The sequence below is a fragment of the Sulfurovum sp. genome (genome assembly GCF_015493435.1).
Taxonomy (GTDB): domain Bacteria; phylum Campylobacterota; class Campylobacteria; order Campylobacterales; family Sulfurovaceae; genus Sulfurovum.
On the sequence record NZ_WGDD01000002.1, the window covers coordinates 1 to 92,576 of the forward strand.

96 protein-coding genes, 6 tRNA genes and 1 pseudogene are annotated in these 92,576 nt (G+C 44.7%); 44 read left to right on the forward strand and 59 right to left on the reverse strand.

All coding sequences use genetic code 11. The features are described 5' to 3' along the window. From F8L24_RS00345 to F8L24_RS00355, 3 genes are all read right to left on the reverse strand, one after another. A partial coding sequence (locus tag F8L24_RS00345) for a restriction endonuclease subunit S (RefSeq protein WP_294950914.1) occupies positions 1–409 on the reverse strand: 409 nt, incomplete at its 3' end. Between the two features lie 8 nt (positions 410–417). Beyond that, positions 418–1,395: a RhuM family protein gene (rhuM, locus tag F8L24_RS00350; protein ID WP_294950915.1), complete on the reverse strand. Its 978-nt coding sequence runs from the start codon at positions 1,393–1,395 to the stop codon at positions 418–420. Further along, positions 1,392–2,981 (reverse strand): class I SAM-dependent DNA methyltransferase, encoded by a 1,590-nt coding sequence (locus tag F8L24_RS00355; protein WP_294950916.1) that lies wholly within the window; start codon positions 2,979–2,981, stop codon positions 1,392–1,394. The genes rhuM and F8L24_RS00355 overlap by 4 nt, the downstream gene beginning before the upstream one ends. 270 nt (positions 2,982–3,251) lie before the next feature. Between F8L24_RS00355 and F8L24_RS00360 the strand changes: the two genes are divergently transcribed. Genes F8L24_RS00360 through F8L24_RS00380 form a run of 5 tightly spaced genes read left to right on the forward strand, consistent with a single transcriptional unit; the run spans position 3,252 to position 7,485 of the window. Beyond that, positions 3,252–4,271: an extracellular solute-binding protein gene (locus tag F8L24_RS00360; protein WP_294950917.1), complete on the forward strand. Its 1,020-nt coding sequence runs from the start codon at positions 3,252–3,254 to the stop codon at positions 4,269–4,271. Position 4,272: 1 nt separating this feature from the next. Continuing rightward, entirely contained in the window at positions 4,273–5,805 is a 1,533-nt protein-coding gene (locus F8L24_RS00365) for an ABC transporter permease subunit (protein ID WP_294950918.1), read from the forward strand. Continuing rightward, positions 5,798–6,490, forward strand: coding sequence for an ABC transporter ATP-binding protein (locus tag F8L24_RS00370; protein WP_294950919.1), 693 nt, complete (start codon positions 5,798–5,800; stop codon positions 6,488–6,490). Before F8L24_RS00365 ends, F8L24_RS00370 begins: the two co-directional genes overlap by 8 nt. Next, on the forward strand, positions 6,483–6,713 hold the full coding sequence (locus F8L24_RS00375) for a hypothetical protein (RefSeq protein ID WP_294950920.1): 231 nt from the start codon (positions 6,483–6,485) through the stop codon (positions 6,711–6,713). Before F8L24_RS00370 ends, F8L24_RS00375 begins: the two co-directional genes overlap by 8 nt. Positions 6,714–6,732: 19 nt before the next feature. Beyond that, on the forward strand, positions 6,733–7,485 hold the full coding sequence (locus tag F8L24_RS00380) for a TIGR01458 family HAD-type hydrolase (RefSeq protein WP_294950921.1): 753 nt from the start codon (positions 6,733–6,735) through the stop codon (positions 7,483–7,485). Positions 7,486–7,504: 19 nt separating this feature from the next. Here F8L24_RS00380 and radC read toward each other — a convergent pair whose 3' ends face one another. The 4 genes from radC to F8L24_RS00400 all read right to left on the reverse strand — a co-directional run bounded on the left by radC (position 7,505) and on the right by F8L24_RS00400 (position 11,614). Beyond that, positions 7,505–8,164 carry a DNA repair protein RadC gene (gene radC, locus F8L24_RS00385; RefSeq protein WP_294950922.1) on the reverse strand — a complete coding sequence of 220 codons (660 nt, stop codon included), beginning with the start codon at positions 8,162–8,164 and terminating at the stop codon, positions 7,505–7,507. Positions 8,165–8,244: 80 nt separating this feature from the next. Next, positions 8,245–9,033: a hypothetical protein gene (locus tag F8L24_RS00390; protein ID WP_294950923.1), complete on the reverse strand. Its 789-nt coding sequence runs from the start codon at positions 9,031–9,033 to the stop codon at positions 8,245–8,247. Positions 9,034–9,096: 63 nt separating this feature from the next. Next, the gene (locus F8L24_RS00395; protein WP_294950924.1) at positions 9,097–9,885 is read right to left on the reverse strand and encodes a hypothetical protein; all 789 of its coding nucleotides are present in this window, start codon (positions 9,883–9,885) and stop codon (positions 9,097–9,099) included. Positions 9,886–9,904: 19 nt separating this feature from the next. Next, a complete protein-coding gene (locus F8L24_RS00400) occupies positions 9,905–11,614 on the reverse strand; it encodes a L,D-transpeptidase family protein (RefSeq protein ID WP_294950925.1) in 1,710 nt (569 codons plus the stop codon). Positions 11,615–11,858: 244 nt separating this feature from the next. Here F8L24_RS00400 and F8L24_RS00405 point away from each other — a divergent pair, with 244 nt between their 5' ends. From F8L24_RS00405 to F8L24_RS00425, 5 genes are all read left to right on the forward strand, one after another. Continuing rightward, entirely contained in the window at positions 11,859–12,782 is a 924-nt protein-coding gene (locus F8L24_RS00405) for a VWA domain-containing protein (RefSeq protein ID WP_294950926.1), read from the forward strand. Further along, entirely contained in the window at positions 12,779–14,317 is a 1,539-nt protein-coding gene (locus F8L24_RS00410) for a VWA domain-containing protein (protein ID WP_294950927.1), read from the forward strand. The genes F8L24_RS00405 and F8L24_RS00410 overlap by 4 nt, the downstream gene beginning before the upstream one ends. Next, entirely contained in the window at positions 14,298–15,434 is a 1,137-nt protein-coding gene (locus tag F8L24_RS00415) for a hypothetical protein (RefSeq protein ID WP_294950928.1), read from the forward strand. The genes F8L24_RS00410 and F8L24_RS00415 overlap by 20 nt, the downstream gene beginning before the upstream one ends. After that, the gene (locus F8L24_RS00420; protein WP_294950929.1) at positions 15,431–16,378 is read left to right on the forward strand and encodes a MoxR family ATPase; all 948 of its coding nucleotides are present in this window, start codon (positions 15,431–15,433) and stop codon (positions 16,376–16,378) included. Before F8L24_RS00415 ends, F8L24_RS00420 begins: the two co-directional genes overlap by 4 nt. Before the next feature lie 153 nt (positions 16,379–16,531). Then, on the forward strand, positions 16,532–17,359 hold the full coding sequence (locus F8L24_RS00425; protein ID WP_294950930.1) for a DUF58 domain-containing protein: 828 nt from the start codon (positions 16,532–16,534) through the stop codon (positions 17,357–17,359). A gap of 164 nt (positions 17,360–17,523) precedes the next feature. Here F8L24_RS00425 and F8L24_RS00430 read toward each other — a convergent pair whose 3' ends face one another. From F8L24_RS00430 to F8L24_RS00450, 5 genes are all read right to left on the reverse strand, one after another. Then, positions 17,524–18,609: a calcium:proton antiporter gene (locus tag F8L24_RS00430; protein ID WP_294950931.1), complete on the reverse strand. Its 1,086-nt coding sequence runs from the start codon at positions 18,607–18,609 to the stop codon at positions 17,524–17,526. Continuing rightward, positions 18,609–19,244, reverse strand: coding sequence for a DUF3972 domain-containing protein (locus F8L24_RS00435; RefSeq protein WP_294950932.1), 636 nt, complete (start codon positions 19,242–19,244; stop codon positions 18,609–18,611). Before F8L24_RS00435 ends, F8L24_RS00430 begins: the two co-directional genes overlap by 1 nt. A 98-nt stretch (positions 19,245–19,342) precedes the next feature. Next, on the reverse strand, positions 19,343–19,978 hold the full coding sequence (locus F8L24_RS00440) for a protein-L-isoaspartate(D-aspartate) O-methyltransferase (RefSeq protein ID WP_294950933.1): 636 nt from the start codon (positions 19,976–19,978) through the stop codon (positions 19,343–19,345). Between the two features lie 64 nt (positions 19,979–20,042). Further along, a complete protein-coding gene (locus F8L24_RS00445) occupies positions 20,043–20,777 on the reverse strand; it encodes a carbon-nitrogen hydrolase family protein (RefSeq protein WP_294950934.1) in 735 nt (244 codons plus the stop codon). 9 nt (positions 20,778–20,786) lie between these two features. Further along, positions 20,787–21,806: a ribonucleotide-diphosphate reductase subunit beta gene (locus F8L24_RS00450; protein WP_294950935.1), complete on the reverse strand. Its 1,020-nt coding sequence runs from the start codon at positions 21,804–21,806 to the stop codon at positions 20,787–20,789. A 71-nt stretch (positions 21,807–21,877) separates the two neighbouring features. On the opposite strand from F8L24_RS00450, the gene F8L24_RS00455 reads away from it, so the two are divergent. Together F8L24_RS00455 and F8L24_RS00460 are read left to right on the forward strand one after the other, a co-directional pair. Next, positions 21,878–22,402: a hypothetical protein gene (locus F8L24_RS00455; RefSeq protein ID WP_294950936.1), complete on the forward strand. Its 525-nt coding sequence runs from the start codon at positions 21,878–21,880 to the stop codon at positions 22,400–22,402. A gap of 63 nt (positions 22,403–22,465) precedes the next feature. Beyond that, the gene (locus tag F8L24_RS00460) at positions 22,466–22,597 is read left to right on the forward strand and encodes a hypothetical protein (protein ID WP_294950937.1); all 132 of its coding nucleotides are present in this window, start codon (positions 22,466–22,468) and stop codon (positions 22,595–22,597) included. Between the two features lie 177 nt (positions 22,598–22,774). Here the strand turns inward: F8L24_RS00460 and F8L24_RS00465 are convergent, their stop codons facing one another. Further along, positions 22,775–23,086 (reverse strand): pyrimidine/purine nucleoside phosphorylase, encoded by a 312-nt coding sequence (locus tag F8L24_RS00465; protein ID WP_294950938.1) that lies wholly within the window; start codon positions 23,084–23,086, stop codon positions 22,775–22,777. A gap of 119 nt (positions 23,087–23,205) precedes the next feature. Between F8L24_RS00465 and F8L24_RS00470 the strand changes: the two genes are divergently transcribed. Then, positions 23,206–24,489 carry a citrate synthase gene (locus F8L24_RS00470; RefSeq protein ID WP_294950939.1) on the forward strand — a complete coding sequence of 428 codons (1,284 nt, stop codon included), beginning with the start codon at positions 23,206–23,208 and terminating at the stop codon, positions 24,487–24,489. Between the two features lie 19 nt (positions 24,490–24,508). On the opposite strand, the gene F8L24_RS00475 is transcribed toward F8L24_RS00470, so the two are convergent. Then, positions 24,509–24,688: a hypothetical protein gene (locus F8L24_RS00475; RefSeq protein ID WP_294950940.1), complete on the reverse strand. Its 180-nt coding sequence runs from the start codon at positions 24,686–24,688 to the stop codon at positions 24,509–24,511. Positions 24,689–24,900: 212 nt separating this feature from the next. Between F8L24_RS00475 and cls the strand changes: the two genes are divergently transcribed. Continuing rightward, positions 24,901–26,349: a cardiolipin synthase gene (cls, locus tag F8L24_RS00480; protein ID WP_294950941.1), complete on the forward strand. Its 1,449-nt coding sequence runs from the start codon at positions 24,901–24,903 to the stop codon at positions 26,347–26,349. Positions 26,350–26,492: 143 nt separating this feature from the next. On the opposite strand, the gene F8L24_RS00485 is transcribed toward cls, so the two are convergent. Further along, complete coding sequence (locus tag F8L24_RS00485) at positions 26,493–27,464, reverse strand: HAD family hydrolase (protein ID WP_294950942.1); 972 nt, start codon at positions 27,462–27,464, stop codon at positions 26,493–26,495. Positions 27,465–27,865: 401 nt separating this feature from the next. Between F8L24_RS00485 and F8L24_RS00490 the strand changes: the two genes are divergently transcribed. After that, positions 27,866–28,579, forward strand: coding sequence for a DUF2092 domain-containing protein (locus F8L24_RS00490; RefSeq protein ID WP_294950943.1), 714 nt, complete (start codon positions 27,866–27,868; stop codon positions 28,577–28,579). Positions 28,580–28,592: 13 nt separating this feature from the next. Beyond that, positions 28,593–29,255: a hypothetical protein gene (locus tag F8L24_RS00495; protein ID WP_294950944.1), complete on the forward strand. Its 663-nt coding sequence runs from the start codon at positions 28,593–28,595 to the stop codon at positions 29,253–29,255. Between the two features lie 115 nt (positions 29,256–29,370). On the opposite strand, the gene yegS is transcribed toward F8L24_RS00495, so the two are convergent. The 3 genes from yegS to purB all read right to left on the reverse strand — a co-directional run bounded on the left by yegS (position 29,371) and on the right by purB (position 34,609). After that, the gene (gene yegS, locus F8L24_RS00500) at positions 29,371–30,264 is read right to left on the reverse strand and encodes a lipid kinase YegS (protein ID WP_294950945.1); all 894 of its coding nucleotides are present in this window, start codon (positions 30,262–30,264) and stop codon (positions 29,371–29,373) included. Between the two features lie 302 nt (positions 30,265–30,566). Beyond that, entirely contained in the window at positions 30,567–32,936 is a 2,370-nt protein-coding gene (locus F8L24_RS00505) for a ribonucleoside-diphosphate reductase subunit alpha (RefSeq protein WP_294950946.1), read from the reverse strand. Between the two features lie 341 nt (positions 32,937–33,277). Next, a complete protein-coding gene (gene purB, locus F8L24_RS00510) occupies positions 33,278–34,609 on the reverse strand; it encodes an adenylosuccinate lyase (RefSeq protein ID WP_294950947.1) in 1,332 nt (443 codons plus the stop codon). Between the two features lie 93 nt (positions 34,610–34,702). Between purB and F8L24_RS00515 the strand changes: the two genes are divergently transcribed. Further along, a complete protein-coding gene (locus F8L24_RS00515; protein ID WP_294950948.1) occupies positions 34,703–35,692 on the forward strand; it encodes an RluA family pseudouridine synthase in 990 nt (329 codons plus the stop codon). A 145-nt stretch (positions 35,693–35,837) separates the two neighbouring features. Here F8L24_RS00515 and rlmN read toward each other — a convergent pair whose 3' ends face one another. The 3 genes from rlmN to hisF all read right to left on the reverse strand — a co-directional run bounded on the left by rlmN (position 35,838) and on the right by hisF (position 38,342). Beyond that, on the reverse strand, positions 35,838–36,908 hold the full coding sequence (gene rlmN / locus F8L24_RS00520; RefSeq protein WP_294950949.1) for a 23S rRNA (adenine(2503)-C(2))-methyltransferase RlmN: 1,071 nt from the start codon (positions 36,906–36,908) through the stop codon (positions 35,838–35,840). 137 nt (positions 36,909–37,045) lie between these two features. Then, positions 37,046–37,576, reverse strand: coding sequence for a purine-nucleoside phosphorylase (locus F8L24_RS00525; protein ID WP_294950950.1), 531 nt, complete (start codon positions 37,574–37,576; stop codon positions 37,046–37,048). 1 nt (position 37,577) lies between these two features. Then, positions 37,578–38,342, reverse strand: a complete 765-nt coding sequence (hisF, locus tag F8L24_RS00530; protein WP_294950951.1) for an imidazole glycerol phosphate synthase subunit HisF — start codon at positions 38,340–38,342, stop codon at positions 37,578–37,580. A gap of 92 nt (positions 38,343–38,434) precedes the next feature. Here hisF and rsmA point away from each other — a divergent pair, with 92 nt between their 5' ends. The 5 genes from rsmA to F8L24_RS00555 all read left to right on the forward strand — a co-directional run bounded on the left by rsmA (position 38,435) and on the right by F8L24_RS00555 (position 44,429). Further along, on the forward strand, positions 38,435–39,292 hold the full coding sequence (gene rsmA, locus F8L24_RS00535; RefSeq protein WP_294950952.1) for a 16S rRNA (adenine(1518)-N(6)/adenine(1519)-N(6))-dimethyltransferase RsmA: 858 nt from the start codon (positions 38,435–38,437) through the stop codon (positions 39,290–39,292). After that, entirely contained in the window at positions 39,228–41,330 is a 2,103-nt protein-coding gene (locus F8L24_RS00540; RefSeq protein WP_294950953.1) for a ribonuclease J, read from the forward strand. The genes rsmA and F8L24_RS00540 overlap by 65 nt, the downstream gene beginning before the upstream one ends. A gap of 78 nt (positions 41,331–41,408) precedes the next feature. Beyond that, positions 41,409–42,377, forward strand: coding sequence for a KpsF/GutQ family sugar-phosphate isomerase (locus F8L24_RS00545; protein WP_294950954.1), 969 nt, complete (start codon positions 41,409–41,411; stop codon positions 42,375–42,377). Positions 42,378–42,395: 18 nt separating this feature from the next. Further along, complete coding sequence (locus tag F8L24_RS00550; protein ID WP_294950955.1) at positions 42,396–43,241, forward strand: pseudouridine synthase; 846 nt, start codon at positions 42,396–42,398, stop codon at positions 43,239–43,241. 3 nt (positions 43,242–43,244) lie between these two features. Continuing rightward, positions 43,245–44,429 (forward strand): replication-associated recombination protein A, encoded by a 1,185-nt coding sequence (locus F8L24_RS00555; protein ID WP_294950956.1) that lies wholly within the window; start codon positions 43,245–43,247, stop codon positions 44,427–44,429. Positions 44,430–44,433: 4 nt separating this feature from the next. Here the strand turns inward: F8L24_RS00555 and F8L24_RS00560 are convergent, their stop codons facing one another. The 8 genes from F8L24_RS00560 to F8L24_RS00595 form a co-directional block, all read right to left on the reverse strand. Next, positions 44,434–44,847 carry a hypothetical protein gene (locus tag F8L24_RS00560; protein WP_294950957.1) on the reverse strand — a complete coding sequence of 138 codons (414 nt, stop codon included), beginning with the start codon at positions 44,845–44,847 and terminating at the stop codon, positions 44,434–44,436. Positions 44,848–45,020: 173 nt separating this feature from the next. After that, the gene (locus F8L24_RS00565) at positions 45,021–45,488 is read right to left on the reverse strand and encodes a nucleotidyltransferase (RefSeq protein WP_294950958.1); all 468 of its coding nucleotides are present in this window, start codon (positions 45,486–45,488) and stop codon (positions 45,021–45,023) included. A gap of 2 nt (positions 45,489–45,490) precedes the next feature. Further along, a complete protein-coding gene (locus F8L24_RS00570; protein ID WP_294950959.1) occupies positions 45,491–45,688 on the reverse strand; it encodes a hypothetical protein in 198 nt (65 codons plus the stop codon). 237 nt (positions 45,689–45,925) lie between these two features. Beyond that, a tRNA-Leu gene (locus F8L24_RS00575) sits at positions 45,926–46,010 on the reverse strand. 26 nt (positions 46,011–46,036) lie between these two features. Then, positions 46,037–46,113: transfer RNA gene (locus tag F8L24_RS00580), tRNA-Arg, on the reverse strand. Between the two features lie 62 nt (positions 46,114–46,175). After that, positions 46,176–46,252: transfer RNA gene (locus F8L24_RS00585), tRNA-Arg, on the reverse strand. 34 nt (positions 46,253–46,286) lie between these two features. Continuing rightward, positions 46,287–46,362, reverse strand: a tRNA-His gene (locus F8L24_RS00590). A gap of 41 nt (positions 46,363–46,403) precedes the next feature. Then, positions 46,404–46,480 (reverse strand) — tRNA-Pro (locus F8L24_RS00595). Positions 46,481–46,674: 194 nt separating this feature from the next. Between F8L24_RS00595 and F8L24_RS00600 the strand changes: the two genes are divergently transcribed. Next, on the forward strand, positions 46,675–48,027 hold the full coding sequence (locus F8L24_RS00600) for a sodium-dependent transporter (protein ID WP_294950960.1): 1,353 nt from the start codon (positions 46,675–46,677) through the stop codon (positions 48,025–48,027). 207 nt (positions 48,028–48,234) lie between these two features. Here the strand turns inward: F8L24_RS00600 and purM are convergent, their stop codons facing one another. From purM to F8L24_RS00615, 3 genes are read right to left on the reverse strand one after another with little or no spacing between them, the layout of a single operon-like run. Continuing rightward, positions 48,235–49,230 (reverse strand): phosphoribosylformylglycinamidine cyclo-ligase, encoded by a 996-nt coding sequence (gene purM, locus F8L24_RS00605; RefSeq protein ID WP_294950961.1) that lies wholly within the window; start codon positions 49,228–49,230, stop codon positions 48,235–48,237. A 3-nt stretch (positions 49,231–49,233) separates the two neighbouring features. Next, entirely contained in the window at positions 49,234–49,449 is a 216-nt protein-coding gene (locus F8L24_RS00610; RefSeq protein WP_294950962.1) for a hypothetical protein, read from the reverse strand. A 39-nt stretch (positions 49,450–49,488) separates the two neighbouring features. After that, positions 49,489–49,803 (reverse strand): MTH1187 family thiamine-binding protein, encoded by a 315-nt coding sequence (locus F8L24_RS00615; protein ID WP_294950963.1) that lies wholly within the window; start codon positions 49,801–49,803, stop codon positions 49,489–49,491. A 36-nt stretch (positions 49,804–49,839) separates the two neighbouring features. Here F8L24_RS00615 and F8L24_RS00620 point away from each other — a divergent pair, with 36 nt between their 5' ends. Then, positions 49,840–51,063 carry an NAD(P)/FAD-dependent oxidoreductase gene (locus F8L24_RS00620; RefSeq protein ID WP_294950964.1) on the forward strand — a complete coding sequence of 408 codons (1,224 nt, stop codon included), beginning with the start codon at positions 49,840–49,842 and terminating at the stop codon, positions 51,061–51,063. 112 nt (positions 51,064–51,175) lie between these two features. Here F8L24_RS00620 and F8L24_RS00625 read toward each other — a convergent pair. The 5 genes from F8L24_RS00625 to F8L24_RS00645 form a co-directional block, all read right to left on the reverse strand. Next, a tRNA-Val gene (locus F8L24_RS00625) sits at positions 51,176–51,251 on the reverse strand. Positions 51,252–51,299: 48 nt separating this feature from the next. Continuing rightward, complete coding sequence (locus F8L24_RS00630) at positions 51,300–51,938, reverse strand: tetratricopeptide repeat protein (RefSeq protein WP_294950965.1); 639 nt, start codon at positions 51,936–51,938, stop codon at positions 51,300–51,302. A gap of 10 nt (positions 51,939–51,948) precedes the next feature. Beyond that, positions 51,949–52,695: a diaminopimelate epimerase gene (dapF, locus tag F8L24_RS00635; protein ID WP_294950966.1), complete on the reverse strand. Its 747-nt coding sequence runs from the start codon at positions 52,693–52,695 to the stop codon at positions 51,949–51,951. Then, complete coding sequence (coaE, locus tag F8L24_RS00640) at positions 52,692–53,363, reverse strand: dephospho-CoA kinase (RefSeq protein WP_294950967.1); 672 nt, start codon at positions 53,361–53,363, stop codon at positions 52,692–52,694. Before coaE ends, dapF begins: the two co-directional genes overlap by 4 nt. A 174-nt stretch (positions 53,364–53,537) precedes the next feature. Further along, positions 53,538–55,214 (reverse strand): L,D-transpeptidase family protein, encoded by a 1,677-nt coding sequence (locus F8L24_RS00645; protein WP_294950968.1) that lies wholly within the window; start codon positions 55,212–55,214, stop codon positions 53,538–53,540. 244 nt (positions 55,215–55,458) lie between these two features. Between F8L24_RS00645 and F8L24_RS00650 the strand changes: the two genes are divergently transcribed. Next, on the forward strand, positions 55,459–56,145 hold the full coding sequence (locus tag F8L24_RS00650; protein ID WP_294950969.1) for a Bax inhibitor-1/YccA family protein: 687 nt from the start codon (positions 55,459–55,461) through the stop codon (positions 56,143–56,145). Positions 56,146–56,182: 37 nt separating this feature from the next. Here F8L24_RS00650 and F8L24_RS00655 read toward each other — a convergent pair whose 3' ends face one another. After that, positions 56,183–56,911, reverse strand: a complete 729-nt coding sequence (locus tag F8L24_RS00655; RefSeq protein ID WP_294950970.1) for a methyltransferase — start codon at positions 56,909–56,911, stop codon at positions 56,183–56,185. 112 nt (positions 56,912–57,023) lie between these two features. Here F8L24_RS00655 and secG point away from each other — a divergent pair, with 112 nt between their 5' ends. The 3 genes from secG to pyrE all read left to right on the forward strand — a co-directional run bounded on the left by secG (position 57,024) and on the right by pyrE (position 58,671). Continuing rightward, positions 57,024–57,368: a preprotein translocase subunit SecG gene (gene secG, locus F8L24_RS00660; RefSeq protein WP_294950971.1), complete on the forward strand. Its 345-nt coding sequence runs from the start codon at positions 57,024–57,026 to the stop codon at positions 57,366–57,368. Positions 57,369–57,505: 137 nt separating this feature from the next. Beyond that, entirely contained in the window at positions 57,506–58,063 is a 558-nt protein-coding gene (gene frr, locus F8L24_RS00665) for a ribosome recycling factor (RefSeq protein WP_294950972.1), read from the forward strand. A gap of 2 nt (positions 58,064–58,065) precedes the next feature. Continuing rightward, the gene (gene pyrE, locus F8L24_RS00670; protein WP_294950973.1) at positions 58,066–58,671 is read left to right on the forward strand and encodes an orotate phosphoribosyltransferase; all 606 of its coding nucleotides are present in this window, start codon (positions 58,066–58,068) and stop codon (positions 58,669–58,671) included. Between the two features lie 24 nt (positions 58,672–58,695). Here the strand turns inward: pyrE and F8L24_RS00675 are convergent, their stop codons facing one another. The 10 genes from F8L24_RS00675 to F8L24_RS00720 all read right to left on the reverse strand — a co-directional run bounded on the left by F8L24_RS00675 (position 58,696) and on the right by F8L24_RS00720 (position 69,326). Next, complete coding sequence (locus tag F8L24_RS00675) at positions 58,696–59,205, reverse strand: PAS domain-containing protein (protein ID WP_294950974.1); 510 nt, start codon at positions 59,203–59,205, stop codon at positions 58,696–58,698. A gap of 60 nt (positions 59,206–59,265) precedes the next feature. Continuing rightward, a complete protein-coding gene (locus tag F8L24_RS00680) occupies positions 59,266–61,605 on the reverse strand; it encodes a DUF87 domain-containing protein (protein WP_294950975.1) in 2,340 nt (779 codons plus the stop codon). Between the two features lie 64 nt (positions 61,606–61,669). Further along, positions 61,670–62,314, reverse strand: coding sequence for a prepilin-type N-terminal cleavage/methylation domain-containing protein (locus tag F8L24_RS00685; RefSeq protein ID WP_294950976.1), 645 nt, complete (start codon positions 62,312–62,314; stop codon positions 61,670–61,672). Beyond that, positions 62,307–63,818 carry a GspE/PulE family protein gene (locus tag F8L24_RS00690; RefSeq protein WP_294950977.1) on the reverse strand — a complete coding sequence of 504 codons (1,512 nt, stop codon included), beginning with the start codon at positions 63,816–63,818 and terminating at the stop codon, positions 62,307–62,309. Before F8L24_RS00690 ends, F8L24_RS00685 begins: the two co-directional genes overlap by 8 nt. Further along, positions 63,818–65,842 (reverse strand): type II secretion system secretin GspD, encoded by a 2,025-nt coding sequence (gspD, locus tag F8L24_RS00695; RefSeq protein WP_294950978.1) that lies wholly within the window; start codon positions 65,840–65,842, stop codon positions 63,818–63,820. Before gspD ends, F8L24_RS00690 begins: the two co-directional genes overlap by 1 nt. Continuing rightward, positions 65,829–66,653, reverse strand: coding sequence for a PDZ domain-containing protein (locus F8L24_RS00700; RefSeq protein WP_294950979.1), 825 nt, complete (start codon positions 66,651–66,653; stop codon positions 65,829–65,831). Before F8L24_RS00700 ends, gspD begins: the two co-directional genes overlap by 14 nt. Continuing rightward, a complete protein-coding gene (locus F8L24_RS00705) occupies positions 66,637–67,152 on the reverse strand; it encodes a hypothetical protein (RefSeq protein ID WP_294950980.1) in 516 nt (171 codons plus the stop codon). The genes F8L24_RS00700 and F8L24_RS00705 overlap by 17 nt, the downstream gene beginning before the upstream one ends. Then, complete coding sequence (locus F8L24_RS00710; protein WP_294950981.1) at positions 67,140–67,541, reverse strand: hypothetical protein; 402 nt, start codon at positions 67,539–67,541, stop codon at positions 67,140–67,142. The genes F8L24_RS00705 and F8L24_RS00710 overlap by 13 nt, the downstream gene beginning before the upstream one ends. Then, complete coding sequence (locus F8L24_RS00715) at positions 67,538–68,470, reverse strand: hypothetical protein (RefSeq protein ID WP_294950982.1); 933 nt, start codon at positions 68,468–68,470, stop codon at positions 67,538–67,540. Before F8L24_RS00715 ends, F8L24_RS00710 begins: the two co-directional genes overlap by 4 nt. Continuing rightward, positions 68,448–69,326, reverse strand: a complete 879-nt coding sequence (locus tag F8L24_RS00720; protein WP_294950983.1) for a hypothetical protein — start codon at positions 69,324–69,326, stop codon at positions 68,448–68,450. The genes F8L24_RS00715 and F8L24_RS00720 overlap by 23 nt, the downstream gene beginning before the upstream one ends. A 109-nt stretch (positions 69,327–69,435) precedes the next feature. Between F8L24_RS00720 and gspG the strand changes: the two genes are divergently transcribed. Genes gspG through F8L24_RS00735 form a run of 3 tightly spaced genes read left to right on the forward strand, consistent with a single transcriptional unit; the run spans position 69,436 to position 70,837 of the window. After that, on the forward strand, positions 69,436–69,873 hold the full coding sequence (gspG, locus tag F8L24_RS00725) for a type II secretion system major pseudopilin GspG (protein WP_294950984.1): 438 nt from the start codon (positions 69,436–69,438) through the stop codon (positions 69,871–69,873). 8 nt (positions 69,874–69,881) lie between these two features. After that, positions 69,882–70,430, forward strand: coding sequence for a prepilin-type N-terminal cleavage/methylation domain-containing protein (locus F8L24_RS00730; protein ID WP_294950985.1), 549 nt, complete (start codon positions 69,882–69,884; stop codon positions 70,428–70,430). Then, positions 70,427–70,837 carry a hypothetical protein gene (locus F8L24_RS00735; RefSeq protein WP_294950986.1) on the forward strand — a complete coding sequence of 137 codons (411 nt, stop codon included), beginning with the start codon at positions 70,427–70,429 and terminating at the stop codon, positions 70,835–70,837. The genes F8L24_RS00730 and F8L24_RS00735 overlap by 4 nt, the downstream gene beginning before the upstream one ends. A gap of 23 nt (positions 70,838–70,860) precedes the next feature. Here F8L24_RS00735 and F8L24_RS00740 read toward each other — a convergent pair whose 3' ends face one another. After that, positions 70,861–71,199 carry a hypothetical protein gene (locus F8L24_RS00740; RefSeq protein WP_294950987.1) on the reverse strand — a complete coding sequence of 113 codons (339 nt, stop codon included), beginning with the start codon at positions 71,197–71,199 and terminating at the stop codon, positions 70,861–70,863. Between the two features lie 118 nt (positions 71,200–71,317). On the opposite strand from F8L24_RS00740, the gene F8L24_RS00745 reads away from it, so the two are divergent. The 3 genes from F8L24_RS00745 to F8L24_RS00755 are packed head-to-tail and all read left to right on the forward strand — an operon-like array spanning position 71,318 to position 72,730. Beyond that, the gene (locus F8L24_RS00745) at positions 71,318–71,764 is read left to right on the forward strand and encodes a hypothetical protein (protein ID WP_294950988.1); all 447 of its coding nucleotides are present in this window, start codon (positions 71,318–71,320) and stop codon (positions 71,762–71,764) included. Positions 71,765–71,769: 5 nt separating this feature from the next. After that, entirely contained in the window at positions 71,770–72,444 is a 675-nt protein-coding gene (locus F8L24_RS00750) for a SprT family zinc-dependent metalloprotease (RefSeq protein WP_294950989.1), read from the forward strand. A 28-nt stretch (positions 72,445–72,472) separates the two neighbouring features. Continuing rightward, entirely contained in the window at positions 72,473–72,730 is a 258-nt protein-coding gene (locus tag F8L24_RS00755; protein ID WP_294950990.1) for a hypothetical protein, read from the forward strand. Positions 72,731–72,760: 30 nt separating this feature from the next. On the opposite strand, the gene ruvC is transcribed toward F8L24_RS00755, so the two are convergent. Then, positions 72,761–73,240: a crossover junction endodeoxyribonuclease RuvC gene (ruvC, locus tag F8L24_RS00760; RefSeq protein ID WP_294950991.1), complete on the reverse strand. Its 480-nt coding sequence runs from the start codon at positions 73,238–73,240 to the stop codon at positions 72,761–72,763. Positions 73,241–73,382: 142 nt separating this feature from the next. Here ruvC and dnaA point away from each other — a divergent pair, with 142 nt between their 5' ends. From dnaA to recJ, 4 genes are all read left to right on the forward strand, one after another. Continuing rightward, positions 73,383–74,717, forward strand: coding sequence for a chromosomal replication initiator protein DnaA (dnaA, locus tag F8L24_RS00765; RefSeq protein WP_294950992.1), 1,335 nt, complete (start codon positions 73,383–73,385; stop codon positions 74,715–74,717). Positions 74,718–74,901: 184 nt separating this feature from the next. Next, positions 74,902–75,969, forward strand: coding sequence for a DNA polymerase III subunit beta (gene dnaN, locus F8L24_RS00770; RefSeq protein WP_294950993.1), 1,068 nt, complete (start codon positions 74,902–74,904; stop codon positions 75,967–75,969). A 12-nt stretch (positions 75,970–75,981) separates the two neighbouring features. Next, positions 75,982–77,613 carry a CTP synthase gene (locus F8L24_RS00775; RefSeq protein ID WP_294950994.1) on the forward strand — a complete coding sequence of 544 codons (1,632 nt, stop codon included), beginning with the start codon at positions 75,982–75,984 and terminating at the stop codon, positions 77,611–77,613. Then, positions 77,614–79,191, forward strand: a complete 1,578-nt coding sequence (gene recJ / locus F8L24_RS00780; RefSeq protein ID WP_294950995.1) for a single-stranded-DNA-specific exonuclease RecJ — start codon at positions 77,614–77,616, stop codon at positions 79,189–79,191. It begins immediately after the preceding gene. Here the strand turns inward: recJ and F8L24_RS00785 are convergent. Further along, on the reverse strand, positions 79,184–80,158 hold the full coding sequence (locus tag F8L24_RS00785; protein WP_294950996.1) for an iron-sulfur cluster assembly scaffold protein: 975 nt from the start codon (positions 80,156–80,158) through the stop codon (positions 79,184–79,186). The two genes, recJ and F8L24_RS00785, sit on opposite strands and share 8 nt — an antisense overlap. A 93-nt stretch (positions 80,159–80,251) precedes the next feature. Next, a complete protein-coding gene (locus tag F8L24_RS00790) occupies positions 80,252–81,457 on the reverse strand; it encodes a NifS family cysteine desulfurase (protein WP_294950997.1) in 1,206 nt (401 codons plus the stop codon). Between the two features lie 283 nt (positions 81,458–81,740). Here F8L24_RS00790 and F8L24_RS00795 point away from each other — a divergent pair, with 283 nt between their 5' ends. Continuing rightward, complete coding sequence (locus F8L24_RS00795; RefSeq protein WP_294950998.1) at positions 81,741–82,127, forward strand: STAS/SEC14 domain-containing protein; 387 nt, start codon at positions 81,741–81,743, stop codon at positions 82,125–82,127. A gap of 4 nt (positions 82,128–82,131) precedes the next feature. Here the strand turns inward: F8L24_RS00795 and folE are convergent, their stop codons facing one another. Together folE and F8L24_RS00805 are read right to left on the reverse strand one after the other, a co-directional pair. Beyond that, positions 82,132–82,710, reverse strand: a complete 579-nt coding sequence (gene folE, locus F8L24_RS00800; protein WP_294950999.1) for a GTP cyclohydrolase I FolE — start codon at positions 82,708–82,710, stop codon at positions 82,132–82,134. Positions 82,711–82,755: 45 nt separating this feature from the next. Then, a complete protein-coding gene (locus tag F8L24_RS00805; RefSeq protein ID WP_294951000.1) occupies positions 82,756–83,709 on the reverse strand; it encodes an A/G-specific adenine glycosylase in 954 nt (317 codons plus the stop codon). Between the two features lie 99 nt (positions 83,710–83,808). Here F8L24_RS00805 and tig point away from each other — a divergent pair, with 99 nt between their 5' ends. The 4 genes from tig to F8L24_RS00825 all read left to right on the forward strand — a co-directional run bounded on the left by tig (position 83,809) and on the right by F8L24_RS00825 (position 88,013). Further along, positions 83,809–85,101 (forward strand): trigger factor, encoded by a 1,293-nt coding sequence (gene tig / locus F8L24_RS00810; RefSeq protein ID WP_294951001.1) that lies wholly within the window; start codon positions 83,809–83,811, stop codon positions 85,099–85,101. A gap of 112 nt (positions 85,102–85,213) precedes the next feature. Continuing rightward, positions 85,214–85,801, forward strand: coding sequence for an ATP-dependent Clp endopeptidase proteolytic subunit ClpP (clpP, locus tag F8L24_RS00815; RefSeq protein ID WP_294951002.1), 588 nt, complete (start codon positions 85,214–85,216; stop codon positions 85,799–85,801). Between the two features lie 8 nt (positions 85,802–85,809). Continuing rightward, on the forward strand, positions 85,810–86,328 hold the full coding sequence (def, locus tag F8L24_RS00820; protein ID WP_294951003.1) for a peptide deformylase: 519 nt from the start codon (positions 85,810–85,812) through the stop codon (positions 86,326–86,328). Between the two features lie 98 nt (positions 86,329–86,426). Beyond that, the gene (locus F8L24_RS00825) at positions 86,427–88,013 is read left to right on the forward strand and encodes a YifB family Mg chelatase-like AAA ATPase (protein ID WP_294951004.1); all 1,587 of its coding nucleotides are present in this window, start codon (positions 86,427–86,429) and stop codon (positions 88,011–88,013) included. Between the two features lie 34 nt (positions 88,014–88,047). Here the strand turns inward: F8L24_RS00825 and F8L24_RS00830 are convergent, their stop codons facing one another. Beyond that, entirely contained in the window at positions 88,048–89,115 is a 1,068-nt protein-coding gene (locus F8L24_RS00830; protein WP_294951005.1) for a YeiH family protein, read from the reverse strand. Between the two features lie 136 nt (positions 89,116–89,251). Between F8L24_RS00830 and F8L24_RS00835 the strand changes: the two genes are divergently transcribed. Then, positions 89,252–90,166, forward strand: coding sequence for a LysR family transcriptional regulator (locus tag F8L24_RS00835; RefSeq protein ID WP_294951006.1), 915 nt, complete (start codon positions 89,252–89,254; stop codon positions 90,164–90,166). On the opposite strand, the gene mobA is transcribed toward F8L24_RS00835, so the two are convergent. From mobA to F8L24_RS00855, 4 genes and pseudogenes are all read right to left on the reverse strand, one after another. Further along, on the reverse strand, positions 90,150–90,719 hold the full coding sequence (mobA, locus tag F8L24_RS00840; protein ID WP_294951007.1) for a molybdenum cofactor guanylyltransferase MobA: 570 nt from the start codon (positions 90,717–90,719) through the stop codon (positions 90,150–90,152). The genes F8L24_RS00835 and mobA overlap by 17 nt on opposite strands. Next, complete coding sequence (locus tag F8L24_RS00845) at positions 90,716–91,837, reverse strand: MFS transporter (protein ID WP_294951008.1); 1,122 nt, start codon at positions 91,835–91,837, stop codon at positions 90,716–90,718. Before F8L24_RS00845 ends, mobA begins: the two co-directional genes overlap by 4 nt. Further along, entirely contained in the window at positions 91,834–92,367 is a 534-nt protein-coding gene (locus F8L24_RS00850; RefSeq protein WP_294951009.1) for an RDD family protein, read from the reverse strand. Before F8L24_RS00850 ends, F8L24_RS00845 begins: the two co-directional genes overlap by 4 nt. Further along, positions 92,367–92,576, reverse strand: a pseudogene (locus tag F8L24_RS00855) (hypothetical protein); the annotation flags it as partial. The pseudogene F8L24_RS00855 and the gene F8L24_RS00850, both read right to left, overlap by 1 nt.

A 92,576-nucleotide genomic window follows, 5' to 3' on the forward strand; every position in this document is an offset into this window, starting at 1 on the left:
AATAATACAAGTAGTAGGGGTTCATCTTCTCTTGGTCTAATGTAACTTTTAATTGACTTTGAGAGACAACATAGCGTTTATATTTTGAGTTCTTTGGAATTAAACCAACTTGTCCTATAGTTCCTCGATGAGTAATAACTATATCTAAGGGGAAAGCATTAGAAGCTTTCAGTTCATCAGCTTTTTCTTCTGTTAAGAAATCGTATTTATCTTCATTGATAAAGTCACCATTAAGGTTTGTGCCTTTAATTATAGGAATACCAGCATTAGTAAAATTTTCAGCTTTAATTCTTGAGCCAAAAGGTCCCATTGCAATAGCATTTTTCTTATCAGATTTTAAATTTTCAATTGAAAGTTCTTTCCACTCAGACCTCATACCCAAGCCCCGCCAAGTTCTTCTTAATCTCACACATCATCCTAAACCCCTTCCACTAACATGTTCATAACCAAGCGAATAATGATCTCTTTTTGTTCCGGCATAGAGGTAGCCACAAGCAGGGTTAGTGCTGCCAAGGCGTTATCGTTGATCTTGGCTTCACCGTTGGCTTTATGGAGGATGCCGTTTTTATGCAGAAAGAGTACGAATAGATACGCCCCTATACGCTTATTACCGTCGTTGAACGGATGCCCTTTGACTACATAATAAAGTAAATTTGCCGCCTTTTGTTCAACAGATGGCAACAGGTCTTCTCCGCCAAAAGACTGATATATGTTGAGTAGGTTGCCTTTGAACTCTCCGGCTTTTTCCTGACCAAAAAGCACCGTCGCTTCACCTTTGGACATGAGCGTCTCTTTGAGAGCGGCTATTGCTTCTTTCGCTTCATCATACCCCAATGCAAACAGGATATCCTGTGTCTCAGTCACTTCCGGAAGTGTCTGTTCATCGTACCCCTGCAGCAGTGCCCAACTTTTGGCATAATTCCCAATGATCTCTATAAACCCTTTGGCTTCATCCTCCGCCAATGCACGGCTCTCTACTGCCTGTTTGATCGTTTCAATCGTCCGCTCAAGTTCTGCAAATTTCTCTTTTTGGAGTCGCTCATGATCGAGAGCGTAGCCTTGGAGGAGGTATCTATTGAGTACATCTGTAGCCCATCTCCTAAAATAGGTCGCTTTTTTTGAATTAACCCTGTATCCTACAGATATAATCATGTCGAGATTGTAAAAGTTTTTCTTTCTTTTTTTACCATCTTTCGCAACCTGTTCCAAAATGGAACAAGTTGATTTTTTCTCAAGCTCACCGCTTTTGTAAATATTTCCAATATGTTTTACAATCGCTGGACGATTCACATCAAAGATAGCGGCAATGTCATTAGCATCTAACCATACTGTCTTATTCTCAAATGATACCTCTAGACTAACATTCCCATCTTCATAAATAATCATTTCACTCATATCTCATACCCCAAAGCCGATAAATTTTTCCGTATCTCATCTTCAAGCTTACGAGACTCTGTAAATTGTTCATCAAGCATTGTAGTCAGTATCGCCATCTTCTCAGAAAACGGCACACCATCATCCTCTTCTTCCGCCACACCCACATATCGACCTGGAGTCAGAATGTACTCTTGTTTTGCTATCTCCTCCGTCGTCGCACTATAAAACGCCCCAAGCTCATTGACATCTTCACCTCTCCTAAATGCATGGAAAGTATCGGCAATGCCTTTTGTGTCGGCATCATCAAAGGCTTTCTGCTTGCGGTCGATCATGTGCCCCACTTCTCTTGCATCGATGAACAGCGTCTTACCTTTTTGAGCCTTCTTCTTGTTAAGTATCCAAATACAGGCAGGTATCTGTGTGTTGGCAAAGAGCTGTGACGGCAGAGCGACAATGGCTTCGACCAAGTCCGCTTTGACGATGGCTTCCCGTATCTCCCTCTCTCCGCCTGACGTGGTACTGAGACTTCCATTGGCAAGCACAAGACCCACAACACCGTTGGGGCTGGTGTGGTAGAGCATGTGCTGCATCCATGCATAGTTCCCGTTACCCTTTGGCGGTGTACCATACTTCCACCGTGCGTCACCCTCCAAAGAACCATCCCACCACTCGTCCTGATTGAAGGGAGGGTTGGCAAGCACATAGTCGGCTTTCAGGTCTGGGTGCTGGTCTTTGGTGAAGGTATCGCCGGGCTCTTTGCCGAAGTCGAAGTCAATGCCACGGATCGCCATATTCATCGCCGCCAGTCTCCATGTGGTCGGGTTGGACTCCTGACCGTAAACGGAGATGTCTTTGATCTTCCCGCTGTGCTCCTCTATGAACTTCTCCGAAGAGATGAAAAACCCGCCCGAACCCATAGCGGGGTCATAGACTCTGCCTTTGAACGGCTCTACCATCTCAACAATGAGATTGACAATGGACTTTGGCGTATAGAACTGCCCGCCTTTCTTGCCCTCGGCTGCTGCGAACTGTCCCAGAAAGTATTCGTACACATGACCAAGTATATCTTTGGCTTTGAGTGTTTCATGAGCAAAAGGGATCGTTGCTATGAGGTCTAGCAGATCAGCAAGCTTGTTCTGCTCTATCTGTAGCTGTGCATAGTTCTTGTTGAGGATGCGTTTGAGCTTGGGGTTCTCTTTTTCTATCAGTTCCATCGTGTCATCGAGCATCTTCCCCGCACCTTTGAACTCACCACCAAGAGGAAGCGCAGAACCAAGTGAAAGACGGATGTTGTCCTGAAGGTACTGCCAACGAGCCGCAGCAGGTACCCAAAAGACATTCTTCTCCGTGTAGTAGTCCCTGTTCTCCAGCTCCTCTTCTATGAAATCATCAGAGTCTTCACCCAGATAGTAGTCATTCTCAGGGTTTCTAAACGCAGCCATCAACTCCTGCCGACGTGTTTCAAAGCTGTCGGAGACATACTTCAAAAAGACCATCCCCAGCACCACATGCTTATAGACTGCGGCATCAAGTGAAGGCAGCAGTTTGTTGGCTGATGTCCACAGCTTCTTTTCCAAGTCTTGTAAAAACTTTTGTTCTGTCATTCTCGTCCCTTATCAAGTTGATATATTTTAGCGTAAAAATATGTAGAGTTATTTATATTGACTTAAAGTGGTCTATTCATAGGTCAATAAAGACATGTCATACTCTGTCTCTCTGTCAAAGCCCTGAAGTGCACCCATAGGTTCATCGATGGTTATCCAAAATGCTGAATTTCTATTTTGGATTTGGGTTAACCCCAGATAAACTGAGGTCAAGCTATAATAATATCAGAAACCGTTTTCTGTACTGAAAAAAAGGAGGTTATACCTGTGGTGACTGAGAAGAAATATCTTTTTTTGCTTTTGCTCGGAGTGCTATTGCTTGTTTCCTGCAGTACGGAACATGCTTCCCGAAATAGTGTGACAGTCTATGTCTCGGAAGATCAAGTCTTTTCAGAGCCGATCCTGAAAGATTTTGAAAGGGCAACAGGCATTCATGTCAATGCCGTCTACGATACGGAAGAATCCAAGGGAACCGGGGTGATGAACCGCCTGCTTGCAGAAAAGAACAATCCACAGGCAGATGTCTACTGGGCCAATGAACCCATCCGTGCGGAAGTACTGAAACACAAAGGGATACTCACCCCCTACGAAAGCCGAAATGCCCAGGGCATACCTGCACTTTTTAAAGAAAAAGCGCATTACTGGACAGGGTTTTCGGCACGAATACGACTCTTTATCGTCAACAACAAAACAAAAGTAAAACCAACATCCATTCTCGACTATGCCAACCCGAAATTCAAAGGCAAAGGGGTCATTGCCAACCCGCTTTTCGGTACGACCACCTCCCACATCGCCGCACTTTTTACCCTCTGGGGTGATCCAAAAGCCAAACATTTTATGCAGGCACTCAAAGCCAACCGTATTGCTGTCTCTACCAGCAACGGGGAAAGTGCCGACCTTGTGGCAGGCGGGCAGTATGACTTCTCCCTTGTGGACAGTGACGATGCGATGAGCCGCCTGAAACAGCACGCGCCGGTCTCGTTCGTCTATCCTGACCAGCAGGCAGGAGGTATAGGTGCATTTGTTGTGCCGAATACGGTCATGCTTATCAAGGGGGCACCGCACCCAAAAGCAGCCAAACGGCTGATAGACTATCTGCTGAGCAAACAGAGTGAACACAAGCTTGCGTTCGCCGACTGTGCCCAGATCCCCCTGCACAGGGGAGTGGCAATACCCAAAGACCTCAAGCCGATAGGGCAGATCAAAGTAATGCAGGTCGATTACGGAAAGGTGGCGCAGAAGCTGATTGCCATCCAACCCTGGCTGAAACAGTGGCTGTCCGGAAGCTAATATGACGTGGCGGCTCCTGATTTTTCTGACTGTCGCGTTTCTCTTCACCGCTACATTGCTGCCGGTACTCTCGATGGTGTTCCATACTTTCTTCAGCCATGGGAATTTTGACTTCTCCGCCTACAAAGTGCTCTTTCAGGACAGCAGCCTTACAAGTTTTCAAAACTCGCTGCTGCTCTCACTGCTTGTTGCAGCAGCCAGTACGTTTGCCGGCACAGTACTCGGTATTGTACTGGGTAAAACAAAACTGCCCGGGAGCTATGTTTTGGTCATGCTTCTGACACTGCCGCTGCTGATCCCTCCCTATATACTCGCCCTTGGATGGTACGAAGTCCTTGGCAGAGAAGGCTTCTGGGGAGAACTGCTCTTTGGTTTCTGGGGGACATCCTGGGTATTGTTCTGTACCTATCTGCCCATTCCCATGCTTTTATCAATGCTTTTTTTAACACAGATCAACCCCCGGTTCGAGGAGGCTGCACGTCTGATGACGGGATGGCCCCAGGTACTGCGCTACATTACACTGCCGCTTCTTTTCCCTGCTGTCATACTCTCTTTTTTACTGGTGTTCATTCTCACTTTCGGAGAACAGAGCGTAGCAAATTTTCTGAGATTTGATGTATTCTCTCTGGAAAGTTTCACCTATTTCAGTGCCTTTTATGACTTTAAAACAGCTACCGTACTGGCTGTACCCATGGTCATTGTCGCACTGCTTGTACTTGCGGCAGAGCAGTTTGGACGGCATAAGCACCTCTGGCGTTTTGACACAGCCTACAGCATTGAAAAAATCAACCTGGAAAACACCCGGATACCCCTACTGATCATGATACTGCTTTTGATCAGTCTCACCGTACTGCTCCCTCTTGCGCATCTTTTTGCTGAAGCTACCGACATTCACCTGTGGGCAGAAGCCTTGACAAAAGCCTATCAGCCGATCTTGCGAAGCTATCTGTATGCAACACTCGGAGCGACGGCTCTGATGGTTTTCGGTTTTTTCAGCGGCTATCTACTGACCGAACGGATGTTCGCCCACCGTTTTTATGATGCTGTGCTGATCTTTATGTTCTCCCTGCCTGCTACCGTGACCGGTATTGCCCTAATCCTTTTCTGGAATACCCCCTATACGAACTTCATCTACGGCACCCCGCTGATCATACTGTTCGCCTACCTGGGAAAATACCTTGCACTGACTGCCAAAATCACCCAGAATCGCCTTGGACAGATACCGCATTCCCAGGTAGAAGCTGCACAGCTAGCAGGGGCGAACCCGTTTCAGGTCCTGCGTTTTATTCTTGCGCCGCTTTCAAAAAAAGCTTTGCTGATCGCCTGGGTGATCGGTTTCATCTTTTCGCTTCGCGAAACGACCATGACCATGCTGCTTTACCCTCCCGGTTACGACACACTTCCCATCTATATTTTAACACAGATGGCCAATGGCGAACCCGGGATGATCGCGGCGCTCAGCGTGATCATGATTTTGATGTCACTGCTGCCGCTTTTGGTACTGGGATATTTTACAAAGGATCCCCATGATTGAATTTCAACATGTTTCCCTGACCTATGAGGACAAACCGGTCCTGAAGCCTTTTGACCTGACCATTGGGCGTAAAGAGCGGCTGGTCATCCTTGGTGCATCAGGCAGCGGCAAGACTTCATTGCTGCGGCTGATCGCCGGCCTGATCGTACCGACGACAGGAGAGATAAAGATAGACCGGAAGACCATAAGCCGTCCGGGCACGGCTGTCGTTGCCCCGAACAAAAGAGAAGTCGGCATGGTTTTTCAGGACTTGGCATTATGGCCGCATATGACGGTAGAAGAAAATATTTCTTTTGGATTAAAGCTGAAACACATAGACAAAAAAAAGCGTCATACACGCGTGGATGAACTATTGTCCCTCATGGGTCTTCCCGGGTACGGAGAAAGACACATCAACCAGCTTTCAGGCGGTGAACAGCAGCGTGTCGCACTCGCCAGAGCACTCATTCTTTCCCCCAAAGTACTGCTGATGGATGAACCGCTTTCCTCCCTCGACACAGCACTTAACCTTCGCCTGAGAAAAGAGATCGTCAGGCTGCAGGAAACATTTGGTTTTACCCTGGTTTATGTAACGCACAATGAAGAAGAGGCTAAAGAAATAGGCACAAGGATCCTTTTGATGGAAACACTGGATTATGCTATACTAAAAGATACCTCAAATAAAAAAAGGACCATACATGAATAAATATATACTGTCCGGATGTATCATCTGTACTGTTTCTCTGTTGAACGGGTGCGATAGCAATCCTGCAGCAGGAGCAGATAAAAAAACATCCGTTGAAAACCCTGTGAACACGTACATGGACAGCCGTGTCAATGCCCTGGAAAATGCAAAAGCCGCCGTGGCAAAAAGCAATGCGCAGACAAAAAAGCAGGATAATGCCGTAAAGGCACTGATAAAACAGTAGGGACAGAAAGGATGTCATCATGAATCAGATCAAAGGACTGCTTTTTGACATTGGCGGTGTACTCTATACCGGTACATCGGTCATAAAGGGTGCGCCTGCAACCATCGCTGCCCTCCAAAAACAATTTCCGGTCCGCTTTCTTACCAATACCACCAGACGTCTGCCCGAAGCCATGCTCAAAAAACTGACCGGTTTTGGATTTGCGGTAAAAGAAGAAGAACTCTTCACCGCACTGAGCGCCACCAAAGCATTCTTAACAGAAAAGAATGCTGCCGCCCTTACCGTAATGACCGATGAAGCAAGTTCTTATTTTGATGATTTCATATCGGAGACTCCTGAGTATGTTGTCGTAGGAGATGCGTTTACCAACTTCGACTATGCACACCTTAACAAAGCATTCAGGGCGCTCAACAGGGGTGCCGGTCTTGTTGCGGCAGCAAAGAACCGCTATTTTCAGGATGATGACGGAGCACTCTCTATGGATGCGGGAGGCTTTATCGCTGCTTTGGAGTTTGCCGGCGAAACGTCTGCAAAGATCATAGGGAAACCGAGTGAAACCTTTTTTCACCTTGCCGTTGCTTCCATGGGGCTGAAACCCGACGAAGTACTGATGATAGGCGATGACATTGAATCAGACATCAAAGGGGCGCAGGATGCGGGGCTTATGACGGCTCTCGTCAAAACCGGAAAGTTTCAGCAAAGAGACCTTGAAAGAAGCATAGTGCCAGACCTCCTGCTTGAAGATATCAATGCCCTGCTTTTGCATGTATGAAGCAGGCAGCAAGGAAACATCACAGCAAGCCCTCGTCTGAAAAACTGTAATACCCTTGTTTCGACAAGATCACATGGTCAAGCAGTTCTATCCCTACCAGCTTTGCAACCTCTTTCAGTCTTTGCGTGACTTGAATATCGGCCCGGCTGGCTTCAAGCGTGCCGGACGGATGGTTATGGGCGACAATGATACCCGCCGCTCTGTCAGCGATGGCTTCTGAAAATATTTCCCGGGGATGCACCAGACTCTGGTTCAGGGTCCCAATGAATACCGTTCTGGTATTGATGAGCCGGGAAGCACCGTCAAGTGTGATGAGGAGAAAATACTCCTGCTGTTTTGCGGCAAAGGATTGCAATGCTTCATACACATCTCCGGCAGAGACAATACGCCGGCTGGTACGGATGAGATACCGTCTGCCCAGTTCTACCGAAGCAAGTATCTGTGATGCTTTTGCCGTACCGAGACCGTGGATACCGCACAGTTTGTCAAACGAGAGCCCCTCAACGCTCTCATCCATCATCACAATGATCTCTTTTGCCAGTTTCCGGACGTCTTTACCTTGTACACCTGAACCAAGAAGCACGGCCATCAGCTCTTCGTTCTTCAGTACCTTTACGCCTTTTTTCAGCAGTTTCTCTCTGGGTTTGTCATGGTTGTGTAATTCCGAAATCGTTTTCATAGGGAAAGTATAGGGCAACCTCAGAGGAGAACAGAAAAATATGTCATATTGTCATATTTTGGCAAAGCAGCCTGCTTTGCCTAGTCACGTCCGTCGGCAATATCGACAAGATAAAAGCCTCGCTTCCAATACTTTCGAATAGACTTTCTGAAATCTTCGATATCTTTATTGTTGGCAAAAAGCTCTTCCCTCGGATGGGGAGACTGGGCAAAGAGAAGGAACCACTCTCCGGCCGTATATTCGATATTGACAATGCGGTAGCCTGCCTTCCAGCGTTTTTTGATCTGGGGGCTGACACCTTCCCACTCATCTACCATATCATATGCCTCGTCGGTAAAACCGGTGTTTTTGGCAAAGATACCGGTCCAGTAGCCCTCTGCTGCTTCGACATCAACCAGCATTGCACCTTCTTTCCATTTTTTGAGAATAAGCTTTTCAAAATTTTCAAAGTAGCGGGTATAGCCAAAAGAGACATTGGTATATTTACCGCCTTTTGCAAATACGCCAAGCCAGTCACCCGCGCCATATTCAATGTTTATCAGGGAAAACCCTTTTGCCTTGTAGGCTTCTACTCCCTGTTTGAAGCTTTTAAGGTCACGTCTGTGCATATAGGCCTGCTGCGTATAGCCTGTGCCTTTGGCATACAGGGCCATCCAGACATCATGGCCGTAAGAAACATCTATAAGGTCATACCCTCTCGCCCACTCATTGTCTATCTTTGTTTTCAGCCGTGCCAAAGTTTTGCTTGTCGTGTAGGACTGGTCTGTATAACCCGTGTTTTTGGCAAAAACGCCTACCCAGAAATCAGCTGCCATGCCCGTCAAAGGGAGCACGAGTACCGCAGCCGCCACCATTAAAATCTTTTTCATACTACGCTCCTTCTCAGTCTAATACTGTTCTATAAGTTTTGGTAAATACCATTGTAGCATATTTCACTTTCTGCCTTCCGAAAGATCTGTGATCCGGTAGCCTTTTTGCCAGTATTGGCGCACTGTCTTTCTGAAACGTTCATGGTTTTCTCTGCGGATATAGAGCTGGTCATGCAGCTTCTTCTCTTTGGCATAAAGACAAAACCACAGGTTGTCTCCGGATTCAAGGCTGACAATACGGTATCCCTTCTGCCAGAAGGCATCAATGTTTTCGGCAAGGAGATTCCAGTTTTCCGACAGGATATAGCGTTGAGAAAGGTACCCTGTGCCCTTGGCGAAAAGGACAACCCAGTATCCCTCTTCCGCTTCCGTATCGATCATATCAAACCCCTGCTTTTTACGTTTGGCAATAATCTTTTTCATACTGTCCAGATCACGGCTGACCGCGATGTGTGTCTCTTTGAAGCGGCTGCCTTTTTCAAGTACTGCCACCCATTCGCCTACGCCGTTTTCCACATTGACCACGGCATATCCTTTGCAGAGCCAATGGCGGATCGCCGTTTCAAAATCGGCCATGGACCGGCGGTGCAGATAAGTCTGCTTGCCTATACCGGTACCTTTGCTCAGTATCACGCTCCATCGGCGAGGCGAGTGAGAAATATCTGTGATCCGGTAGCCTTCTTTCCAGGCATTCCTGATGGGTCTTTCCAGGTATCTCAGCTTGACTTTGGAGAGCATGATCTGTTCGGTATAGCCTGTATCTTTGTCCAGTACACCGACAAAAAAATATTCTGCCCACACTCCCATGGGCAACAGCAGCATCAGTCCTGCCGCATATCGCAATAATTTCATTCTGCTCTCCTTGATAATGTTAGTTGGACAATGGAACATCCTCTTTCTTTTTTATTCTTCCCATGCGTTTTTTTGGCATGGTAAAGGTTGCTTTCATGTGTCCTTCTGACGATTCTTCTATGATCTTGTCATAAAGATAAATATCATTTTTAAAGTAGGCAAGCCCGTCTTCTTCAAATACCGTAAAATAAAGGATATGCACAGGAATAGGCTGTTTCAGTCTGATGGTTTTAGGTTTGTTCGTAGCAATGATCGCATCGATATCTTCTTGGCTGTAGTGGCCTTTGGCATGCTCAAGCAGAAGGTCCATCAGCGCAAAAGGCTTGTCCACCCTCATACAGCCTGAACTGTAAATTTTATAACGTCTTGTAAGCAGAGACTTGTTGTCCGTGTCATGCAGATATACAGAATATTTGTTGGGGAACATGAACTTGACGCGCCCCAGTGCATTGTTGTCTCCCGGATACTGCACAAAACGGTACGGTACGTGTTTGCTGCTGTGTTCGTAGGGATCAAGCATTGCCTGTGTCACATTGATTTCCTTCCTGCCGGAAAAAACATGGATATTGTTCTCTACAAGATATGCGGGGTTTTCTCTTAGTACATGGATGAGATCCCTTTTAATAAGATTGTCCGGGATGGTCCAGGTCGGGTTGAGCACCATGTATTCTATCTTGTCACTGAAAATGGGGGTAGGCCGGTCGATCCGTCCTACGACAATACCTGTTTTCATCAGCATAACATAGTTCCTGTAATAGCGCAGGTTGAAGTCGGGGATGTTGACGGCGACATATTCCTTTTCAAAGCGTTTGGGATAGAGTTTGGTCTTGTCCAGGTTGGTAATGATCGCCTGAATATTCTTTTTGACAGGCTGGTTGAGATAGTAGGTGACCCGTTTGTCCACCTGTCCGTTTATTTTAAGCAGATACCGTTTCTGATAGGTTTTGACCGCACGCTCAAGTGTGCGGTCGAATTTCCAGTCGATCGGTGCATTTGCAGGATAGTCACCGGAGATCTGAAGCCGTCTTTTTATCTCTTTGACACGGAAAGACCTGTCTCCGAGTTTCAAAGGTTTATTGCTGTATTTGATCTGGGGGAATTTGTCCATGATCCGGTAGTTTCTCAGCATTTTGACCAGACGTCTGTAACGCTTCTCCATCGGCAGCAGGGAATCGAGATAGCTCCGTACCGTACCGTTTGCAACAGCCTGTGCCAATGCCTCTTCATCGGGAAAAGGTTTGGGTAACATTTCCCAGTCCGCACGTATGTCATCACTCTGTTTCAGTGCTTTGAGTTTTTGCTGCACCAGGTTCCAGTCGACATCCCCCTGCACGACAAAACGTACCAGATACACGAATGCACTGCTCAATGCAATATCCAATCTGGAGTAGACCGCGGCTTTTTTTGAAGCACTGAACTGATTGTTGTCAAGCATATAGGTCAGTGTTCTGATGGTTTTTTGGTTAAACGCTTTGTTCTTGTAGTTGTAAAGCGGCTCATTCAGTGCCTGTATCAGCTGACTCATTTTCTCTTTGTTGGCTGCTCCTACCCATAAAGGCTTGTTCCCTGTCCTGGCATAGAGATTCCGCACGATCGTTTTGTTCTTTCCGCTGAGTTTGGTCTGAAGGTCATGCTGAATATGGGCAGAGATGGTTTCGACCGAAAGTGCCTGTGCCAAAAGTGCCTGGTTAAAAAAGAGCAGGAAACCCAAAAATAATATAAATCGCAAGAAATACTCCCGTAAAAGTCTGTATGAAGAGTATTATAGTCAAATAGATTAAAGAAAAGGCGAAAACCCTATGCATCAGTATACATTGAGTACCATGCTTTCTTCTGTCAAAGTTCAATGTATTTTATTATGATAATAAAATAGATAGTTATTTATCGGCCTACTGACCATCTATTACTCTGTGTAATATGTTTCGGAAGTGTTTTTCAGCCCCGCATCAATAGAGAGCTGATAGAATCATTCTATGCATTTTACATTCGGCGCGCCCTATTTTCTTTTACTGTTGTTGCTCCTCCCCTGTTTTCTGTGGTGTAGGGAGTACAATAAAAACTACTATTTCCCCAAACTTGCCTGGGCAGGAAAAGAAAGTGCGCTGCTGAGTCGGGAGGCCTGGCTGAAAATGCTTATTTATACGCTGCTTGTAACGGCACTCGCAAAACCGTTTGTCTATGATGAGGCAGGCAATCATCAGAAAAAAGGCCGTGACCTCATTCTTGTACTCGATGCCAGCGGGTCAATGGCACAAAGCGGATATAGTGAAAAAGACCGTTTTAAAAGCAAGTATGAAGCCGCACTGGACCTCTCTTCAGATTTTATCAAACACCGTTTTGATGACAACATGGGCGTGGTGATCTTCGGGACATTCGCCTATACCGCTTCCCCTTTAACCTATGACCTGTCTGCACTTGACAGTATGCTGAAAATGACTGCGGTCGGTATCGCAGGGGAGAGTACAGCGATCGGTGATGCCCTGATGCAGGCGATACGCACACTTTCCTACGGGAAGGCACGAAGCAAAGCGATCATCCTGCTGACGGACGGATATCACAATGCCGGGAAAAATTCTCCCAAAACCGCGGTGGCCCTGGCCAAAAAGAAAGGCATAAAAATTTATACCATCGGTATAGGAAAACGCTCGGACTACGATGGGGCACTTCTGGAAACCATCGCCAAAGAGAGCGGGGGAAAAAGTTATGCAGCGGCTACTGCCGAACAGCTCAAGAAGGTATACAAGGAGATTGACACACTTGAACCCAGTCCTGTCAGAGGAGAGAATTACCTCAACGAAAGGCTGCTTATATTTTTCCCTCTCACAACCGCATTCCTGCTGATCCTGGGATGGGTGCTCTACCCTAAAAGAGCTCTCCTGTACGGAGGTTCTCAATGAGTATCCTCTATCCCGGTTTTCTCTGGCTGCTCCTGCCTCTGGCCATTCTTTTCCGGTACCGCAGAAAAAAGATCGTCGAAACGGTTCATCTGATTATTCTTGCCTGTCTTGTTCTGGCACTCAGCCGCCCTGTGCTCATGCAGGGTATTGCCCAAAGTCCTATCGAGGCACAGGAATATACCATAGCCCTGGATGTCTCCTATTCGATGCGTGCCAAAGACATCAACCCCGACCGTTATACCTTTGCAAAAGAGACGATCTCTGCACTGCTGAAACAGAATCCCGCAGACAATATCATGCTGATCGCTTTTACCAGCAACCCCCTGCTTCTCTCCCCTCCCACGACAGACCATCAGCTGATAGAGGTGGCACTCAAAAGTTTAAACCTGAACTATATTTTGACCAAAGGTACCTCCCTGGAAAAACTTTTCACTACAATAGCTTCAATGAAAAGCCGGGAGAAGACCCTTGTACTCATCACGGACGGGGGAGAAGAGAATGCACTGGCAAAACTGGAAAAGATCGTCGAAAAAGGCAATATCCATCTGCACATACTGGCACTGGGGACCGTTGCAGGGAGCACTGTTGAAAATGCCGACGGTTCCCTGCTCAAAGATGCAGAAGGACATCTCATCGTTTCACGTATCAACCCGATACTGGAACCGCTTGCCGAAGAGACCGGCGGCACGTACATGACCGCAGCGTCTACACCGGAAGCTACGGCTGAGACACTCTACCGTACGCTCAGGGCGGAAAGCAAAACCCAGCACTTCATCACCAAAAAACAGCACCGATATACAGAACTCTACGGCATACCGCTCTTCATTGCTATCCTGCTTTTTATCCTGCTGCATACACGTGCTGCACGTTTTCTGCTGACAGCTCTGCTGTTTTTCGGCATTACAGCTGAAGCCTCCATACTTGACAGCTATCGGGTGGAACAGGCTTACCGCGCTTACCGTACCCATGACCTGAACGCCTCAAAAAGCTATCTGAAAAAAGTTGAAACTCCTTCGCTTCAAAGCCGATTTGCCCTGGGCAGCATCTACTACAAAGAGGGAGATTATGCTCAGGCATTGAAGTATTTTGCTTCCATACGAACCACTTCCCCGGCCGTCAAACAGAAACTTTATTACAATATCGCCAATTGTTATGCCAAACAGAAGTCGTATGAAAAAGCCAAAATATACTATACTAAGGCATTGCAGCTCGGCAAAGACAAAGATGCCGAAGCGAACCTCGCACTCGTTGCACTGCTTGCAGACAAAAAGGCGGCAGGGCTGGGTATCGCCCATCCAAAATCACAAAGCAGTGCTGCTTCCAAAAGCCAGGAACAGACAGAGAACAAAAAGAAAAGCCGCAATGAAGACCAGCCGAGTTCAGGCAGCGGAAGCGGTGGTGAAAATACAAAAAGCAGGAAAGAACAGCAGAAACGCAAACTGCTGCTTGATCCCAATACCCAAAAGCAGCCTTTGAGTTCAAAGGTGTATGACCTGATCAATAAAGGATACATTCGTGAAACAAAACCTTGGTAAATTTCTGCTGCTGCTCATACTGCTGATACCGCTGTATGCCGAAGATTTCACCTATCATATTCAGGTGAACCGTTCAACCCCCTATCTGAAAGAGCCCATACTGCTCTCGGTGGACCTGAACCAGACAAATCCCAACACGGTACTGCTCTTCCAGTTCGCTGTCAACCCCAGTAAAGACTACAAAGTAAAGCAAATTAATGCACGCATAGACAATACCCTGCACCATGCGTCACATCACTATCTTTACGAGCTCAATCCCCTGACAACCGGAGATGTCAACATTACGTTCTCCCTTACCAAACGGGTAACCACGGACGAGAAGATACACTATTTCGCTTCCGGAGACCGGGACGACTTCAAAAAACTCGATACAAAAGACTACCCCGTACACATTCGACCGCTTACGCTTCATGTCAGGCCTTTGCCCAAGGGAGTGAAGTTCATCGGGAACTTTACCCTCGACTACCAGATCAAGACCCATACGTCAGAGGCATACAAGCCGATCCCTCTCAAAATTACCATCAAAGGCAGAGGCTACCCGCCTGTCATACGGGATATATTGCCCAAGAACACACATTTTACCCACTTCAGCGATACACCTTCCGTCAGGAAAGTCCCGACTGAAAAAGGAACGATCATTACGGCGACCTACACCGCCGCACTCTCTGCGGCCAGGAGCTTTACACTGCCTGCTATCAGGCTCAAAGCGTTCGATCCGGAAAAACACAGGGAGTATTTTCTTGAAATGCCCGCACAGCACTTCAAGATAAATGCCGTTGACAAAACAAGCCTTGTTGACAAAACGGACAACCCGGAACCACTGCATACCGATTTTTCCTGGTTCACTTCTCTTTTGGGGTATATTGTCGTCTTTTTTGCCGGCTATATGACTGCCCTTTCTTTGAAATGGAAACGCAGGGTCACAGGAGAGAAGCAGGACCCGCTGATAGAAAAAATAGAGCGATGCAAAGATGCAAAAACATTGCTTCAGCTCCTGATGTCAACGGACAGCATACAATTTGAAACCGCTATAGAAAAGCTTGAGAAAGGCTTGTACAGCGAGGAAAAGATCAATTTAAAACAGATCAAACAAGAAGTATTGGAGCGTATGAAATGAACAAAAAAATAGCACTACTCAAAACAGAACTCGGCAAAGCGGTCATTGGACAGGAAATGATGATAGAAGGATTGCTTGTCGGCCTGCTTTGCGACGGGCATATTCTTGTAGAGGGGGTACCGGGTCTGGCAAAGACCACTACGATCAATGCCCTGTCAAAAGCGATAGGACTGGACTTCAAACGTATCCAGTTCACCCCCGACCTCCTGCCTTCGGATATTATAGGGGCACAGATATATAACCCGCAGGACCACTCTTTCAGCATAAAAAAAGGGCCGCTTTTCACCAATCTTCTGCTTGCGGATGAAATCAACCGGGCTCCGGCCAAAGTACAATCTGCCCTGCTCGAAGTAATGCAGGAACGGCAGGTGACCATTGCGGAAGAAACTTTCAGACTCGACTCCCCCTTTCTGGTCATGGCAACACAAAACCCCATTGAGCAGGAAGGGGTTTATGCCCTTCCGGAAGCACAGCTTGACCGTTTTATGATGAAGATCGTCGTACACCACAATTCCGAAGAGGAGGAACTGGAGATCATGCGCAGAGGAGCAGACAGAAGCTTTGGCGAAGTGACACAGGTACTGGAAAAAGAGGAAATCTCTGCATTGCAGCAAGCGGTGCACGATATCCATATCGATAAAGAACTGGAACAGTATATTGTCCGGCTTGTCACAGCGACGAGAAACCCTGAAAAATTCGGCCTTGACCGCATTGCATCGGATATTATGTACGGTGTCAGTCCCAGAGCTTCCATCGACCTATACAAAGCAGCCAAAGCCAAAGCTTTCCTGAGAGGGAACGATTTTGTTTCACCTGCGGATATCGGATATATGGTACACAATATCCTGCGCCACCGCATCGTACTTTCATACGAAGCAAGAGCCAAAGGAATGGGTACAGATGAAGTCATCAGCGCGATCGTAGAGACGCTGCCGATACCCTGAGAAGCGTTAAGCAAACGTGAACTGCTTCACGTTTGCAGCTTCGGAACCATGAGAGCTGTGGGAGGAAGAGAATTTGAGAAATAAAGGTATAAAGCATATGAGCATTATTTTATCAATGATAAATACTTCACTCTTTACTAAAGAGGTTTCCGCATGAATCCTTCACTAAAAGCCCTCCAGCTCAAGGCCCGCCACCAGGTATATACACTCCTCAGCGGGAACAATCTTTCCAAACTGCATGGAGAAGGCTATGATTTCTCGGAGCTTCGGGAATATCAGATGGGTGATGATATACGCAAGATCAACTGGACCATTACAGCCAAACTGGGGAAACCCTATATCAAAGAACTGCATGCGAACCGTGAACTCTCTGTAGTGGTAGCTGCTTTGATGGATGGTTCTCTCTATTTTGCACAGGACAATGCTAAACAGAAGAAACTCACTGAAGTGGCAACCCTGCTTTCTTATGCGGCACAATATAACGGAGATATCTTTACAGGTCTGGGATATACCCAGAAGGAAACCCTGCTGGCCCCTCCCACAAAACAACTGTTTCATATTGAGCATTTTTCCGAAAGACTCTATGAATATCCTCTGCTGGGGACCGCACTGGATGTACAGAATGCACTGAAAGATCTTTTTGCCCGTTTGCACAAAGCTTCTTTACTGTTCATAGTGGGGGATTTCCTCGAAGAGACCGACTTGTCTCTGCTGGCACAGAAACATGAAGTGATCGCAGTGATCATTCGGCACAGAGAGGAGGAGTTCCCCCGGAAACAGGGAGAGATCACCCTGGAAGATCCCCGACACAACAACCGTATCGATACCTATTTCGGCAGAAAAAGCATACTTCGCTATCGTGCAAGGCTCGAAGAGAACGATACCAGACTGGCGGCACATTTTGCACGCTACGATATACGTTCCGTGAAGATCCTTACAGATGAGGATCCTGTAGCCAAGTTATTGAACCTGTTTCGTTAATAAGGTGAATATTTTTGTGTCATCGAGCACCGGGTGCACAGATGCGAAAGCGTGCATATTGCGAAGCAACACGCTGAAAGCATCGTCCGTGCACTTGCGAGATGACGATTTTTGTCTACTTTTTCTAAAAAAGCAGGGAAAGAAGTCTGTTTTAAACTATCGTTTTATACAAACAGTAAAAATACAAACACGACAAACAGTATGAAATGAAGAAATCCTTCCAATACATTGGTCTCCCCGTCATTGAAGTTGACCATGCTCACCAGCAGAGTCAGGGCGATCATCATAGTTTGGACAGGCGTAAGCGAAAGATTAAGTTCCAGTCCGAGACAATAAGAGACAACGATCACTGCGGGAATGGTCAGAAGAACCGTGGCAAGCGATGCTCCCAGTGCAATATTGATCACTGTCTGCATCCGGTTGTCAATGGCGGCTCTCACGGCGGTAATAAGTTCCGGTGCAGCCGATATGACAGCGACACCTACAGCCCCGATGGCCATAGGAAGACCGAAAATATCGAGTGTATTTTCCATAAACACCGAGAGCATTTCTGCAAGAACACCGATGACAATGATGGAAATGATCAGATTGGCAGAGTGGTACCAGGCATTTATTTCGGAATGTTCGGCACACATTTCTCCCTCTTCGCAGGTTGGCTCTTCCCTGTATTCAAAGAAATATTTGTGTGACTTCAGCTGTACACGGGTAAAAATGATATAAAGAAGGATAAAAACCACTACATTGAACAGCATGAACTTCATATGGTAGGCAGGATCGATAAATGCGGGAAGAACCATCGCGACCCCGATGGCAGTAAGCAGCATGGAAAGATAGGAATTGGACGAATCAACATTGTAGGGTTGTTCTCCGTATTTGATACCCCCTATGATGGCAGCAATACCCAAAAGCCCGTTGATATCAAGCATAATTGCAGAATAAATAGTGTCACGTGCCAGTTCCGGATTGTGGGCATGTATCATCATAATGACGATAATAACGATCTCAACGATCACCGCAGACATGGTCAAAATAAGCGTACCGTAGGGTTCTCCGAACTTTTCTGCCAGCATCTCGGCATGGTGCGCAACAGACATGGCCGCATAGATAATGACCACAAAAAGCATACTGAAGCCGATGAGGTTGCCTGCCGTACTTTGTACCAGTGTAGGTTCAAAATAGCTGATGCCTATGAATGTGAGTATCGCCAGGAAAAGGCTGTATTCTCTGGAAAACTGTTTGAGAAGCTGCATTATTTAAGCAAATCCCTATAGTCCGCAGAGGGGTTGAGCTTTATTTTCCCTTCTTCTTTCACAAGGCGTGAATCACCTTTTTTATAGGCTTTTTTCAATACTTTCATCATCTTTTCCTGCTGTTTTTTCTTGGTGATATTCAACTGTTTAAAGAACTTTTTAAGACTGATCCAGGCTTCCTCCGTTACGGATTCTTCATGTTCTGTACCGATATCGATGGCATCATCTTTCTCTATGTGCTCCAACTGATGCATATAGAGTGTTCTCATTTCATGAAATGCTTCTTTAAGCAAGTCTACTTCCCCTCTAAGCGTAGTAGAGATCTGTTTGTTGCTCTCTTTGAGATCTTTTACCGTGTCTTTGAGCACGGCAATCGTTTCATCTTTGGCTTCCAGAAGGGATTTGTAGTCCTGAAGGTTTTCGGTGTCAGGTGCAGCCGATTTTGCCGGTACCGGTTTTTTCAGGTCCTCGGAGGATGATACTTTCGGGGGTACAGCTTCTTTGTCAACTACGATGTAAAGTTTGCCGTCAACATTTCTGGCTGTCAATATACCCCGCTTGATCTTTGCGTACACTGCCTGTCTTGAAATACCGAGTTCTTTGGCATACTCGGCAGGTTTCATCAACTTTTCCATATACTTCCCTGTTTACAATTTTGTAAATCATAACATAAGTTTTATGAAAGGTTGACATTTCTGTTTGAAGAGGGAGGGAAAGAAAGGAAAGGGTGTGTTTACTTCCGGGTACCGTCAAGCACGGGAACAAAAAGGCAGGGCTCGATGGTCTCGGAAGTGATACGTCCGTTCTTCTTGTAGAATCGGGTAATAATATGATAGTCAGGGCTTTGTTCAACAGGCGCGATGAGAATGCCGCCCTCTGCGAGCTGTTCAAAAAGAACTTCAGGGATCTCTTTTGCTGTAGCCGAAAAGAGGATCCTCTCAAACGGGGCATACTGTTTCCACCCCCGCTGACCGTCATCAAAACGTGCAAAGATATTGTGCATTTCGAGCTGTGAAAATCTGGCTTTGGCTTCTTTCAGAAGCTCATCAATACGTTCAATGGTAAAAACACGGCGGCAGATCTTGCTGAGTATGGCAGCCTGGTATCCGCTTCCGCATCCGATCTCAAGTACCGAATCCACCCCTTTGAGTTCAAGGTGCTGTGTCATTTTCGCTACAGTCAGAGGAGAAGATATCCATTGGCTTGCCGCCAGAGGGAGCGCATCGAGATTGTAAGAAAGATGCCTGAATTCACTGGGAACGAAGGCTTCTCTGTCCACCTGCAGAAACGCCTCCTTGACATGTGCGTCAAGTTTGAAATGTGTATCGATTTGTTCTACAAGATGCTGTCTGTTCCGTGCCTTGATCATCTCTTTCCTGTCCCTCATGCCTTATCTTGCGAGAATTCTATCCAAAATGTAATTAAGGGTACCTCTAATCCATCACAATATAGCGGCGCATCTTTTTGATTTCTCTAAAATCCACTGTTCCCGCTATGGCTTCCCGGCTGTCATCCGTGACAGCATCTCCGTTGGGGGCGATAATGGCCGATGATCTTGCCATATCGGAGTCGGCACTGTTGGAAAGCAGCAGATAGCACTGGTTCATCACTGCAAGTGCCCGGGAGAGGATCTCAAGATGCTGTTTGCGCAGCTTTCCCCATCTGGCAGGGACAATAACAATATCGGCCCCTTCCACACGTTTCCACAACTCTTTGAAGCGCAATTCAAAACAGATCAGCAATGCATACTTTACCCCGTCGATCTCAAAAGGTTTTATTTTTTTCTCCCTGCCTGCCTGAAAATAGAGGTCTTCGTCTCCCAGTTTGAAGAGCTTGACCTTGTTTTGCCGGTGGACCACCCTGTGCCTGTGTATGACCACTGCCTGATTGACAAATTCTTCTCCCTCTTTGAGTATCAGTGTCAAAACAAGGATTTGTTCATTGATCTCTTTTTTGAGGGTTTTAAGTGCGTTGACAGAGAACATTGCCGCTGTTTCCAAATGCTCATAGTCATATGCCGTCAGGCAGACTTCCGAGGCAACAATGATCTGCTTGTCATGGTGTATCCCGATCAACTCGATCAGTTTATCGAGATTTTCCTGATAGCGTATATGGGTAGGGAACTGGAGGACAGCTGCCTCCATGGTTTTGGGTGTTCTGCTCAACATCGTTTCCTCCTAAAAGTCATCCAGGTCAAGACTTCCCTTGGAATAGTTGGTCACATTCCCTTCAAAGAAGTTGGTTTTCTGGTCATTGAACTGGGAGAAGTTGTCTACCCACTTGATGGGGTGTTCTGCGTTGTACAGTTTTTTAAGTCCTACCGCATGCAGGCGCTTGTCTGCAAGATACTTGATATACTGTTCTATGATCTCGTCTGTCAACCCGAGTATCTGTCCCTGTGTAATATAAGCGCCCCATTCACACTCAAGTTTGACGGCATCCCTGAACATTTGGTACACCTCATCAAGAAGCTCTTTGGTAAAAAGTTCCGGACGTTCTTTTTTTGTCGTATTGATCATATTCTGAAAGAGCAGCAGGTGTGTCACTTCATCTCTCTGTATAAACCGGATCATTTGTGCACTTCCAAGCATTTTGTCCGAACGTGCCAGCGTGTAAAGGTAGGTGAACCCGCTGTAAAAGTAAATGCCTTCAAGAATCTGGTTGGCGAACATTACTTTGACAATATTTTCATCTGTCGGGTTTTTGGAAAGTGCTTCATACACACCTGCTATAGCATCGTTCTTTGACTTGAGCTTCATGTCCCGTCGCCAGAGTTCGTAAATCTCCTGGGAATTGGTAGAAATACTGTCAACCATCACCGCATAACTCTGGGAATGCAGCGCCTCTTCAAACGCCTGTCTTACCAGAATGAGATTGACTTCGGGAGCAGTGATAAAGGGGTTGAGGTTGTCAATGATATTGTTGGTTTGAAGCGAGTCCATGAAGATCAGCTGGGCGAGGACCTTGTCGTATGCCTGTTTCTCCGCATCTGTCAAGTGTTTGTAGTCATTGACATCTCTTGTCATATCGACCTCTTTGGGGAACCAGGTATTGTTAAGCATCATTTCCCAAAGATTGTAGGCCCACTGATATTTGATATCGTTAAGTTCAAAAATACCGGTCGGATCACCGCCGAATATCTTCCGGTCACTAGTTTTTTCCTGTGACTCAGGGTTATATATCTTTTTACGTAACATTCATAGAATCCTTGATGCGTTTTTTGAAAACATTATACACATTTAGACTGATTTTTAGCTACACTGCCACTATGAAAAAAATAGAGAAAACCAAACTGGAACAACTGCTGCAGATCATCCCTGATCACCCGATGATCCGCATTGCACATTTTGCCGACAGCGGAGAGGAAATGACAGAGGTACTGAGTAATTTCTGTCAAGAAAAAGGGTATGAGTACCAGATCAACTGTACCGATGCTGCTTTTTATGAAAAAGTGTCCGAAAAATACCGGGACCCGGACAGTGTCAAAGTCCTGAAGTTTACACTTGAAAGACCGCGCTATATGATACAGGGGAAAACATATGATTTTGTTTTTGTCACGGCGAAGATCGAAGAGACCCTGCTTGACGATTTTGTAAAACGGTGCCATCCCATTATCAAAAATGCAGGAAATATCCTTATTTTTCTTCCCAAAAAAAACCATGCGGAACGCTATGAATGGATAAGGCTGCTTGAAGAGCACTATTATGTCGCAAGCAATACCATAGACGATATGTTCGAATACTACGATGTACTCATCTCCAAAAAAATGCACGGATGGGGTGATCTCCGTTAAGTAAACGTAAACTGCTTCACGTTTATAGGAGAGGAACCGGAATGGTCGGAGCGGAGCGTAGCCATGCAGGCCGAAACCATATGTGAACTGCTTCACCTTCACAGGAGAGGAACCGGAATGGTCGGAGCGCAGCGTAGCCATACAGGCAAAACAAAAATTGACAGGGAAGTGCAGGGTGATCTTTTCAGGAGTTGAACAAAAGTACCAAGGAGGATGTACATATAAAGGGAAGATCACCCGACTTTAGAAGGTTAAAACCCCGTTTTTCAGGGGTGAGTGCTTAAAAGGGAGAAGGGGGAGGAGGCACTCTTTTTAACCTTCTTATCCGCAGTATACCTTGTTTGTGTGTAGCAAGTGTGAAACGGCTGACGTTTACAGGTAAGAACAGCAATAGTCCGTAACTGTTTTGACCTTTACCTGAAATTTGCTGTCCGCAGGCACAGCAAAGGACTCTCCGCCTTTGATGCTGATCCATTCGCTGCTGCCCGGCAGTTTGACATCGAGTTCACCCGAAGTGATCTCCATATGTTCTGCGGCCGCTGTACCGAACACATACTCTCCGGGGAGCATGAAGCCGAGTGTTTTTCTGCTGCCGTCGGGAAAATTGACTGTACGGCTTGTCACGGCTCCGTCAAAATAGCTGTTGCCTTCAAGTTCCACATTTACATTTTCGAATTGTTTCATTGTTTGTCCTTTTTTGGCGTATTATATCGGGATTTGGTCAATTACACACAGATTCTACAAAATAGAAATATGATAGTATGCAGATAGAAAACCAAGCTGAAGCAAGAAAGGAGCCTGTCATGAAAAAACCTACGGTCACGCTTACGGATAACCGCAGCGGTAAAAGTTACGAGTATGCCATTTTGGAGGGAACACGGGGGCCTTCCGCAGTGGACATCAGAACCTTCTTTGCCGATACGGGAATGTTCACTTATGATCCAGGATACACCTCTACCGCAAGCTGTACTTCGAAGATCACGTTCATAGACGGTGCAAAAGGGGAGCTTCGCTACCGTGGTATTCCCATCGAAACACTGGCAACACAGCACAGTTACCTCGAAACCTGCTACCTGCTTTTGAACGAGCATCTTCCCAACTCCCGCGAATTGCAGAACTTTGATCTAGAGATACGCCACCGGGCCTATATTCACGAAAGTCTGCGCCTTCTTTTCGATGCTTTTCCCAATAATGCACACCCTATGGCAACCCTCTCGGCAGCCGTCACGGCACTGGCATCCTTCCACAAGGAGCATTTGACACTCGATGATGCTGCCGACTATCATACTATGGCCAGCCGTCTCCTTGCCAAAATACCGACCATCGCTGCTTTTGCCTACCGTCACTCACTGGGAATTCCTCTCATTCAGCCGGATATCGATCTGAGTTTTACCAAGAATTTTCTGACGATGATGCGCGCCTACCCCGGCGGGAAAATGCATCTGGGCTCCAACGGCCATGAAGAGATCAGAGAGGTGGAGGTCAGAGCGCTTGATACCATCTTCACACTGCATGCCGACCATGAGCAGAATGCATCAACCACAGTCGTACGCGGGGTTGCATCGACAGGCGCACACCCTTATGTCGCCATTGCCGCGGGCATTTCCGCATTGTGGGGACGCGCACACGGAGGGGCAAACGAATCGGTCATTGCACAGCTCGAAATGATTGGTTCTGCCGACAGGGTCGAAACATTCATTGCCAGAGCCAAAGACCCTGACGACGACTTCCGCCTGATGGGCTTCGGCCACCGTGTCTACAAAAATTTTGATCCGCGCGCGAAGATCCTTAAACGCTTGCAGGACGAACTCAAAGAAGAACTCGGTCTTAACTCCAGACTCATGGAGATCGCAGGAAGGATTGAAGAGATCGCACTGAGTGACGAGTATTTCGTTTCAAGAAATCTTTACCCCAATATCGACTTTTATACCGGTATCATTCTGACAGCCTTGCAAATCCCTAAAAATATGTTCACCCCGATTTTCGTGATCGGAAGGACAGTGGGGTGGATCACGCAGTGGATCGAGTTCAAGAAAGACCCGACCTCGAAGATCGCCAGGCCGAGACAGCTTTATACCGGAGCATAAAGTACTACACCCTTTCGGTTCAGCGTACAGAAAAGTTCTGTAACGCTTTGAGTTTCTCCCCATACAGTTTACTTTTTTCCCTATTGCCTGTCTGTTTGTAATAATAGCTCAGGGCTGAAACGATCTGCCGGTCTCCGCTGTGTCTTTTATGGGCCTTTTCAAGCACTTCAATAGCTTTCTGCGGCTCTTTTTCACCCAATGCAACCGCATACACATAGGTAAAACGCGGATCATCAGGGTCAAGTTCTACTTACTACTCTATTTATAGAGTAAATCGAATAATCATCAGCCTTGTCTATACATTTTCCGACACTATTTGACGTTATGCCGGGAAACGTATAGACAAAAGACGATAATACCAATATAATTCAGAATCAATTACCCCCGTCCGGGGGTACGGGAGGAAACAATATGAGTTTTTGGATCATAACAGGAGCAGTCATACACCTGTCAATACTTCTTCTGGTCATTGTACGCATCCTGACCCGGCCCCATCGTCAGCCTGCTTCCAGGATCGCATGGATCGTTGTAGTGATCGCTCTGCCCATTCTGGGGATCCTGGCCTACCTTGGTTTTGGAGAAGTCAATATAGGCCGTAAGCGTGTACAGAAACTGAAAAATATCATTGAAAAAATGCATCATGATCTGCCGGAGGTCAACGGTTCAGGAATGCATCTTGCCACTGATATTCCCAAACGTTTCGTTCCGGTCTTTGCGGTCGGCAGGTCTATCAATGGGTTTCCGCCCGTCGAAGGGAACAGTGCACAACTGCCAGAAGACTCCAATGCTGCCATTGACGCAATGGTTTGCGATATCGATGCAGCAAAGGATCATGTACATTTGAGTTTTTACATCTGGCTCTCGGACAACAATGGCCTCAAGATTGTCGAAGCACTCAAGCGGGCTGCCCGCAGGGGTATCACATGCAGAGCCATGGCAGACGATATCGGTTCCAGAGATATGGTGCGTTCCCCCTACTGGAAAGAGATGAAAAAAGCCGGCGTCAGACTGGAAGTCCTCCTCCCGATAGGTACGCTCCTGCTTCGGCCGCTTAAAGGACGAGTCGACCTGAGGAATCACCGAAAAATAGTGATTATTGACGGTACCATCACGTACTGCGGAAGCCAAAACTGTGCCGATCCTGAATTTCGGGTCAAGCCGAAATTTGCTCCCTGGGTAGACATTATGATGCGTTTTGAAGGCGCCGTAGCCATGCAGAACCAGTATGTTTTTGCCAGTGACTGGATGCTTCATACAGATGAAAGTCTTTACGACCTGCTGCTCCACCGCCACACACCCGTGCCGGGAGAAGGCTTCCCTGCACAGGTGATCGCTACGGGACCGACGGAACGCCCAACCGCTATTCCCGAAATGTTCGAATCCCTCCTTTTTACCGCCCAGGAAAAAGTCATTATCACCACACCGTACTTCATCCCGGACGAGTCCCTGCAGAATGCCCTCTGCACGACTGCATACCGCGGTGTCGAGACAATCATGATATTCCCTCGAAGAAATGATTCCTGGATCGTTGCGGCAGCCAGCCGAAGCTACTATGAAGATTTGCTCAGGGCAGGGGTGAAGATCTTTGAATACGAAGGCGGACTGCTGCATACCAAATCTATTACGGTAGACGGTGAAGTGGCACTGATCGGCTCGGCCAATATGGACAGGCGCAGTTTCGAACTCAATTATGAGAACAATATACTCTACTATGACCCTGAAATGACAGCAGTGATGCAGAAGCGTCAGGACCACTACCTGTCCAGCGCAGTACAGGTCACTCTGAATGAAGTGATAGCTTGGCCCTTCTCGCACCGCCTCTGGAACAATAGTATTGCGATCCTCGGCCCGCTTTTATAATACGGCAACCCCAAACAAGGACGGCAAACACTATTTAAAACGATATGCTGTTTGCCTTCATTGGTGATACTCATGCCATCTATTTTCAGTTACAGCAGTTAGATCGATTCAAAAGGGATCATCACTTTTCCTTCAAGTCTATTTTAGTGTTTCAGCTCGAAAGGATAGATCACTTTCCACTCTTTTTTCATATCAACCACTGTCCAATTATGGTCACGGGCATAATCCAGACCTTTGTCGAGTTTGCCTATAGGTGATTTTCTGTCATAAGCCCACTCCCTTTTGGCATCGGTATGGTGTACATAAAGCTGCAGGGTCTTGTAGTGCCTGTTCGCTTCGGTGTACTTCATCATGTCCAGGTCTCCGTCAGAATTCCCGAATGCGGCCACAGGTCTTTTTCCTATGTGATAGTGTATTCCTACAGGTTTTCCCTCTTTGTCGTCGATAAACCGTGTTTTGGGTATTCTGATAATCTTTCTGTCCCGGTACTTCACTTCGATCTCCGATCCGATGATCCGGTTTGAAGGTATACCATACACTTCGGTAGCCCAGGGGCGCATGAAGTCTATGCCGCCGCCGGAAACGATGAACGTCTTGAAATCGTTTGCACGCAGATACCTCAAAAGTTCCAGCATTGGCTGAAAAACAAGTTCCGTAAAACGTACTTTTTTTGTCGGATGCTTTGCCGTCTTGATCCACGTTGCCACAATATCATCAAACTCTTCGTCGCTCATACCCGTATGGCTGACCATGATCAGTTTCAGAAGCCCTTCTTTACCGCTTGCCATGACTTTTTTAATGTCGCCCTCAAGTACGGCTTTGAAGGGCTGCACCAGTTTCCACTCCGGGTGCTGTGGCGCCAGTGCTTTGACCCTGTCCATGGCAAAGAAGACTTGAAAGTAGACAGGCTGTTCGGACCACAGGGTACCATCATTGTCAAAAACCGCAATACGATCTTTTTGGGGAATAAAATCTTTGCTCCCCTCCTTGGTGACAGTATCGACATAATGAATAATGGCGTGCTTGGAAGGCCCATCATTCCAGGATGGAAGCGGCTCCGCCGCCGCAGCGGCAAGCGCAAAACCAAGGAAGAGCAAGGTGATCACTGTTTTCATTTTTTTCCTTTTGCTTTTTTATCTATATCATAGCAAAATTTTACTCAGCCCCGTTGTTGAGGCTGAGTAAAATTATCAGTTTTTGACACTGTGTGTGATCTCGGTAAGCTGTTTCAATCCCTTTTGTGCTTTGATCGTACTGTAACCGATATTTGATGCGGTCAGGGAACTATCTACTGAAATAGATATCCAAGGATCGAAGCGAAGAATTTTTGGACAAAATTTTGAGGATGGTCGAGGAAATCACCGACCATATCGTCAGCATAAATACTGATCTCTCAATGCAGAAAAAACCCGTAACAAAAATGTTTTGCAAACTTTAGGGGACCTCTATATTACATTTTTGGATATAATAACCCAAGAAATATTAATAGGATTTCAGATATCAGCAAGGATGAAAAATGAAACTACATAAACAACTTCTTCTTTTGGCGGGAGCGGGACTTCTCCTGAGCGGTACGGCACTGATAGCCGCGGAAAAATCAGCCAGGTCTGTTCTGGACAATGCCTATAAGTATATTGGACAGATGGACAAGTATGCTTTTGATGCTGTGGTCTCGGGCAAAGATGTCAAAGACGGAAAAACCTACAGACAAACGGTATCCGTCAAAGTGGACCGGCCTGACAGACTGCGTGTTGATACCAGGGGAAATATGAAAGACAGGAGTGTCTATATTGACGATGGTCTTTTTACGCTTATGGATCACAGATTCAACTATTACGGCCAACTCAAAGTACCCAAAACGATAGACGGGGCACTGGACTACATCTTTAACCGATACGGCATCACTGCACCTCTTGCTTCACTGATCTACAGCGATATGCAAAAACGTGCGAAATTCACTCGAGGCAAGTATTTCGGTACGGTCAATGTCGCCGGAGTGGAATGTGACTATATTGCCTTCCGAAACAAAGGCGGAGAAGTACACATTTGGATCGCAACAGGGGACAAACCTCTGGTGAAAGCCTACAGCATTATCGATACCCATACAGCAGGAAAACCAAGAAAGAATACCTCCATTAAATGGCATACCCACCCCAACATTTCAAGTAGTAATTTCATCTTCAGTGCGCCTAAAGGTGCTTCCAGAATTTCAATAGAGCCTGCAAGTTAGGGAGGGAAAGATCATGAAACATAGAAATAAATTTTTAATCAAATTCGCGGTCGTGGCTGCAGCCATAGGTATTTTTTCTCCTTCGGTCAGTATCAGACCCGATATGCAGACAGACCATAACGGCTACAGTACATTCCCTGTTTCTCTAGATGTCACACTCTTCAGTATGGCTGAGGCAAGACGAGGCGGCGGGCGTGGCGGTGCGCGCAGAGCTGGCGGCGGTGTAAGGAGAAGTGCAGCCCACAGGGGAGGAGGCACGAGAAGAAGTACGGCCAAACGGGCCGGAAACCGTGTACAGGCACGCAACAGACCAGCCAATCGAGCCAAGATGAAGCACAAGAACATCCACAGGAATAAAAACATTAACAGAAATGTCAATAGAAACGTGAATCGCAATGTAAACCGTAATGTGAATGTCAATCACCGTTATTACGGAGGCGGAGGTCATTATCATGGGCATCATCATGGCCATTACGGTTACTACCGCGGCGCACCGATACTCGCCTTTGCGACCGGTATGGCCATCGGTTCCGTTATTGCCGCTTCTACGATGCCTTCCACCTGTACGAATGTATCGGTAGGCGGTGTCACTTACAGAAGATGCGGCAGTTCATACTATCAGCCGTTCTATGAGGGCGATACACTGGTATACAGGGTTGTTCCTTCTCCCTATTGAGCACCCGCAGAGGAAGCAGACTACTTTCCTTTGCTCCCTTTAGCCTGTTGCGGCGGACCTTTCACAAAAGACTTCAGCAGCAGGTTCCATCCTGTTTTCATTTCCTTTTCCTGCTTCACATCAGGCAAGGCGCATCTTTGGGTATGACAAGGTCAATAGCCCCCGGCATGACTTCAAAACATATGGTACTCGAATGGTAGGGTTCACCATCCAGATTGACCGGTATTTCATCGTGGGCATGGCATTCCAGCCACGGCACCTGAAGGTACTTGATAAATTGGCCGTTCGCAGAAGGATTCTGTATTTCCCAGAGTACTTTCGGTATATCGACCAGTTTAAACTGTATGATACTGACAATATCGAGCAAGCCGTCATTGATCATGGCACGGGGAGCAAGTACCTGTCCTCCGCCGGCCTGTCTGCCATTCGCTATTGCCCCGGCAATGATCCCGTGAAGATCCAATTCATGCTGCGGCGTCACGATCTTGCTCTTATAGGGAGCGAAATCGAGTGCTTTAAGGACACCTGTCAGTGTATAGGCCCCTCCCCCCAGAAAATTTTTCAACTCAACAGGGGTTTGGGCAGTTACCTGTGCACCGAAACCCACTGTTGCCATATTGACAAAATGTCTTTCATTGGCTTTGACGATATCGATCGCAGCAATATTTCCATGTACCGCAAAATGCAAAGCTTCCAGGCACTCCAAAGGAATCGTACAGGCCCTGGCAAAATCATTCGCTGTCCCCAGTGGCATAAGGGCCAATACGGGACGCTCCGCTCTCGGCAGCTGTGCCAAAGCATTCACCGCTTCATTCACCGAACCGTCACCACCGCCGATGATAAAACGTTCCACACCATTCGCAAGGGCTTCATCGAGAAAACGCACCACATCACCATACTCATAGGTCACACGTATCTGCACATCTTCCGTTTTGCGAAACGCTGCTATAGCTGACCGTACTTCCGGCAACTGTGCTTTTTTCCCGTTTAAAACAATTGTTATTTTCATACTTCTCTTACATTTTCTTCAATTCAATATTTCGTATCTTCTACCGCTCAGAGCATTTTCAACAAGTTTGATTATATCACAAAAGAAGAAAAAGCGTTCAGCAAAGCACTAAAAAAATAGCGGCAAAATAAGCCTCTTTTTTATTTTTTTAATACCAGAGGTCAAAAAAGGGTTTAAAATGCGTTATTTTGTGAGTTAGATGGGTTCTTTTGGATTTTAGAAGATTTTCATTGGTTTATATATTCCGCAAGGTACTGTCCACTGACAGCACCCTGCAATTTTCAGGAATGCCTAAAACAAGACTATTGGCACCCTACACATTCCTGGCTTCGGTCTTCCACATCATTGGAACTTTCCGGTGACTGTGATCTCAGGTAATAGGTGGACTTCAGGCCGAACTTCCATGCGTTCATGTAAATTTCATTGAGGTATTTGCCGCTGGCCTTGTCGAGCGTAATGAAAATGTTCAGGCTCTGTCCCTGATCGATCCATTTCTGCCTGATCGCTCCGGCTTTGATGAGGACGTTCTGGTCAAGATCGTAGCTTGGCGTGTAGTACTGCCAGGTATCTGCAGAGAGGTTCGGTGCCACAACCGGAATAAGGCCGGAAAGGTTCTCTTCGAACCACTTTCTTTTGTAGACCGGCTCGATCGCCTGTGTGGTACCCGTCAGAATGGAAATGGACGAGGTAGGTGCCACTGCCATGAGATAGCCGTTTCGCATACCGTCTGTTTTGACCTTCTCTTTCAGTACTGCCCAGTCGTGGCTGTAACCGAAGAGACCGCCTCTGTCAACGAGTTTACAGGCATTCTCGTTCGCTTTGTCAATAGGGAAAATACCCTTGGACCAGTCCGAACCGTCAAAAGTAGGGTACTTCCCTTTTTCAAGCGCAAGATTGCTGGATGACTCGATCGCATAGTAGGAGACTGATTCCATCACTTCATCGATCTTTGTGAAATGTTCATAGCTTCCCCATTCGATCTGGTTCTCTGCGAGCATTTGTGCTTCACCCATCACACCCAGACCGATCGATCTGGATTTTTCATTGGTCCTTTTTACTTTGGCCAGTGGGTAGAAATTCAGGTCGATAACATTGTCAAGCATACGTACGGCTGTCGGTACCACGCGTGCAATATCTTCTGAGGTATGTATCTTGGAGAGGTTGATGGAGGCGAGGTTGCATACCGCTGTATCTCCGTCTATCTTCTCTTTGTCAACGATCCAGATCTGCTTGCCCCCCAGACTGTCAAGTGCGGTAACTTTCTTGGCCGGCTTGGTGGTACCGTTGTCAACTGTCAACATTTCGTTCTCTTCATAGGATGCTATGCTTCCGTCGGTGAAGGTGAAACGTGTCTTGTATCGGTTGGGTGCCGTGTTCTGGAATATCTCTGTACAGAGGTTGGAAGACCTGATGATCCCCACATGCTTGTTCGGGTTGGCTTTGTTGGCGGCATCTTTGAAGGTAAGGAAAGGGTTCCCTGTCTCAAAGTAGGACCTGAGGATCTCTTTCCAGAGCCCTTTGGCAGAGATGACTTCCCGGGTAATGTCATCATCGGAATGTTCAAGCTCCACATATCTTTTTTCAAACGCTTCTCCGTAAAGTTCCGTCAACTCTGTTACTTCAAACGGATCAAAAAGCGTCCATGTCGTATCTTCTTCTACCCGTTTCATAAAAAGGTCGTTCAGCCAGAGTGCAGGGAAAAGGTCGTGCGCTCTTCTCCGCTCTTCTCCGGAGTTCTTTTTGAGGTCGAGAAAATCTCTTACATCCACATGCCAAGGTTCAAGATAAACGGCAATAGCGCCTTTACGTGTTCCCAGCTGATCTACTGCGATGGCAACATCATTGGCGATTTTGAGGAAAGGTACGATACCGCCTGCGGCATGTTTGTGCCCGTCGATGTAGGAGCCCATCCCCCGAACCAGTGACCAGTCCCAGCCGATACCGCCGCCAAATTTGGAAAGCAGTGCCATCTCTTTGTACCCGTCGAAAATACCCTCAATGTTGTCAGGGGTCGAACCGATGTAGCATGAGCTGAGCTGGTGCCTCGGCGTTCTTGCATTGGAGAGTGTCGGTGTTGCGGCCATCACTTCAAATTTGCTCAGGATGTCGTAAAATTTCTTTGCCCAGGTCTGGCAGTCGAATTCGTTCTGTGCAAGGAACATGGCCACACCCATGAAAAGCTGCTGCGGCAGTTCAATGGGTACACCGTTCCTGTTTTTGAGCAGATAACGGTCATACAGTGTACGAAGCCCCAGATAGTTGAACTGCAGGTCTCGTTCGGGCTTGATGTAGTCATTGAGCTCATCGAGGTCATACTTGTCTTTGAGACCAAGCACAATACGCCCTTCTTTCTCACCGCGTTCAAAGTATTCGCGCAAATGGTTGTATCCTGTAAAGCCTGTTGCCTTGTGGTAAATATCATACAGGAAAAGTCTTGCAGCGACAAAGGTCCAGTTGGGTCTGTCAATATCGATCTTGTCAACCGCTGTCTTGATGAGGGTTGTCTGTATCTCCTCGGAAGTGATCATGTCGCGAAACTGCAGTTTGGCATCGACTTCCAGTTCGCTTTGACTTACACCTTCAAGCCCTTCAACCGCTGCTGCTGTATATTTCTGGATCTTGGATACGTCCAGTGTCTCTACTCTTCCGTTACGCTTTTGAACTCTGATCATCTGTTCTCCCCGGTTCTTCATAAAAATACGCTCATTTTGGAGCGAAAAACATGAAATGATTTTACAGAAAATATACTTGCAGATTTGTTAATTTGTGTATCATTTTTAGGCAATATTTTTATAAGAAAATGTGATGCTTTCGGAAAGCTTGTCTGAGTGGGCACTTGTGAAAATATAAGAAAATTTATTGTTGAAATATTAGCGGCTGAAAGGTGGGTTTTCCTGTAGTTTCAGTCTGGGCAGACAGTGTCGCGCGGGGTGCTGTGCCTTCACGGCACCTCATAGGCAAACTGTAAACCGATTGGTGCTGTCGGGAGACAGTCACCCTGCGCAAAGAGGCATTATTGGTTGAATACTCTGTCAAAGATCCTGTCAACGTTTTTGGTGTAATAGTCATAGTTGAAACACTCTCTGATCTGTTCCTCGCTGAGCGACTTTCTCAACTCATCGTCCGCAAGCAGATACTGAAGATAGAGGGACTCCCCTTTTTCATTGACAGTCGGTTTGCCCTGCTGGATCTCTTCCCATACTTTCATCGCGTTGCGCTGAACGATCCGGTAGGCATCTTCACGGCTTACACCGGCTTTAGGCAGTTCGAGCAGTACACGCTGGGAGAAAACAAGCCCCCCTGTAAGGTTTAGATTTCTCATCATATTTTCAGGCATCACATTCATGTTGGCAATAACTCCGTTCATACGGTGAAGCATGAAATCTGATGTAATGAACGAATCAGGCAACCAGAAACGCTCTGTGGACGAATGGGAAATATCTCTTTCATGCCAGAGTGCGACATTTTCCATCGCAGGGGTAACATAAGCTCTGATGATACGTGCAAGTCCGGTGATATTCTCTGTGAGGATCGGGTTTCTTTTGTGCGGCATGGCAGAAGAGCCTTTCTGTCCTTTGGCAAAGAACTCTTCTACTTCATAAACTTCTGTACGCTGCCAGTGTCGTACCTGTACCGCGAACTTTTCTATGGAAGACGCAAGCAGTGCCAGGGCAGAGGCCAGTCTTGCATAACGGTCTCTCTGGATCACCTGGTTGGAAACCGGCGCCGGCTTGAGCCCAAGCTCTTCCATAGCATACTCTTCAAGCTCAAGAGGTGCATGTGCGAAGTTCCCCATAGCGCCGGAGATCTGCCCCACGCTGATCACGTCCATGGTCTGTTCAAGATTTTCAAGATGCCGTCTCATTTCATCATACCAGACAGCGAGCACAAGACCGAGCGTAATGGGCTCTCCGTGGATACCGTGGCTTCTTCCTACCATCAGTGTCATTTTGTGTTCTATCGCCCGCTTCTTGATGGATTCCATTATCATCCTAACATCTTCTATGATAATGTTGAGAGAACGTACCATTTGCAGTGCTACCGCCGTATCAACCGTGTCGGAAGAAGTCATTCCGTAGTGGAACCATCTGCTTTCTTCTCCCAGTGTTTCAGAGACTGATGTTGTAAAGGCGATCAGGTCATGTCTTGTAACCGCTTCTATCTCATCGATACGCTCTACCGAGAACCCTGCATTGTCCACGATCTTTTTTGCATCGTCATCGGGGATCAGTCCTATTTTGTTCCAGGCTTTGACGACGGCAAGCTCCACATCCAGCCATGCCTGATACTTAGCCTGCATTGTCCAATTGTCTGCCATCTCTTTACGCGAATATCTTTCTACCATACCATACCTTTGTAACTGAAAAATTTTGGTATTATTCTACCAAAATAGCTGTTAATCGGTAATGAAAAAACGGTCAGCCATAGAGGAGCATTCTTGCCTTTTGTCAAAGAAAAATTCACTGTTTCGGAAAAGATACCCGCGTTTCTTTTCATTATGCGTACCTTCGGGTTTACCCAGGCACAGGCACAGCGTCTTGTCGGTAAAGGACGCCTGCTTATCGCGGGCGTATCCATTTACAACTCAGGAACAAAACTCGAACCTGGAGAAGTAGAAATCGTCTATTTCAAGGCAGCTTCACGGGGAGAGAAACCGCTCTTTGCCAACAAGGACTTTATGGTTTTTGAAAAGCCCTCCGGTGTGCTTGTCCACCCGAACACTATGTCTACCCCCTATTCCATGCTTGACGAAATACGCCACATCGGCGGGGACAATGCCAATGCGGTTCACCGCATCGATATGGAAACTTCAGGTCTGCTGCTTGCAAGCAAACACAAGCAATCGGAGCACTATCTCAAAAACGCATTTGAAATTAAAAAGATCAGAAAAAGCTACCTTGCCTGGGCAGACGGGGAACTCACAGCACCTTTCTCTGTGGCACTGCCCGTTAAAACAAACCATGACTACTCCGAATGCAAACACAAAGTCTTTCTTCATGAAGACGGCAAATATGCCCATACGGACTTCATACCGATCCACTACGATAAAACACTTGATACCACACTGGTGGCCTGTTATCCTTTGACAGGACGTACCCATCAGATACGGGTCCATTTGTTTCACGTGAAACATCCTATTTTAGGAGACCCGCTTTACGGTACGACCTTTGAAACAGCCAATGCTTATCTCGAAGACACATTGACACAGGAAGAGCGGTTTGTACATACCGGGGCACAAAGGCTTATGCTTCATGCACAGACACTGACTTTTCCCTATGGAGCAAAATATCAGATAGAAAGCAAAGTGAATTTTGGGGAGATGAAAGCGTTGATATGTCCGCAGGCGGAACGTCTGTTCAATACCGGCAATATACAGAAACAGCCTCCAGGGGCTGCCCAAATATTACCGCATGAGATGGATCACTGAGTCTATTGTTTTACACACTTCTCATTGTGTGTTTCACGTGAAACAATTTCTGCTATTCCCGGTTGGCTTCATAAATAAACCAGCCGCCGCCGACACCCACAACCAAAACAATAAAAACCACCAAACCTATTTGTACATCAGGCATCTATATTTCTCCTTCAAGTTCTTGTTCCCGCAATTGTCCGCAGGCTGCCGAAATGTCAAGTCCTTTGGATTCACGGATGGTGCAATGTAGTCCTCTTTTGGTTAAATACTCCTGAAATGCTTTCATGTCGTCTTCTGTCGGACGTTTAAATTCCGTACCTCCGTACGGATTGAAATAGATCAGGTTGACTTTCGCTTTGATACCATCCAGCAAAGACAGCAGTTTCTTTGCTGCCGAAATATCGTCATTGACATCCTTGATGACAAGGTACTCGAACATCACCCGCTTCCTGTCGTTGACAGGGAAGTTTTTGACCGCGGTGATAATCGACTCTATATTGTATGCTTTGTTAATAGGCATGAGCTGTTGTCGCAGTTCATCATCAACAGCATGCAGTGAAATGGCAAGGTTGACCCCCAGTTCCATTTTTCCCAGCTTTTCTATTTTCGAACTTAAGCCGGAAGTGGAAATGGTCTGCCGGTGCGGAGCGATGGCCATACCTTCTTCTTCCGCAAATATTTTGACAGACCTGGCAACAGCTTCAAGGTTGTCAAGCGGCTCGCCCATACCCATGAAAACAATGTTGACACGCCGGTTGGCGGCAATATCATTATCTTTTTTGATCATGCGCAGCTGTTCGACGATCTCTCCTGCCGTCAGATTTCGCATAAACCCGCCCTTTGCGGTCAAACAGAAGGCGCACCCTACCTTGCACCCTACCTGGGAGGAGATACACACTGTATAGCGCTCCTGGTGCTTTACAGAGCCATCTTCATGATACTCTCTGTTCCTCATCAACAACAGAACAGCTTCAACGGTATGTCCGTCATGCAGCTCGAAGAGGTATTTGCGGCTTCCGTCCATGCTGTCCTGAACCGTGACCGTTTTGAGCGGTGCAAGTGTATAGGCCGCATCAAGCTCTTCCCGCATTGCTTTGGGGAGGTTCTTCATCTCTTCAAAAGAAACAGCATATTTGTGGTAGATCCAGTCATAGATCTGTTTGGCACGAAACGCCGGTTTGATCTTTGCTGCCAATTCTTCTTTCGTAAGGTCCTGTATGATTTGTTTCATTATCGTTTCTTTTCTTATATATTTGGTCCGGGCTTGTCTATCCGGGTTGAATGGGTACCCACAAAGAGTACCCATTGTTTTGTTGCCGTAAGGAATAGGTGCTGCGGTACACAGGGAAAATGTCTGTGCTTCTTTTTCTATTTCTTTGCCCGCTTTTTCACATAAGCATCCAGACGCTTCATCGCCTCTTTCCGGTTCTTTTCAAAATCCTCATGTGCATTTTCATCACAGTAATTCGTAACCACAAAGATTCCTCCAGCACTGATGCCGTAAAACTGTGCCACTTTCATCACAGCAAAAAATTCCATATTCTCAAGCTGGACATTCTGTGCCGTATAATATTTTCCGATCTCCTTGTCCGTAGTAATATAGTTTGAAGAATTCACCAGTGTTTCACGTGAAACATCCTTAAGGCTCGTCACCACGTTATCGACAGGAGAATAGGAACCGCCTGTAAAAAAACTGTTTTCTATATTTGCAGCCGTTTTGGATTCGACAATATCAAAAATCTTTTTTTCTCCATAAGAGCCGGCGGTACCCACAAACAAAATATACTCCGGCTTCTTTGCTTCACACAAGCGCGTGAGGTTGATCGCAACCTCCATCATACCGACCCCGACGGGCATCGCAAAGTCAAACTGTTCGCTTCTTCCTGCACAAATGATCATGTTAGAGCCTTACCGGAATATGGTTTTTTTTCAAATAGTGTTTTAATTCCATAATGTCTATCTCTTTAAAATGAAAGATCGAAGCGGCGAGTGCAGCATCGGCATGCCCAAGCGTAAATGCCTCTTCAATATGTTTCATTGTCCCTGCACCGCCGCTCGCAATGACAGGAATATTGACCAGTGCGCCGATCTGTTTGTTGAGTTCATTGTCAAAGCCGGCTTTGGTTCCGTCTGCATCCATAGAGGTGACCAGCAGTTCGCCCGCACCCCGGTCATAAGCTTCTTTGGCCCATTCAAGGGCATCGATGCCGGTATCGTTCCTGCCGCCGTGGGTAAAGATATGCCACTTGTTTTCCGCCACTTGCTTTGCGTCAATCGCAACAACGATACACTGCGAACCAAAACGCTTGGCCCCCTCTTCTATGAATGCGGGACGGTTGATGGCAGCCGAATTAATACTGACTTTGTCACATCCGACATTGAGCAGATTGTAAATATCGGGAAGTTCGCGGATCCCTCCGCCGACAGTCAGGGGAATGAAGACTTCCTGTGCTACTTTCTTTACGACATCGACAATGGTGTCCCGTCCTTCATGGCTCGCACCTATGTCCAGAAAAGTGATCTCGTCAGCCCCCTCTTCATTGTAGCGTTTAGCCACCTCCACAGGATCTCCTGCATCACGCAGCCCTACAAAATTGACCCCTTTTACCACCCTGCCTTCATTGACATCCAGACAAGGTATTATCCGTTTCGCAAAATAATCCATTTATTACCCATATTCGTGTATTTTTATGGTAAGATTATACAAAAATTATCCCAAATAGGGGATTAGCATCAGGTATAAAGGTAGATTATAGTATGATTATTGAGAATTTAGCCGAATTTGCAAGTAAGAAATTTGGCCAGAATTTTCTGAAATCAGATTATTATCTTCAGAAAATCATCCAAGCGATGCCCAACGACGGCCTCAGGGTCGCGGAGATTGGGCCTGGCTTAGGTGATTTAACCAAAGAACTTGTAAAAGTTCGAAATGTCACAGCATTTGAGGTTGATAAAAGATTATGCGAGCATCTGAACAGTGAATTTGAAACGCCCATCCGTCAAGGGCGCCTTGAACTGAACTGCGGAGATGTGCTTGAGCGTTGGGAGTCGGGAAGCCTGCTGGATGAGCCTTATCATCTCGTAGCCAACCTGCCCTATTATATCGCGACCAATATCATCTTAAAAGCATTTAAAGATGAACACTGCCGGTCTGTACTGGTCATGGTTCAAAAAGAGGTTGCCGTGAAATTTGCGGCGGCTGCAGGACAGAAGGCGTTTTCCGCCCTCTCCGTTCTTGCAGCGACATCAGGGAGAGCGACACTCTGCTTCGAAGTTGAGCGCGAAGCATTCGTTCCTCCTCCCAATGTCACGTCTGCCGTGCTTTTAATAGAGAAAGATATATCCTTCGATGACGAGAAGTTCGAAGCGTTCCTGAAGATCGCTTTTGCGCAGCCGCGTAAAAAACTTTCCAAAAATCTTTTGAGTGTCTTTCCCTCCGAATTGGTAGAAGCAACTTTCGCAAAACTGGAACTTCCTTCCAATATGCGGCCTCATGAAGCTGAGACATCTATTTATCATCACTTATACAATGAACTAAAGGATAATTTAGATGGAAAACAACAAACCAAACAGCGGAAACGCTCAAAATCAAGAATCAAAAACGCAGGAAAATAAACCACAGCGCAACAGAAGACCGAACCCCCACAGACAGAACAAGCCAAACAATGCCACTGCCCAGGGGGAGCATAAAGCAAGCGGCACTACTCCAGGCAAAAAACCCAACCGGAAACCGAATCCTAACAGACAGGAAGGTCAGGGAAACAGCCAAAATCAGGGCCGAAAACCGAACCCGAACCAGAAAAATGCACAAAACAGCAGAAACAGAAAGCCGAACAACAACCAAAACAGAAATAATAACAATAATCAGAACAAGAACAGGAACAAACGCAAGAATGTCACTACAGTCAATGACACCATGCGGGCTTCCATAGAAGAGAACAGACGTGTACAGGAAGCCAGAATGGCCCCATGGAAGCAACTGGACCTCAACTCCAAGGGCAAAATACGTTTTACCCCGCTTGGCGGCCTTGGCGAGATCGGCGGCAACATGGCTGTGCTTGAAACAGAAAGTACCGCTATCGTCATCGATGTGGGCATGAGTTTCCCTGATGAAACCATGCACGGAGTAGACATACTTGTCCCCGATTTTTCCTACCTGCATACGATCAAAGACAAGATCAAAGCCATTGTGATCACACACGGACACGAAGACCACATCGGGGCGATGCCTTACCTCTTTAAAGAGTTGAAATTCCCTGTGTACGGTACACCGCTGGCACTGGCAATGATCGAGAACAAATTCAACGAACACGGGCTTAAAGCCGATGCCAAGTATTTTAACTTCATTACGAAGAGAAAACAGTATCAGATCGGCGACATGAAAATAGAGTGGATGCACAATACCCACTCCATCATCGATGCCTGTTCCCTCGCGGTTGAAACACCTGCGGGGACCATTGTCCATACGGCTGACTTCAAAGTCGACCATACCCCCGTTGACGGATATACCATGGACCTGCAGCGCTATGCCTATTATGGTGCCAAGGGTGTACTCTGCCTCTTCTCCGACTCTACCAATTCGCATAACCCCGGTTTCACCAAGAGTGAAATGGTTGTCGGGAAAACATTTGATACGCTTTTTGAACTTGCAAAAGGACGCGTCATCATGTCTACCTTCTCCTCCAACGTGCACCGTATCTACCAGGCGATGGAACGCGGTGTCAAACATGGCAGAAAGGTTTGTGTCATAGGACGTTCCATGGAACGGAATGTCGAAACGAACAGAGCACTGGGCTATGTCGATATTGATGACAGCGATTTTATCGAAGTACATGAAGTACCCAAATATGCCGACAATGAAATACTCATCGTCACTACCGGTTCACAGGGTGAGACCATGGCAGCACTGAACCGTATGGCAACCGATGAACACAGACATATCAAACTCAAGCCGTCTGATACGGTCATCATTTCCGCTTCTGCGATCCCGGGGAATGAAGCGTCTGTATCGAAGCTGATGAACCTGCTCATTAAAGCCGGTGTCACAGTCCGCTACAAAGAATTCACTGACATTCACGTTTCGGGCCACGCGGCACAGGAGGAACAGAAACTCATTCTCCGACTGGTACAGCCGAAGTTCTTCCTGCCGGTACACGGCGAATACAACCACATCGCAAAACATGCACAAACCGCAGTGAGCTGCGGTGTAGACGAAAGAAATATTCTTCTCATGAGCGATGGGGATCAGGTTGAGATCACACCAAAATATCTCAAAAAGGTCAAAACAGTCAAAACAGGCAAAACATACATCGACAACCAGAACAATATGACCATTGAGAATGATGTAGTGCTTGACAGACAGAAACTTGCCGAAGACGGTATCATCAATATCGTGGCACAGATCTCCCAAGCAAACCAGAAAGTCGTTGGGAAACCTGTGGTCACTACCCATGGCCTTGTTCCGGACAAAGAGGACAAAAAATTTGCCAAAGAGATCGAAGGACTGCTTGAAACGATGCTGCTCCATATGAAACCTGAAGCACTTGGAGAACACCAGAATGTGGAAAACGAAATACGAAACACAGTCAGGAAGCATGTCATCCGTACCAAAAAGAGATATCCACTTATTATTCCTACGATCTTCATCGTATAATTCTTATTGTGTCGGGGTAAGCCTGCCCCGACCTGCATCTATGCTATAATTCTCTCAAATACCAATAAAGTGAAACCAATGGATCTCATTCAAATCGCACAGGAAACCTTCCGGACAGAAGCAGAAGCACTGCTGGCTATGGCACAGCGTCTTGACCACCATTTTTTGGATGCGATAGCACTGATCCATGCGACCAAAGGCAAACTCATCATTACCGGTGTAGGGAAATCCGGGCTTGTCGGTGCAAAGATGGCAGCCACTTTTGCCTCTACCGGGACATCCAGTTTTTTTCTGCACCCTACGGAAGCCCTGCATGGCGACCTGGGCATGATAGGGAAAGAAGATACTGTGTTGGCCATCAGCAGCAGCGGAGAAAGTGAAGAACTCACCAAAATACTGCCGCACATCAAACGCTTCAACATACCGCTGATCGGACTGACCGGCCATGGGGATTCATCTCTGGCACACTATGCAGATGTATGGCTCGATATTTCGGTAGAAAAAGAAGCCTGTCCCCTCAATGTGGCACCCACAACCTCTACCACCCTGACGATGGCCCTGGGAGATGCACTTGCGGTAGCCTTGATGAAACAGCGGGGCTTCAAAAAAGAAGATTTCGCCTCTTTTCATCCCGGAGGCAGTTTAGGCAAAAAACTTTTCGTAAAGGTCAAAGACCTGATGCGCACAGAGTCCCTGCCTGTCATCAAGCATGACACACCGCTCAAAGAAGCCGTGGTAGCGATGAGCGAAGGAAAACTTGGCACCGTACTTATCGTAGATGAGAATGAGCGGTTTACAGCATTGCTCAGTGACGGCGACCTGAGACGGGCATTGATGCAGAAAGACTTCAGTATGGACCGGCCGGCCCTGGTATATGCCACACAGCATCCCAAAAGCTACAGCAACACCGAACTCCTTGCAAGCGAAGCACTGGAGATCATAGAAAATGAACGCATACAGCTTCTTCCCATTACCGATAAAGAGGGGAAGATCATAGGTACCCTGCACATACATGACCTTGTCAATGCAGGCATCAAAAGCAGATAAAAAACAGGATCAAACACCATGAGATTGAACAAATATATATCACATCATACCAAATACTCCAGACGGGATGCCGACAGGCTCATCGAAGAGGGAGAAGTGACACTGAACAGGAAAGTCTTTAAAGACTTCGCCTATGACGTACAGGAAGGAGACCATATCGCCGTCAAGGGCAGACCGGTCAAACCAAGTACAGAACTGACGGTGATCGTTTACAACAAACCCAAGGGAGTACTTGTTACCAAAAAAGACGACCGGGGGCGTGCTACCATTTACCATAAGCTGCCGGGCAAATTCAGGCATTTTGTTCCTGTAGGCAGGCTCGACTATGCTTCAGAGGGACTTTTGATCCTTACGGACTCCGTAGAAGTCGCTACCGCGCTTATGGAAAGCGATCTCGAACGTACCTACAACATCAAGATCGACAAACCCCTTACACAGGAAATGGCCACCGCTATGAAAGAGGGCCTGGTACTCGACGATGCGAGAGCAGGCGGTCATGAGAAAAGCAAAATATACAGTATGTCGTTTGCACCGTTTTCCCATTTCGAGATCAGAGCCGAAGGGAAAAGCTTTACCAAACTGCGTGTTACCATTACGGAGGGGAAAAACAGAGAACTGCGGCGTTTTTTCGGATATTTTGATGCCAAAGTGCTTGACCTCAAACGCGTGGCTTACGGAGGGATAGAACTCAACAACCTACCCACGAACAAAACACGCTTTTTTACCCGCAGAGAATATGATGACCTGCACAAGTTCATCAAACAGCTCAAAGCGGAAAAAAAGGCGGAAGCGAAGAACCGGGCCAATGCTTTGAAGCAGGAAGAGGCGGCCCACAAAGAAAAAAAGTACAAGAAAAAAGATTAGACAGTGGTCAGCCTTGCGTTAAAATATCGTCCCAAAACACTTGATGCAATTGTCGGGCAGAAACACCTTCTCGGTGCCAAAGCACCGCTTAGACGGCTGATAGAGTCCAATGCCCTACCCCACAGCTTCTTTTACGGACCTCCGGGATGCGGCAAAACCACCCTCGCCCGTATCATTGCCGCACAGCTTGACAAACCCTTCTACGAGATGAATGCCACTACCCTCAAGATCGATGATCTGCGCAAAATCTTCAAAGAGTATGCCAATGCCCTTCAGAAACCGCTGATCTTCATCGATGAAGTACACAGGCTGAGCAAGAACCAGCAGGAGGTTCTGCTTCCCTACATGGAGAACAATGCAGCCTTGGTCATAGGAGCATCAACGGAGAATCCCTACTATGCTCTGACGGCTGCGATGCGTTCACGTTCACACCTCTTTGAACTCGAAGCCATTTTGCCCGAAGAAATGTCCGCTTATCTGCAGCAGATCGTTTCCCTTGAGTCAATTTCCGTACAGGAAGATGCCATGGAGTACCTTGTCTTTTCAAGCGGAGGAGATGTACGGGCCATGCTGAATCTCCTGGAGAGCGCCCATGCAGTGGCAACACCCGTGACCCGGGAACTGCTCAAACAGATACGTCCCCATACTATGCAGGCCGGTTCCGCAGAGAATGAAAGCCACTATGAACTCGCTTCTGCCATGATCAAAAGTATCAGAGGTTCCGATATTGATGCTGCGCTCTACTACCTTGCAAGGCTCATAGAGGGAGGAGAACCTGCCGAATTCATTGCAAGACGACTGGCTATCCTTGCCAGTGAAGATATCGGAAATGCCAATCCCCCTGCTCTCAATCTCGCTGCATCAACCCTGACGATCGTAAAGCATATCGGTTATCCTGAAGCACGTATTTCTTTGTCTCAGCTGGTCATCTACCTGGCCTCTTCACCCAAATCAAACAGTGCCTACAAAGCCATCAATGCTGCCCAGAAAGCCATTCAAAGCGGGGAAATTTATCCTGTCCCGGATCACATCAAGACCCATGCAAAAGCGTACATCTATCCGCATAATTTCGGCGGCTGGGTAGCGCAAAAATATCTTTCGGCCCCTCTGCGATTTTATGAAACACAACAGATCGGCTTTGAAAAAACACTTTATGCGTGGCACGAAAAGATTGTTTCGGGAACATAAACCGCTATTTGAGCGATTTTAAGGCGGATTTGGCTTCTTCAGGAGTCATGGCACCGGAAAAGAATTTGTTTTCCACATCATCGACCTGCTTTAAAAGTTTTGTCTTGAGCGGTTCACCGTTGACTCTGTTCCTGATAAAGTCTTTCAGCAGTGAAAAGTCAGGATAAAGTTCCAAAAACTCCCCTTTCAGTGTCCCATCATTCCATGCAGCGATCTGGGTTTTGGCATCAACCCCATCAACATTCAGTACTTCCCTGCCGACACTGTCCACACCTTTATAGGCATCATATTTATGTTTCTGCTCATACGCATTGTTTCTGTAGGGTTCATCTTCTTCCTGAATCCCCGATATAAATGTGGTAACAAAGTAGAGAAAGGCCAGTCCTACCGCAAGAAATATCAAAAAGCTTTTATCCATAATATTGTCCTATAAAAAATTATTTTGACTATTATACAATGATTTTTGGAAAATAAGACGATATGTTTGTGTGGTATAACTGAAGTTAAAGCGAAAAAACGAGCTGCTATTTTCTTCTGTTTTCAAGAAAACAAGTGATCAGTTTTCTCTTCATTTCAATCAATATAGCCTTTTTATCTTTTATCTTTTTTTAGTGCTTCAAGCTTTTTAAGTTCCAATACATCATATTTATCTTTAAGTCTATCTGTAGCTGCTTTATTCTTAATGAGATCATGGAGACTTATAAAGTTAATCTCTTCACCAAATAGGCTGTTGTTTGTTTTATTGTTCCATGCTTCAGAAAATGCAACACCATCGATATCGGTCAATATATCAATTCTCATAGGCTCTATACCTATTTGCAATACAAAGTTTTCTGTATTCAATTCATCTATTGTAATCTCATGAGGTACAGGAAAATCATCAAAAGCTTTTTGTATTTTCTGTGCATTCTCTATAGATTTTTCAACCCACAGATCTATATCCAATGTATGCCTGCTGTAGCCATAATTTCCCATTGCATAGGCACCAATAACAAGGTATTTCACATCATATTTGTTAAAGAGCAGCAGCATGTCTTTATAGTCTTCAAAGTACTCCACTGCTAAGCCTTTACGTTTCTAATTGTAATCTTTGTTTTATCCAATCGTGGCGGATACCTGCCGTGTATTTCAAAGTAACGCTGTGCCGCCATCGATGTCATCATCTTGAATAGTTCATCGCCGGTTAATCCAAATACAAAACTGTGATGGGATTCATCATGAAGTGACATTTTATTGATTGTGACTACTCTTTTTTTCATACATTTACCTTTGGATTATTATAGCATATTTGCTCATCTAACCTATCTGATAAACGGTACTGACTCTAATAAAGGTTAGAAAGTGATACATTTTCAAGTTGAAATTCATAATCGAAGAATCCCAAGGAAGTCTGCTTTGTGAAGGTTTTTAGAATTGGCGGGAATAAAATATATATTCTGATTGTTTTTCAAAAAGATTTAAAAGTTTGATTTTTTTAGAAAGCCCTGTTTTAGGGATGGTACGGATGAGAAGACTCGAACTTCCACGCCGTGAGGCACCAGATCCTAAGTCTGGCGTGTATACCAATTTCACCACATCCGCATCAATTAAATTAACAATAGTTAAAGTGGTACACCCGTCAGGATTCGAACCTGAGACCGCCCGCTTAGAAGGCGGGTGCTCTATCCAGCTGAGCTACGAGTGCATTTATAAATCCATAGTAAATAAAATCAATTATATGAGCCAACTGCTGAAGTCGTCAATAGATGGTACGCCAGAGAGGACTCGAACCCCTAACCCTCAGATCCGAAGTCTGATGCTCTATCCAATTGAGCCACTAGCGCTTCTTCTGTAGTAAGGTTCAATCATGTGATTAAATGGGGTGGACGACGGGGCTCGAACCCGCGACAACCTGTGCCACAAACAGGTGCTCTACCAGCTGAACTACGTCCACCATCAATTGTTATATTATACTGTCGATTTTAAATATCTGAATGGTCGGAGTGAAAGGACTCGAACCTTCGACCCCCTGGTCCCAAACCAGGTGCGCTACCAGACTGCGCTACACTCCGTTGACTTCAAATCCGAAGATCAGATTTAAAAAGGACTGCAATTATAGTCAAAAGGTTTTGATTTGTCAATAGTTATTATGAAATTTGTGTATTTTTTTGCTTTTTTACACAAATTACTCTTTTTAAAGAATGATTTCCTGCAAATATTTTCCGAACTCATGATAGAATCATTACTATCTATCTAAGGAGTGAGTATGGCAAAAGCACGGTTTAGCCGGGTCGGATTTATTCTTGCTGCTGCAGGTGCAGCAGTAGGACTTGGGAATATATGGAAATTCCCCTATATTACAGGGTTGTACGGAGGCGGTGCCTTTGTTTTTGTTTACCTCATTACCGTGATGCTTATCGGGTTCTCTATTCTTGCTGCTGAAATGTTCATTGGATATAAAGGAGGGAAAGATGCTGTTACAAGTTTCGAACTGGTAGCCCCCGAAGGGAAAAAAAGCTGGAAATTTGCCGGGTTCATGTTCATAAGCGGTATGATCATCATGACCTTCTATTCCGTCGTGATCGGATGGATTTTTCACTATATCTACCTCTCTGCCAGCGGTGGCCTGCCGACCAGCATGGATGAGGCAAAAACCACTTTTGACACACTTGTAGGTCTCTCTCCGCTTACTGCAACACTCTGGCATCTGCTTGCCACCGTTTTTGTTGCTGCTGTACTGATGGGCGGCATCAAAGCCGGTATTGAGAAAGCGAACCTTATTTTAATGCCTATGCTGATGGCCATCCTTCTCGGGCTGCTTATTTATGCGATGAACTTTGACGGATTTGGCAAAGCACTGGCTTTCATGTTTGAACCGGACTGGAGCAAACTCAATTCAGAAGCGATCGTGAGAGCGGTCGGGCATGCTTTTTTCACACTTTCTATCGGTCTGGGAACCATGATCACCTATGCCGCCTCCATGAGCCATAAACAGTCTGTGTTCAAAGCCGCCTTCTGGGTCACCATGCTCGATACGTTGATCGCTTTGATCGCCGGGGTAATGCTGTACAGTTTCATTTTTCAATTCCATGCCGAACCGGGGCAGGGTCCCGGACTTGTATTCAAAACACTTCCGGTTATTCTTACCCAGCTTGGAACAACCGGTACCGTACTGGCAGCCATATTTTTTATTGCCCTGGCATTTGCAGGTCTTACTTCCGCCATTTCACTGACAGAACCCGCTGTCGAATATTTCATTCAGCGTTTTCACTGGAGCCGCCCCAAAGCAGTCATTGTCAATACAACACTCTACTTTATCATCGGTATCAGTGCCATTCTCAGCTACACTAAAACATATGGTGCAGCTTTCAGCATTGGGGGCACCCCGCTTTTTGACGCTTTTGAGTTCTCTACCGACTCTATTCTTTTGCCGCTCGGCGGTTTACTCATCGCCATTTTTGTAGGATATGTCCTTCCTGAACACACCCGTGAAGAGATGAGGAAACACCACCGTGTTCCCCTGCGCTTTTACAAAATATGGCGCTTTAGCCTGCGATACATCGCCCCTGCCGCGATCATCTTTATGATGCTCAACAACTTTGGTATCATCAAGATATAACTATATTCAGCGGCTGATTTGGAAGAAGAAAAATAACGGGGAAACCATTTGAAAGCAGGGTACGCTTCCTGACGGAACCTTGGATCCGGAAGAGTGATAAAGCGTAGATCCTCACTGAGGAAGATAGATGCATTTATAAACAAAATTTTAGTGATGGTCTTTTACGCTGTTTTGATATCATAGGGCACGGTGCCGCCCTACGCGTAGTTAAACGAGATCTACGCCTTTTTCACCGTGAACCAGTGAACCAATGACATATCCGTCTGTATTGGCAAGTACAGCATTTACATCTTCAGGTTCAACGACCCATACCATGCCTACGCCCATATTGAAGGCTCTGAACATTTCTTCTTCATCCACATACTGGCCCATGAATTTGAAGATCGGAAGCACACGGATATCATCCTTTTTTACAATGGCTCGCATACCATCGGGAAGTACTCTGGGGAGATTCTCGACAATTCCGCCTCCCGTAATGTGTGCGAGTGCTTTAATGTGTGCCTTGTTTGCCTTGTACTCTTTTACATAGATGCGTGTGGGTTCCAACAGCGTATCGCGCAGAGGTTTTCCTTCAAACTCTGTTTCAAGATTCATTCCGAGCTTCTCAAAAAAGAGTTTTCGTACCAGGGAATAGCCGTTGGAATGCACTCCCGAACTTGGCATAGCGATGAGTACCTGCCCCTCTTTGACATTGGCGACCGTATCCATCTCGGAACGCTCAGCGATCCCTACAGCGAAACCAGCAAGATCAAAATCGTTCTCCGAGTACATTCCCGGCATTTCAGCTGTTTCCCCGCCTACCAATGCACATTCCGAACGCCTGCATCCTTCAGCGATCCCGGCGACAACATCTTTGGCATTCTCCGGCAGCAGCTTTCCTGTCGCATAGTAGTCCAGAAAGAACATCGGGACACCGTTGTTGCAAATAAGATCATTGACGCACATTGCTACCAGATCGATGCCTACAGTATCGAGTCTGCCGCTCTCAATAGCGATTTTAAGTTTTGTTCCCACTCCGTCCGTTGCCGAGAGGATAACGGGCTCTTTGTAGCCGGAAGGCAGGGCATAGGCACCGGCGAACGATCCTATACCGCCGATTACATTGCTGTCAAATGTTGATTTGACATCTGCCTTGATCGCTTCTACAAACTCATTCCCCGCATCAATATCGACACCGGCATCTTTATATGAAATATTTGACATACTCTATTCCTTCGTTTCTTGGCATTTACAAGGCGGGAATATGCTTTTCAAAATGAGCAGTCCAGGACAAAAACCTGTCAATCCCGCAATCATCAGCATCACCATCATTGCCAGCATTACAATAAATGCAGCCGCAAACATTTTGGAGCCGGCCAGCCCCATAATCAGCCCAAGTATAATTGCCTGGACGATCCTCTGCATTCTTTCAGCGCATAACATTTAAAATCCTTGTAAAATTTTGGTGCATTATAGCAAAAACTAACTTCTAAGCTTCCGCCCCAGTTTTGCTTCAACGGAACCGACTTTTTTGTTCAGACGTCCCACCGGCCCCTCCCTCCAGTCGATCTTTATGGAACTGTAAATACGCCCGCAGTCTTTCTGAAGCTCCGTATAGGCAGCAGAGATCACCGCCATAACCTCATCAACTGTTTCCCCTTCAATAATCGTACCCATGGGTGTAAGCTGATATTCCAGACCGCTTCTGTCTACAATATCCAATACTCTTGCGACAAAAGCGCTTTTACTTTGTGTCTGTTCCGTAGGGAACATCGAAAACTCTACTAACGCTGACATATAACTCCTTTTATTATCAAAAAGCTATAATATCTTATGAATAATAAACCTATGATAATTATCGGTGCCGGAGCAAGTGGACTTATTGCCGCTGTTACCTCTGCAAGAGCAGGGCAGAGGGTACTCCTACTTGAACAAAACAGCAAAATAGGCAAAAAGATACTCGTCTCCGGAAACGGACAATGCAACATAGACAACAGGGACATCAGTACAAACCGTTTTCATTCCCAAAACCCCGACTTCATTAAAGCAGTGTTCAAAGACTACGGATTTGACACAGTAAAAAAGTTTTTCACATCCATTGGACTTGAACTCACAGAAGGGAAGGACGGCAAAATGTTTCCTATGTCCTTACAGGCAGGCAGTGTTGTGGAACTTCTTGAATATGAAGCAAAGCGGGTAGGGGTGGAGATCGTTTGTGACTGTACTGTAACCTCCATACGCAAAGACGCAGATATTTTTGTACTGGAAACTTCACAGGGTACAAAAATGTGCAGGAAACTGCTGCTGGCTTCCGGTTCGGCGGCAGCACCGCAACTTGGCGGCTCCAGTTCCGGTTATGCATTTGCTGCAAGACTGGGACATACCCTCATACCGCACCATCCTTCTCTTGTACAGCTGTGCTCAGAAGATACCTGGGTCAAAGCCTGCGCAGGGGTAAAAGTAGCCGGGTTGGCACAACTCTATGCCAATGGCGAGTATATCATCGAAAAAAAAGGTGATCTGCTTTTTACAAACTACGGCATAAGCGGACTTGCCATTCTTGACCTCAGCCGGGAAGCAAGTACCAGGCTGTCCCACTTTGACTACTGTGAACTCAGCCTTGACCTCATCCCAAACCTGAGTAAAGAAAAATTGACCAGCCTGCTGCTTGGAAGAATCCGGAAAGAGAGTGAAAAACCTCTTGCCCTCTGGCTACAAGGCATTCTCAATAAAAAACTTGTTCCGGTAATCATCGAACAATCCAAATGCCGGGCGAAAACTGAACAAGAACTCGGCAGAAAAGATATCAACAAACTTGTTCACTCCATCAAAAAACTCAAACTGAACATTAGCGATACCAGAGGTTTCAGGGGGGCCGAAGTTTCTACAGGCGGTATAGATACAAGTGAAGTAAATCCACATACCATGGAGTCAAAACTGACATCCGGCCTTTTCTTTGCAGGGGAAATACTCGATGTAGACGGTGACAGGGGAGGGTTCAATTTCCATTTTGCCTGGGTTACAGGAATGCGTGCGGGAAAATTAGGTAGAAAATGAAACAGGTACAGTTCAATTAAACGTACATTTCGACTTACATTGGATGACAAGTCTGGTAATACTAAGTAGCTGTGAAATCTAAGGAAAGTCCCTATATAGAGTACTTTATGAGTGGTGATCACGATTGGACTTGAACCAACGACCACTACCATGTCAAGGTAGTGCTCTACCAACTGAGCTACGCGATCACATTTTGTAGGATGGCATTATAGCCAAGAGATACTTAAAAATATCTCTTAATTGTTTTGACAGGCCCAACTGTTCTCTTTGCAAAGCCGATCCAGATAGGGTGAAGCTTCCGTTCGGCCCTGTAAAAGTGCCGCTTTCAGGTTTTTATAGGCTTTGATCTTGTTGCTGGGGATTCCTTTCCCCCAGGCATACATCAAGGCAACATTGATCTGTGCCGCACTGTCACCCATTTTTGCAGCTTTTTTAAAAAGTTCAAATGCTTTGATCTTGTTTTTCTCGACTCCCCTGCCGGTCAGATAAAGCAAAGCAAGATTATTGACAGCTTCTTTCTGTCCTCCTGCTGCGGCCTTTTCATACCAGTATTTCACCCGTTTCATTGCACGGGGATCCTCTTTGTCCGGTCTCTGGGAAATAAGTTTTGCCAGGTTGTACTGGGCTTCTGCATTATTTTGTTCTGCAGCTTTTTTGTACCATGCCATTGCCTGGTACATATCTTTCTTGACACCTTTGCCATTGGCATAGATCAGACCGACATTGAACTGTGCCTTGGGATGTCCCTCTTTAGCCAACACATAAAAAGCATCAAGTGCTTTGATATAGTTTCCCTGTTCATAATCTGCCACTGCACTTTCGAATTCTCCTGCCCAAAGTCCTGTAGCAAGCAGGATAACCCATAAAAATTTCATCTTCATTCCTTTAAATCAGCGTTTCAGCCAGAAAAGTTTTTGTCACCTTCCCGCCAAAGCGGTAAAGCCCGTTTTCATAACTTACATAAAGCTCATCACCGCTTTTGGGGTAAACCCGCACCTGTTCACCCACTTTACCTTCTCGATGCAGACGGATGAAACAGGCTACCATACCCGTTCCGCATGCCAGGGTTTCATCCTCCACCCCTCGCTCATACGTCCGAACATACATTGTCCCGTCTTCAAAACGGCAAATATTGACATTGGCATTGTATTTTTCCCTGAGCCTGCGTGCCTCGGCAAGATCAAAAGTATCAATATTTTCCCTGACGGCAATAAGATGCGGTACACCGGAATCTATCAGCCACCACCTTTCACCTTCTTCATCAATATCATCCCGCAGGATTTTTGGTTCAACCATATCACTGACAACATAGAGTCCGTTGATCGTGGCACGGATCACACCTGCTCCGGTCAGGAATTCTGCTTGACCTTCTTTGCAAATACCTTTTTCATGGGCAAAGTGCGCCACAGCCCGGCTGGCATTCCCGCACATAGCTGCCCTGGAACCGTCAGAGTTGTAAAACTCCCATTCAAAATCATACTGTCTGTGCGGGAGTACCACTACCATACCGTCCGCACCTACACCATTCTGCCGATGACACAGTTTTTGGGCCAATTCCGACCTGTCTGCATGTTCCTGTGCAATGAAAATAACAAAATCATTGCCATTGGCTGAATATTTGGTTACTGTCATGAAAAATCCTTTTTTATGTGCTGAATCACAGAGATCACTTCTTTATTCAACTGCTGTTCATCTCCGCTATTGTCTATCAGATAATCCGCCTGATTGCGTTTCTGTTCCATATCCATTTGTGCCTCAATGCGGCGCAGGACTGCCTCTTTGGAAACGCTATCCCGCTGCATAGCTCTTTCTATCTGTTGCTGCTGTGAGGCATAGACAACGATTACTCTGCCAATATTATAGCGGCCTGTTTCAAAAAAAAGAGGTATATCGACCAGATACGGTTTCTTCTTCTGATCTTCAATATCTGAAAGACGCAGGATTTCATCGAAAATCAGGGGATGCAGCAGTGCTTCCAGTACTTTACGCTTTTGTGTTTGGGCAAAAATAATCCTGCCCAGTATGGCTCTGTTCACTTTGCCGTTTTGAAGTACTTCATCACCAAAAAGCCGTGCGACTTCGAACGATACATCATCAAGTATCTGATGTGCGATCCTATCAGCATCAATGACAACAAAGCCTGCCGAAACAAACTGTGCTGCTACGGTACTTTTTCCTGTTGCTATGCCTCCGGTAAGGGCAACGGCATATTTGAAAGGTTGTTGCTGGTCCTGCACTTCATCTCCGTTTATCAGTTGTTTGTTTCCTGCCCCATTGATTGCCTGTACGGCTTCATTCACTGCGTTACGCAGGGGGTACTTCCTTCCTTTCGTCTAGGGGCGTACCGCTCCGGTTTCGAAGCTGCAAATGACAAGCAGTTGTCATTATTGTTCTGGCCTCCGCGGGTCGCTCTGCTCCACCGCTCCGGTTTCGAAGCTACAAATGACAAGCAGTTGTCATTTGCTTAACGCTTCTCACCATTTTCTTAGGGAGGCTGTCATTAGGGTATCGTACTTATAGATATCATCCCGGAATTGCAGCTGTCCGTCATTGCCGACCCAGGCGGTAAGATAGATCACATCCACAGGAATCGTATTTTCCAGTGAAATATAGGTATTCTTCTTGGTTTTGAGTATCTTTGCAGCTTTATCCAGTTTGATATTCGGGTTGAAGGCAGCCACTGTTTTAAGCATCTCCCTCGGATTTTCCAGGCGGATACAGCCGTGGCTGTAGGCTCTTTTATGTCTTTTAAACAGGTATTTGGTCGGTGTATCGTGCATATAGACATGAAACTGGTTCGGAAAAAGGAACTTGATGCGGCCCAGTGCATTTTTGTTTCCCGGTCTCTGGGCAAAACGGTACGGTACTGTTTTGCTGTACCGGTACTGTCCCCAGTTCACCGATCCTGCGCTGACTTTTTGTGCATCACTCCCCCAGCCGGTATAGATATCGATCCCCTGTCGTGCCATTGATTGGGGATTTCTCAGCAGTTTGGGGATCATCTCTTTCTGAATGATACTTTTCGGTACATTCCAGTAAGGATTAAGTACTACACTTTTTACGCGGTTGGAGAAGATAGGAGTAGGGTGGTTGCGTTTCCCTACAATGACCTTCATGGTCATTTTTACTTTCCCGTTCACCAGATAGTAAAGCCGGAAAGCCGGGATATTGATGATAATATGCCGGCTGTCCGGTCTCTTATGCAGCCATTTGATACGATCCAGGTTGATCTTGATCGTATTGATACGGTCGTCTATGGTCCGGTTGAGGGAGCGAAGGGTATTTTTCCCTATGATACCGTTGGGTACAAGGCCGTTTCGTTTTTGAAAACGGATCACTGCTTTTTTCAGACAGTTGTCATACAGTGTACTCTCTTCGCTTTCATCACAGGGCTTATAGTCACCGGTGATCAGAAGGTGTTCCCGAATAAGGGGTACAGAGGGATGGCTTCTTCCCGGCTTGAGTGTTCCTTTCAGGGAAATATAGGGCCATCCTCCATTTTCTTTTATGTCAATATACCGGTCCAGTGCCTTTCGCAATGCCCTGTAATGATATTTTTTTGGTTCTGCTTCCTGAAATGCTTTTTTCAGATTTCCGAGAATCACAGCATTTTCCATGACATCCAAAGGACTGTTATCAGGTTTGTATGTGATCCAGCCTGCAGTAATCGCAGAAACCCGAAGATTGGCGAGACGCGCCTGAAATGCACCCCAGTTAATACTGCCGTAAATGACATAATTGGCATATTCTTCATAGAGCTGGCTCATTTTGAATTCCCAATTGATCTTCTGCACGATACTGCTTGGGTAGTCATAGAGTTGATGCATCTCTGCTTCGAGAGAAAGGGTATTCCGATAGAGATTGGTCGTTCTCTCCAAAGATTTATCAGATTTGATGATATCAAAGAGTTCCTGACTTAGCCTCGAGGGCTTGTCTTTTTTGATCCAGACGGGAATGTAGAACAGCTCTGTATAGAGCTTTTTGAGAAAACTTTTGCCAGACTCCGGTTTCAGTGCTGTGATCATCATGTCTGACACGGTTTCGCTGAAAGTAATATTGGAGGATTTTGCGACCGCAGCAGATGAACATAGCAAAAGTGAGATCAGCACAGCACCGATGATAAAACGAAGCAAGCTTCCTGTCTGTTTCATAAAAAACCCCATTAAAAATAAAAAATACTGAAGCAGAGTATAGCAAAACTTTACAAAAAGCTTATTTTTATACAGTAAAGGGACGACCTGCTAAAAATAGAAATTCAACGAATGCTGAAAAATATTGTTTTAATTTTTAACATTTGCATACACCGGTACAAAATCATGCATTAATCTTATATTAATCTCTTACGATTATACTTCCACTACATTCAGTAATTTTTAAATAAAAAAGGATACTAAAATGGCTTTATATGATAGAAACTATGCGTCGGGAAAAGCCGGCTATGCACAGGAAAGCGCTTCGGTAAGCTTTATGAAAAAAACGTATCAGCTACTCGCTGCAAGTATGATCGCTGCGGCAGCCGGTGCCTACGCAACCATGCCTTATGTCGAGACTGTCTTGCAGTATAAATGGTTTATTTTCGGTGCGGAACTGCTTGTACTCTTTTTCGGTCTGGGTATGACACGAAGCAAACCGGGGCTTAACCTGGCCATGCTGTTCCTCTTTACTTTCCTGACGGGGGTCTCTCTGGTACCGCTTCTAGCTTCGCTCATCGGTATGGGTAACGGTGCGGTCATCGGAAATGCCTTTTTGATGACTTCAGTACTCTTTGGTGCACTCAGCCTCTTTGCGATCAACAGCAAATCAGACTACTCAAGCTGGGGAAAACCGCTGTTCATTACACTGATCGTTGTGATCATTGCTTCACTCGTGAACTACTTCCTGCTGCACAGTCCAATGATGCATATCATCATTACGGCAGGCATACTGCTTCTGTTCTCGATCTTTACGATCTATGATACACAGAATATTGCGAACGGTGCCTATGATTCACCGGTTGATGCAGCTGTATCACTCTATATTGACTTTCTCAATATGTTCACCGCTCTGTTGCAGCTGCTTGGCATTTTCGGCAACGATGACTAAAATATAAATACTACTGTCGGGGTAAAGATACCCCGGCCTACCTTCTTTTCCCTTCTGCGAACAAAACTTCAAACTCGAGATAGTCCAGCGGATATTTTTCCATCAATACTTTTGTTTCCTTGTATCCCAGCTTTTTTTCACCGCCGCTGACACCGCTCTTTTTGATATAGCGGAACATGTCATATACAGCATCAAAATGCAATTTGTATTGACGTACTTCATAGCTGGCATGATAATGCTTTTCTATAGCAGATTTTAGCCGATCGGTACTGTATATGGGAGAGTGGATACCTGCGTTTTGGTGGAGCGTTTTAAAGGTATTGGAGGTAAAAATGGCGAAATAGGCCCTGGGAGCCAGTTGGGAGAGCCTGAGGAAAGTAGCTTCGGGGTCTGTACTCCACTGCAGCGCAGAAGAAGAAAGCAGAAGGGTATCTTCCGTTTGTTCCAGCGTATCAAACGCCCCAGTACCATTAAAATCTAAACAGACTTTTTTGACACCCTTTGCATCAGGATGAATCTCCAGCATTTCCAAAGAGGAGTCCAGTGCGATAAAATGTTCAAAAGCAATATTTTGGGACAGCAGGTTTTGGTAGACCCTTCCGCTCCCCGCACCGATATCAATGATTGTGTTATAACTGTTTTCAGGTAGTTTTGAAACAAGGGTTTTAGCCACTTCGGACTGTATGATATTATACTGGTCATACGCTTTGGCAAAGCGTGAGAATTCTTTGCTTGCATTTGATGTTTTTTTCTCTCTGTTTCCCACACTTACTCCGTCAGTTTCATACTATTTACCGCTATTTCAATATTGTTTGGGTATAATCGCCGAAATTATACCCAAATTTGATTTGGGCTACTCATACAGCAAAGAGGAATTTATGACATCAACACTTTTAATTGTGCAAATTATACTGGCTATCGCAATCACTATTGCGGTACTGCTTCAAAAAAGTTCAAGCATCGGACTGGGTGCATACAGTGGCAGTAACGAATCTGTATTCGGAGCAAAAGGCCCTACCGGTTTTCTTGCAAAACTTACTTTTACCCTCGCATTTCTTTTCATTGTCAATACACTGGCTCTCGGTTATCTCTATACGGCACAGAACGGCTCATCTGTCGTGGATGAGATCGTACCCAAGAACAATGCTGCTATACCGGCTGTACCTGCTGCTGCTCCGACGGCAGCACCTGCTTCATCTGCACCCGCAGCACCCGCAAAATAAGTCTACACACTTCGGAATCTGTTTTCCGGAGTATTATCCTTCCAGCATCCTTCTTAACTTTCCAGCAAACACTTACTTACCTGCCTTCAAAGGAAAAAAAGGTAAAATCTGCCTATTAAAACCTCATGGAGAAAATTATGGTCAATGAAATTTTTGAACAGACAGCTGAAAAAATGGACAAAAGCATCGAAGCCCTCAAGAGGGACTTTGCAACACTCAGAACCGGTAAAGTAACGACAGGCATTGTTGACAATATCAAAGTTGACTACTATGGAACAATGACTGCATTGAACCAGGTGGGAAGTGTGATCGCTACCGATGCGACAACCATCAGTATTACCCCCTGGGAAAAGAACCTTTTAGGAGATATTGAAAGAGCCATACAGGAAGCAAATATCGGTGTAAACCCCAATAATGACGGAGATTTTATCAAACTTTTTTTCCCGCCAATGACAAGCGAACAGAGACAGGAAATTGTCAAACAGGCAAAAGCAATGGTCGAAACGGCAAAGATCGCTATCAGGAATATCAGAAAAGAAGGTAATGACCAGATCAAAAAGCTTGAAAAAGAAAAAGAAATCTCTGAAGATGAGTCTAAAAGAGCACATGACCAGATCCAGAAAATCACCGATGACCATATCGCCAAAGTCGAAGAGGCATTCAAAGCCAAAGAAGCTGATATCCTAAAGGTATGATCATGGATATTGAACAGATATATAAAGATGCAGATGCCCTGCTTGAAGGACATTTCCTTTTAGCAAGCGGCAATCATTCCAACCGCTATCTTCAAAGTGCGAAAGTACTGGAGTACCCACAGAAAGCATCATTGCTTACAGATGCACTTGCCAAGATGATCAGAGAGAACGGCATTGAAGTCGACACCGTGTGTGCTCCTGCGCTGGGCGGTGTAGTTGCAGGCTACGAGCTGGCAAGGTCTCTGGGGGTACGTTCGATCTTTGTTGAGAAGAAGGAAGGAGGGATGGAACTTCGCCGCGGTTTCACAGTCTCACCAGGAGAAAAGATCATTATCTGTGAAGACATCATTACAACAGGCGGTTCTGCGCTTAAAGCGGCAGAAGCCATTGAAGCACTTGGTGCAAAAGTCGTTGCCTTCGCTTCACTTGCAAACCGCGGTTTCTGCCAACGTGTCGGAGGAATCAATCTCCCCAAACCGGAGTGTAAACTTCCCGAGAGCATACCGCTGTTTGCACTCGAAGATTTTACCTTTGAAATGTATACCCCGGATACATGCCCGATGTGCAAAGAGGGAAGTACTGCTGTCAAGCCGGGCAGTAAAGGCTAAAAGAGGGGCCAGGACATCTTCTTTTTAGAAGGCGCATGCTCCTTCTCCCAGATAGACTTCCCCGCAAAATTGCCCTCTTACCGTCTCTTCCCCCGAAGCCCTCATCATATCATATTCTTTTTTCACTTCATCAAGTTTGGAGCCGTCCATCTCTCTTCGTGTTGCCATATACCCGACAATCTTCCCCATCTCGTTGACTTTGGGCTGAATCAGAAGTTCTGTCCAATAGGAAATACCTTCCTTATTCACGTTCTGGACCAGCCCGCTCCATGTTTTCCCCTCATCTGTCATGCGGCAGGCATCTTTGAAAATACCGGCCGGCATATCCGGATGCAGGTGCATGCAATGCGGTGAACCAATGACTTCTTCTTTCGTATAGCCGCTGGCTTCTACAAACCGCTTGTTCGCATAGGTAATGACTCTTTGGGCATCGGTTTCCACAATAAGGGGTTTCCCCGTATAAAGAGATTCCATATCTCGCGGTTCATCACGTTCTATGGGCTTACCGGTATTGCTGTTGATATAGGTTGACATGCCGTATTCCTTGTATAGTTTTATGTGTTTTAATTAGAATCAATTATATTATAAATTTATTTAATTTTCACTTTTCCAGACAATGGCACAGCAGTCCACCTCAATATCTGTTCTTCTCGGTTTGATTTTGAACGTCTCAACTTCGCATTCTTCTATATTGTATTTCTCATTCAAGTCATCGACTTTTTCTTCCAATTCATCATTTAGCGTATCAATATCATCCTGAACCTTGGCAACTCTCTCTTCCGCTCTGCTCATATCCCCCCGTTCTTTGAGAATGCGTCCTCCCTTGCTTATGGTACGGCCTATTTTAGTTGGGCTTGTTTTTCCGAAAAGTGCTCCCAGTACAGAAATACCCATCTCTATCATTGACGAAGTCGAGTCCGAAGATTCTTTTTTCACTCTCTCCTGTGCCCGCATCAATCTATCCTGAAGTATATTTTCTTTGGACGTGTAGCGTGACTTGAGTTTCTCTATTGCATCCTCTTTTTTCTGCTGCAGCATATCCTGTATCCTGACAATAAATTCGGAACGTGATTCATGGACTTTTGATTCAAGCTTTGGAGAACGGCACCGGTAGAGTTCCAGGTTCTCTTCCTGATAGAGGTAAGCTTTCAATGCCCGTATGGCCCGCTTCAGGCCCTTGTCATCCGCTATAACCTTTGGCAGATCGTAATAATGTGCATTTTGGGGAGCCGTATGCGGCAGGTGGGTAAAATCGACTGTTTCGCTTTGTGCCTCATCCCAGGAAATCTGCTGTAAAGAGGCATCCGCTTCCAGGGAAAGCAGCAAGTCCTTTTCCTCATCTATTCCTCTGCTCTGGTTAAAAAAATGTACCGTTGCTTTTGCTCCCAGGGTCGGATAAAATGTATTCTGTCCGGAGGGGTCCGGTTCATAATACTGGGGAATGGACCCGTCTACATTTTGAAAACTTCCCAGTGCCTCCGCTTTGCGTACCGTTATGGCACTCTTTTGTTTCTTGTTTTCCTGATGCTGCCGTTTCTGCCCTTCCATCAGTACCGCTATTTCATCTCTCTTGAGCGGACCTTTAAGATAGCTCAAAACCCATCTTGTAGTAAAAAGCCGTATATCATCAAGGTGTGCGCTTTTCAGGAAGAACGTTCTTTTTTTGAGGTTTGCCAACAGTGTTTTGATCTCATTTTTGTTGAAATCCGATCCAACCTTTCCACCAAGACCGTCTATAACACGCTCAATATCCTGTGTTGTCTGCAATCGGCCTATGAACCAGGTTCCAATGTTGGAAAGTCCTTTATAGTCAAGATCCACCGGATTTTGGGTACTCAGCACAATACCGACACCAAAAGCACGTGCCTGCTTCAAAAGAAGCATCATCGGCTCTTTGCTCGGAGGATTTTTTGTGGGAGGGAAATAACCAAAGATCTCATCCATGTAAAGCAGGGTTTTGAGTGCCGATGTACCACTCTGGCGGCGCATCCATGCGATATATTTGTTCAGTAGCAGCGTCACAAAGAACATACGCTCATCATCATTCAAATGGGCAATGGAAAAGATGGCTATTCTGGCTTTTCCGTTCTCATCGTACAGCAGCTTTTGTATGTCAAGACTGTCACCCTGGAGCCAGAGAGAAAAACTGGGACTTGCCAGCAGAGCATTGAACCTGGTTGCCAGCTTGAAACGTGCATCCTGTGAATAAAAATCATCCAGAGGAAGAACACCTATCTTGCTGAACGGAGGATGAATGATCTTTCCTATCATCATTTCGATACTCAGGTCTTCTTCTGCAAGCCAAGCCCTGGTAATGATCTGTGCAAGCAGGATATACTCCTTGGAATCAAGCGGATCTGCTGTGATACCGACAAGAGAGAGCAGGGAAGTTGCTGTACTTTTAAGGTAAGCATTGAACGTATCACTTTCTTCCATGATCTCCGCGGGAGGTCTGTCGAGCGAAGACATGATATTAATGCTTACACCGGCTGAAGACCCGGGAGTATAAATGGTCTTTGGAACATTGTGAAATTTTTCAACACGTGAAGCATCCTGACCGAAACTTTCAATCCCTTCTTCCCACATTGTAGCGATCTTTTGCGCATACTCTGCAGGATCAGCATCTTTGGAAAGTGCTTCATCTCTGACCCAGGGCTCAAATGTTTTTCCCGAGAAAGAGGGGTCGCTCAGACAAAGGTCCCCCATGTCCCCTTTGGGGTCAATCACTATTGACGGAATATTGTCAATAGCTGCTTCCTCAATAATACCTACACCCAATCCGGTTTTCCCCGAACCCGTCATACCGATGATCGCAGCATGTGTCGTGAAATTTTTATTTTTAAGGAGAGTCAGTGCCTCCAGCGGTTTCATTGTCCTTCTGTCAACATCCTTGCCCAAATAGAACAGCCCGAGTTTCTCATAAATTTCTTTCATACTGCATCCTTATGTCAAATAAGAATTATTGTAACAAATTTAACTAAAGAAACCGGCCTTTGTATCAGCGAACGTTTGATTCATTCTGTCTGCTTGACGGTTTTGTTCTGTTGTGTTCAGGAGACTTTGTTGTATTGTTTTCTCCGGATTTTGAAGTCTTTCTTGCTTTTTTACGTTTTTTCTTTTTACGCTTTTTCTTTTTCTTCCCCGGTTTGTCAATACCCTGAACCATAAAAGAGATCGGCTTTTTTTTCGCCTGCTGCATAAGGACCAGTACCTTGTCCTTACTGCGGTAAACATCAAAAAGCTCAAGATCTTTCATGACAATATTTGCTTCTACCCGGTCATCCTCACCAAGAGGAAGCGTATATCCGTTTCCTTCTACCCTGAGAAGCACATGGTCTTTTTTCAATACCACCCAGCAGACTTTTGCACTGGGAAGTGCATAAAGTGAGTTTTTGGTCTGTTCTATGCAAAGTCTTGTAAAATCATCTTTTGCAAGAGTAAGATTGCCGTCTGAACTCAAAATATCCAGATAAAGTGTTTTCGTGACCTTTGTGACCTTTTTGGATTTTTCTACATATTTGAAAAGTTGTCTGTTTGAATCCCTGAGCATATCAACACTCTGGTAAAGTGCAGGAAGAATAATGCCCAGAAGTGCTATAGAGATGAGCACTTCAAGCAGAGTAAAAGCCTTGCGTCTATCCATCCATGAGTCCGACACGGATAGCCTCTTCATAACTTGTTTCGCCTGCAAGCAGCATTTCTTTAAGCTTGTCAGCAATCGTACGCATGCCATTCTTTTTCATGACTTCCCTGACCTGGTGATCATTGAAACCGTCTTTCATCATTTCTTTGACCCTGTCATCGATCACAAAAAGTTCACCTATGGCCTGCCGTCCTTTGTAACCGGTAAAATCACAGGCTTTGCAGCCCACGGCTTTAAAATAGAGTTTATCAGAGGGTACACCGATCTCTTCGGCTACGGCATGGGGCAGCAGTGCTTCTTCTTTGCAGTGTACACAGAGCCTTCTGGTCAAACGCTGTGCCAAGACCCCCAACAGTGTTGCCGAAATCAAAAAGTTTTCAATGCCCATATCCATCAGACGGCTTAAAGAGGAGGTGGAATCATTGGTGTGCAGTGTTGAAAGAAGCAGGTGCCCGGTCAGTGCGGAACGCAGGGCAATATCCGCAGTTTCCGAATCACGGATCTCCCCTACCATGATAATATCAGGGTCCTGCCTGAGAATAGACCGCAGTCCCGCTGCAAAAGTGAGACCTACCTTGGTATTCACTTGTATCTGGCTGATATTATCCGCATTGTATTCTACCGGGTCTTCTACCGTAATAATGTTCTTATCCGGTGTAGCAATATGCTGCAGGCAGGCGTGCAGAGTGGTGGATTTTCCTGAACCGGTCGGGCCTGTTACCAAAATCATCCCGTGGGCATGGTTCAGCAGTCTATAGAGATTTTTAGTGACTTCTTCCTGAAAACCAAGAGATTCCAGCGTAGGGATGTGTTCGCTTTGAGCCAGAATTCTCATCACGATACGTTCTCCGTAATAGGTCGGCAGAACAGAAACCCTGACATCGAGTGTCTTTCCCGAAATACTGATCTGTGTACGTCCATCCTGCGGGACACGTTTTTCAGAGATATCCAGGCTGGAAATAACCTTGATACGGTTAATGACCAGCCCAATGATACTTTTATCAAGGTCAAGGTGTTTTTTCAATGCACCGTCGATACGCAGACGGACATCTCCTTTCCTTTCTCCGCTTTCGATGTGAATATCACTGGCTCCTTTTTGAATCGCCTGAAAGAAAAGTGAGTTCACCAGTTTGATAATAGGGGCTGATTCTTCGCTTGAGAGAAGATCCTGCGAATTCCGTATGAATTCAAGAAGATCGGATTCCACTTCAATGAGCTCTTCGGAAGCGGTGGACATCTCTTCAAAATCGGACCCGGTCTGAATTTCCAGAAACTTGTTCTTTAAACGGGTAAAACTTTCGCTATCAACCATAATGACAGGATAGTCGAGGGAAAGTTTCGCCAGATAGTTCAGGGCATCTGCCAGTGTTTCCTCTTGTACAATGCAGCTTTTTACACCTTCTACTGTACTGAAAAGCAAAGCATGTTTAATGGCAACCTTGTGATTGATAGCATCTTCCCACAACGGTTCAAGATTGACATCCTGCAGTGTTGGAAATTGCATTAAAACTCCTCTTCTGCCTGATTGATAAGCAGACCAAGGTTGCGGGTATGCCCGCTCTTCGAAGAAGCCGATACCGGCTTTTCAGAATTTGCTTGGGGTGCATGCATTTCTATTCTGTTTTTTTTCCCTTTATTTTTCTCTAAAGCATGTTCTACGAGTGTGTTATAGCGTATTTGTACCTCTTCAAGCTCTGCAAGCATCTCTTTGAGTCTCTGCAGATCTCCACTCTTTCTTACAATATACGGCGTAAGATAGACTACGACATTCTGTTCTCTTTCAACATCGGAATTATGGGTGAACAATACTTTGCCCAGTACCGGAATATCTCCAAGGAAAGGTACCTTGCTTATGCCTTTACCGCCTGACTTCTTAATCAATCCGCCAAGGATGATTGTCTCACCGTTCTTGACAACAGCATTGGTCTTGACCGTTCTTTTTGTCGTGGTCGGTCTGTCTGCAACCTGCTCGGAAGAAGGGTCAAGGTCTTCAATCTTGGTTTCCACTTCAAGTGTCACCTGGTTGTTGCTGGAGAGTCTCGGTTTGACCTTCAGTGTCAACCCGATATCTTCCCTTGTATAATTGTTGATCACATTGGAAACACTGGTCGTAGACTGCTGCGCCTGTGTCAGAATGGACATGGTCTGCCCGACATAGATCTCTGCTTCTTTGTTGTTGGTACAGAGGATAGAAGGTTCGCTCAAAAGGTGGGCTGCCCCGTTTTTCTCCAGAAGGTCAAGTGCTGCACCCAGGGCAAACGCTTTGTCCGTTGAATCAAATTTAAAGGCAGGATTGTTTTCCTGTATGACATTCCCGTTTCCATCCGTATAGGTCTTTGTATTATTCGTATTCAGGAATCCCAGCAGTGCCGGGGACATTTGCAAGGCACTCGCACCCATATTTCCTGCAAGGGTAAAGAGCCCTGAAGAAGTGATCGTACCGCCGTTCATCCCATACTTTAAACCCACTTGCTCCGCCATATTCTTGTCAATCTCAACAATTTTCGCTTTGACGTAAACCTGCACTTTTGGAATATCGATCTTGCGCACCGTCGCACGAATATTTCTCATCTGCTCTCCCGTGGCGAGCACGATAAGTGCATTCCTCTCTATGTCGGCAACCACCATCGCTTTGCTTGGCGGCTTTCCGCCTTTTCTGGGCCGTCTGATCGTTACATTATTCATTTGCGAGATCAGCTTGCTCATGATCTTTTGCATATCTTCAACATTCGAATTTTTCAAACGCAGAACATACATTTTTTGCGTTTGGTCATCGCCCTTTCGGTCGAGCTCTTTAATGTATTTGATCATACGTCTGTCATTGTCTTCTTTTCCTACCAAAATGAGAGAGTTGGTCGCTTCGTCTTTAAAAATATCCACCTTCTGGCTTTCAATCGTTTGGGGAAAAAGCTTCTTTGCCATATTCATAGCATTGGGGTAGACTTCTTTGACACTGGCATATTTCAATTTTACAACCACTGATCTTTTCGCCCCTCTTTTTTCTATGGCTTTGATGATTTTTGATATGGATTTGAGAGTCCTGGGGGTAGCAGTCACAGCAAGAACATTGTTTTCTTTAAATGAAATAACTTTGTCATTTCTGTTCAGCAGAGGTTTGATCTTTGCACGAATAACAGCCGCATTGGAGTTTTTCAGAGGGAACATAACCGTCTCCATTGTTTCGCCGTTGATAGAACTGCTTACATTAAGCCCTTCTCCTGCCGCGGTAGAACCTTTGACTACTTTATAAAATTCTCCCTGGTTTACAAGGGTCAAACCTTTGCTGGCCAGTATGGAGTTCGCAAGAGGGATCAGTGAAGATTTCTTGATCGGTTTTGTAGAAACAAAATTGATCTTTCCTTTCAGGTCAGCATCAATAAGAATATTTTTATTGGTGATCTTTGATACCATTTCGATGAAATCTTTGATACTCAAATCACGAAAGTTAATGTCAACCAATTCATCATTTGCCGGCAAAGCAATTGTGATAACCAGGAATATTCCCAAAAGCAGTTTAGTTAATTTCATAGTCTAACTCCATTTCTTTTTTACCTCTTATAATTACCAATGTAAGATCCTGTATGTTTTTCATATTTTTATAGACATTGAATGCCGAATTATAGCTGTTTATCTCTTGTCCGTTAACAGACTTGATAATATCGCCGCGCTTGAGGCCCAATTTGGCAAAAGGGCTTCCTCTTTTAATAAAGCTCACCCGAAAACCTGTTACCTGTCCATTCTTTTTAATATCGGCAATCCCGATATTTTTATAAATATCATCCAGGTTGTTCGTATAATGCTCCAAGAGTGATTTATCCACGATCTTATGATCTCCGGCATCTGTAACTTCTCCGACAGGAGCGGAAGAAGACTCATTGATGGAAGAAGACGTACCCTGAATACTGCTGTCATTAGGCTCTCCTTGGATCAGATTGAGTCTATACATTTTGTTCCCTTTCGAAAAGGTTGCATAGTTATTGCCCGCTCCTTTAAGTACAAAACCATTGATATCATCACCTTCGGAAAGTACTTTTGTTTTGCCTTTGTACTGTACTGTCACAACTGTCACGTTTGGCGCATTGTAAAGTGCGAGAAGTTCGATATCTTTAATATTCCCTACAGGCATTTTTTGTATTGTCTGTTTTGGAGAAGATGCCTTATTGGGTGAAAGGTTAACTCTGTAATAAAGTGATTTTCCCTCTATATCCTGTGCCTGATTGATGCCTGATACCGGCAAATAGATTACTTCGACGGCAAGCCACATCAATTTTACCACAAGTATGAGTACAAAAAGTACTACAACCCATTTGATGATCTGGGGTTTAAAAAGATGTTTCATAATACAATCCCTCTTTGCCCTTTTTAAGTTGGCGTTTCAGTACACCGAGTTTCGTACTTTTTGTAAAGTCAAGGTGTATTTTACGCTGCAGCAAATCTATGTTCCCTTTAAATGCACCAAAAGGACCTTTCCCTGCGACAGACACACGGCCTGGAGACCAGACAGCATAGGAAAGCCTGATTTCATCCAGTTTCGTGGGCATCATATTGGCCAAAGAATCATCCAGCATAATTCCTTTCAGTGTAAGAGAATTGTAAAAAAGCAGAGACAGGAAACTGGCATATTTCACATGTATCAAATCTATACCTTTGACATAAACCACTGCATTCTCAATATCCAGAGTAAAAACCCCTTCACTGATCGTTCCTTCATTGATCTTGATATCCTGTGCGGCCAACTCCTGTTCAACCCTGTAATAAAGGTTGCGTTTAGGCATAAAAAGCACCAATGCGAACCATACGACAAAAAAGATCAGTAGTGCTTTTTTTACCACTTGCATTTGCACTCCATATTATAGTTATCTCCAGATTTTTTAATATTGAGCTCCACGATCTGAACAGCCATGCTCATCAGCTTAGCCATGAGTTTATTAAGCTCTTTGGGTGTCAGATCTTTATAATTGGCTGTTAGTTTTTTACCTTTTTTATTCCATGTCATTTTCGATGCCGGTACGACATTTTTAAGTTTATCAACCTTTTTGGAAAGCCCTTTGTCCCCCCATATTCTTTTATGCGCAATGATCTCTTTGAATTCTCTCACTTCCTGTTTTACGGCAAAAAGCTGCTCCGCCTGCGAAGATATCTGTGCATTTTTATAAAAAAAAGCCATAAGCATCAACACAAAAGAGAAGCCCACAAGCAATTCATTTCTGTAATTTTTCAGATTCATAATTTGCCTTCGATCACGACAATATTGCTTCCCTTGCTGTTCGTCACATTCAAATGGGATTTTTTAGCCATGGTTTCTACTTTTTGTACTGTTTTATCATTCGAACAGGAGAACACTGCTTTAAAACGCTTCTCATTCATATGATACGAAGTAAGTGTCACTCCCTTGGAGAGCATGGCAGCCAGTGTCTTGACAATGTCTCTTTTTTTTCGTTCTTTTGTATCGATCATTTTATATTTCAGGGCGACACTCTCTCTCTGCATTTTACTTTGCAATGCAGGATAGGCATCTAAAAGCTCCTGCATATCTTTTTTCTGGACTTTGAGACTTTGTTCGTATTGCCATCCTTCAATGAAAAATGCCACAGCAAAAACAGAAAAAACCGCTGCCAATATGATGGCCTCTTTTTTACCGATCAGTGTCATAGTATTGCCCGGAAGAGAAATACCTCCTCCGGGTGTAAAGCTTTTATCAAATGTACCGGTTAGCTGCTCTCCGGAAAGTACGCTTTTAGGTACAAGTACGACCGAATTATCAATGGTCATAAGAACTTCTCTCTCATTCAGGACCACAGGCTTTGTAAAAAGCTGCGGTGCCTGCTGTGCGAAAAAAACCTTTGAAATATATTCCGCAGGGATCTCTTTGGAGAGCAGGAACGACTTTATCTCATCAGGGTTATAGGCAATAAATACCCACTGGTTATCCTCTCTGAAAACAAAATATTCATACATGCCGTCTTCATTGAGAAAACCCTCAAAAAGAGAAGGGGCGATCTTTTTGGCCTGATAAAGATATTTCACAGGAAGTTCTTCTCTTCTCATTGTATAGAACTGTGGTGTAAGCATCACATTGACACTATGATCCAAAGAGCATTTCTTCATCTCTTTGTGTACAAGTACCAGCTCTTTATTGCTTCCCGTAAAATTCAAAATCTTTCACCTCTTCTTGTGTATCTCTGAATGCAAATGCATATCTTTCATCGCGATAGGTATACTGTACATCACACTGTACCTCTTCCAAAAATTCCTGGGCATATAGTTTGGGATCATACGTCCCGCCGTTACTTTGTACAAAATCTTTTAAACTGCTTGTACCTTCTACCCAGTCATCTTTCACTGTTGCGATATCTATATCGAACAACAGAGAAATCAATTCCGGCGAAAGGTAGTCTCCGTCAATAACATTGATATCTTTTGAAAAGAAAAAAAGTTTTCCCCAGTCAACCTGCGATACTTTTGGATCATCTGCTTCAAACTGATAGCGTTCTAAAATTTGCCTGAACTGCTGCAATGAAATAATACCATTTTTTTGGGGAAGCCTGCTATCTTCCTCCCGTACCAATGTATTTTTATTATTTCCTATGGCTGCTACGATCAATTCTTTCAATCTTTCCGCATCCACAAAATTGTATTTTTGGACGAGCCCTTCAAAAACTTTTTCTGCTGCATCGTACTGTACGGCCATCGTACTGTTATCCTCGTACTTCAGCCAGTTTATATTGACCCCGTTGGCCACAGGACGGCATTTCAATATCATATTGAAACGGTTATCCGGGGATACAAACGGTACAGGCATTGAATAAAGTGTTGTAAAAAGGGTCTTTCTTTCCTTGAATTTTTTAATGATTTTTTTAATATCGGTATAATAAAGATTCCCCTGGATCAGTGCATTGGTCGTCATAGCCTCTTTTCTGACTTCTCCAAAGTACTGGAGGAGCACTCCTGTCAGTGCAATAAGTACTGCCAGGACAGAAAGTGTTATAAGCAGGGCAAACCCTTTACGCATAAACAACTTCTTTTTCAATTTCTTCGGGTTCATCCATATACAAGCTCTATTAAAGTAAAATTCCATATTAAAAATCCCGATATTATATCCAAATAAACTAAGGAAAGTTATGCAAAACACTAAAGCAACATCATTAAGAGCCGGTTTTTCACTGATAGAACTTCTTATTGTCATTGTTATTCTTGGAGGACTTGTCGCTGTTGTCGCACCAGGACTGATGGATTCAGCCGATCAGGCCAAAAGAGATACCGTTTGTCTCAAAATGAATGATATCGGCAAAAGACTCGATATGTTCAAACTTGACAACGGCGTTTACCCGGAAACAGAAGAAGGACTGCAGGCACTGCTCAGCAATCCTGACCCGGAAAAATATCCCAATTACCGAGTAAAGCCCTATTTGAAAAAATTACCGAAAGATTCATGGAAAACCCCTTTTGTCTACATCAAAAAAGGAGATACGTTTGAACTTGTAAGTTTTGCTGCCGATAGAAAAGAGGGAGGCGAAGAAAACAATAAGGATATACTCTTTTCACAATGTAACAAATAATACATACTATGTTCTCCTTATCCTTTCGTTCAGGCAGATATGCTTTTTCCCTGCTTGAGCTGCTTATCGTCATCATGATCGTTTCTCTCGTCTATTTTCTTGGATTCAGCGGTGTAGAAAAAGAGATTAACAGACCCAAAGCGCTTACACCGCTTAATCTTAAATCAACGATTACCCATTCAAAACTTTTTAGCGGAGAAGCCACCCTGCTTTGCATTAACCAGTGTAAAAACTGTTATCTTCGCGAAAATCTCAATATGCCGTTTGAAGCCTATGACAATAAAATTGACCTCTTGGGAACCAAGGCTTATACCCTGAACGCCTACAATGAGTTAACAGAACTTGAACCCGGACGCTATCAAGACCAGAAGATTTGCCTTGAAATGCATTTTTACAAAAATGGAAGCTCTACACAGCTTATATTGGAAAATCAGCATGGAATTTATTTTCTTCCTGCCTTTTTCGGGGAACCGCAAAAGATTGATTCTCTCGAAGAAGCAAAAAGACTTTGGCTTTCAGACAGCAAAGCCGTGATGAACCGTGGAGACTTTTATTGAAAAAACTACGCAAAGCTTTTACCATTATTGAAATACTGATCTCGGTAATCATCATTTCGTTTTCCATCGTCTATGTTTTAAAGATCCATAGCCAAAACCGTGAACAGGTCATCTATCTTTCTGAACGAAACAAGTTTGCGCTGCAGGATTCGCTCTTTTTGTCTGATGATGTACTTAAATATCACAAAGAGAAAAAAAATGCCTATGAAGTGCTGCAGCCCTATTTCAAAATAGATGATCTGAAAAGCAGAGAAATACTCAAAAACATAAGCAGGAACTTTTTTATTCCCGAGCCGATAAATCTGACTTCAGATGAAGACAATGGCCCTTCTGCCATCATACAGGAAATAAAACTGAAAGACAGATACTCATCTGCCTATTTTCGTTTTAAAATAAGCAATTTTTAAAACATGCGGACATTTACCCCCTGTCACTCTGAAGCTTTGCTCTTCTTCCAGTCCCAAAAAAGCCATACGAGAAGCAGAACACCGATCGTCAGATTAACCCAGCTGCCGCCGTCTTCAAAAAGTTTTCCTATCAGCCAGTAAAGTTTTTTTCCTGTTTCTGTCGGATCGATCAGGTTTCTTTGATGTGCCCATGCAGTAATTTCCGCTCCCCAGACAAACCCTACAATTTCAGGCAGAATGAAAAAAAAGACAACACCTAAAACACCCCAGATACTTCTATTTGGTTTAATCGATTCCGCACTTTTGCGCAATACCGGATTTTGTGCTGTACGTTTGACAGCATTTTTAAGACGTTCTTTCATTCATATATTCTCATCAATTTGACGTTAAAACAGTTATTACAAACTGTATTTCTCTTTGTTAAAAAACCAAGCATATTCGTAGTATACTACTGCTACTTAAACAAACAAGGATTTTTTTATGAAAATGTTAACTTCCCTTCTTTTTCTTTTTTTCATACTTTTTTTGACAGGATGTAAAGGGCCTGGTTTTGGAGACAAAGTGCATAAAGAATATTTTCCCAACGGGACATTGCGTTCGGAATTTATCATGAGTGACAATACCGCCAAGAACGGCACAATGAAAATGTACGGTACACAAGGCGAACTTACCTCTGTCGTCAATATCAGAAATGGTGTCAAACACGGGGTTGAAGTCATGTATGATCCTCAGAAGCGTGTACTGATGCGTACTCCCTATGTCAATGGTCTCAAACACGGGGAAGAGAAGATCTATTACCCAAATCAAACGATCCTGGCAACTATTCCCTACCGTTTCGGCAGAAAAAACGGTATCGGGGTCAAATATTACTCTGACGGAAAAGTACAGCAAAAAGTACGCTTTAAAGATGACAGGATCGTCAATTAAGTTCAATGTACGGAATTTTGCCTGAATATACCCATATCGTTAAACCCAAACTGCGCAATACCTACCTCTCCTTCGATGAGAAGGGGAACCTGATTATCAAATCCCCCGAAGTTTCACAACATTATATTGAGCAGCTTCTGCTTAAAAAAGCAGAATGGATCACAAAATCCAGAGAAAAAATACAGCAAAAAAAAGGAAAACCTGTCGATTTTACAGAAAAGAGCAGACTCTACTTTAAAGGATCTTCCTACCCGCTCAAAATAGTTTCCCATAACAAACAAAAAACTGCACTATCCTTTGAATCTGATTTATTTTTACTCTACTTTTATCAGTATAACGAAATACTGTTCCGGAAACATATAGACCATTTCTACAAAAAGGAAGCAGAACAGTTCCTGCCTGCACTGGTAGCAAAGTATGCACAGCAGATGCAGCTCTTTCCCAAAAAGATACAATTTCGCAAAACAAAGCGGCAGTGGGGCAGCTGTTCGGGTAAAAATGTACTCAGTTTCAATACCATGCTCATGAAACTGCCGCCAAATGTGATAGAATACGTCGTAGTACACGAACTTGCCCATATTGAACATAAGCACCATCAGAAAAGTTTTTGGAATCTGGTTGGAGAGCATATACCCGATTATAAAGCTTGTATCAGGGAACTTCATACCTATACCACTTAAGGAGAGAATTATCGACACTTTTTACCTATTGTTTTTTCTTCTCATTGTCCTCGCAGGTTCTGTTTTCACCTATATTTACTATCTTAAAGAAAAAAAAGAACATCTCGATACGATCAGACGCGGTTTCTGTCCCAAATGCCACCAAAAGTCCATAGAACTGACCGACCAGAGATCAGGTGGCTGTTCAGGCCCAAAGATCATCACATTCGAATGCAGGGAATGCAGCTACACGAACAGTTTTTCCATCGATAGCAGCGGAGGATGCGGAAACGGAAAATGCGGATAGGACAAATCAATATTATGGTAGAAAAAAGCATTATTTTTTTCGCAGCTTTACTCTCTGAAGATGTGTCAATGCGATCGCCATCGCATCGGTAATATCCAAAGGCTTGATCTCTTTTTTGATCCCCAAAAGCCTTTTGACCATAAAAGCCACCTGTTCTTTGGCTGCTTTTCCATTCCCTGTCACTGCTTTTTTTACCTGAAGCGGCGTATATTCATAAAAATATCCGATCTCCTGAAGTATTTTAAGCGAGAGTGCTCCTCTGAACTGTGCCAGTTTAAGAACTGACTTTGGATTATAGGCAAAAAAGATATCTTCAATGGCCACTTCATCGACCTGATGGGCTTTGAGAATAATATCGATCCCCTCTACAAGTTCAACAATCTGTTCCTGAAGCTCTTTTGTTCTGATCTTGAGCAGTCCCGCCTCTACAAGTGAAAACTTTTTTCCATCCCAATGAAGGATACAGTAGCCTAAATTACGGCTCCCCGGGTCGATTCCTAAAATATTCATTCACACCTTTGTTCACATAGTGAATAAAAATATTCACTCTGTCTTAATAGCCTTATTTTAGCTAAGCTAAGCTAAAATACCAAAAGTTATTCACATTTTGTCATGAAAGATTTTCAAACATGTGAAAAGAAGGAAAATCTATATGAATATCGGACAGAAAGTACTCTTTGAACTTAAAAAAGAGATCTCTGAAACAGAATATAAACGCTACATTAGAAAACTGATCTACGATACACACCGTTCCAGAAGCAATATTGTCTACTTCACTGCTCCCAATATGCTTATTGCCAAATGGATCAAAACCAAATACAGTGAGAAACTTGCACATCTATTTGAACTTCAAAACGGGGTTAAACCCGAAATTGAAATCATTGTAGGTAAACAGACGGAAAAAAGTCCAAAGAACATCACAAAGCAGAGCAGTGAAAAACAGCATTCAAAGAGTACCCACCTGAATCCTTCGCTCACTTTTGAAAGTTTTATTGTAGGACCTTCCAACCAGTTTGCCTATACTACAGCCAAGTCCGTAGCGGAAAAACCGGGACAGCTCTATAATCCTCTTTTTCTCTACGGCGGTGTAGGCCTGGGAAAAACACACCTTCTGCAAGCTATCGGTAATTACCATCTTTCCCTGGGAAAAACAGTTATCTATACTACCCTTGAACAATTTATGAATTCCTTCACTTCCCATCTTCGTTCACAGACGATGGATCGTTTCCGGGACAAATTCAGAGAATGTGATCTTCTGCTCATAGATGATATACAATTTCTCAGCAGAAAAGAACAGACACAGGAAGAATTTTTTCATACTTTCAACGAACTGTACAATGCCAATAAGCAGATCGTTATTACTTCGGACAGACAGCCCAATAAAATAGCCGGTCTGGTGGACAGACTCAGAAGCCGGTTCGAGTGGGGACTCATGGCAGACATACAGCCTCCGGGACTTGAAACAAAAATAGCCATTATCCAGAAAAAATGTGAACTTGACGGAATAAAACTCAATCATGAAATCATCAATTTCATTGCCACCCATATGGGAGACAATATCCGTGAAATCGAAGGAACCATCATTAAACTCAATGCCCTTTCTTCCATGCTCAATCAGGAAATAACACTTGATTTTGCACAAAATGCCATCAAAGACCAGCTCAAAGAAAAAAAAGAAAATGTCACTATTGATGATATTGTCAAGATTGTTTCCAAAGAACTCAATGTCAAACCTTCCGATATTAGGTCAAAAAAACGTACGAAAAATGTTGTAGATGCCCGGAGAACCGCTATCTATCTTGCCAGAAATCTTACACCGAATTCCATGCCCCAGATTGCACTTTACTTCGGTATGAAAGACCATACAGCCATTTCACATGCTATGAAAAAAATCAATGAAATCATTGACAACAATGAAAACTTCAAAGTACTCCTTGAGGAGCTTTCCAACAAGATAAATACGGATACACAGAATTTGGAAAACTAAAACTTAATCGATAATAAAACTTGAATAAAAAAAAGATATAATTTTAGGAGTGAAAGAATGTGAATAGCAACAGAGTAGTAAAGACAATGGAAAACAACGCTCAGTCAGGCAATGATGCGGTTTTTCACATATTCATGCCAAACTACTACTACGTACTGAATTATTAAAAAATAAAGGGAAATCAATGAAGATAAGAGCTCAAAAACAGATCATCGAATCGATTCTCATCAATCTCCAGCCTTTTTTGGAAAAAAAAGATGCAAGCCAAATCACCTCACATATATTATTTACATCACAAAACGATAAATGTATTGTGAAAGCTACTGACAGTGAAATAGGCCTTCAAATTGTTACAGATCATATACTCATAGAATCAGAAGGCTCTTTTACTGCCAATGGTAAAAAACTTTTAGATATTATCAGAATTTTGAAAGATGACGAGATCAGTCTTGAAATACTTGACAATGTACTTATTGTCAAACAAAAACATTCCAAATTCAAACTGCCTACTTTTGACCCCCATTCTTATCCGAAGTTTCCCACAGTTGAAGAGAAACCGCAAATAACACTTGATTCGCTCAGTCTCATTCAAAACCTCAAAAAAATCTCTCCCGCTATTGATACAAACAACCCCAAATTTGAGCTCAATGGTGCACTTATCAATATCAAAAACGATTCAACAGATCTTGTCGGTACCGATACAAGAAGATTGGCAATAGCAAGTATTCAGGGGAGTAACAGCGAAGAACTTTCTCTTATTGTTCCTAAAAAAGCGATTCTTGAAATACAAAAACTTTTTTTGGACCAGATAGATATATACTATGATGAAACCAATCTTATCATTACTAACGAAAACTACTTCTTTTATACCCGGCTGATCAACGGAAAATTTCCGGATTATCAAAGAATCATTCCTGCTACAGTGAAACATGCTATTACCCTTCCCAAAAAAGAGATGATCGATGCAATCAAAATGATTACTACTATCTCACAGGAAATCAAAATGACACTGCTCTCAGATGCCATTATCTTCAACTCCCTGAGTGCAGACAATGTAGAAGCAAAAACAGAAATAGAAATCAAAACAGGACTGGATGAGAAATATGAGCTCTCTTACAACAGTAAATATATCCTTGATTTTATTTCTCAAATAGATAAAAATGAATTTGTTCTGGAATTCAATGAACCTTCTCTTCCATTCGTTGTGAAAGATGACAATTTTATTACAATAATCATGCCTATAGTGGCATAAGGAAAATGTTACATGAGTGAAAATAAAACAAAATATATTTTTGTTACCGGCGGTGTATTGAGTTCTTTGGGAAAAGGAATTACAGCAGCAAGTATCGGCACGTTGCTTAAACATACAGGACAAAGAGTAGGGGTATTGAAACTTGATCCTTATATCAATGTTGATCCCGGTACGATGTCCCCGCTTGAACATGGAGAAGTTTTCGTCACAAAAGACGGAGCAGAGACAGACCTTGATCTTGGACATTACGAAAGATTTCTCGATACATCCCTGACCCAGAATAACAATTTTACGACAGGACTTGTGTATAAAACGGTTATTGAAAATGAACGCAAAGGGAAATATCTCGGTAAAACGATCCAGGTTGTACCCCATATTGTAAACGAGATCAAAGAGCGTATTGTACGTGCAGGGATGGGCAAAGATATTCTTATCGTAGAACTGGGAGGGACAACAGGCGATATTGAAGGTCTTCCTTTTCTTGAAACAATCAGACAGATGAAACATGAATTGGGTAAATCCAATGTATTCAATGTGCATGTTACACTGCTTCCCTATATTAAAGCAGCCGGTGAACTCAAAACCAAGCCGACACAGCATTCTGTACAGGAGCTTAGACGTATCGGTATCGCTCCCCATATGCTCGTATTGAGAGCGGAAGTACCTGTATCGAGTGAAATCAAGCGTAAGATCGCTTACAGCTGTGATGTGGAAGAAGATTCCGTCATTGTGGCTGAAGATGCAGCAACCATCTATCAGGTACCTTTGAATTTCCTAAGACAGGACATCCTGACACCAATCTGCAAACAGCTTGAACTGGAAGAGTGTCAGCCCAAAATGGACGAGTGGACCGACCTGGTACACAAGATCATCATGCCGAGCGAAGAAGTGAAGATTGCTTTTGTGGGTAAATATCTTGACCTCAAAGAGTCTTACAAATCACTGACGGAAGCACTGATCCATGCCGGTGCACACCTCGACAGCCGTGTGAATATCAAATGGGTGGACAGTGAGAAGGTCGAAGAAGAGGGTGCGGCAAAGTACCTGAATGACTGTGATGGTGTACTGGTAGCAGGCGGTTTCGGCGAGCGTGGCGTGGAAGGAAAGATCCTTTCCATCCAGTATGCCAGAGAAGAAAAAATTCCATTTCTCGGGATTTGTCTCGGTATGCAGCTTTCTATGATTGAATTTGCAAGAAATGTTTTGGGACTCAAAGAAGCGAACTCGGTTGAATTTGACGAAGATACACCTGATCCGGTTATTTATCTGATCGATGAATTCATCGATGCGGCAGGTGCCAAGCAGATCAGAACAACTACTTCTCCCATGGGCGGTACTTTGAGACTCGGTGAATACGAATGTGAAACTAAAGAGGGATCAAATCTCAGAAAAGCCTATGATGCGCCTGTAATTTATGAAAGACACAGGCACCGTTATGAGGCCAATCCGAAATACAGAGAAGTGCTTGAAGCCCACGGGATGGATATTACCGGCGAATCGCACGGATTGATAGAAGCAGTGGAAGTTGTTGACCATCCCTGGTTCCTTGGTGTACAGTTCCACCCTGAATTCACTTCAAGACTGCAAAATGCCAATCCTTCTGTTTTGGCATTTGTCGAAGCCTCCATGCAAAACAGAAATTAAATGTATCCACCTGTAACGCTCGATGCGTTGGATATAATGCTCCAAAAACGTTTTAAAGAGGGTTTCCTCTCTTTAAAAGACCTTCCCCATCCTTCGACCTTCAAAGATATGGAAAAAGCCACAGAGCGCATTGTCCGGGCCATAAAGAACAAAGAAAAAATTACCATCATTGGTGATTACGATGTAGACGGTGTAACCTCTACTACGCTGATGAAGCTTTTTTTCGATGAGATTGACTACCCTGTAGCGTGGATCATTCCCAACCGTTTCAGGGACGGTTATGGTCTCTCTGCCAATATTATTCCTCGTATTGAGGGGACGGAGCTCGCCATTACGGTGGATAACGGGATTTCCGCGGTCTATGCGGCACAGCTCTGCAAAGAAGAGGGAATCGAACTGATCATTACCGATCACCATATGCTTGCACCCGAAGTACCTGAAGCTTATGCGATCATCGACCAGAAACAGGAAACTTGTACCTTTCCCTATGAGGAGGTATGCGGTGCACAGATCGCCTGGTATTTGATCGCTTCTCTGAAAAATGCACTGGGAATAAAAATCGATATGATGCCCTATATGGAACTTGCAGCTATTGCCATTATTGCAGATGTAATGCCTTTACGGCATATTAACAGAGCAATGGTGATCGCAGGTATTGCATCACTATCCAAAAGCCAAAGACCTGCCATAAGGGCTTTCATGGAAGAAAATGGAAAATCCGAACTGACATCTGAGGATATTGCTTTTTTTCTTGCACCGCTGATCAATGCAGCAGGGCGGATGGAAGATGCTTCGCATGCAGTAGATTTTCTGGCTTCTGCCAATATCTACGATGCACGGGTACGTTTGGAAAGACTGATGGAATTCAACCGGCTCAGAAAAGAGACAGAAGAGCAGATCACACAGTATGCGCTTAACAAGGCACGAAGAGAAGACGAAGTGATTATTGTGGAGGGAAAAGAGTGGCATGAAGGTGTTGTGGGAATTGTGGCTGCAAGAGTGGCACGCATCTTTGAAAAACCTTGTATTGTGCTGAGTGAAAATGAAGAAGGTTTGCTGAAAGGAAGCGGCAGAAGCTACGGAGAATGCGATCTTTTTGATATTGTGGATGGATGCAGAGCGTATTTGGAGAAATTCGGCGGACACAGGGCAGCCATAGGTCTCAGCCTGAAAAAAGACAGATTAGATGCTTTTAGGAAAGAAGTGCAGGATGCATATCTCAGAGCAAATGTACCTGTAGAGGAGGTTGATACTGAGATCATGGGAGAATTGTCTTTCAGTGAAATATCGTTTGCATTGACTGAAACAGTACGAAAATACGAACCGTACGGGCAGGGAAACCCCCGGCCTAAATTCATTAGCCGCAATGTAGAAATACTGCAGGCAGATACTATGGGAAAAGAGGGAGAACATTTGCGTTTTTCGCTTCTACAGGACGGTATAGTCATACCGGCTGTAAAGTTTAAAAGCAAAGCTTTATATCATGAAGGAGACAAAGTAACTGTTATCTATACAGTAAACGAGAACCATTTCAGAGGCAAAGTTACTCTCCAGTTGATGATAGACAAGATCAGATAGGAAGTACTCTGATATTTGGATCGAGCTTCTCTTTGAGGATATTCTCGATGGCAAAGAGTGTACCGGTACTTGAACTGGCACATCCGTTGCAGGCACCAAGGTATCGGATATAGATATCAATATTTTCACCATTCTCTTTGATATCGAGGATTTCCATATCCCCTCCATCCATAATAAGCATTTGGCGGATATTTTCATCAACAGCTTTATCAACTGCTTTGATTTTCTGTACAATAGTCATTTCTTTGAATGAACCTGCTCCGCTGCCTTCATTCCCAAGTGTTGCAGCTGCTGCCATTTTTTCTTTTTCATATTCTTCAAGCAGATCGACAAGATAAATGTCTTTTTCTTCATGTCCTCCGGGCCTGATACAGGATTTACAGAAAGCCCCTGCTTTGGTATAGTCTGTGATCTCTTCAACAGTAGTCAGATCATTCAGGCGGATCACTTCTCTGAGGGTTGAGAGGCTGACACGTGCACATTCACATACAATGACTTCCTCTTCGAAGCTTTCCATATCGACACCTTTGTACTGTGCAGCCGCTTTTTTAATGACATCGTAAGCCATAACGGAACAGTGCATTTTCTGAGGCGGAACTGCTGGGGTGTCCGGTGTATCACGCATCGCTTTTTCTACATCGATGTTAGTGATCTTCACCGCTTCATCAACGGTTTTGCCTTTACAGAGCTCTGCCATTGTGTCCGAAGAGGCGATCGCCGTACCGCAGCCGAAACTTTTGAATTTCGACTCGAGGATCCTGTCCGTTTTCGGGTCTACTGCCCAGTAAAGACGTACGGCATCGCCGCAGCTCTCTGCACCGAAGTCGGCGACGATGAGTTTTGCACCCATCGCTTCTGCCTGTTCCTCCGTGATCTCACCCATGTTCTTCGGGTTGTTCATAAGGTCCGTTACTTTTTGGCTGTACTCATCCCAGATGGTACCGCCTATCAAACTATCCATTCCCATAATGTTTTCCTTTACTTTATATATTATTCAATTTTATAAGGTATCCACAAGGGGCACCTCTACGATCACGTAGGGGCAAACCCTTGGTTGCCCTTAATGGTGATGTGCATCCAGGCCGCTCTCGTGACCCTCAGGCGCATACGAATAGGTACTCGAGATGCCTCTGAGTCTTTCGACGGCTTTTTTGACCACGTCAAGCGTATAGTCCAGCTCTTCCTGTGTCGTATAGCGGCTGAGTGAAAAACGGATGGCAGTGTGTGCGAGGTCTTCCGCCGCACCGATGGCTTCCATTACGGAGTTGGCTTCAAGGTCCTCACTGGCACAGGCAGAACCTGTACTGGCTCCGATGCCTGAGCGGTTCAAGTCCCAGAGCATGGATTCACCCTCGATACCTCTGAAGGAGATCAGAATGGTGTTGGGTGTTCTCTTTTCTCTCGGAGTGACCACGAAAGTGTCTTCGATCTTGAGGAGCTCGTCTTCGAAGGCGTCTCTCATTTCTCTGATATCTTCCATTTCGTAGTCAAGGGCATCGACTGCCTGCTCCATGGCTTTCCCCATACCGACGATACCGGGTACATTGAGTGTTCCCGAACGGTAACCGCTCATTTGTGAACCGCCGTGCAGCAGGGGTATCAGTTCTTTGTCTTTTTTGATGTATAGTGCACCGACCCCTTTGGGACCGTGGAATTTATGTGCAGAGAATGTCAGGTAGTCGACATTGAAGCTCTGAACATCCACCGGCAGTTTGCCTATGGCCTGAACGGCATCCGTATGGAAAGGAACATTGTGCTCGGCACAGATCTCTCCGATCTCCTGGACGGGAAAGATCGCTCCCGTTTCATTGTTCGCCCACATGACGGAGACGAGAGCCGTTTTGTCGGTGATCGTATCTCTCACACTTTGTGCATCGACGATGCCTTCATGATTGATAGGAAGGTAGGTCACCTTGCATCCCATGCTTTCGATGAACTTTGCTGTAGCAATAACGGAGGGGTGTTCCACTTCCGAGATGATGATATGGTTCTTTTTTCCGGTGAGGATCTGCTCGAAATAAATACTTTTGAGTACCCAGTTGTTGCTTTCCGTCGCACAGGAAGTGATGACGACGCTGTCTTCTTTGGATGCATGGATACCCGCGTAGATCTTCTCCATGGCATCTTTGAGCGCCGGGTGTGTTTCACTGGCGAAGAGGTGCAGTGAGTTGGGGTTGCCGTATCGCTGTACGAAATAGGGTTCCATTTCTGCAAAAACATGCGGATCAACGATGGTAGTAGCGTTATTGTCCAAATAGACTTTCATGATAGGTTCTCCTTCTGCAAGAGCTGTGCTCTCATAGGAATGCTTCATTTCCAAAAAGCATTTCCAGATTTGTTTTTATATAGTTATGAAAACAAGTTTCATTTTTAATTAGGAGTAAATTTATCCTAATTAAGTTTTCTGCATATTACGCAGATATTCTTAATGTAACATAAAAAATGATCTAAAGAAGATAATTATACTCCTATTTAGATTAATAGCGATTGATTGCGGGTAAATGGCACTTGTGTTATAATAAAAAATCTTTAAAGCAAAAGGAAAAGAAATGGCATCAGAAATTAAAGAGCACGGAATATCTATAGCAATAAAACGAAATAAAAAAAGACTTTTTATTGAAATTGCAATGATGGGAAAGTTGACACATGAAGATTACAAAAATTTTGTACCGATGATTGACAAGGCATTGAAAAAAACAAAAAATCTGGAGGTGGACCTGCTGGTGGATATGAGAAAATTCAAAGGCTGGGAATTTCTGGCTGCCTGGGATGACTTTAAGTTTGGTATCAAGCATCGTAACAAATTCGACAAAATGGCCATTGTGGGGAACAAAAAGTGGGAAGAAGATTCCATCGCAATGATGAGCCACTTGATGAGAGGTAAATCAAAATTCTTCCAGAAGAGAGAAGAAGCTCTCGGCTGGCTGATGAAGTAACAGATTAAAAGTTCGACGGCGTCGGGGTATTGATGAGGTTATAGAATTCGTTTCTGGTACGTTCGTCGCTTTTGAAAAGACCGCGCAGGGCGGAGCTTACGGTGGTGGAGTTGATCTTCTGGACACCGCGCATCTCCATACACATATGGCGTGCATGGACTACGACTGCCACTCCCTTGGGTTTAATAGTACTTAAAATAGCATCGGCGATCTGTTCGGTCATCTGCTCCTGTATCTGAAGGCGCCTGGCATAGACATTGACAATGCGGGGTATTTTTGAAAGCCCTACCACCTTTCCGTCGGGAATGTATGCTACATGCGCACGTCCTATGATAGGCAGCATATGGTGTTCGCACATAGAGTAGAATTCGATGTCTCTCACAAGGACCATTTCATCATTGCTGGTAGTGAAAAGTGCCTGGTTGAGAATTTCTTCGGGGTCCTGATGATAGCCTTCGGTCAGGAACTTCAAGGCTTTTGCGACACGATTGGGTGTTTTAAGCAAGCCTTCGCGTTTCGGGTCTTCTCCCAAAAGTTCCAATACTTTCGTTACAGCCTCTTCAAACTCTTTTTCATTGTCCATGTTTTCCCTTTTCAAATGTACTCTTGCTCTTTTTGTCACAGAAATTCAATTATCCTGAATTGTATCCAAGTATAGTTTAACAATCTTCTCATCTACCTTTGAAACAGCAAGGTTTTTTATCTCTTCAGGTGTAAAATAGTGCTCCTGCCCGGGTGCGCTTTCAAAATAGAGATAAACTTTGCATTTCAGTTTGAAATGGGTATAGGTATGTGAGACTTCTCCTATGTATTCAGCGGCACAGGGAGGTATGTCACTCTTTTCGAAACCCCACAGTCCATGCAGAAATTTTCCGCTTCTCTGACACAGGGAAAGTTTTTCAGCGTACAAACGAATGACAATATTTTGTTCCCGTGCCGGGACATTCCTTTTTTTCTTGATTGGGTAGTGTTCGGGTGTTTCTCTCCCTTTGCAAATGTTTTTAAGGGGGCAGAGATCGCATTTGGGGTTTTTGGGCAGACAGAGTGTTGCACCGATGTCCATCATTGCCTGGTTATAGTCGAAAGGCTGTTCTTTGTCTACCATGGCATAGGCATGGTGCCAGAGTTTTTTTTCGTCAGGAACGGAAAATCGATGCAAACGGCAGAGGATACGTTTGACATTGGCTTCCATAACCGGTACAGGCTGTCTGAAGGCGAAAACAGCAATGGCATGAGCTGTGTTCTTCCCAATACCCGGAAGTACCATCAGTGCTTCAATGGTTTCGGGCAGTTTTTCTATGGAGACAGCTGTTTTATGCAGATTTTTTGCCCGGTTGTAGTATCCGAGACCTTCCCACAGTTTCAATACGTCATCCAGCGGGGCTTCTCCCAGAGCCTTTAAAGTAGGAAATTTTTTAAGGAAAGGAAAATAATATCGTTCCAAAACAGTTTTGACTTGTGTCTGCTGAAGCATGACTTCACTCAAATAGATAGAGTAGGGATCAGTGGTGTTCCGCCAGGGTAAGTCTTTTCTGCCATGGGTTTTATACCATTTTAAAATCTTTTCATGGGTTTTTTTCATGGATGGGATTATAGCCAGATTTCAGTCTGAAAAATACTTCTATTCGTTTTTTATCAAATTTTAGATAAAATCACGCAATTTATATCATAAAGGATTGTAGTGAAAGTTGCAGTAAAGAAGATTGACGATGCCAATGTGGCAGTTCAGGGTAACATTGAAAACAAAGTAATCGAAAACAATGTTGACAAACTTGCCAGAGAAGCAGGGAAACAGATGAAAGTGGACGGATTTAGAAAAGGAAAAGTGCCTCCGCATGTTGTAAAAAAACTTCATGGTGACAAACTCAGACAGGATGCTGAAGGAGATGCACTCAGATCTCTTATCGACCTTGGTGTGAAAGAAGCCGGTATCAATACAGCAGATATTCTCGGTGAACCGATCTTTAGGAAATATGACAAAAAAGACGACGGCATCGAAGTAGAAGTGGAAATCTCTTTGAGACCGACGATCGAAGCAGAAGGCTATGAAAAAGCGGTTCCGGCTTTTGAAAAACCGGAAGCGACAGAAAAAGAAGTTGAAGAAAAACTTGAAGAAATCGCTGCACAGCAGGCACCGTACGAAAAGATCAAAAGAAAAAGAATGGTAAGAGACGGCGATATGGTCGTGATCGATTTCGAAGGATTTGTTGACGGTGTTGCCTTTGAAGGTGGAAAAGCGGAAAAATTCAATCTCAAGATCGGTTCTGGTCAGTTCATCCCCGGTTTTGAAGAGCAGATCATCGGTATGAAATATGATGAAGAAAAAACCATTACCGTAACGTTCCCGGAAGAATATCAGTCCAAAGAACTTGCAGGCAAAGAGGCAGAATTCAAAGTGACTCTTCACGAGATACAGGAACAGGTACCGGCTGAACTGAATGACGAACTGGCACAGAAACTGCTTCAGGATGACAAAGCAACGCTTGACACGCTTAAAGAGAAGCTCAAAGAGCAGATCGTAAATGAGAAAGTTTCCAAAGTCTATAATGAAGAGCTCAAGCCTCAGCTGATTGAAGCGTTGGTTGAGAATTTTGATTTTGCACTCCCCAATAATATTGTTGAGCAGGAGATCGATGCGAAGATCAATGCAAAAGCAAGAGAAATGAGTGAAGCTGAACTCAATGAATTTAAGGAAAATCCTGAAAAAGTCGAAGCACTGCGCGATGAGGTAAGAGAAGAGGCTGAAAATTCAGTCAAAGCAACATTCATTGTAGATGCACTTGCGAAAAAAGAGGCCGTGAATGTAGATGACCAGGAAGTATCACAGGCGATCTACTACGAAGCGATGATGAGCGGACAGGACCCTCAGCAGGTGATCAAGTACTACCAGGAGAACAATCTTCTTCCAGCAGTGAAAATGGGAATGATCGAAGACAAGCTCTTTGGCAAACTTCTCGGTTTGGATCAAAAATAATCCCGACTGGGTGCGCAGGTGCGCACCTTCCAGAGCTATTGACTTTGTTAATGTATATTTGAGTTGATACACAATCTATTTAACTATATATTAAAGATATTAAAGGCATAAAATGAGTTATATTCCATACGTTGTAGAACAGACCGGCAGAGGCGAAAGATCTTACGATATCTATTCACGTCTATTGAAAGACAGGATCGTTATGCTCAGCGGCGAGGTGAATGACCAGGTCGCTTCTTCCATTGTGGCGCAGCTGCTTTTCCTCGAGGCGCAGGACCCCGACAAAGATATCTACTTCTACATCAACTCGCCGGGCGGCGTGATCACGTCGGGTCTTAGTATGTTCGATACGATGAACTACATCAAACCCGACATTGTCACCATCTGTATCGGCCAGGCGGCATCCATGGGGGCTTTCCTGCTTGCATCGGGGACCAAAGGGAAGCGTTATGCGCTGCCGCATGCACGCATTATGATACATCAGCCTTCAGGCGGAGCACAGGGACAGTCCACTGATATCCAGATACAGGCACAGGAGATCCAGAGACTCAAAGATACGCTTAATGAGATTTTGGCGGAGAAGACAGGGAAAACGGCTAAAAAAATTGAAAAAGATACCGAGAGAGACAATTTTATGTCCGCCAAAGAAGCAGTAGAGTACGGTCTGATCGATAAAGTACTCACTAAATCGTTTTCATAGGACAGAGAATGGTCAGAGAGATAGTGATTTACCCCGATAAACGTTTAAAGCAGATTTCAAGAGAAGTTGAGCAGTTTGACGGTACACTGCATGATCTTCTGGACGATATGTATGAAACGATGGTCGCACGCAACGGTGTGGGACTGGCGGCCATTCAGGTTGGTGTTGATCTTCGTGCTCTCATCATCAATGTACCTCTTGAAAAAGAGGAAGGTGAGCATGACCAGCCTAAAGAGAATACCCTTGAAATGATCAATCCGGTCATTGTCGAGAAAGACGGTTCTGAAAAATTTCAGGAAGGATGTCTTTCTGTTCCCGGTATTTATGAAGATATAGAACGTGCCAAACATGTCAAAGTTACCTATTTTGACCGAAACGGTGAGCAGCATACCATTGAAGATGATGATTTTCTTGCTATCGCTATGCAGCATGAGATCGATCATCTTGATGGAAAGGTTTTCATTGAGAAACTCTCTTTTCTCAAACGCAAAAAATTTGAAAAAGAGTGGGCAAAGCGGAACAAATAGTATTTTGGGCAGAAGAAACCCTTTGTTTATACAGATAGAAATATGACAATATGACATATTTTTGATCTTCTGCCGTATTCTTGTGTCATACTGCGACTATGAATGCAAAAACGCATAGTGGTAATCTTCCACCCCAAAACCAAAAAATAAAAGTCAAAGAAAAACAGCCGGCCATTGTGAACCGTCTTGCCTGTGCAACACTTGAAGGTGTCAATGCCAAGGTGATAGAAGTCGAGGCTACTTTTACCAAAGGATTACCCGGATTTTCCGTGGTAGGTCTTGCTTCCAATGATATACAGGAAGCGAAAGAACGTGTAAAATCTGCACTTTTGACCAATGATTTTGTTTTTCCCCCTTTGAAGATAACAATCAATCTGTCTCCCAGTGACATCAAGAAGAACGGCACACATTTTGACCTTTCACTGGCTCTCCTGGTAGCACTGAACAAAAATGCCTTTACAGAAGAGGGTTTGTTTGTTTTCGGTGAGCTTGGCCTTGACGGGCGTGTGAAAAGTTCCACGCTGCTTTTCCCCCTTATCCTTTCTCTCAAAGAGCAGGGATTGATCAGAAGAGCAATCGTTCCCCTGGAAGCCATCAAACATTTGAGTCATATCTCCGGTGTAGATTTTATTGCGGTGGAAACACTCTCCGAGACTATACAGCTTTTGAAGAAAAAAGAGTTTAAAGCCCATACAAAGCAGTTTTCCTATGAAGCAAGATCACTGGAAATATCAGGAAAACCCTACTATTATGAAGAGAGTTTTGAAAGTGACTTTGCTGAGGTAAAAGGTCAGCTGATTGCCAAAAGGGCAGCTATGATAGCGGCGGCTGGTATGCACAATTTTTTTATGGAGGGTAATCCGGGTTGCGGAAAGAGTATGATCGCCAAACGGCTGAAAGACATACTTCCGCCGCTGTATGAAGAGGAGCTTCTTTCTATTGCCAAGCATCAGTTTCTTGATGGCCAGACACCGGACTTCAAGGCAATACGCCCTATGCGTTCCCCACATCATACGGCAACTTCTGCTTCTATCTTCGGCGGGGGTTCCGGACAGGCAAAGATCGGCGAAGTTGCGCTTGCCAATTACGGGATACTTTTTTTTGATGAAATCCCCCATTTTTCCAAAAATGTGCTTGAAGCGATGAGAGAACCGCTGCAGGACAAGAAAGTACATATTGCCAGGGTCAATGCCAAGATAGAGTACCAGGCGGATATTATGTTCGTTGCAGCACAAAATCCCTGTCCCTGCGGGAACCTGCTTTCAAAAACCAAGGCCTGCCGTTGTTCCGAAGTGGAGATCAAGCGTTATCAGAATAAACTTTCAGACCCTTTTCTTGACCGTATTGATCTTTTTGTGGTCATGCAGGAAGTCAATATCGATGATAAAGGAGATATTAGCTCAGAGGCAATGCATAAGGCGGTGATTTCAGCATTTATCAAACAGAAAGAGCGGGGGCAGGAAAGGCTTAACGGTAAACTGGCTGAAAACGAGATAGAGCGTTATTGTCTTTTAACTGTCGATGCGGGCAAGGTACTTGAAGGTGCCATCGCCAGGTTCGGGCTTTCACACAGAAGCATTGCCTCAGTCAAAAAAGTGGGACGTACCATAGCAGATATTAACGGACATGAGAAAATCGAGAAAAAAGATATACTTGAAGCATTGAGTTACAGAAGAAGAAAGTAGGGTGCGCAATTGCGCACCCTGTCACGAAAGCAGCCTATAATATCTCTACGATCACTTTTGTGATTATGAACCCGCCTACAACAAGCCAGACAAACATACTGAGGGCTGTGTAGACTGGTGCGAGGCCAAGACCTTTGAACTTGGCAAAGATCGTTCCCATACCCAGTGCAGTCATTGCCATAGTAAGCAGGAAGGTATCTATCTCGTTAATAACATGAACAATATTTTCCGGAATAAAATGGAACGAATTGAATCCTGCAACCAAAATGAAGTAAACGGCAAACCAGGGAATAACGAGTTTGGTTTTTCCGCTATGCTCGCCACCTGCGCGTCTGGCATCCCAGGCAAGGTAGAGACCGAGGATGATCAGCATCGGTGCGATCATAATAACCCTGGTCATTTTGACAATTACCGCTGCATCAGCCATTTCTTTTGGAGAACCCGGTACAGAGGCTGGTACGGCAACGACCTGTGCCACTTCATGGATGGTACCGCCTACATAGATCCCGAATTCCCTTGCTGTCATATGAAGGAAGCCTGAAGCATGTTCAATGATCGTTGTATAAAGTACAGGGTAAAGGAACATAGAAATGGTACCGAAGAGTACGACCATGGAAACAGCTACAGCAGTTTTGTACTCTTCTGCTTTCAAGACGGGCTCGGTTGCCAGTACAGCGGCTGCGCCACACACAGCTCCACCCGCAGCAGTAAGGATAGAAGTGTCTTTTTCCATCTTGAATATCTTTGTGCCGATCCATGAGCCGAATATCAGCGTGGAAGAGAGCATGATCAGAGAAACGAGAAATCCATCCATACCTACGGCCATGATTTCCTGAAAGGTGATTCTGAAACCGTACACTACAATGGCAAAACGTAGAATTTTTTTACCTGAAAAGGTGATACCGCTATGCCATTCTACAGGAGTTTGGTTATGCAGTGTATTGGCGTAAAAGATACCCATGACAATACCGATGACAAGAGGGGACAGCCCCAGTGCTTTGACCGGTCCGAGTCCGGCAATATAAGTTGCGCCCGCAGCGAATATCGCAACGAACAAAATACCACTGAGGGTACCTTTGCGGTTTTCAGGAGAAAAAGCCATATAAATCCTTTTAGGTTAGTCAAGTTAAATTCAAAAAAATTGATAACTATTTTGGAATACTACTATAATTTTGATACAATAAGCAAATAAATTCAATACAAAAAGATAATAAATTTTTTAGAACAAAGAGAGCATTATGAAAATAACACTTCGACAGATGGAAATATTTCTCAATGTGGTCGAGTCCGGTCACCTTACCAATGTGGCAAAAAAAATGAATTTGAGCCAATCAGCGATTTCCATGTCCATCAAAGAGCTGGAAAATATTCTGGGGCGGCCCGTCTTTGACAGGATCAATAAAAAATTGGTACTCAACGAAGTGGGACGGGCCTTTTACAAAGAGATTGATCCGATCTTTAAAAAGCTTTCTGATATTGAATATGAATTTAAAAACTCAGAGAACAAAGGAATGATCCGTGTCGGAGCAAGTACAACGATCGTAGATTATCTGATGCCTTCGATTATTTGCAGCTATATGAGTTCTTACCCTGATGTGAAGATCACACTCAAAGAAGGCAATACCAAAGAGATCGTCGAAATGATCAAAGCCGGAAACATTGATGTGGCTTTTGTTGAAGGGATCGTGAACGGTTCCGATATCATTCAGGAAAAAATAGGAGTAGATGAACTGGCTGTCATTACCGCCAATAAAGCCATGGCGGCACCCTGTTATATTGATGAACTGGCGCAGAAACGCTGGGTGCTTCGTGAAGAGGGTTCCGGAACGAGAGAAGTCTTTCTCAATTATCTGAAAGACAAAGTGAGTGATTTAAATATCTTTTTTGAATTGGGACATACGGAGTCGATCAAGAGTATTTTGCTGAACAGGGAGTGTTTTACCTGTATTTCAAAAATTTCTGTCAGAAATGAAATTGCAGAAGGGAAACTGTTTGAAGTGAATGTCAAGAATTTTGACTGTAAACGTGATTTTTTGATGATTTACCATAAGGACAAGTACCACAGTACACTGTTTGAAAAGTTTCTTTTCTTCTCCAAAAAACTGATGATGCAAATGCTGGATGAGGAACAGCGTATCAAACAGAACGTCTAATCGCTGCCTCATACTCATGGGGATGGTTAAGATTTTCAAAGGATGTATTGTCCTCAAATGCTATAAACCTGCTTCTGTTCTGATTAAGAAGAGAAGTCAGCCTGTGTCTGTTATCCAGAAGCTGCTGTTTGGCAAAAGGCAAGAGTGAACGTCTGTAAATACCGCAGAGAGGCTGTATGCCGTCCGGACTTTTGGCTATAACGGCATCGGCATTCTTCCGATTGGCTTCAAACAAGGCAGCAATTACCTTTTCAGTGACAAACGGAGCGTCAACACTTAAAACGAAAAGTGCATCCGTGTCCAGCGTTTCAAAAGCTGAAACGATACCTGCAAGCGGTGAACTTTCTTCATATCTGTCACAGATCAGTTCGGCAGGGAAAGCAAATTTGTTTTCTTTCGCGGAAAGATAGACGGATTCAAATATATTTTGCATTTTTCTATACTGGTATTCCGCCAGTGTCGGGTATTGTCCAAAGGGAAGCAGTGCTTTGTCCCTGCCCATACGTGAGCTTTTCCCGCCGGCAAAAATGACTGCCGGTATTGTATACTTCATGCAGCAGCCTCCTTTCTTTTTTGATGTATCAATAATACCGCAAATGCCATAAAGGTGATACATGCTTCAACAAGAAACATATTTTTGCCGTAAATTTGGCCCGAAAGTATTGCCCCAACTGAACCACCCAGCCCGAATGCTATACCGAGAAAGAACTGCTGTGCCAGTTTTTTTTGGGAATAAAGTGAAAAAACATAGGTAATCGAGGCGGTATGATAGAGTGCAAAAGAGACAGCATGGAGTGACTGTGATGCAAAGGTCCAGGGAACAGAGCCGGGGAAGAGGTAGAGGATCATCCATCGGATGACAGTAACAAGGATGGCGAACTGGAGAATATTCAGCAGATTGCGCTGCAGGAGAGGTCCCTGAAAATAGAGCATGACAATTTCGCAGACCACACCAAAACTCCACATCCAGCTTGTCATTTCCAATGAGATGCCGTGTGAAGTTTCATAAATGGTGAAAAAGTTGTAAAATCCTCCGAAACCTACCTGCATTAAAAAAACTGATACCCAGAAAGCCCAGTATTTTGACAGGGAGAAAGCACTGTCATCCTGCGCTGCCGAATGGACGGTAGTATCATACCTGACCAGTAAAGTACCGAATACCAGGGAAAGAAACGTTGCAGCATTCAGGTAATACAGTGCTTCATAGGGGACTTCCAGAACTTTCCCCAGCCAAAGTGCAATCCCCATGAATCCCAGTGATCCCCAGAGACGGATCTTGCCGTAAGATGTTTTGGTCAGTGAAGCAAGTGCAATGGTTTCTACATAGGGAAGCGAAATACCTACCGCTGCACCGAAAAGCAGGTTTGCGACAAGGTAGAGTCCAAAACTTTTGACTGTTCCCAGAAAGAGCAGTGTAGAGATAACGGCAAGAACGAGAGAAAGAATATATACTTTCGGGGTCAGTGCAATATAGTGTCTAAAGATGAAAGGCAGTAGAAAACGCATAAAAGGTGCAGCGGCATAGATAACCCCAACTTCTATGGTGGAATAGCCAAGTTCCAACAGGACTTTGGGCATGAAAATGACATAAACACCGACCAGCGCAAAATAAAAAAAGTAGAAGGCTCCAAGAATGGGGGAGAAGAATTCCGGCCGTACTTTCAGTTTCATTTTGATTCAGGCAGACAAATAACAGCTGTATTGCTTAAAAGGTCATGCAGGGTTTTTGCATCTTTTCGGAAGAACATCATGAGCCAGCCAAAAATTGTGAAAAGTGAGAGTACAGCCGCGACATTTCTAAAAAAAATAATAAAAAGTGAAGGCTTTTCTCCGGTACTTTCATCTATGAGGGTAAGATCATAGGCACGGTATCCGGGTGTCTGACCTGTTTTGTACATGAAAGCGGTCTGGATAACGATAAGAGGCACAAGAATATAAAGCCATCCCAGTGCCTTGTGTGCGGCAAAACCTTCCCTTCCACCCATTACCAGGTAAAAAACAATATACATAATGGGCATTACAAGCATAAACGAGTCGGTCAGAAAGGCTTTTACTTTTTCCCCCTTGGAAGCATAATTTCTTTTTGGTTTTTGCGATTTTTCCTGAGAAGTTTTTTTTGTTATTCTACCTTGTTTAATATCACGAAAACGTTTCTTCCGGGGAGTATGCCTCTGCGGATCGCTGTTTGCTGTTTTTGCCATTAGAAATCCCATACGACGGCACCGTAAATGCCGTTAAAATCCATGTCGACAGCCAGGCCCTCTGCAAGATCATTGCTATCAAGATGTATGCCTTTGTACCCGGCTTCGATACCCAGCCCCATGCTGAAAGTATATCGGGCACTCAGCTCGTAGTTGTAATACGTTGTATTGTCATAACTGAAATAATCCCCTTCAAACTGAAGACTGAC

Excerpts from the sequence above, each read along its gene's own strand:
- rhuM (WP_294950915.1), bottom strand. The coding sequence starts at position 1,395 with ATGAGTGAAATGATTATTTATGAAGATGGGAATGTTAGTCTAGAGGTA.
- F8L24_RS00355 (WP_294950916.1), bottom strand. The coding sequence starts at position 2,981 with ATGACAGAACAAAAGTTTTTACAAGACTTGGAAAAGAAGCTGTGGACA.
- F8L24_RS00365 (WP_294950918.1), top strand. The coding sequence starts at position 4,273 with ATGACGTGGCGGCTCCTGATTTTTCTGACTGTCGCGTTTCTCTTCACC.
- F8L24_RS00370 (WP_294950919.1), top strand. The coding sequence starts at position 5,798 with ATGATTGAATTTCAACATGTTTCCCTGACCTATGAGGACAAACCGGTC.
- F8L24_RS00375 (WP_294950920.1), top strand. The coding sequence starts at position 6,483 with ATGAATAAATATATACTGTCCGGATGTATCATCTGTACTGTTTCTCTG.
- F8L24_RS00380 (WP_294950921.1), top strand. The coding sequence starts at position 6,733 with ATGAATCAGATCAAAGGACTGCTTTTTGACATTGGCGGTGTACTCTAT.
- radC (WP_294950922.1), bottom strand. The coding sequence starts at position 8,164 with ATGAAAACGATTTCGGAATTACACAACCATGACAAACCCAGAGAGAAA.
- F8L24_RS00390 (WP_294950923.1), bottom strand. The coding sequence starts at position 9,033 with ATGAAAAAGATTTTAATGGTGGCGGCTGCGGTACTCGTGCTCCCTTTG.
- F8L24_RS00395 (WP_294950924.1), bottom strand. The coding sequence starts at position 9,885 with ATGAAATTATTGCGATATGCGGCAGGACTGATGCTGCTGTTGCCCATG.
- F8L24_RS00405 (WP_294950926.1), top strand. The coding sequence starts at position 11,859 with ATGCATTTTACATTCGGCGCGCCCTATTTTCTTTTACTGTTGTTGCTC.
- F8L24_RS00410 (WP_294950927.1), top strand. The coding sequence starts at position 12,779 with ATGAGTATCCTCTATCCCGGTTTTCTCTGGCTGCTCCTGCCTCTGGCC.
- F8L24_RS00420 (WP_294950929.1), top strand. The coding sequence starts at position 15,431 with ATGAACAAAAAAATAGCACTACTCAAAACAGAACTCGGCAAAGCGGTC.
- F8L24_RS00425 (WP_294950930.1), top strand. The coding sequence starts at position 16,532 with ATGAATCCTTCACTAAAAGCCCTCCAGCTCAAGGCCCGCCACCAGGTA.
- F8L24_RS00430 (WP_294950931.1), bottom strand. The coding sequence starts at position 18,609 with ATGCAGCTTCTCAAACAGTTTTCCAGAGAATACAGCCTTTTCCTGGCG.
- F8L24_RS00435 (WP_294950932.1), bottom strand. The coding sequence starts at position 19,244 with ATGGAAAAGTTGATGAAACCTGCCGAGTATGCCAAAGAACTCGGTATT.
- F8L24_RS00440 (WP_294950933.1), bottom strand. The coding sequence starts at position 19,978 with ATGATCAAGGCACGGAACAGACAGCATCTTGTAGAACAAATCGATACA.
- F8L24_RS00445 (WP_294950934.1), bottom strand. The coding sequence starts at position 20,777 with ATGTTGAGCAGAACACCCAAAACCATGGAGGCAGCTGTCCTCCAGTTC.
- F8L24_RS00450 (WP_294950935.1), bottom strand. The coding sequence starts at position 21,806 with ATGTTACGTAAAAAGATATATAACCCTGAGTCACAGGAAAAAACTAGT.
- F8L24_RS00455 (WP_294950936.1), top strand. The coding sequence starts at position 21,878 with ATGAAAAAAATAGAGAAAACCAAACTGGAACAACTGCTGCAGATCATC.
- F8L24_RS00460 (WP_294950937.1), top strand. The coding sequence starts at position 22,466 with ATGCAGGCCGAAACCATATGTGAACTGCTTCACCTTCACAGGAGAGGA.
- F8L24_RS00465 (WP_294950938.1), bottom strand. The coding sequence starts at position 23,086 with ATGAAACAATTCGAAAATGTAAATGTGGAACTTGAAGGCAACAGCTAT.
- F8L24_RS00470 (WP_294950939.1), top strand. The coding sequence starts at position 23,206 with ATGAAAAAACCTACGGTCACGCTTACGGATAACCGCAGCGGTAAAAGT.
- cls (WP_294950941.1), top strand. The coding sequence starts at position 24,901 with ATGAGTTTTTGGATCATAACAGGAGCAGTCATACACCTGTCAATACTT.
- F8L24_RS00485 (WP_294950942.1), bottom strand. The coding sequence starts at position 27,464 with ATGAAAACAGTGATCACCTTGCTCTTCCTTGGTTTTGCGCTTGCCGCT.
- F8L24_RS00490 (WP_294950943.1), top strand. The coding sequence starts at position 27,866 with ATGAAACTACATAAACAACTTCTTCTTTTGGCGGGAGCGGGACTTCTC.
- F8L24_RS00495 (WP_294950944.1), top strand. The coding sequence starts at position 28,593 with ATGAAACATAGAAATAAATTTTTAATCAAATTCGCGGTCGTGGCTGCA.
- yegS (WP_294950945.1), bottom strand. The coding sequence starts at position 30,264 with ATGAAAATAACAATTGTTTTAAACGGGAAAAAAGCACAGTTGCCGGAA.
- F8L24_RS00505 (WP_294950946.1), bottom strand. The coding sequence starts at position 32,936 with ATGATCAGAGTTCAAAAGCGTAACGGAAGAGTAGAGACACTGGACGTA.
- purB (WP_294950947.1), bottom strand. The coding sequence starts at position 34,609 with ATGGTAGAAAGATATTCGCGTAAAGAGATGGCAGACAATTGGACAATG.
- rlmN (WP_294950949.1), bottom strand. The coding sequence starts at position 36,908 with ATGAAACAAATCATACAGGACCTTACGAAAGAAGAATTGGCAGCAAAG.
- F8L24_RS00525 (WP_294950950.1), bottom strand. The coding sequence starts at position 37,576 with ATGATCATTTGTGCAGGAAGAAGCGAACAGTTTGACTTTGCGATGCCC.
- hisF (WP_294950951.1), bottom strand. The coding sequence starts at position 38,342 with ATGGATTATTTTGCGAAACGGATAATACCTTGTCTGGATGTCAATGAA.
- rsmA (WP_294950952.1), top strand. The coding sequence starts at position 38,435 with ATGATTATTGAGAATTTAGCCGAATTTGCAAGTAAGAAATTTGGCCAG.
- F8L24_RS00540 (WP_294950953.1), top strand. The coding sequence starts at position 39,228 with ATGGAAAACAACAAACCAAACAGCGGAAACGCTCAAAATCAAGAATCA.
- F8L24_RS00545 (WP_294950954.1), top strand. The coding sequence starts at position 41,409 with ATGGATCTCATTCAAATCGCACAGGAAACCTTCCGGACAGAAGCAGAA.
- F8L24_RS00550 (WP_294950955.1), top strand. The coding sequence starts at position 42,396 with ATGAGATTGAACAAATATATATCACATCATACCAAATACTCCAGACGG.
- F8L24_RS00560 (WP_294950957.1), bottom strand. The coding sequence starts at position 44,847 with ATGGATAAAAGCTTTTTGATATTTCTTGCGGTAGGACTGGCCTTTCTC.
- F8L24_RS00570 (WP_294950959.1), bottom strand. The coding sequence starts at position 45,688 with ATGAAAAAAAGAGTAGTCACAATCAATAAAATGTCACTTCATGATGAA.
- F8L24_RS00600 (WP_294950960.1), top strand. The coding sequence starts at position 46,675 with ATGGCAAAAGCACGGTTTAGCCGGGTCGGATTTATTCTTGCTGCTGCA.
- purM (WP_294950961.1), bottom strand. The coding sequence starts at position 49,230 with ATGTCAAATATTTCATATAAAGATGCCGGTGTCGATATTGATGCGGGG.
- F8L24_RS00610 (WP_294950962.1), bottom strand. The coding sequence starts at position 49,449 with ATGTTATGCGCTGAAAGAATGCAGAGGATCGTCCAGGCAATTATACTT.
- F8L24_RS00615 (WP_294950963.1), bottom strand. The coding sequence starts at position 49,803 with ATGTCAGCGTTAGTAGAGTTTTCGATGTTCCCTACGGAACAGACACAA.
- F8L24_RS00620 (WP_294950964.1), top strand. The coding sequence starts at position 49,840 with ATGAATAATAAACCTATGATAATTATCGGTGCCGGAGCAAGTGGACTT.
- F8L24_RS00630 (WP_294950965.1), bottom strand. The coding sequence starts at position 51,938 with ATGAAATTTTTATGGGTTATCCTGCTTGCTACAGGACTTTGGGCAGGA.
- dapF (WP_294950966.1), bottom strand. The coding sequence starts at position 52,695 with ATGACAGTAACCAAATATTCAGCCAATGGCAATGATTTTGTTATTTTC.
- F8L24_RS00645 (WP_294950968.1), bottom strand. The coding sequence starts at position 55,214 with ATGAAACAGACAGGAAGCTTGCTTCGTTTTATCATCGGTGCTGTGCTG.
- F8L24_RS00650 (WP_294950969.1), top strand. The coding sequence starts at position 55,459 with ATGGCTTTATATGATAGAAACTATGCGTCGGGAAAAGCCGGCTATGCA.
- secG (WP_294950971.1), top strand. The coding sequence starts at position 57,024 with ATGACATCAACACTTTTAATTGTGCAAATTATACTGGCTATCGCAATC.
- frr (WP_294950972.1), top strand. The coding sequence starts at position 57,506 with ATGGTCAATGAAATTTTTGAACAGACAGCTGAAAAAATGGACAAAAGC.
- pyrE (WP_294950973.1), top strand. The coding sequence starts at position 58,066 with ATGGATATTGAACAGATATATAAAGATGCAGATGCCCTGCTTGAAGGA.
- F8L24_RS00675 (WP_294950974.1), bottom strand. The coding sequence starts at position 59,205 with ATGTCAACCTATATCAACAGCAATACCGGTAAGCCCATAGAACGTGAT.
- F8L24_RS00680 (WP_294950975.1), bottom strand. The coding sequence starts at position 61,605 with ATGAAAGAAATTTATGAGAAACTCGGGCTGTTCTATTTGGGCAAGGAT.
- F8L24_RS00685 (WP_294950976.1), bottom strand. The coding sequence starts at position 62,314 with ATGGATAGACGCAAGGCTTTTACTCTGCTTGAAGTGCTCATCTCTATA.
- F8L24_RS00690 (WP_294950977.1), bottom strand. The coding sequence starts at position 63,818 with ATGCAATTTCCAACACTGCAGGATGTCAATCTTGAACCGTTGTGGGAA.
- gspD (WP_294950978.1), bottom strand. The coding sequence starts at position 65,842 with ATGAAATTAACTAAACTGCTTTTGGGAATATTCCTGGTTATCACAATT.
- F8L24_RS00700 (WP_294950979.1), bottom strand. The coding sequence starts at position 66,653 with ATGAAACATCTTTTTAAACCCCAGATCATCAAATGGGTTGTAGTACTT.
- F8L24_RS00705 (WP_294950980.1), bottom strand. The coding sequence starts at position 67,152 with ATGCAAGTGGTAAAAAAAGCACTACTGATCTTTTTTGTCGTATGGTTC.
- F8L24_RS00710 (WP_294950981.1), bottom strand. The coding sequence starts at position 67,541 with ATGAATCTGAAAAATTACAGAAATGAATTGCTTGTGGGCTTCTCTTTT.
- F8L24_RS00720 (WP_294950983.1), bottom strand. The coding sequence starts at position 69,326 with ATGCGTAAAGGGTTTGCCCTGCTTATAACACTTTCTGTCCTGGCAGTA.
- gspG (WP_294950984.1), top strand. The coding sequence starts at position 69,436 with ATGCAAAACACTAAAGCAACATCATTAAGAGCCGGTTTTTCACTGATA.
- F8L24_RS00730 (WP_294950985.1), top strand. The coding sequence starts at position 69,882 with ATGTTCTCCTTATCCTTTCGTTCAGGCAGATATGCTTTTTCCCTGCTT.
- F8L24_RS00740 (WP_294950987.1), bottom strand. The coding sequence starts at position 71,199 with ATGAAAGAACGTCTTAAAAATGCTGTCAAACGTACAGCACAAAATCCG.
- F8L24_RS00745 (WP_294950988.1), top strand. The coding sequence starts at position 71,318 with ATGAAAATGTTAACTTCCCTTCTTTTTCTTTTTTTCATACTTTTTTTG.
- F8L24_RS00750 (WP_294950989.1), top strand. The coding sequence starts at position 71,770 with ATGTACGGAATTTTGCCTGAATATACCCATATCGTTAAACCCAAACTG.
- ruvC (WP_294950991.1), bottom strand. The coding sequence starts at position 73,240 with ATGAATATTTTAGGAATCGACCCGGGGAGCCGTAATTTAGGCTACTGT.
- dnaA (WP_294950992.1), top strand. The coding sequence starts at position 73,383 with ATGAATATCGGACAGAAAGTACTCTTTGAACTTAAAAAAGAGATCTCT.
- dnaN (WP_294950993.1), top strand. The coding sequence starts at position 74,902 with ATGAAGATAAGAGCTCAAAAACAGATCATCGAATCGATTCTCATCAAT.
- F8L24_RS00775 (WP_294950994.1), top strand. The coding sequence starts at position 75,982 with ATGAGTGAAAATAAAACAAAATATATTTTTGTTACCGGCGGTGTATTG.
- recJ (WP_294950995.1), top strand. The coding sequence starts at position 77,614 with ATGTATCCACCTGTAACGCTCGATGCGTTGGATATAATGCTCCAAAAA.
- F8L24_RS00785 (WP_294950996.1), bottom strand. The coding sequence starts at position 80,158 with ATGGGAATGGATAGTTTGATAGGCGGTACCATCTGGGATGAGTACAGC.
- F8L24_RS00790 (WP_294950997.1), bottom strand. The coding sequence starts at position 81,457 with ATGAAAGTCTATTTGGACAATAACGCTACTACCATCGTTGATCCGCAT.
- F8L24_RS00795 (WP_294950998.1), top strand. The coding sequence starts at position 81,741 with ATGGCATCAGAAATTAAAGAGCACGGAATATCTATAGCAATAAAACGA.
- folE (WP_294950999.1), bottom strand. The coding sequence starts at position 82,710 with ATGGACAATGAAAAAGAGTTTGAAGAGGCTGTAACGAAAGTATTGGAA.
- F8L24_RS00805 (WP_294951000.1), bottom strand. The coding sequence starts at position 83,709 with ATGAAAAAAACCCATGAAAAGATTTTAAAATGGTATAAAACCCATGGC.
- clpP (WP_294951002.1), top strand. The coding sequence starts at position 85,214 with ATGAGTTATATTCCATACGTTGTAGAACAGACCGGCAGAGGCGAAAGA.
- def (WP_294951003.1), top strand. The coding sequence starts at position 85,810 with ATGGTCAGAGAGATAGTGATTTACCCCGATAAACGTTTAAAGCAGATT.
- F8L24_RS00825 (WP_294951004.1), top strand. The coding sequence starts at position 86,427 with ATGAATGCAAAAACGCATAGTGGTAATCTTCCACCCCAAAACCAAAAA.
- F8L24_RS00830 (WP_294951005.1), bottom strand. The coding sequence starts at position 89,115 with ATGGCTTTTTCTCCTGAAAACCGCAAAGGTACCCTCAGTGGTATTTTG.
- F8L24_RS00835 (WP_294951006.1), top strand. The coding sequence starts at position 89,252 with ATGAAAATAACACTTCGACAGATGGAAATATTTCTCAATGTGGTCGAG.
- mobA (WP_294951007.1), bottom strand. The coding sequence starts at position 90,719 with ATGAAGTATACAATACCGGCAGTCATTTTTGCCGGCGGGAAAAGCTCA.
- F8L24_RS00845 (WP_294951008.1), bottom strand. The coding sequence starts at position 91,837 with ATGAAACTGAAAGTACGGCCGGAATTCTTCTCCCCCATTCTTGGAGCC.
- F8L24_RS00850 (WP_294951009.1), bottom strand. The coding sequence starts at position 92,367 with ATGGCAAAAACAGCAAACAGCGATCCGCAGAGGCATACTCCCCGGAAG.